The organism is Bradyrhizobium septentrionale, from assembly GCF_011516645.4.
In the GTDB taxonomy this organism is placed as follows: domain Bacteria; phylum Pseudomonadota; class Alphaproteobacteria; order Rhizobiales; family Xanthobacteraceae; genus Bradyrhizobium; species Bradyrhizobium septentrionale.
Genome location: NZ_CP088284.1, coordinates 57672 through 173014 on the forward strand (window position 1 = coordinate 57672; position 115343 = coordinate 173014).

The 115343-nt window shown below is 62.2% G+C and carries 61 protein-coding genes, 1 tRNA gene and 19 pseudogenes (2 of these 81 cut by a window edge); 55 read left to right on the forward strand and 26 right to left on the reverse strand.

Annotated elements, in window-relative coordinates; genetic code table 11:
- The 9 genes and pseudogenes from HAP48_RS00255 to HAP48_RS00295 all read left to right on the forward strand — a co-directional run.
- Window positions 1–2587, forward strand: partial view of a non-ribosomal peptide synthetase gene (locus HAP48_RS00255; protein ID WP_234622322.1) — the 3' portion only. Its footprint begins 212 nt before the window's first position; 2587 of the gene's 2799 nt are visible here — the last part of the coding sequence; its start codon lies off the left edge, out of view; the stop codon is at window positions 2585–2587.
- Window positions 2544–36014, forward strand: a complete 33471-nt coding sequence (locus tag HAP48_RS00260) for a non-ribosomal peptide synthase/polyketide synthase (RefSeq protein ID WP_234622323.1) — start codon at window positions 2544–2546, stop codon at window positions 36012–36014. Before HAP48_RS00255 ends, HAP48_RS00260 begins: the two co-directional genes overlap by 44 nt.
- 266 nt (window positions 36015–36280) lie before the next feature.
- On the forward strand, window positions 36281–37705 hold the full coding sequence (locus tag HAP48_RS00265; RefSeq protein WP_224497217.1) for an ISL3 family transposase: 1425 nt from the start codon (window positions 36281–36283) through the stop codon (window positions 37703–37705).
- Window positions 37706–37836: 131 nt separating this feature from the next.
- A pseudogene (gene istA / locus HAP48_RS00270) lies at window positions 37837–39285 on the forward strand (IS21 family transposase); the annotation flags it as partial.
- A pseudogene (gene istB / locus HAP48_RS00275) lies at window positions 39282–40124 on the forward strand (IS21-like element helper ATPase IstB). The pseudogenes istA (HAP48_RS00270) and istB (HAP48_RS00275), both read left to right, overlap by 4 nt.
- Before the next feature lie 192 nt (window positions 40125–40316).
- A pseudogene (locus tag HAP48_RS00280) lies at window positions 40317–40565 on the forward strand (IS110 family transposase); the annotation flags it as partial.
- A 476-nt stretch (window positions 40566–41041) separates the two neighbouring features.
- Window positions 41042–42373: a group II intron reverse transcriptase/maturase gene (gene ltrA / locus HAP48_RS00285; protein ID WP_224496640.1), complete on the forward strand. Its 1332-nt coding sequence runs from the start codon at window positions 41042–41044 to the stop codon at window positions 42371–42373.
- Window positions 42374–42483: 110 nt separating this feature from the next.
- Window positions 42484–43278: pseudogene (locus HAP48_RS00290) on the forward strand (IS110 family RNA-guided transposase); the annotation flags it as partial.
- A gap of 291 nt (window positions 43279–43569) precedes the next feature.
- Window positions 43570–43803, forward strand: a pseudogene (locus tag HAP48_RS00295) (transposase); the annotation flags it as partial.
- Window positions 43804–43831: 28 nt separating this feature from the next.
- Here HAP48_RS00295 and HAP48_RS00300 read toward each other — a convergent pair.
- From HAP48_RS00300 to HAP48_RS00310, 3 genes and pseudogenes are all read right to left on the reverse strand, one after another.
- Window positions 43832–44731 (reverse strand): annotated as a pseudogene (locus HAP48_RS00300) (IS3 family transposase); the annotation flags it as partial.
- Entirely contained in the window at window positions 44732–46099 is a 1368-nt protein-coding gene (locus tag HAP48_RS00305; protein WP_166204212.1) for an IS110 family RNA-guided transposase, read from the reverse strand.
- Between the two features lie 238 nt (window positions 46100–46337).
- Window positions 46338–46592: pseudogene (locus HAP48_RS00310) on the reverse strand (transposase); the annotation flags it as partial.
- A 56-nt stretch (window positions 46593–46648) separates the two neighbouring features.
- Between HAP48_RS00310 and HAP48_RS00315 the strand changes: the two are divergent.
- The 4 genes and pseudogenes from HAP48_RS00315 to tnpC (HAP48_RS00330) all read left to right on the forward strand — a co-directional run.
- A pseudogene (locus HAP48_RS00315) lies at window positions 46649–47233 on the forward strand (IS256 family transposase); the annotation flags it as partial.
- 79 nt (window positions 47234–47312) lie between these two features.
- Window positions 47313–47759: an IS66-like element accessory protein TnpA gene (tnpA, locus tag HAP48_RS00320; protein WP_166205731.1), complete on the forward strand. Its 447-nt coding sequence runs from the start codon at window positions 47313–47315 to the stop codon at window positions 47757–47759.
- Complete coding sequence (gene tnpB, locus HAP48_RS00325; protein ID WP_166205730.1) at window positions 47740–48093, forward strand: IS66 family insertion sequence element accessory protein TnpB; 354 nt, start codon at window positions 47740–47742, stop codon at window positions 48091–48093. The genes tnpA (HAP48_RS00320) and tnpB (HAP48_RS00325) overlap by 20 nt, the downstream gene beginning before the upstream one ends.
- A gap of 125 nt (window positions 48094–48218) precedes the next feature.
- Entirely contained in the window at window positions 48219–49820 is a 1602-nt protein-coding gene (gene tnpC / locus HAP48_RS00330; protein WP_166205729.1) for an IS66 family transposase, read from the forward strand.
- A gap of 328 nt (window positions 49821–50148) precedes the next feature.
- On the opposite strand, the gene HAP48_RS00335 is transcribed toward tnpC (HAP48_RS00330), so the two are convergent.
- Window positions 50149–51561, reverse strand: a complete 1413-nt coding sequence (locus HAP48_RS00335) for a Ulp1 family isopeptidase (RefSeq protein WP_420869799.1) — start codon at window positions 51559–51561, stop codon at window positions 50149–50151.
- 122 nt (window positions 51562–51683) lie between these two features.
- On the opposite strand from HAP48_RS00335, the pseudogene istA (HAP48_RS00340) reads away from it, so the two are divergent.
- The 3 genes and pseudogenes from istA (HAP48_RS00340) to HAP48_RS00350 form a co-directional block, all read left to right on the forward strand.
- Window positions 51684–53174, forward strand: a pseudogene (istA, locus tag HAP48_RS00340) (IS21 family transposase); the annotation flags it as partial.
- Window positions 53175–53182: 8 nt separating this feature from the next.
- Window positions 53183–54025 (forward strand): annotated as a pseudogene (gene istB, locus HAP48_RS00345) (IS21-like element helper ATPase IstB); the annotation flags it as partial.
- A gap of 329 nt (window positions 54026–54354) precedes the next feature.
- Entirely contained in the window at window positions 54355–55764 is a 1410-nt protein-coding gene (locus tag HAP48_RS00350; protein WP_166209478.1) for an integrase catalytic domain-containing protein, read from the forward strand.
- A gap of 42 nt (window positions 55765–55806) precedes the next feature.
- Here the strand turns inward: HAP48_RS00350 and HAP48_RS00355 are convergent.
- Window positions 55807–56117 (reverse strand): annotated as a pseudogene (locus HAP48_RS00355) (transposase); the annotation flags it as partial.
- Window positions 56118–56274: 157 nt separating this feature from the next.
- The gene (locus HAP48_RS00360) at window positions 56275–58518 is read right to left on the reverse strand and encodes a fused MFS/spermidine synthase (RefSeq protein ID WP_210293384.1); all 2244 of its coding nucleotides are present in this window, start codon (window positions 58516–58518) and stop codon (window positions 56275–56277) included.
- A 146-nt stretch (window positions 58519–58664) separates the two neighbouring features.
- Here HAP48_RS00360 and HAP48_RS00365 point away from each other — a divergent pair, with 146 nt between their 5' ends.
- The 7 genes from HAP48_RS00365 to tnpC (HAP48_RS00395) all read left to right on the forward strand — a co-directional run bounded on the left by HAP48_RS00365 (window position 58665) and on the right by tnpC (HAP48_RS00395) (window position 68043).
- Window positions 58665–59594, forward strand: coding sequence for a transposase (locus HAP48_RS00365; RefSeq protein ID WP_166217202.1), 930 nt, complete (start codon window positions 58665–58667; stop codon window positions 59592–59594).
- A gap of 107 nt (window positions 59595–59701) precedes the next feature.
- On the forward strand, window positions 59702–62023 hold the full coding sequence (locus tag HAP48_RS00370; RefSeq protein ID WP_166217205.1) for a hypothetical protein: 2322 nt from the start codon (window positions 59702–59704) through the stop codon (window positions 62021–62023).
- Window positions 62024–62144: 121 nt separating this feature from the next.
- Window positions 62145–63059 (forward strand): tyrosine-type recombinase/integrase, encoded by a 915-nt coding sequence (locus HAP48_RS00375; RefSeq protein WP_166217208.1) that lies wholly within the window; start codon window positions 62145–62147, stop codon window positions 63057–63059.
- 462 nt (window positions 63060–63521) lie between these two features.
- Window positions 63522–65450 carry a S41 family peptidase gene (locus HAP48_RS00380; protein ID WP_166217211.1) on the forward strand — a complete coding sequence of 643 codons (1929 nt, stop codon included), beginning with the start codon at window positions 63522–63524 and terminating at the stop codon, window positions 65448–65450.
- Between the two features lie 223 nt (window positions 65451–65673).
- The gene (tnpA, locus tag HAP48_RS00385; protein ID WP_166204418.1) at window positions 65674–66069 is read left to right on the forward strand and encodes an IS66-like element accessory protein TnpA; all 396 of its coding nucleotides are present in this window, start codon (window positions 65674–65676) and stop codon (window positions 66067–66069) included.
- Window positions 66066–66413: an IS66 family insertion sequence element accessory protein TnpB gene (tnpB, locus tag HAP48_RS00390; protein WP_166204419.1), complete on the forward strand. Its 348-nt coding sequence runs from the start codon at window positions 66066–66068 to the stop codon at window positions 66411–66413. Before tnpA (HAP48_RS00385) ends, tnpB (HAP48_RS00390) begins: the two co-directional genes overlap by 4 nt.
- 94 nt (window positions 66414–66507) lie before the next feature.
- Window positions 66508–68043, forward strand: coding sequence for an IS66 family transposase (gene tnpC, locus HAP48_RS00395; RefSeq protein WP_175612385.1), 1536 nt, complete (start codon window positions 66508–66510; stop codon window positions 68041–68043).
- Between the two features lie 147 nt (window positions 68044–68190).
- On the opposite strand, the gene HAP48_RS00400 is transcribed toward tnpC (HAP48_RS00395), so the two are convergent.
- Both HAP48_RS00400 and HAP48_RS00405 read right to left on the reverse strand, forming a co-directional pair.
- Window positions 68191–69165 carry a hypothetical protein gene (locus tag HAP48_RS00400; protein ID WP_166217214.1) on the reverse strand — a complete coding sequence of 325 codons (975 nt, stop codon included), beginning with the start codon at window positions 69163–69165 and terminating at the stop codon, window positions 68191–68193.
- Window positions 69166–69207: 42 nt separating this feature from the next.
- Entirely contained in the window at window positions 69208–69792 is a 585-nt protein-coding gene (locus HAP48_RS00405) for a pPIWI-associating nuclease domain-containing protein (protein ID WP_166217217.1), read from the reverse strand.
- Window positions 69793–70148: 356 nt separating this feature from the next.
- Between HAP48_RS00405 and HAP48_RS00410 the strand changes: the two genes are divergently transcribed.
- From HAP48_RS00410 to HAP48_RS00440, 7 genes are all read left to right on the forward strand, one after another.
- Window positions 70149–71543, forward strand: coding sequence for a hypothetical protein (locus HAP48_RS00410; RefSeq protein WP_166217220.1), 1395 nt, complete (start codon window positions 70149–70151; stop codon window positions 71541–71543).
- Complete coding sequence (locus HAP48_RS49860) at window positions 71506–71889, forward strand: patatin-like phospholipase family protein (RefSeq protein ID WP_166217223.1); 384 nt, start codon at window positions 71506–71508, stop codon at window positions 71887–71889. Before HAP48_RS00410 ends, HAP48_RS49860 begins: the two co-directional genes overlap by 38 nt.
- A 143-nt stretch (window positions 71890–72032) precedes the next feature.
- On the forward strand, window positions 72033–73205 hold the full coding sequence (locus tag HAP48_RS00420) for a hypothetical protein (protein ID WP_166217227.1): 1173 nt from the start codon (window positions 72033–72035) through the stop codon (window positions 73203–73205).
- 17 nt (window positions 73206–73222) lie between these two features.
- Window positions 73223–73456: a hypothetical protein gene (locus tag HAP48_RS00425; protein ID WP_166217230.1), complete on the forward strand. Its 234-nt coding sequence runs from the start codon at window positions 73223–73225 to the stop codon at window positions 73454–73456.
- A gap of 59 nt (window positions 73457–73515) precedes the next feature.
- Window positions 73516–74037, forward strand: a complete 522-nt coding sequence (locus tag HAP48_RS00430; protein WP_166217233.1) for a hypothetical protein — start codon at window positions 73516–73518, stop codon at window positions 74035–74037.
- 151 nt (window positions 74038–74188) lie between these two features.
- Complete coding sequence (locus HAP48_RS00435) at window positions 74189–75562, forward strand: tyrosinase family protein (protein ID WP_166217236.1); 1374 nt, start codon at window positions 74189–74191, stop codon at window positions 75560–75562.
- Between the two features lie 27 nt (window positions 75563–75589).
- On the forward strand, window positions 75590–77740 hold the full coding sequence (locus HAP48_RS00440; protein ID WP_166217239.1) for a S8 family serine peptidase: 2151 nt from the start codon (window positions 75590–75592) through the stop codon (window positions 77738–77740).
- A 206-nt stretch (window positions 77741–77946) separates the two neighbouring features.
- On the opposite strand, the gene HAP48_RS00445 is transcribed toward HAP48_RS00440, so the two are convergent.
- The 6 genes and pseudogenes from HAP48_RS00445 to HAP48_RS00470 all read right to left on the reverse strand — a co-directional run bounded on the left by HAP48_RS00445 (window position 77947) and on the right by HAP48_RS00470 (window position 82283).
- A complete protein-coding gene (locus HAP48_RS00445; RefSeq protein WP_224497200.1) occupies window positions 77947–78684 on the reverse strand; it encodes a nucleotidyl transferase AbiEii/AbiGii toxin family protein in 738 nt (245 codons plus the stop codon).
- Between the two features lie 76 nt (window positions 78685–78760).
- The gene (tnpC, locus tag HAP48_RS00450; protein ID WP_166205228.1) at window positions 78761–80434 is read right to left on the reverse strand and encodes an IS66 family transposase; all 1674 of its coding nucleotides are present in this window, start codon (window positions 80432–80434) and stop codon (window positions 78761–78763) included.
- Between the two features lie 46 nt (window positions 80435–80480).
- Entirely contained in the window at window positions 80481–80828 is a 348-nt protein-coding gene (gene tnpB / locus HAP48_RS00455; protein WP_063676425.1) for an IS66 family insertion sequence element accessory protein TnpB, read from the reverse strand.
- Window positions 80825–81220, reverse strand: a complete 396-nt coding sequence (gene tnpA, locus HAP48_RS00460) for an IS66-like element accessory protein TnpA (RefSeq protein ID WP_166202956.1) — start codon at window positions 81218–81220, stop codon at window positions 80825–80827. The genes tnpB (HAP48_RS00455) and tnpA (HAP48_RS00460) overlap by 4 nt, the downstream gene beginning before the upstream one ends.
- A 56-nt stretch (window positions 81221–81276) precedes the next feature.
- A pseudogene (locus tag HAP48_RS00465) lies at window positions 81277–81465 on the reverse strand (nucleotidyl transferase AbiEii/AbiGii toxin family protein); the annotation flags it as partial.
- Complete coding sequence (locus tag HAP48_RS00470; protein ID WP_166217245.1) at window positions 81462–82283, reverse strand: type IV toxin-antitoxin system AbiEi family antitoxin domain-containing protein; 822 nt, start codon at window positions 82281–82283, stop codon at window positions 81462–81464. The pseudogene HAP48_RS00465 and the gene HAP48_RS00470, both read right to left, overlap by 4 nt.
- Before the next feature lie 266 nt (window positions 82284–82549).
- Between HAP48_RS00470 and HAP48_RS00475 the strand changes: the two genes are divergently transcribed.
- Window positions 82550–82627: transfer RNA gene (locus HAP48_RS00475), tRNA-Met, on the forward strand.
- A 368-nt stretch (window positions 82628–82995) separates the two neighbouring features.
- On the opposite strand, the gene HAP48_RS00480 is transcribed toward HAP48_RS00475, so the two are convergent.
- Complete coding sequence (locus tag HAP48_RS00480; RefSeq protein WP_166217248.1) at window positions 82996–83322, reverse strand: hypothetical protein; 327 nt, start codon at window positions 83320–83322, stop codon at window positions 82996–82998.
- A 121-nt stretch (window positions 83323–83443) separates the two neighbouring features.
- Between HAP48_RS00480 and HAP48_RS00485 the strand changes: the two genes are divergently transcribed.
- From HAP48_RS00485 to HAP48_RS00495, 3 genes are all read left to right on the forward strand, one after another.
- Window positions 83444–84406, forward strand: coding sequence for a trypsin-like serine peptidase (locus tag HAP48_RS00485; RefSeq protein ID WP_166217251.1), 963 nt, complete (start codon window positions 83444–83446; stop codon window positions 84404–84406).
- 169 nt (window positions 84407–84575) lie between these two features.
- Complete coding sequence (locus HAP48_RS00490) at window positions 84576–86099, forward strand: C25 family cysteine peptidase (RefSeq protein WP_166217254.1); 1524 nt, start codon at window positions 84576–84578, stop codon at window positions 86097–86099.
- Window positions 86086–86349 carry a hypothetical protein gene (locus HAP48_RS00495; protein ID WP_166217257.1) on the forward strand — a complete coding sequence of 88 codons (264 nt, stop codon included), beginning with the start codon at window positions 86086–86088 and terminating at the stop codon, window positions 86347–86349. The genes HAP48_RS00490 and HAP48_RS00495 overlap by 14 nt, the downstream gene beginning before the upstream one ends.
- 505 nt (window positions 86350–86854) lie before the next feature.
- Here the strand turns inward: HAP48_RS00495 and HAP48_RS00500 are convergent.
- The gene (locus HAP48_RS00500; RefSeq protein WP_166217260.1) at window positions 86855–87190 is read right to left on the reverse strand and encodes a hypothetical protein; all 336 of its coding nucleotides are present in this window, start codon (window positions 87188–87190) and stop codon (window positions 86855–86857) included.
- A 505-nt stretch (window positions 87191–87695) separates the two neighbouring features.
- Here HAP48_RS00500 and HAP48_RS00505 point away from each other — a divergent pair.
- Genes HAP48_RS00505 through qhpG form a run of 5 tightly spaced genes read left to right on the forward strand, consistent with a single transcriptional unit; the run spans window position 87696 to window position 94133 of the window.
- Complete coding sequence (locus HAP48_RS00505) at window positions 87696–89147, forward strand: ferritin-like domain-containing protein (protein ID WP_166217263.1); 1452 nt, start codon at window positions 87696–87698, stop codon at window positions 89145–89147.
- A complete protein-coding gene (locus HAP48_RS00510; protein WP_166217266.1) occupies window positions 89144–90526 on the forward strand; it encodes a hypothetical protein in 1383 nt (460 codons plus the stop codon). The genes HAP48_RS00505 and HAP48_RS00510 overlap by 4 nt, the downstream gene beginning before the upstream one ends.
- Complete coding sequence (locus tag HAP48_RS00515) at window positions 90523–91398, forward strand: hypothetical protein (RefSeq protein ID WP_166217269.1); 876 nt, start codon at window positions 90523–90525, stop codon at window positions 91396–91398. The genes HAP48_RS00510 and HAP48_RS00515 overlap by 4 nt, the downstream gene beginning before the upstream one ends.
- 3 nt (window positions 91399–91401) lie before the next feature.
- A complete protein-coding gene (locus HAP48_RS00520) occupies window positions 91402–92748 on the forward strand; it encodes a radical SAM/SPASM domain-containing protein (protein ID WP_166217272.1) in 1347 nt (448 codons plus the stop codon).
- Window positions 92745–94133: a flavin-dependent monooxygenase QhpG gene (gene qhpG, locus HAP48_RS00525; protein ID WP_166217275.1), complete on the forward strand. Its 1389-nt coding sequence runs from the start codon at window positions 92745–92747 to the stop codon at window positions 94131–94133. Before HAP48_RS00520 ends, qhpG begins: the two co-directional genes overlap by 4 nt.
- A 258-nt stretch (window positions 94134–94391) precedes the next feature.
- Here the strand turns inward: qhpG and tnpC (HAP48_RS00530) are convergent.
- A pseudogene (tnpC, locus tag HAP48_RS00530) lies at window positions 94392–94997 on the reverse strand (IS66 family transposase); the annotation flags it as partial.
- A 682-nt stretch (window positions 94998–95679) separates the two neighbouring features.
- Between tnpC (HAP48_RS00530) and ltrA (HAP48_RS00535) the strand changes: the two are divergent.
- Entirely contained in the window at window positions 95680–96924 is a 1245-nt protein-coding gene (gene ltrA / locus HAP48_RS00535) for a group II intron reverse transcriptase/maturase (protein WP_224496549.1), read from the forward strand.
- A gap of 88 nt (window positions 96925–97012) precedes the next feature.
- Here ltrA (HAP48_RS00535) and tnpC (HAP48_RS00540) read toward each other — a convergent pair.
- The 4 genes and pseudogenes from tnpC (HAP48_RS00540) to HAP48_RS00555 all read right to left on the reverse strand — a co-directional run.
- Window positions 97013–98044 (reverse strand): annotated as a pseudogene (gene tnpC / locus HAP48_RS00540) (IS66 family transposase); the annotation flags it as partial.
- A 94-nt stretch (window positions 98045–98138) separates the two neighbouring features.
- Window positions 98139–98486 carry an IS66 family insertion sequence element accessory protein TnpB gene (gene tnpB, locus HAP48_RS00545; RefSeq protein ID WP_166217278.1) on the reverse strand — a complete coding sequence of 116 codons (348 nt, stop codon included), beginning with the start codon at window positions 98484–98486 and terminating at the stop codon, window positions 98139–98141.
- On the reverse strand, window positions 98483–98878 hold the full coding sequence (tnpA, locus tag HAP48_RS00550) for an IS66-like element accessory protein TnpA (protein WP_166217281.1): 396 nt from the start codon (window positions 98876–98878) through the stop codon (window positions 98483–98485). Before tnpA (HAP48_RS00550) ends, tnpB (HAP48_RS00545) begins: the two co-directional genes overlap by 4 nt.
- Window positions 98879–99133: 255 nt before the next feature.
- Window positions 99134–99421 carry a hypothetical protein gene (locus HAP48_RS00555; RefSeq protein ID WP_166217284.1) on the reverse strand — a complete coding sequence of 96 codons (288 nt, stop codon included), beginning with the start codon at window positions 99419–99421 and terminating at the stop codon, window positions 99134–99136.
- Window positions 99422–100097: 676 nt separating this feature from the next.
- Between HAP48_RS00555 and HAP48_RS00560 the strand changes: the two are divergent.
- The 4 genes and pseudogenes from HAP48_RS00560 to HAP48_RS00575 form a co-directional block, all read left to right on the forward strand.
- Window positions 100098–100822, forward strand: a pseudogene (locus HAP48_RS00560) (transposase family protein); the annotation flags it as partial.
- A gap of 230 nt (window positions 100823–101052) precedes the next feature.
- The gene (tnpA, locus tag HAP48_RS00565; protein ID WP_166217287.1) at window positions 101053–101490 is read left to right on the forward strand and encodes an IS66-like element accessory protein TnpA; all 438 of its coding nucleotides are present in this window, start codon (window positions 101053–101055) and stop codon (window positions 101488–101490) included.
- The gene (gene tnpB, locus HAP48_RS00570; RefSeq protein ID WP_092304020.1) at window positions 101487–101843 is read left to right on the forward strand and encodes an IS66 family insertion sequence element accessory protein TnpB; all 357 of its coding nucleotides are present in this window, start codon (window positions 101487–101489) and stop codon (window positions 101841–101843) included. The genes tnpA (HAP48_RS00565) and tnpB (HAP48_RS00570) overlap by 4 nt, the downstream gene beginning before the upstream one ends.
- A 122-nt stretch (window positions 101844–101965) precedes the next feature.
- A pseudogene (locus HAP48_RS00575) lies at window positions 101966–102472 on the forward strand (transposase domain-containing protein); the annotation flags it as partial.
- A gap of 199 nt (window positions 102473–102671) precedes the next feature.
- Here the strand turns inward: HAP48_RS00575 and HAP48_RS00580 are convergent.
- A protein-coding gene (locus tag HAP48_RS00580) for an IS3-like element ISRj2 family transposase (RefSeq protein WP_166206328.1) occupies window positions 102672–103801 on the reverse strand; the annotation gives its coding sequence in 2 pieces (ribosomal slippage) (window positions 102672–103549 and window positions 103549–103801; 1131 coding nt in all).
- 576 nt (window positions 103802–104377) lie between these two features.
- Between HAP48_RS00580 and ltrA (HAP48_RS00585) the strand changes: the two genes are divergently transcribed.
- Together ltrA (HAP48_RS00585) and tnpC (HAP48_RS00590) are read left to right on the forward strand one after the other, a co-directional pair.
- The gene (gene ltrA, locus HAP48_RS00585; protein ID WP_166208709.1) at window positions 104378–105637 is read left to right on the forward strand and encodes a group II intron reverse transcriptase/maturase; all 1260 of its coding nucleotides are present in this window, start codon (window positions 104378–104380) and stop codon (window positions 105635–105637) included.
- Window positions 105638–105690: 53 nt separating this feature from the next.
- Window positions 105691–106671, forward strand: a pseudogene (gene tnpC, locus HAP48_RS00590) (IS66 family transposase); the annotation flags it as partial.
- Between the two features lie 301 nt (window positions 106672–106972).
- Here tnpC (HAP48_RS00590) and HAP48_RS00595 read toward each other — a convergent pair.
- The gene (locus HAP48_RS00595) at window positions 106973–107317 is read right to left on the reverse strand and encodes a hypothetical protein (protein WP_166217290.1); all 345 of its coding nucleotides are present in this window, start codon (window positions 107315–107317) and stop codon (window positions 106973–106975) included.
- A 689-nt stretch (window positions 107318–108006) separates the two neighbouring features.
- On the opposite strand from HAP48_RS00595, the pseudogene HAP48_RS00600 reads away from it, so the two are divergent.
- Window positions 108007–108254: pseudogene (locus tag HAP48_RS00600) on the forward strand (IS21 family transposase); the annotation flags it as partial.
- A 164-nt stretch (window positions 108255–108418) separates the two neighbouring features.
- Window positions 108419–108574 (forward strand): hypothetical protein, encoded by a 156-nt coding sequence (locus HAP48_RS00605; RefSeq protein WP_166217293.1) that lies wholly within the window; start codon window positions 108419–108421, stop codon window positions 108572–108574.
- Here HAP48_RS00605 and HAP48_RS00610 read toward each other — a convergent pair.
- Genes HAP48_RS00610 through HAP48_RS00620 form a run of 3 tightly spaced genes read right to left on the reverse strand, consistent with a single transcriptional unit; the run spans window position 108560 to window position 110157 of the window.
- Window positions 108560–109225: a hypothetical protein gene (locus tag HAP48_RS00610; RefSeq protein ID WP_166217296.1), complete on the reverse strand. Its 666-nt coding sequence runs from the start codon at window positions 109223–109225 to the stop codon at window positions 108560–108562. The two genes, HAP48_RS00605 and HAP48_RS00610, sit on opposite strands and share 15 nt — an antisense overlap.
- Window positions 109222–109815: a histidine phosphatase family protein gene (locus HAP48_RS00615; RefSeq protein WP_166217299.1), complete on the reverse strand. Its 594-nt coding sequence runs from the start codon at window positions 109813–109815 to the stop codon at window positions 109222–109224. Before HAP48_RS00615 ends, HAP48_RS00610 begins: the two co-directional genes overlap by 4 nt.
- Window positions 109816–110157 carry a CbtA family protein gene (locus HAP48_RS00620; RefSeq protein WP_176399293.1) on the reverse strand — a complete coding sequence of 114 codons (342 nt, stop codon included), beginning with the start codon at window positions 110155–110157 and terminating at the stop codon, window positions 109816–109818.
- On the opposite strand from HAP48_RS00620, the pseudogene HAP48_RS00625 reads away from it, so the two are divergent.
- The 7 genes and pseudogenes from HAP48_RS00625 to HAP48_RS00655 all read left to right on the forward strand — a co-directional run.
- Window positions 110093–110278: pseudogene (locus HAP48_RS00625) on the forward strand (integrase core domain-containing protein); the annotation flags it as partial. The gene HAP48_RS00620 and the pseudogene HAP48_RS00625 sit on opposite strands and share 65 nt — an antisense overlap.
- 180 nt (window positions 110279–110458) lie before the next feature.
- Window positions 110459–110788: an IS66-like element accessory protein TnpA gene (gene tnpA / locus HAP48_RS00630; protein ID WP_234583730.1), complete on the forward strand. Its 330-nt coding sequence runs from the start codon at window positions 110459–110461 to the stop codon at window positions 110786–110788.
- Window positions 110785–111132: an IS66 family insertion sequence element accessory protein TnpB gene (gene tnpB, locus HAP48_RS00635; RefSeq protein ID WP_029085227.1), complete on the forward strand. Its 348-nt coding sequence runs from the start codon at window positions 110785–110787 to the stop codon at window positions 111130–111132. Before tnpA (HAP48_RS00630) ends, tnpB (HAP48_RS00635) begins: the two co-directional genes overlap by 4 nt.
- A gap of 93 nt (window positions 111133–111225) precedes the next feature.
- Window positions 111226–112818, forward strand: coding sequence for an IS66 family transposase (gene tnpC, locus HAP48_RS00640; RefSeq protein ID WP_166217861.1), 1593 nt, complete (start codon window positions 111226–111228; stop codon window positions 112816–112818).
- A gap of 823 nt (window positions 112819–113641) precedes the next feature.
- The gene (locus HAP48_RS00645; protein WP_166217305.1) at window positions 113642–114163 is read left to right on the forward strand and encodes a RidA family protein; all 522 of its coding nucleotides are present in this window, start codon (window positions 113642–113644) and stop codon (window positions 114161–114163) included.
- 296 nt (window positions 114164–114459) lie between these two features.
- Window positions 114460–114921 (forward strand): hypothetical protein, encoded by a 462-nt coding sequence (locus tag HAP48_RS00650; protein ID WP_166217309.1) that lies wholly within the window; start codon window positions 114460–114462, stop codon window positions 114919–114921.
- Window positions 114922–115127: 206 nt separating this feature from the next.
- Window positions 115128–115343 carry the 5' end (the start) of an IS5 family transposase gene (locus HAP48_RS00655; RefSeq protein WP_165127233.1) on the forward strand. 1131 nt of this gene lie beyond the right edge of the window, so 216 of the gene's 1347 nt are visible here — the first part of the coding sequence; its start codon is at window positions 115128–115130; its stop codon lies beyond the right edge, outside the window.

Consider the following 115343-nt stretch of genomic DNA (forward strand, 5'->3'; position numbering starts at 1 on the left):
TCGGCTGGCGTGGCGGCTGAAGGGTGGGCTCGACCGCAGCGCCTGGCAACGCAGCCTGGACCGTTTGTTTGCGCGGCATGAGGCGCTGCGCAGCGTCTTTGTCACCTCGGAGGGCAAGCTCCGGGTTGAGCTTCTGCCGGAGGAGGCGGGGCTGCCGGTCGTGGAGCACGATCTGCGGGGCAGGCTGGATGCGGACGCCGCGCTGTCGCAGCTGTGCCAGCAGGAGGCGCGCGCGCCGTTTGATCTGGCGCGGGGCCCGCTGATCCGCGGCCGGCTGATCCGGCTGTCGGACGAGGCACACGTGTTGCTGCTGACCCAGCACCACATCGTCTCGGACGGCTGGTCGCTGGGCGTGTTGGTGGGCGAGCTCACTCAGCTGTACCGGGCATTCGCGGCTGGGCAGGACGATCCGCTGCCGCCGCTTGCGATCCAGTATCCGGACTATGCTGCCTGGCAACGGCAGTGGCTGTCGGGGGAACGGCTGCAGCGCCAGGCGCAGTATTGGCGCAGCAATCTGTCCGGCGCGCCGGCCCGTCTGGCGCTGCCGACGGACCGGCCGCGGCCGGCGCAACAGTCGTTTGCCGGGGCGACGGTCCCGATCATCATTGATGCGGATCTGACGCGGGGGCTGAAGCGGCTGAGCCGGCAGCATGGCACGACATTGTTCATGACCGTGCTGGCGGGGTGGGCTGCGGTGCTGTCGCGTCTGTCGGGACAGGACGATCTTGTGATCGGGGTGCCGAGTGCCAATCGGGGGCACCGCGAGATCGAAGAGCTGATCGGCTTCTTCGTCAACACCCTGGCGCTCCGGCTGGACCTGTCGGGCGAGCCGAGCGTGTCGGAGCTGTTGGAGCGGACGCGGCGCACGGCGTTGGGAGCGCAGGAGCACCAGGAGCTGCCGTTCGAGCAGGTGGTGGAGATCGTGCAGCCGCCGCGGGCTCTTGATCATACGCCGTTGTTCCAGGTGATGCTGGCCTGGGAGAACAATGCGGTTGGGTCATTGGACCTGCCGGGGCTGAGTGTGGAAGCTGCCGGGGAAGAGATTGATCAGGTCAAGTTCGATCTGGAGCTGAGCCTTGGCGAGCAGGGTGAGGAGATCGCCGGAACGCTGGCTTATGCCACCGCGCTGTTTGATCAGACGACGATCGAGCGGCAGCGGGATTATCTGCTGGCGCTGCTGCGGGCGATGGCTGCCGATGCGCAGCAAGAGGTCGGGCGGATTGAGCTGCTGTCGGCCGCCGAGCGCACCTATCTGCTGGAGGAGCTGAACCGGACGGCGGCACCGTACCCTGCGGAGCGGTGCATCCACGAACTGTTCGAGGCGCAGGTGCACAAGGCGCCGGATGCAGTGGCGGTGGTCTGCGATGATGAGCGGCTGAGCTATGGCGAGCTCAACGCGAAGGCCAACTGCCTGGCGCATCACCTGATCGCTCTCGGCGTCAAACCTGGGGATCGCATTGCCACCGTGCTGGACCGCTCGGCCGCTCTTGTGGTGGCACAGCTGGCGATTCTGAAGGCCGGCGGCGTGTATGTACCGATTGATCGCGCCCTTCCGGTGGCGCGACAAGAATTGTTGATGGCCGATTGTGCTGCACGCTTGGTGCTTTGCGCTGATGATCTGGTTGAGGCGAGGATACCTGTTCGTGCTATTGAGCCGCTCATAGCTGGCACGGAATGTAGTTCCGATCCTGGGCTGGCGTTGAGCGCTGAAACCGCCGCTTACGTCATGTACACCTCCGGCTCAACTGGCCTTCCCAAAGGAGTTGTTGTTCCTCATCGTGCCGTCAACCGGCTCGTGATCAACAGTGGGTATGTGAAGATCGATGCAGGAGATCGGGTGGCATGGGCTGGCAATCCCTCCTTCGACGCAAGCACATTCGAGGTATGGGCACCGCTGCTTAACGGTGGTTGCATTGTTGCCATGCATGCGGCCACCGTCAGGGATACTGCTAATGTTGCCCGGGCGCTTGAACAGCATCGGGTGACGTCACTGTTTCTGACAACAGCATTATTCAACCAATATACATCCTCGATTGCTCCGACTTTGGCGCAACTGAAGCACCTCCTCTGTGGGGGTGAGCGCAGTGATCTTGCCTCGTTTCTGAGATTGCTGAAAGAAAAGGGGCCCGTACGTCTTATTCACTGCTACGGCCCGACTGAGACGACCACCTTCGCAACGTTCTGGACTTGCCCGGCTGATTTCAAGGGGTCGGTGGTCCCAATCGGGCGCCCAATTGCCAACACGCGGGTGTACCTGCTGGATGGCCATGGCGCGCCGGTGCCGTTCGGGGCGGTGGGCGAGCTTTACATCGGCGGGGCGGGGGTGGCGCGGGGCTACCTGAACCGCCCTGAGCTGACGGCGGAGCGGTTCATCGCCAGCCCCTTTGTGGACGGCGACCGGCTGTACCGGACCGGCGACCTGGCACGCTACCTGGCGGGCGGCAATCTGGAGTTTTTGGGGCGCAACGACGACCAGGTGAAGATCCGCGGCTATCCGCATCGAGCCGGGCGAGATCGTCGCGCGGCTTTGCGAGCACGCCTGGGTGCGCGAGGCGGTGGTGGTGGCGCGCCAGAGCGGCGGCGGTGACAAGCATCTTATCGCCTATGTGGTCTGCGCGCCCGAGGCCGGCTCGGGCGAGGGCGAGGGAGGCGGGCTTGCGGGCGCCTTGCGCGCGCACTTAAGTGCGCGGCTGCCGGACTACATGGTGCCGAGCGCGTTCGTGCAGCTGGCGGGGCTGCCGCTGACGGTGAACGGCAAGCTCGATCGGAACGCGCTGCCGGCGCCGGCCGATCAGGCCTATGCGCTGGCGGCCTATGAATCGCCGCAGGGCGAGATCGAGACGGCGCTGGCAACGATCTGGGCCGAGCTTCTCGGTGTGGAGCGCATCGGGCGCCACGATCACTTCTTCGAACTGGGCGGCCACTCGCTGTTGGCAGTACAGATGTCGAGCCGGCTGTCGCAGGCGCAGGGTGTCGAGCTGCCGCTGCGGACGCTGTTTGCAAGACCGGTGCTGGCCGATCTGGCGGCAAGCATCGTCGAGCTGTTGAGCCGCTGCGGTCCGCAAGAGCTGCCGGCGATTGTGGCCGTGTCACGTCACGAGCCGCTTGTGCTGTCATTTGCGCAGCAGCGGCTGTGGTTTTTGGCGCAGCTGGATCAGGGCAGCACGCACTATCACGTGCCGCTGGCGTGGCGGCTGAAGGGTGGGCTCGACCGCAGCGCCTGGCAACGCAGCCTGGACCGTTTGTTTGCGCGGCATGAGGCGCTGCGCAGCGTCTTTGTCACCTCGGAAGGCAAGCTCCGGGTTGAGCTTCTGCCGGAGGAGGCGGGGCTGCCGGTCGTGGAGCACGATCTGCGGGGCAGGCTGGATGCGGACGCCGCGCTGTCGCAGCTGTGCCAGCAGGAGGCGCGCACGCCGTTTGATCTGGCGCGGGGCCCGCTGATCCGCGGCCGGCTGATCCGGCTGTCGGACGAGGCACACGTGTTGCTGCTGACCCAGCACCACATCGTCTCGGACGGCTGGTCGCTGGGCGTGTTGGTGGGCGAGCTCACTCAGCTGTACCGGGCATTCGCGGCTGGGCAGGACGATCCGCTGCCGCCGCTTGCGATCCAGTATCCGGACTATGCTGCCTGGCAACGGCAGTGGCTGTCGGGGGAACGGCTGCAGCGCCAGGCGCAGTATTGGCGCAGCAATCTGTCCGGCGCGCCGGCCCGTCTGGCGCTGCCGACGGACCGGCCGCGGCCGGCGCAACAGTCGTTTGCCGGGGCGACGGTCCCGATCATCATTGATGCGGATCTGACGCGGGGGCTGAAGCGGCTGAGCCGGCAGCATGGCACGACATTGTTCATGACCGTGCTGGCGGGGTGGGCTGCGGTGCTGTCGCGTCTGTCGGGACAGGACGATCTTGTGATCGGGGTGCCGAGTGCCAATCGGGGGCACCGCGAGATCGAAGAGCTGATCGGCTTCTTCGTCAACACCCTGGCGCTCCGGCTGGACCTGTCGGGCGAGCCGAGCGTGTCGGAGCTGTTGGAGCGGACGCGGCGCACGGCGTTGGGAGCGCAGGAGCACCAGGAGCTGCCGTTCGAGCAGGTGGTGGAGATCGTGCAGCCGCCGCGGGCTCTTGATCATACGCCGTTGTTCCAGGTGATGCTGGCCTGGGAGAACAATGCGGTTGGGTCATTGGACCTGCCGGGGCTGAGTGTGGAAGCTGCCGGGGAAGAGATTGATCAGGTCAAGTTCGATCTGGAGCTGAGCCTTGGCGAGCAGGGTGAGGAGATCGCCGGAACGCTGGCTTATGCCACCGCGCTGTTTGATCAGACGACGATCGAGCGGCAGCGGGATTATCTGCTGGCGCTGCTGCGGGCGATGGCTGCCGATGCGCAGCAAGAGGTCGGGCGGATTGAGCTGCTGTCGGCCGCCGAGCGCACCTATCTGCTGGAGGAGCTGAACCGGACGGCGGCACCGTATCCTGCGGACAAGTGCATCCAGGAGCTGTTCGAGGCGCAGGTGCGCAAGGCGCCGGAGGCGGTGGCGCTGGTCTATCAGGACCAGCGCGTAAGCTATGGCGCGCTCAATGCGCACGCCAACCAGCTGGCGCATCATCTGATCGCCCTCGGGGTGAAGCCGGATCAGCCGGTGGCAATCTGCGTTGCGCGCAGTCCGCTGATGGTGGTGGGGCTTTTGGCGATCCTGAAGGCCGGCGGGGCGTATGTGCCGCTGGACCCGGCCTATCCGTCGGCGCGGTTGCGCCAGGTGCTGGAGGATGCGGCGCCGCGGCTGCTGCTGACCGATGCGGCGGGCCGCGCCGCCTTGGGCGATGTGGGCCTCGATGCGAGCGTGCTGGAGCTCGATGCGGCGGCACCGGCCTGGGCCAGCCTGCCGGAATCGGATCCGGACCCGCGCGCGCTCGGCCTCACCTCCCGCCATCTCGCCTACGTGATCTACACCTCGGGATCCACCGGTACGCCCAAGGGCGTCATGGTCGAGCATCGGAGCTTGGTCAATTATCTCTCCTGGGCCCGCGATGCGTACGCTCCCAGATCATCCTCCGTGATTTCCTCGCCTCTGGTCTTCGATGCGACAATCAACAGCCTGTTTGCGCCTCTGATCTGTGGTGGCCATGCATTCCTTATAAAGGAGAGAGATGAGGTCGAAGGACTCAAAGAGACGGTCCGCTCGGACTGCGGGATCGTCAATATTACCCCGAGCCATCTGAATGCTCTTGGGCAACAGATGCTAGCGGACTCGGCGCCGAGCCGCGTTGGATTGCTTATCATCGGCGGTGAAGCGCTGTCGCATTCGACAGTGGAGTTGTGGCGCAGGATCCAGCCCACGGTGAGAATGGTGAACGAGTACGGCCCAACTGAAGCAGTTGTCGGTTGTATCTTCTATGACATTCCGAGAGAGCCATCTCTACCCAGCAACATCCCGATTGGCCGTCCGATTGCGAACACGCGTGTGTATCTGCTGGATGGTCATGGGGAGCCGGTGCCGTTCGGGGCGGTGGGCGAGCTCTGCATTGGCGGTGCGGGGGTGGCGCGGGGCTACCTGAACCGCCCTGAGCTGACGGCGGAGCGGTTCATCGCCAGCCCCTTTGTGGACGGCGACCGGCTGTACCGGACCGGCGACCTGGCACGCTACCTGGCGGACGGCAATCTGGAGTTTTTGGGGCGCAACGACGAGCAGGTGAAGATCCGCGGCTTCCGGATCGAGCCGGGCGAGATCGCGGCGCGGCTCCTCGAGCATCCGGCGGTGGGTGATGCGGTGGTGGTGGCGCGCGAGGATGGCCGCGGCGAGCAGCGGCTCGTTGCGTATGTCGTCGCCCCCGAAGCTGAGGAATCTGATCTTGCCGGGGGTTTGCGCGCACACTTGAGTGCGCGGCTGCCGGACTACATGGTGCCGTCTGCGTTCGTGCGGCTGGCGGGGCTGCCGCTGACGGTGAACGGCAAGGTCGATCGGAACGCGCTGCCGGCCCCGGGCGAGGAGGCGTATGCGCATCGCGCCTACGCGCCGCCGCAGGGCGAGATCGAGACGGCACTGGCAACGATCTGGGCCGAGCTTCTCGGTGTGGAGCGCATCGGGCGCCACGATCACTTCTTCGAACTGGGCGGCCACTCGCTGTTGGCGGTACAGTTGATGGAGCTTCTGCGGCGGCGGTCGCTGGGCATCGAAGTGCGCACCCTGTTCGCCCAGCCGGTGCTGGCGGATCTGGCCGCAAGCCTCGGCCACCATCAGGAGGTGGCGGTCCCGGCCAACCTGATCACCGAACGGAGTGCGGCGATCACGCCACAGATGCTGCCGCTGATCGAGCTGGCACAGGACGAGATCGACCGGATCATCGCCACGGTGCCCGGCGGGGTTGGCAACATCCAGGACATTTACGGCCTGTCGCCGCTGCAGGACGGCATCCTGTTCCATCATCTGCTGGCGGCAAAGGGCGATCCATACCTGCTGGTATCGCAGATGGCGTTTGCCGAGCGTGGGCTGCTCGAGCGCTATCTTGCCGCGGTCCAGCGGGTGGTGGATCGGCATGACATCCTGCGCACCTCGTTTGTCTGGGAGGGGCTGTCGCAGCCGGCCCAGGTGGTGTGGCGGAAGGCGCAACTGGAGGTGACCGAGGTCGAGCTGGATGGCGCTCATGGTGCTGGCGCCGAGCAGCTGAGGGAGCGGTTTGATCCGCGCCGGCACCGCATCGAGCTTGGCCGGGCGCCACTGCTGCGGTTTGTGATTGCGCGCGAGCCCGGCAGCGCGCGCTGGCTGCTGCTGGAGCTGCAGCATCATCTGATCGGGGATCACACCACGCTGGACGTGATGCATGCTGAGGTCCGGGCCGAGCTGGAGGGGCGCCAGCATGAGCTGCCGGCGCCGCAGCCGTTCCGCAATCTGGTGGCGCAGGTGCATCTACGCGGTGATGCCGAGGCGGACGAAGCGTTCTTCCGGGAGCTGCTGGCCGACATCGACGAGCCGACCACGCCGTTCGGCTTGAGCGAGGTGCGCGGCGACGGCGGCGGGGTTCGTGAGGCGCATCGGTTGTTGCCGCCGGCGCTCCATGCGCGGCTGCGGGAACAGGCGCGGCGGCTGGGCGTCAGTCTGGCAAGCCTGTGCCATCTGGCGTGGGGGCAGGTGGTGGCGCGCAGCAGCGGCCGCGAGCAGGTGGTGTTCGGCACGGTGCTGTTCGGCCGCCTGCAGGGCAACGCCGGCGCCGACCGCGCCATGGGGCTGTTCATCAACACCCTGCCGCTGCGGCTTGATCTTGATGGGACTGCGGTCGAGGCGAGCGTGCGAACCACGCATGCCCGGCTGGCCGAGCTGCTGGCACATGAGCATGCCTCGCTGGCGCTGGCGCAGCGCTGCAGTGCCATTGCGGCGCCGGCGCCGCTGTTCAGCGCGTTGTTGAACTACCGCCACAACACCGCGGCGGTCGCCACCGCAACCGATGACAGTCTGGTGGGCGTGGAATGGCTGGGCGGGGAGGAGCGCACCAATTATCCGCTGACCTTGTCAGTGGAGGATTTTGGCGAGGCGCTCGGGCTGACGGCGCAGGTGGCGGAGCCTATCTCGGCGGATCGGATCTGCGGCTACATGCAGCGGGCGCTCGAGCAGCTGGCAGAGGCGCTGGAGCGGGCGCCGGACACGCCGGTGCGGGAGCTGGACATCCTGCCAGCGGACGAGCGTACCTATCTGCTGGAGGAGCTGAACCGGACGGCGGCACCGTATCCTGCGGACAAGTGCATCCAGGAGCTGTTCGAGGCGCAGGTGCGCAAGGCGCCGGAGGCGGTGGCGCTGGTCTATCAGGACCAGCGCGTAAGCTATGGCGCGCTCAATGCGCACGCCAACCAGCTGGCGCATCATCTGATCGCCCTCGGGGTGAAGCCGGATCAGCCGGTGGCAATCTGCGTTGCGCGCAGTCCGCTGATGGTGGTGGGGCTTTTGGCGATCCTGAAGGCCGGCGGGGCGTATGTGCCGCTGGACCCGGCCTATCCGTCGGCGCGGTTGCGCCAGGTGCTGGAGGATGCGGCGCCGCGGCTGCTGCTGACCGATGCGGCGGGCCGCGCCGCCTTGGGCGATGTGGGCCTCGATGCGAGCGTGCTGGAGCTCGATGCGGCGGCACCGGCCTGGGCCAGCCTGCCGGAATCGGATCCGGATACGCGCGCGCTCGGCCTCACCTCCCGCCATCTCGCCTACGTGATCTACACCTCGGGATCCACCGGTACGCCCAAGGGCGTCATGGTCGAGCATGCTCAGATCGTTCGTTTGTTCGAGGCGACGCAGGAATGGTATGGGTTCACTGAACAGGACGTATGGTGCCTGTTCCATTCCTTCTCGTTCGACTTCTCGGTGTGGGAGTTGTGGGGCGCACTGCGTTATGGCGGTCGTTTGATTCTTGTGCCGAGCGACACCGCTCGCTCTGCTCCTGACTTCGATGATCTCATCTGCAAGTCCGGCGTTACAGTTCTGAATCAGACCCCTTCGGCTTTTAAAGCTCTTGTGGATCTGGAGCGTCAGCGCGGTGCTCGAAACCGCCTTCGCTACGTTATTTTGGGTGGAGAGGCTCTGGAGCCATCGATTCTGAAGCCGTGGTATGCAAGGCATTCAGATCGTGCACCACAATTGATCAACATGTACGGTATTACGGAAACGACCGTGCATGTCACCTATCGGTCTCTTGATCAGTCTGACACCACCGATTCGGGCAGTCAGATCGGAAGGCGCATTCCCGATCTTCGGATCTATCTGCTGGACGATCATGGGGAGCCGGTGCCGTTCGGGGCGGTGGGCGAGCTCTGCATTGGCGGTGCGGGGGTGGCGCGGGGCTACCTGAACCGCCCTGAGCTGACGGCGGAGCGGTTCATCGCCAGCCCCTTTGTGGACGGCGACCGGCTGTACCGGACCGGCGACCTGGCACGCTACCTGGCGGACGGCAATCTGGAGTTTTTGGGGCGCAACGACGAGCAGGTGAAGATCCGCGGCTTCCGGATCGAGCCGGGCGAGATCGCGGCGCGGCTCCTCGAGCATCCGGCGGTGGGTGATGCGGTGGTGGTGGCGCGCGAGGATGGCCGCGGCGAGCAGCGGCTCGTTGCGTATGTCGTCGCCCCCGAAGCTGAGGAATCTGATCTTGCCGGGGGTTTGCGCGCACACTTGAGTGCGCGGCTGCCGGACTACATGGTGCCGTCTGCGTTCGTGCGGCTGGCGGGGCTGCCGCTGACGGTGAACGGCAAGGTCGATCGGAACGCGCTGCCGGCCCCGGGCGAGGAGGCGTATGCGCATCGCGCCTACGCGCCGCCGCAGGGCGAGATCGAGACGGCGCTGGCAACAATCTGGGCCGAGCTTCTCGGTGTGGAGCGCATCGGGCGCCACGATCACTTCTTCGAACTGGGCGGCCACTCGCTGTTGGCAGTACAGATGTCGAGCCGGCTGTCGCAGGCGCAGGGTGTCGAGCTGCCGCTGCGGACGCTGTTTGCAAGACCGGTGCTGGCCGATCTGGCGGCAAGCATCGTCGAGCTGTTGAGCCGCTGCGGTCCGCAAGAGCTGCCGGCGATTGTGGCCGTGTCACGTCACGAGCCGCTTGTGCTGTCATTTGCGCAGCAGCGGCTGTGGTTTTTGGCGCAGCTGGATCAGGGCAGCACGCACTATCACGTGCCGCTGGCGTGGCGGCTGAAGGGTGGGCTCGACCGCAGCGCCTGGCAACGCAGCCTGGACCGTTTGTTTGCGCGGCATGAGGCGCTGCGCAGCGTCTTTGTCACCTCGGAGGGCAAGCTCCGGGTTGAGCTTCTGCCGGAGGAGGCGGGGCTGCCGGTCGTGGAGCACGATCTGCGGGGCAGGCTGGATGCGGACGCCGCGCTGTCGCAGCTGTGCCAGCAGGAGGCGCGCACGCCGTTTGATCTGGCGCGGGGCCCGCTGATCCGCGGCCGGCTGATCCGGCTGTCGGACGAGGCACACGTGTTGCTGCTGACCCAGCACCACATCGTCTCGGACGGCTGGTCGCTGGGCGTGTTGGTGGGCGAGCTCACTCAGCTGTACCGGGCATTCGCGGCTGGGCAGGACGATCCGCTGCCGCCGCTTGCGATCCAGTATCCGGACTATGCTGCCTGGCAACGGCAGTGGCTGTCGGGGGAACGGCTGCAGCGCCAGGCGCAGTATTGGCGCAGCAATCTGTCCGGCGCGCCGGCCCGTCTGGCGCTGCCGACGGACCGGCCGCGGCCGGCGCAACAGTCGTTTGCCGGGGCGACGGTCCCGATCATCATTGATGCGGATCTGACGCGGGGGCTGAAGCGGCTGAGCCGGCAGCATGGCACGACATTGTTCATGACCGTGCTGGCGGGGTGGGCTGCGGTGCTGTCGCGTCTGTCGGGACAGGACGATCTTGTGATCGGGGTGCCGAGTGCCAATCGGGGGCACCGCGAGATCGAAGAGCTGATCGGCTTCTTCGTCAACACCCTGGCGCTCCGGCTGGACCTGTCGGGCGAGCCGAGCGTGTCGGAGCTGTTGGAGCGGACGCGGCGCACGGCGTTGGGAGCGCAGGAGCACCAGGAGCTGCCGTTCGAGCAGGTGGTGGAGATCGTGCAGCCGCCGCGGGCTCTTGATCATACGCCGTTGTTCCAGGTGATGCTGGCCTGGGAGAACAATGCGGTTGGGTCATTGGACCTGCCGGGGCTGAGTGTGGAAGCTGCCGGGGAAGAGATTGATCAGGTCAAGTTCGATCTGGAGCTGAGCCTTGGCGAGCAGGGTGAGGAGATCGCCGGAACGCTGGCTTATGCCACCGCGCTGTTTGATCAGACGACGATCGAGCGGCAGCGGGATTATCTGCTGGCGCTGCTGCGGGCGATGGCTGCCGATGCGCAGCAAGAGGTCGGGCGGATTGAGCTGCTGTCGGCCGCCGAGCGCACCTATCTGCTGGAGGAGCTGAACCGGACGGCGGCACCGTATCCTGCGGACAAGTGCATCCAGGAGCTGTTCGAGGCGCAGGTGCGCAAGGCGCCGGAGGCGGTGGCGCTGGTCTATCAGGACCAGCGCGTAAGCTATGGCGCGCTCAATGCGCACGCCAACCAGCTGGCGCATCATCTGATCGCCCTCGGGGTGAAGCCGGATCAGCCGGTGGCAATCTGCGTTGCGCGCAGTCCGCTGATGGTGGTGGGGCTTTTGGCGATCCTGAAGGCCGGCGGGGCGTATGTGCCGCTGGACCCGGCCTATCCGTCGGCGCGGTTGCGCCAGGTGCTGGAGGATGCGGCGCCGCGGCTGCTGCTGACCGATGCGGCGGGCCGCGCCGCCTTGGGCGATGTGGGCCTCGATGCGAGCGTGCTGGAGCTCGATGCGGCGGCACCGGCCTGGGCCAGCCTGCCGGAATCGGATCCGGACCCGCGCGCGCTCGGCCTCACCTCCCGCCATCTCGCCTACGTGATCTACACCTCGGGATCCACCGGTACGCCCAAGGGCGTCATGGTCGAGCATCGGAGCTTGGTCAATTATCTCTCCTGGGCCCGCGATGCGTACGCTCCCAGATCATCCTCCGTGATTTCCTCGCCTCTGGTCTTCGATGCGACAATCAACAGCCTGTTTGCGCCTCTGATCTGTGGTGGCCATGCATTCCTTATAAAGGAGAGAGATGAGGTCGAAGGACTCAAAGAGACGGTCCGCTCGGACTGCGGGATCGTCAATATTACCCCGAGCCATCTGAATGCTCTTGGGCAACAGATGCTAGCGGACTCGGCGCCGAGCCGCGTTGGATTGCTTATCATCGGCGGTGAAGCGCTGTCGCATTCGACAGTGGAGTTGTGGCGCAGGATCCAGCCCACGGTGAGAATGGTGAACGAGTACGGCCCAACTGAAGCAGTTGTCGGTTGTATCTTCTATGACATTCCGAGAGAGCCATCTCTACCCAGCAACATCCCGATTGGCCGTCCGATTGCGAACACGCGTGTGTATCTGCTGGATGGTCATGGGGAGCCGGTGCCGTTCGGGGCGGTGGGCGAGCTCTGCATTGGCGGTGCGGGGGTGGCGCGGGGCTACCTGAACCGCCCTGAGCTGACGGCGGAGCGGTTCATCGCCAGCCCCTTTGTGGACGGCGACCGGCTGTACCGGACCGGCGACCTGGCACGCTACCTGGCGGGCGGCAATCTGGAGTTTTTGGGGCGCAACGACGAGCAGGTGAAGATCCGCGGCTTCCGGATCGAGCCGGGCGAGATCGCGGCGCGGCTCCTCGAGCATCCGGCGGTGGGTGATGCGGTGGTGGTGGCGCGCGAGGATGGCCGCGGCGAGCAGCGGCTCGTTGCGTATGTCGTCGCCCCCGAAGCTGAGGAATCTGATCTTGCCGGGGGTTTGCGCGCACACTTGAGTGCGCGGCTGCCGGACTACATGGTGCCGTCTGCGTTCGTGCGGCTGGCGGGGCTGCCGCTGACGGTGAACGGCAAGGTCGATCGGAACGCGCTGCCGGCCCCGGGCGAGGAGGCGTATGCGCATCGCGCCTACGCGCCGCCGCAGGGCGAGATCGAGACGGCGCTGGCAACGATCTGGGCCGAGCTTCTCGGTGTGGAGCGCATCGGGCGCCACGATCACTTCTTCGAACTGGGCGGCCACTCGCTGTTGGCGGTACAGTTGATGGAGCTTCTGCGGCGGCGGTCGCTGGGCATCGAAGTGCGCACCCTGTTCGCCCAGCCGGTGCTGGCGGATCTGGCCGCAAGCCTCGGCCACCATCAGGAGGTGGCGGTCCCGGCCAACCTGATCACCGAACGGAGTGCGGCGATCACGCCACAGATGCTGCCGCTGATCGAGCTGGCACAGGACGAGATCGACCGGATCATCGCCACGGTGCCCGGCGGGGTTGGCAACATCCAGGACATTTACGGCCTGTCGCCGCTGCAGGACGGCATCCTGTTCCATCATCTGCTGGCGGCAAAGGGCGATCCATACCTGCTGGTATCGCAGATGGCGTTTGCCGAGCGTGGGCTGCTCGAGCGCTATCTTGCCGCGGTCCAGCGGGTGGTGGATCGGCATGACATCCTGCGCACCTCGTTTGTCTGGGAGGGGCTGTCGCAGCCGGCCCAGGTGGTGTGGCGGAAGGCGCAACTGGAGGTGACCGAGGTCGAGCTGGATGGCGCTCATGGTGCTGGCGCCGAGCAGCTGAGGGAGCGGTTTGATCCGCGCCGGCACCGCATCGAGCTTGGCCGGGCGCCACTGCTGCGGTTTGTGATTGCGCGCGAGCCCGGCAGCGCGCGCTGGCTGCTGCTGGAGCTGCAGCATCATCTGATCGGGGATCACACCACGCTGGACGTGATGCATGCTGAGGTCCGGGCCGAGCTGGAGGGGCGCCAGCATGAGCTGCCGGCGCCGCAGCCGTTCCGCAATCTGGTGGCGCAGGTGCATCTACGCGGTGATGCCGAGGCGGACGAAGCGTTCTTCCGGGAGCTGCTGGCCGACATCGACGAGCCGACCACGCCGTTCGGCTTGAGCGAGGTGCGCGGCGACGGCGGCGGGGTTCGTGAGGCGCATCGGTTGTTGCCGCCGGCGCTCCATGCGCGGCTGCGGGAACAGGCGCGGCGGCTGGGCGTCAGTCTGGCAAGCCTGTGCCATCTGGCGTGGGGGCAGGTGGTGGCGCGCAGCAGCGGCCGCGAGCAGGTGGTGTTCGGCACGGTGCTGTTCGGCCGCCTGCAGGGCAACGCCGGCGCCGACCGCGCCATGGGGCTGTTCATCAACACCCTGCCGCTGCGGCTTGATCTTGATGGGACTGCGGTCGAGGCGAGCGTGCGAACCACGCATGCCCGGCTGGCCGAGCTGCTGGCACATGAGCATGCCTCGCTGGCGCTGGCGCAGCGCTGCAGTGCCATTGCGGCGCCGGCGCCGCTGTTCAGCGCGTTGTTGAACTACCGCCACAACACCGCGGCGGTCGCCACCGCAACCGATGACAGTCTGGTGGGCGTGGAATGGCTGGGCGGGGAGGAGCGCACCAATTATCCGCTGACCTTGTCAGTGGAGGATTTTGGCGAGGCGCTCGGGCTGACGGCGCAGGTGGCGGAGCCTATCTCGGCGGATCGGATCTGCGGCTACATGCAGCGGGCGCTCGAGCAGCTGGCAGAGGCGCTGGAGCGGGCGCCGGACACGCCGGTGCGGGAGCTGGACATCCTGCCAGCGGACGAGCGTACCTATCTGCTGGAGGAGCTGAACCGGACGGCGGCACCGTATCCTGCGGACAAGTGCATCCAGGAGCTGTTCGAGGCGCAGGTGCGCAAGGCGCCGGAGGCGGTGGCGCTGGTCTATCAGGACCAGCGCGTAAGCTATGGCGCGCTCAATGCGCACGCCAACCAGCTGGCGCATCATCTGATCGCCCTCGGGGTGAAGCCGGATCAGCCGGTGGCAATCTGCGTTGCGCGCAGTCCGCTGATGGTGGTGGGGCTTTTGGCGATCCTGAAGGCCGGCGGGGCGTATGTGCCGCTGGACCCGGCCTATCCGTCGGCGCGGTTGCGCCAGGTGCTGGAGGATGCGGCGCCGCGGCTGCTGCTGACCGATGCGGCGGGCCGCGCCGCCTTGGGCGATGTGGGCCTCGATGCGAGCGTGCTGGAGCTCGATGCGGCGGCACCGGCCTGGGCCAGCCTGCCGGAATCGGATCCGGATACGCGCGCGCTCGGCCTCACCTCCCGCCATCTCGCCTACGTGATCTACACCTCGGGATCCACCGGTACGCCCAAGGGCGTCATGGTCGAGCATCGGAGCACTGTCAACCTGCTGCATTGGAGCAGCGGCGTGTTTGCGGAATCAGAAATCAGCCGGACGCTGTTTGCCACCTCGATCAGCTTTGATCTGTCGATCTACGAGTGCTTCGTTCCACTCTCGCAAGGAACCAGGCTGCACCTTGTCGAGAATGCGCAAACGCAGTCGGATGTCTCCTTAATCAACACCGTCCCTTCGGCGATCGCCGCTCTGCTCGATCAGAAAGCAGTACCGGCTTCGACAAGCGTCATCAATTTGGCCGGCGAGCGGCTGAAGGCGGATCTCATCGCGAAGGCATTTGAGAGCAGTGGTGTCGAGAAGATCTGTAATCTGTACGGTCCTTCCGAGACAACGACCTACTCGACCTGGATTTGCATACGAAGGGGGGACGTTGTCGTTGAAACGATTGGCCGTCCGATTGCGAACACGCGTGTGTATCTGCTGGATGGTCATGGGGAGCCGGTGCCGTTCGGGGCGGTGGGCGAGCTCTGCATTGGCGGTGCGGGGGTGGCGCGGGGCTACCTGAACCGCCCTGAGCTGACGGCGGAGCGGTTCATCGCCAGCCCCTTTGTGGACGGCGACCGGCTGTACCGGACCGGCGACCTGGCACGCTACCTGGCGGACGGCAATCTGGAGTTTTTGGGGCGCAACGACGAGCAGGTGAAGATCCGCGGCTTCCGGATCGAGCCGGGCGAGATCGCGGCGCGGCTCCTCGAGCATCCGGCGGTGGGTGATGCGGTGGTGGTGGCGCGCGAGGATGGCCGCGGCGAGCAGCGGCTCGTTGCGTATGTCGTCGCCCCCGAAGCTGAGGAATCTGATCTTGCCGGGGGTTTGCGCGCACACTTGAGTGCGCGGCTGCCGGACTACATGGTGCCGTCTGCGTTCGTGCGGCTGGCGGGGCTGCCGCTGACGGTGAACGGCAAGGTCGATCGGAACGCGCTGCCGGCCCCGGGCGAGGAGGCGTATGCGCATCGCGCCTACGCGCCGCCGCAGGGCGAGATCGAGACGGCGCTGGCAACGATCTGGGCCGAGCTTCTCGGTGTGGAGCGCATCGGGCGCCACGATCACTTCTTCGAACTGGGCGGCCACTCGCTGTTGGCGGTACAGTTGATGGAGCTTCTGCGGCGGCGGTCGCTGGGCATCGAAGTGCGCACCCTGTTCGCCCAGCCGGTGCTGGCGGATCTGGCCGCAAGCCTCGGCCACCATCAGGAGGTGGCGGTCCCGGCCAACCTGATCACCGAACGGAGTGCGGCGATCACGCCACAGATGCTGCCGCTGATCGAGCTGGCACAGGACGAGATCGACCGGATCATCGCCACGGTGCCCGGCGGGGTTGGCAACATCCAGGACATTTACGGCCTGTCGCCGCTGCAGGACGGCATCCTGTTCCATCATCTGCTGGCGGCAAAGGGCGATCCATACCTGCTGGTATCGCAGATGGCGTTTGCCGAGCGTGGGCTGCTCGAGCGCTATCTTGCCGCGGTCCAGCGGGTGGTGGATCGGCATGACATCCTGCGCACCTCGTTTGTCTGGGAGGGGCTGTCGCAGCCGGCCCAGGTGGTGTGGCGGAAGGCGCAACTGGAGGTGACCGAGGTCGAGCTGGATGGCGCTCATGGTGCTGGCGCCGAGCAGCTGAGGGAGCGGTTTGATCCGCGCCGGCACCGCATCGAGCTTGGCCGGGCGCCACTGCTGCGGTTTGTGATTGCGCGCGAGCCCGGCAGCGCGCGCTGGCTGCTGCTGGAGCTGCAGCATCATCTGATCGGGGATCACACCACGCTGGACGTGATGCATGCTGAGGTCCGGGCCGAGCTGGAGGGGCGCCAGCATGAGCTGCCGGCGCCGCAGCCGTTCCGCAATCTGGTGGCGCAGGTGCATCTACGCGGTGATGCCGAGGCGGACGAAGCGTTCTTCCGGGAGCTGCTGGCCGACATCGACGAGCCGACCACGCCGTTCGGCTTGAGCGAGGTGCGCGGCGACGGCGGCGGGGTTCGTGAGGCGCATCGGTTGTTGCCGCCGGCGCTCCATGCGCGGCTGCGGGAACAGGCGCGGCGGCTGGGCGTCAGTCTGGCAAGCCTGTGCCATCTGGCGTGGGGGCAGGTGGTGGCGCGCAGCAGCGGCCGCGAGCAGGTGGTGTTCGGCACGGTGCTGTTCGGCCGCCTGCAGGGCAACGCCGGCGCCGACCGCGCCATGGGGCTGTTCATCAACACCCTGCCGCTGCGGCTTGATCTTGATGGGACTGCGGTCGAGGCGAGCGTGCGAACCACGCATGCCCGGCTGGCCGAGCTGCTGGCACATGAGCATGCCTCGCTGGCGCTGGCGCAGCGCTGCAGTGCCATTGCGGCGCCGGCGCCGCTGTTCAGCGCGTTGTTGAACTACCGCCACAACACCGCGGCGGTCGCCACCGCAACCGATGACAGTCTGGTGGGCGTGGAATGGCTGGGCGGGGAGGAGCGCACCAATTATCCGCTGACCTTGTCAGTGGAGGATTTTGGCGAGGCGCTCGGGCTGACGGCGCAGGTGGCGGAGCCTATCTCGGCGGATCGGATCTGCGGCTACATGCAGCGGGCGCTCGAGCAGCTGGCAGAGGCGCTGGAGCGGGCGCCGGACACGCCGGTGCGGGAGCTGGACATCCTGCCAGCGGACGAGCGTACCTATCTGCTGGAGGAGCTGAACCGGACGGCGGCACCGTATCCTGCGGACAAGTGCATCCAGGAGCTGTTCGAGGCGCAGGTGCGCAAGGCGCCGGAGGCGGTGGCGCTGGTCTATCAGGACCAGCGCGTAAGCTATGGCGCGCTCAATGCGCACGCCAACCAGCTGGCGCATCATCTGATCGCCCTCGGGGTGAAGCCGGATCAGCCGGTGGCAATCTGCGTTGCGCGCAGTCCGCTGATGGTGGTGGGGCTTTTGGCGATCCTGAAGGCCGGCGGGGCGTATGTGCCGCTGGACCCGGCCTATCCGTCGGCGCGGTTGCGCCAGGTGCTGGAGGATGCGGCGCCGCGGCTGCTGCTGACCGATGCGGCGGGCCGCGCCGCCTTGGGCGATGTGGGCCTCGATGCGAGCGTGCTGGAGCTCGATGCGGCGGCACCGGCCTGGGCCAGCCTGCCGGAATCGGATCCGGATACGCGCGCGCTCGGCCTCACCTCCCGCCATCTCGCCTACGTGATCTACACCTCGGGATCCACCGGTACGCCCAAGGGCGTCATGGTCGAGCATCGGAGCTTGGTCAATCTTATAATATGGCATGTGCAAACCTTTTGTCGCCAGCCAGAAACCTGCTGCGCGCTCACGGCTGGAGTAGCGTTCGATGCCAGCACCTGGGAGCTATGGTCTGCGTTATGTAACCGCAGCACGTTGCTGCTCCCGCCCAGAGCGTCAGCAGCAGATTCTCTTCTGCTCCAATGGTGGCGTGATCAGTCACCTGACATTGGCTTCTTGATCACCCCGCTCGCGACAATCGCATTGGAGTATAAGCTGGTAAACTCCAAGGTGGAGTACTTGCTTGTTGGCGGTGATCGTCTCCAGCGTGTTCCTGGATCGCTAGCACCGAACCTAAAACTGATAAACAACTATGGACCTACGGAAGCTACCGTAGTGGCGACCTCGGGACGGCTCTTCGCCGAAGACGTAGTGCCGCATATTGGCCGTCCGATTGCGAACACGCGTGTGTATCTGCTGGACGATCATGGGGAGCCGGTGCCGTTCGGGGCGGTGGGCGAGCTCTGCATTGGCGGTGCGGGGGTGGCGCGGGGCTACCTGAACCGCCCTGAGCTGACGGCGGAGCGGTTCATCGCCAGCCCCTTTGTGGACGGCGACCGGCTGTACCGGACCGGCGACCTGGCACGCTACCTGGCGGGCGGCAATCTGGAGTTTTTGGGGCGCAACGACGAGCAGGTGAAGATCCGCGGCTTCCGGATCGAGCCGGGCGAGATCGCGGCGCGGCTCCTCGAGCATCCGGCGGTGGGTGATGCGGTGGTGGTGGCGCGCGAGGATGGCCGCGGCGAGCAGCGGCTCGTTGCGTATGTCGTCGCCCCCGAAGCTGAGGAATCTGATCTTGCCGGGGGTTTGCGCGCACACTTGAGTGCGCGGCTGCCGGACTACATGGTGCCGTCTGCGTTCGTGCGGCTGGCGGGGCTGCCGCTGACGGTGAACGGCAAGGTCGATCGGAACGCGCTGCCGGCCCCGGGCGAGGAGGCGTATGCGCATCGCGCCTACGCGCCGCCGCAGGGCGAGATCGAGACGGCGCTGGCAACAATCTGGGCCGAGCTTCTCGGTGTGGAGCGCATCGGGCGCCACGATCACTTCTTCGAACTGGGCGGCCACTCGCTGTTGGCGGTACAGTTGATGGAGCTTCTGCGGCGGCGGTCGCTGGGCATCGAAGTGCGCACCCTGTTCGCCCAGCCGGTGCTGGCGGATCTGGCCGCAAGCCTCGGCCACCATCAGGAGGTGGCGGTCCCGGCCAACCTGATCACCGAACGGAGTGCGGCGATCACGCCACAGATGCTGCCGCTGATCGAGCTGGCACAGGACGAGATCGACCGGATCATCGCCACGGTGCCCGGCGGGGTTGGCAACATCCAGGACATTTACGGCCTGTCGCCGCTGCAGGACGGCATCCTGTTCCATCATCTGCTGGCGGCAAAGGGCGATCCATACCTGCTGGTATCGCAGATGGCGTTTGCCGAGCGTGGGCTGCTCGAGCGCTATCTTGCCGCGGTCCAGCGGGTGGTGGATCGGCATGACATCCTGCGCACCTCGTTTGTCTGGGAGGGGCTGTCGCAGCCGGCCCAGGTGGTGTGGCGGAAGGCGCAACTGGAGGTGACCGAGGTCGAGCTGGATGGCGCTCATGGTGCTGGCGCCGAGCAGCTGAGGGAGCGGTTTGATCCGCGCCGGCACCGCATCGAGCTTGGCCGGGCGCCACTGCTGCGGTTTGTGATTGCGCGCGAGCCCGGCAGCGCGCGCTGGCTGCTGCTGGAGCTGCAGCATCATCTGATCGGGGATCACACCACGCTGGACGTGATGCATGCTGAGGTCCGGGCCGAGCTGGAGGGGCGCCAGCATGAGCTGCCGGCGCCGCAGCCGTTCCGCAATCTGGTGGCGCAGGTGCATCTACGCGGTGATGCCGAGGCGGACGAAGCGTTCTTCCGGGAGCTGCTGGCCGACATCGACGAGCCGACCACGCCGTTCGGCTTGAGCGAGGTGCGCGGCGACGGCGGCGGGGTTCGTGAGGCGCATCGGTTGTTGCCGCCGGCGCTCCATGCGCGGCTGCGGGAACAGGCGCGGCGGCTGGGCGTCAGTCTGGCAAGCCTGTGCCATCTGGCGTGGGGGCAGGTGGTGGCGCGCAGCAGCGGCCGCGAGCAGGTGGTGTTCGGCACGGTGCTGTTCGGCCGCCTGCAGGGCAACGCCGGCGCCGACCGCGCCATGGGGCTGTTCATCAACACCCTGCCGCTGCGGCTTGATCTTGATGGGACTGCGGTCGAGGCGAGCGTGCGAACCACGCATGCCCGGCTGGCCGAGCTGCTGGCACATGAGCATGCCTCGCTGGCGCTGGCGCAGCGCTGCAGTGCCATTGCGGCGCCGGCGCCGCTGTTCAGCGCGTTGTTGAACTACCGCCACAACACCGCGGCGGTCGCCACCGCAACCGATGACAGTCTGGTGGGCGTGGAATGGCTGGGCGGGGAGGAGCGCACCAATTATCCGCTGACCTTGTCAGTGGAGGATTTTGGCGAGGCGCTCGGGCTGACGGCGCAGGTGGCGGAGCCTATCTCGGCGGATCGGATCTGCGGCTACATGCAGCGGGCGCTCGAGCAGCTGGCAGAGGCGCTGGAGCGGGCGCCGGACACGCCGGTGCGGGAGCTGGACATCCTGCCAGCGGACGAGCGTACCTATCTGCTGGAGGAGCTGAACCGGACGGCGGCACCGTATCCTGCGGACAAGTGCATCCAGGAGCTGTTCGAGGCGCAGGTGCGCAAGGCGCCGGAGGCGGTGGCGCTGGTCTATCAGGACCAGCGCGTAAGCTATGGCGCGCTCAATGCGCACGCCAACCAGCTGGCGCATCATCTGATCGCCCTCGGGGTGAAGCCGGATCAGCCGGTGGCAATCTGCGTTGCGCGCAGTCCGCTGATGGTGGTGGGGCTTTTGGCGATCCTGAAGGCCGGCGGGGCGTATGTGCCGCTGGACCCGGCCTATCCGTCGGCGCGGTTGCGCCAGGTGCTGGAGGATGCGGCGCCGCGGCTGCTGCTGACCGATGCGGCGGGCCGCGCCGCCTTGGGCGATGTGGGCCTCGATGCGAGCGTGCTGGAGCTCGATGCGGCGGCACCGGCCTGGGCCAGCCTGCCGGAATCGGATCCGGATACGCGCGCGCTCGGCCTCACCTCCCGCCATCTCGCCTACGTGATCTACACCTCGGGATCCACCGGTACGCCTAAAGGGGCCCAGAACGAGCATCGGGCTATCGTCAATCGCCTGATGTGGATGCAAAATGCCTATGGTCTCAACGCAACTGATGTCGTGTTGCAGAAGACGCCATTTAGCTTCGATGTCTCGGCCTGGGAGTTCTTCTGGACCTTGCTTGAAGGGGCAACCCTGGTGCTGGCGCCGCCCGGCGCGCACAGAGATCCCGACGCATTGGTCGACTTGATCATCAGCCAGCGCATCACGACGATTCACTTCGTGCCATCCATGCTGGTCAGTTTTATGGATGCGAAGAGTGTTGACCGCTGCAGGTCGCTGCGGCGTGTTTTATGCAGCGGCGAGGCGCTCCCTGCCGCCAGTGTGCATAGGGTTCGGCGCGTATTGCCCCGGACGGGCCTGCACAATCTCTACGGTCCGACGGAAGCTGCGATCGACGTGACAGCGTGGAGTTGTCCGGCTGAGTTTGATGAGGCCGTTGTCCCGATCGGCCGTCCGATCGCGAACACGCGGATCTATCTGCTGGACGATCATGGGGAGCCGGTGCCGTTCGGGGCGGTGGGCGAGCTCTGCATTGGCGGTGCGGGGGTGGCGCGGGGCTACCTGAACCGCCCTGAGCTGACGGCGGAGCGGTTCATCGCCAGCCCCTTTGTGGACGGCGACCGGCTGTACCGGACCGGCGACCTGGCACGCTACCTGGCGGACGGCAATCTGGAGTTTTTGGGGCGCAACGACGAGCAGGTGAAGATCCGCGGCTTCCGGATCGAGCCGGGCGAGATCGCGGCGCGGCTCCTCGAGCATCCGGCGGTGGGTGATGCGGTGGTGGTGGCGCGCGAGGATGGCCGCGGCGAGCAGCGGCTCGTTGCGTATGTCGTCGCCCCCGAAGCTGAGGAATCTGATCTTGCCGGGGGTTTGCGCGCACACTTGAGTGCGCGGCTGCCGGACTACATGGTGCCGTCTGCGTTCGTGCGGCTGGCGGGGCTGCCGCTGACGGTGAACGGCAAGGTCGATCGGAACGCGCTGCCGGCCCCGGGCGAGGAGGCGTATGCGCATCGCGCCTACGCGCCGCCGCAGGGCGAGATCGAGACGGCGCTGGCAACAATCTGGGCCGAGCTTCTCGGTGTGGAGCGCATCGGGCGCCACGATCACTTCTTCGAACTGGGCGGCCACTCGCTGTTGGCAGTACAGATGTCGAGCCGGCTGTCGCAGGCGCAGGGTGTCGAGCTGCCGCTGCGGACGCTGTTTGCAAGACCGGTGCTGGCCGATCTGGCGGCAAGCATCGTCGAGCTGTTGAGCCGCTGCGGTCCGCAAGAGCTGCCGGCGATTGTGGCCGTGTCACGTCACGAGCCGCTTGTGCTGTCATTTGCGCAGCAGCGGCTGTGGTTTTTGGCGCAGCTGGATCAGGGCAGCACGCACTATCACGTGCCGCTGGCGTGGCGGCTGAAGGGTGGGCTCGACCGCAGCGCCTGGCAACGCAGCCTGGACCGTTTGTTTGCGCGGCATGAGGCGCTGCGCAGCGTCTTTGTCACCTCGGAGGGCAAGCTCCGGGTTGAGCTTCTGCCGGAGGAGGCGGGGCTGCCGGTCGTGGAGCACGATCTGCGGGGCAGGCTGGATGCGGACGCCGCGCTGTCGCAGCTGTGCCAGCAGGAGGCGCGCACGCCGTTTGATCTGGCGCGGGGCCCGCTGATCCGCGGCCGGCTGATCCGGCTGTCGGACGAGGCGCACGTGTTGCTGCTGACCCAGCACCACATCGTCTCGGACGGCTGGTCGCTGGGCGTGTTGGTGGGCGAGCTCACTCAGCTGTACCGGGCATTCGCGGCTGGGCAGGACGATCCGCTGCCGCCGCTTGCGATCCAGTATCCGGACTATGCTGCCTGGCAACGGCAGTGGCTGTCGGGGGAACGGCTGCAGCGCCAGGCGCAGTATTGGCGCAGCAATCTGTCCGGCGCGCCGGCCCGTCTGGCGCTGCCGACGGACCGGCCGCGGCCGGCGCAACAGTCGTTTGCCGGGGCGACGGTCCCGATCATCATTGATGCGGATCTGACGCGGGGGCTGAAGCGGCTGAGCCGGCAGCATGGCACGACATTGTTCATGACCGTGCTGGCGGGGTGGGCTGCGGTGCTGTCGCGTCTGTCGGGACAGGACGATCTTGTGATCGGGGTGCCGAGTGCCAATCGGGGGCACCGCGAGATCGAAGAGCTGATCGGCTTCTTCGTCAACACCCTGGCGCTCCGGCTGGACCTGTCGGGCGAGCCGAGCGTGTCGGAGCTGTTGGAGCGGACGCGGCGCACGGCGTTGGGAGCGCAGGAGCACCAGGAGCTGCCGTTCGAGCAGGTGGTGGAGATCGTGCAGCCGCCGCGGGCTCTTGATCATACGCCGTTGTTCCAGGTGATGCTGGCCTGGGAGAACAATGCGGTTGGGTCATTGGACCTGCCGGGGCTGAGTGTGGAAGCTGCCGGGGAAGAGATTGATCAGGTCAAGTTCGATCTGGAGCTGAGCCTTGGCGAGCAGGGTGAGGAGATCGCCGGAACGCTGGCTTATGCCACCGCGCTGTTTGATCAGACGACGATCGAGCGGCAGCGGGATTATCTGCTGGCGCTGCTGCGGGCGATGGCTGCCGATGCGCAGCAAGAGGTCGGGCGGATTGAGCTGCTGTCGGCCGCCGAGCGCACCTATCTGCTGGAGGAGCTGAACCGGACGGCGGCACCGTATCCTGCGGACAAGTGCATCCAGGAGCTGTTCGAGGCGCAGGTGCGCAAGGCGCCGGAGGCGGTGGCGCTGGTCTATCAGGACCAGCGCGTAAGCTATGGCGCGCTCAATGCGCACGCCAACCAGCTGGCGCATCATCTGATCGCCCTCGGGGTGAAGCCGGATCAGCCGGTGGCAATCTGCGTTGCGCGCAGTCCGCTGATGGTGGTGGGGCTTTTGGCGATCCTGAAGGCCGGCGGGGCGTATGTGCCGCTGGACCCGGCCTATCCGTCGGCGCGGTTGCGCCAGGTGCTGGAGGATGCGGCGCCGCGGCTGCTGCTGACCGATGCGGCGGGCCGCGCCGCCTTGGGCGATGTGGGCCTCGATGCGAGCGTGCTGGAGCTCGATGCGGCGGCACCGGCCTGGGCCAGCCTGCCGGAATCGGATCCGGATACGCGCGCGCTCGGCCTCACCTCCCGCCATCTCGCCTACGTGATCTACACCTCGGGATCCACCGGTACGCCCAAGGGCGTCATGGTCGAGCATCGGAGCTTGGTCAATCTGGGGCTGGCTCAGATAACGCTTTTGGGCGTTTGTTCAAACAGCCGAATAGTGCAGTTTGCCTCCTTTGGTTTTGATGCGAGTGTTTGGGAAATTATAATGGCGTTTGGCTCGGGAGCCGCATTGCATTTGCCTGCGGATGAGCTCTGTCAAGCGAGCACCAAGCTATCGGATTATCTGCGAAGCGAAGCCATCACGCACGCGACGTTGCCCCCAGCCTTACTTCAGCAAAGCAAGCATGTGGAATATTTGGCGTCGCAAGCTCTCATTCTTGCCGGAGAGCTGCCGAAGGCTGAACTTATCCGATGCCTGCCTGCCGCATCCATTGTCAACGGCTATGGACCGACCGAAACGACGGTTTGTGCGACGACCTGGAGTTGTCCGGCTGAGTTTGATGAGGCCATTGTCCCGATCGGCCGTCCGATCGCGAACACGCGGATGTATCTGCTGGACGGTCATGGGGAGCCGGTGCCGTTCGGGGCGGTGGGCGAGCTCTGCATTGGCGGTGCGGGGGTGGCGCGGGGCTACCTGAACCGCCCTGAGCTGACGGCGGAGCGGTTCATCGCCAGCCCCTTTGTGGACGGCGACCGGCTGTACCGGACCGGCGACCTGGCACGCTACCTGGCGGACGGCAATCTGGAGTTTTTGGGGCGCAACGACGAGCAGGTGAAGATCCGCGGCTTCCGGATCGAGCCGGGCGAGATCGCGGCGCGGCTCCTCGAGCATCCGGCGGTGGGTGATGCGGTGGTGGTGGCGCGCGAGGATGGCCGCGGCGAGCAGCGGCTCGTTGCGTATGTCGTCGCCCCCGAAGCTGAGGAATCTGATCTTGCCGGGGGTTTGCGCGCACACTTGAGTGCGCGGCTGCCGGACTACATGGTGCCGTCTGCGTTCGTGCGGCTGGCGGGGCTGCCGCTGACGGTGAACGGCAAGGTCGATCGGAACGCGCTGCCGGCCCCGGGCGAGGAGGCGTATGCGCATCGCGCCTATGCGCCGCCGCAGGGCGAGATCGAGACGGCGCTGGCAACAATCTGGGCCGAGCTTCTCGGTGTGGAGCGCATCGGGCGCCACGATCACTTCTTCGAACTGGGCGGCCACTCGCTGTTGGCAGTACAGATGTCGAGCCGGCTGTCGCAGGCGCAGGGTGTCGAGCTGCCGCTGCGGACGCTGTTTGCAAGACCGGTGCTGGCCGATCTGGCGGCAAGCATCGTCGAGCTGTTGAGCCGCTGCGGTCCGCAAGAGCTGCCGGCGATTGTGGCCGTGTCACGTCACGAGCCGCTTGTGCTGTCATTTGCGCAGCAGCGGCTGTGGTTTTTGGCGCAGCTGGATCAGGGCAGCACGCACTATCACGTGCCGCTGGCGTGGCGGCTGAAGGGTGGGCTCGACCGCAGCGCCTGGCAACGCAGCCTGGACCGTTTGTTTGCGCGGCATGAGGCGCTGCGCAGCGTCTTTGTCACCTCGGAGGGCAAGCTCCGGGTTGAGCTTCTGCCGGAGGAGGCGGGGCTGCCGGTCGTGGAGCACGATCTGCGGGGCAGGCTGGATGCGGACGCCGCGCTGTCGCAGCTGTGCCAGCAGGAGGCGCGCACGCCGTTTGATCTGGCGCGGGGCCCGCTGATCCGCGGCCGGCTGATCCGGCTGTCGGACGAGGCACACGTGTTGCTGCTGACCCAGCACCACATCGTCTCGGACGGCTGGTCGCTGGGCGTGTTGGTGGGCGAGCTCACTCAGCTGTACCGGGCATTCGCGGCTGGGCAGGACGATCCGCTGCCGCCGCTTGCGATCCAGTATCCGGACTATGCTGCCTGGCAACGGCAGTGGCTGTCGGGGGAACGGCTGCAGCGCCAGGCGCAGTATTGGCGCAGCAATCTGTCCGGCGCGCCGGCCCGTCTGGCGCTGCCGACGGACCGGCCGCGGCCGGCGCAACAGTCGTTTGCCGGGGCGACGGTCCCGATCATCATTGATGCGGATCTGACGCGGGGGCTGAAGCGGCTGAGCCGGCAGCATGGCACGACATTGTTCATGACCGTGCTGGCGGGGTGGGCTGCGGTGCTGTCGCGTCTGTCGGGACAGGACGATCTTGTGATCGGGGTGCCGAGTGCCAATCGGGGGCACCGCGAGATCGAAGAGCTGATCGGCTTCTTCGTCAACACCCTGGCGCTCCGGCTGGACCTGTCGGGCGAGCCGAGCGTGTCGGAGCTGTTGGAGCGGACGCGGCGCACGGCGTTGGGAGCGCAGGAGCACCAGGAGCTGCCGTTCGAGCAGGTGGTGGAGATCGTGCAGCCGCCGCGGGCTCTTGATCATACGCCGTTGTTCCAGGTGATGCTGGCCTGGGAGAACAATGCGGTTGGGTCATTGGACCTGCCGGGGCTGAGTGTGGAAGCTGCCGGGGAAGAGATTGATCAGGTCAAGTTCGATCTGGAGCTGAGCCTTGGCGAGCAGGGTGAGGAGATCGCCGGAACGCTGGCTTATGCCACCGCGCTGTTTGATCAGACGACGATCGAGCGGCAGCGGGATTATCTGCTGGCGCTGCTGCGGGCGATGGCTGCCGATGCGCAGCAAGAGGTCGGGCGGATTGAGCTGCTGTCGGCCGCCGAGCGCACCTATCTGCTGGAGGAGCTGAACCGGACGGCGGCACCGTATCCTGCGGACAAGTGCATCCAGGAGCTGTTCGAGGCGCAGGTGCGCAAGGCGCCGGAGGCGGTGGCGCTGGTCTATCAGGACCAGCGCGTAAGCTATGGCGCGCTCAATGCGCACGCCAACCAGCTGGCGCATCATCTGATCGCCCTCGGGGTGAAGCCGGATCAGCCGGTGGCAATCTGCGTTGCGCGCAGTCCGCTGATGGTGGTGGGGCTTTTGGCGATCCTGAAGGCCGGCGGGGCGTATGTGCCGCTGGACCCGGCCTATCCGTCGGCGCGGTTGCGCCAGGTGCTGGAGGATGCGGCGCCGCGGCTGCTGCTGACCGATGCGGCGGGCCGCGCCGCCTTGGGCGATGTGGGCCTCGATGCGAGCGTGCTGGAGCTCGATGCGGCGGCACCGGCCTGGGCCAGCCTGCCGGAATCGGATCCGGACCCGCGCGCGCTCGGCCTCACCTCCCGCCATCTCGCCTACGTGATCTACACCTCGGGATCCACCGGTACGCCCAAGGGCGTCATGGTCGAGCATCGGAGCACTGTCAACCTGCTGCATTGGAGCAGCGGCGTGTTTGCGGAATCAGAAATCAGCCGGACGCTGTTTGCCACCTCGATCAGCTTTGATCTGTCGATCTACGAGTGCTTCGTTCCACTCTCGCAAGGAACCAGGCTGCACCTTGTCGAGAATGCGCAAACGCAGTCGGATGTCTCCTTAATCAACACCGTCCCTTCGGCGATCGCCGCTCTGCTCGATCAGAAAGCAGTACCGGCTTCGACAAGCGTCATCAATTTGGCCGGCGAGCGGCTGAAGGCGGATCTCATCGCGAAGGCATTTGAGAGCAGTGGTGTCGAGAAGATCTGTAATCTGTACGGTCCTTCCGAGACAACGACCTACTCGACCTGGATTTGCATACGAAGGGGGGACGTTGTCGTTGAAACGATTGGCCGTCCGATTGCGAACACGCGTGTGTATCTGCTGGATGGTCATGGGGAGCCGGTGCCGTTCGGGGCGGTGGGCGAGCTCTGCATTGGCGGTGCGGGGGTGGCGCGGGGCTACCTGAACCGCCCTGAGCTGACGGCGGAGCGGTTCATCGCCAGCCCCTTTGTGGACGGCGACCGGCTGTACCGGACCGGCGACCTGGCACGCTACCTGGCGGACGGCAATCTGGAGTTTTTGGGGCGCAACGACGAGCAGGTGAAGATCCGCGGCTTCCGGATCGAGCCGGGCGAGATCGCGGCGCGGCTCCTCGAGCATCCGGCGGTGGGTGATGCGGTGGTGGTGGCGCGCGAGGATGGCCGCGGCGAGCAGCGGCTCGTTGCGTATGTCGTCGCCCCCGAAGCTGAGGAATCTGATCTTGCCGGGGGTTTGCGCGCACACTTGAGTGCGCGGCTGCCGGACTACATGGTGCCGTCTGCGTTCGTGCGGCTGGCGGGGCTGCCGCTGACGGTGAACGGCAAGGTCGATCGGAACGCGCTGCCGGCCCCGGGCGAGGAGGCGTATGCGCATCGCGCCTACGCGCCGCCGCAGGGCGAGATCGAGACGGCACTGGCAACGATCTGGGCCGAGCTTCTCGGTGTGGAGCGCATCGGGCGCCACGATCACTTCTTCGAACTGGGCGGCCACTCGCTGTTGGCAGTACAGATGTCGAGCCGGCTGTCGCAGGCGCAGGGTGTCGAGCTGCCGCTGCGGACGCTGTTTGCAAGACCGGTGCTGGCCGATCTGGCGGCAAGCATCGTCGAGCTGTTGAGCCGCTGCGGTCCGCAAGAGCTGCCGGCGATTGTGGCCGTGTCACGTCACGAGCCGCTTGTGCTGTCATTTGCGCAGCAGCGGCTGTGGTTTTTGGCGCAGCTGGATCAGGGCAGCACGCACTATCACGTGCCGCTGGCGTGGCGGCTGAAGGGTGGGCTCGACCGCAGCGCCTGGCAACGCAGCCTGGACCGTTTGTTTGCGCGGCATGAGGCGCTGCGCAGCGTCTTTGTCACCTCGGAGGGCAAGCTCCGGGTTGAGCTTCTGCCGGAGGAGGCGGGGCTGCCGGTCGTGGAGCACGATCTGCGGGGCAGGCTGGATGCGGACGCCGCGCTGTCGCAGCTGTGCCAGCAGGAGGCGCGCACGCCGTTTGATCTGGCGCGGGGCCCGCTGATCCGCGGCCGGCTGATCCGGCTGTCGGACGAGGCACACGTGTTGCTGCTGACCCAGCACCACATCGTCTCGGACGGCTGGTCGCTGGGCGTGTTGGTGGGCGAGCTCACTCAGCTGTACCGGGCATTCGCGGCTGGGCAGGACGATCCGCTGCCGCCGCTTGCGATCCAGTATCCGGACTATGCTGCCTGGCAACGGCAGTGGCTGTCGGGGGAACGGCTGCAGCGCCAGGCGCAGTATTGGCGCAGCAATCTGTCCGGCGCGCCGGCCCGTCTGGCGCTGCCGACGGACCGGCCGCGGCCGGCGCAACAGTCGTTTGCCGGGGCGACGGTCCCGATCATCATTGATGCGGATCTGACGCGGGGGCTGAAGCGGCTGAGCCGGCAGCATGGCACGACATTGTTCATGACCGTGCTGGCGGGGTGGGCTGCGGTGCTGTCGCGTCTGTCGGGACAGGACGATCTTGTGATCGGGGTGCCGAGTGCCAATCGGGGGCACCGCGAGATCGAAGAGCTGATCGGCTTCTTCGTCAACACCCTGGCGCTCCGGCTGGACCTGTCGGGCGAGCCGAGCGTGTCGGAGCTGTTGGAGCGGACGCGGCGCACGGCGTTGGGAGCGCAGGAGCACCAGGAGCTGCCGTTCGAGCAGGTGGTGGAGATCGTGCAGCCGCCGCGGGCTCTTGATCATACGCCGTTGTTCCAGGTGATGCTGGCCTGGGAGAACAATGCGGTTGGGTCATTGGACCTGCCGGGGCTGAGTGTGGAAGCTGCCGGGGAAGAGATTGATCAGGTCAAGTTCGATCTGGAGCTGAGCCTTGGCGAGCAGGGTGAGGAGATCGCCGGAACGCTGGCTTATGCCACCGCGCTGTTTGATCAGACGACGATCGAGCGGCAGCGGGATTATCTGCTGGCGCTGCTGCGGGCGATGGCTGCCGATGCGCAGCAAGAGGTCGGGCGGATTGAGCTGCTGTCGGCCGCCGAGCGCACCTATCTGCTGGAGGAGCTGAACCGGACGGCGGCACCGTATCCTGCGGACAAGTGCATCCAGGAGCTGTTCGAGGCGCAGGTGCGCAAGGCGCCGGAGGCGGTGGCGCTGGTCTATCAGGACCAGCGCGTAAGCTATGGCGCGCTCAATGCGCACGCCAACCAGCTGGCGCATCATCTGATCGCCCTCGGGGTGAAGCCGGATCAGCCGGTGGCAATCTGCGTTGCGCGCAGTCCGCTGATGGTGGTGGGGCTTTTGGCGATCCTGAAGGCCGGCGGGGCGTATGTGCCGCTGGACCCGGCCTATCCGTCGGCGCGGTTGCGCCAGGTGCTGGAGGATGCGGCGCCGCGGCTGCTGCTGACCGATGCGGCGGGCCGCGCCGCCTTGGGCGATGTGGGCCTCGATGCGAGCGTGCTGGAGCTCGATGCGGCGGCACCGGCCTGGGCCAGCCTGCCGGAATCGGATCCGGACCCGCGCGCGCTCGGCCTCACCTCCCGCCATCTCGCCTACGTGATCTACACCTCGGGATCCACCGGTACGCCCAAGGGCGTCATGGTCGAGCATCGGAGCACTGTCAACCTGCTGCATTGGAGCAGCGGCGTGTTTGCGGAATCAGAAATCAGCCGGACGCTGTTTGCCACCTCGATCAGCTTTGATCTGTCGATCTACGAGTGCTTCGTTCCACTCTCGCAAGGAACCAGGCTGCACCTTGTCGAGAATGCGCAAACGCAGTCGGATGTCTCCTTAATCAACACCGTCCCTTCGGCGATCGCCGCTCTGCTCGATCAGAAAGCAGTACCGGCTTCGACAAGCGTCATCAATTTGGCCGGCGAGCGGCTGAAGGCGGATCTCATCGCGAAGGCATTTGAGAGCAGTGGTGTCGAGAAGATCTGTAATCTGTACGGTCCTTCCGAGACAACGACCTACTCGACCTGGATTTGCATACGAAGGGGGGACGTTGTCGTTGAAACGATTGGCCGTCCGATTGCGAACACGCGTGTGTATCTGCTGGATGGTCATGGGGAGCCGGTGCCGTTCGGGGCGGTGGGCGAGCTCTGCATTGGCGGTGCGGGGGTGGCGCGGGGCTACCTGAACCGCCCTGAGCTGACGGCGGAGCGGTTCATCGCCAGCCCCTTTGTGGACGGCGACCGGCTGTACCGGACCGGCGACCTGGCACGCTACCTGGCGGACGGCAATCTGGAGTTTTTGGGGCGCAACGACGAGCAGGTGAAGATCCGCGGCTTCCGGATCGAGCCGGGCGAGATCGCGGCGCGGCTCCTCGAGCATCCGGCGGTGGGTGATGCGGTGGTGGTGGCGCGCGAGGATGGCCGCGGCGAGCAGCGGCTCGTTGCGTATGTCGTCGCCCCCGAAGCTGAGGAATCTGATCTTGCCGGGGGTTTGCGCGCACACTTGAGTGCGCGGCTGCCGGACTACATGGTGCCGTCTGCGTTCGTGCGGCTGGCGGGGCTGCCGCTGACGGTGAACGGCAAGGTCGATCGGAACGCGCTGCCGGCCCCGGGCGAGGAGGCGTATGCGCATCGCGCCTACGCGCCGCCGCAGGGCGAGATCGAGACGGCGCTGGCAACGATCTGGGCCGAGCTTCTCGGTGTGGAGCGCATCGGGCGCCACGATCACTTCTTCGAACTGGGCGGCCACTCGCTGTTGGCGGTACAGTTGATGGAGCTTCTGCGGCGGCGGTCGCTGGGCATCGAAGTGCGCACCCTGTTCGCCCAGCCGGTGCTGGCGGATCTGGCCGCAAGCCTCGGCCACCATCAGGAGGTGGCGGTCCCGGCCAACCTGATCACCGAACGGAGTGCGGCGATCACGCCACAGATGCTGCCGCTGATCGAGCTGGCACAGGACGAGATCGACCGGATCATCGCCACGGTGCCCGGCGGGGTTGGCAACATCCAGGACATTTACGGCCTGTCGCCGCTGCAGGACGGCATCCTGTTCCATCATCTGCTGGCGGCAAAGGGCGATCCATACCTGCTGGTATCGCAGATGGCGTTTGCCGAGCGTGGGCTGCTCGAGCGCTATCTTGCCGCGGTCCAGCGGGTGGTGGATCGGCATGACATCCTGCGCACCTCGTTTGTCTGGGAGGGGCTGTCGCAGCCGGCCCAGGTGGTGTGGCGGAAGGCGCAACTGGAGGTGACCGAGGTCGAGCTGGATGGCGCTCATGGTGCTGGCGCCGAGCAGCTGAGGGAGCGGTTTGATCCGCGCCGGCACCGCATCGAGCTTGGCCGGGCGCCACTGCTGCGGTTTGTGATTGCGCGCGAGCCCGGCAGCGCGCGCTGGCTGCTGCTGGAGCTGCAGCATCATCTGATCGGGGATCACACCACGCTGGACGTGATGCATGCTGAGGTCCGGGCCGAGCTGGAGGGGCGCCAGCATGAGCTGCCGGCGCCGCAGCCGTTCCGCAATCTGGTGGCGCAGGTGCATCTACGCGGTGATGCCGAGGCGGACGAAGCGTTCTTCCGGGAGCTGCTGGCCGACATCGACGAGCCGACCACGCCGTTCGGCTTGAGCGAGGTGCGCGGCGACGGCGGCGGGGTTCGTGAGGCGCATCGGTTGTTGCCGCCGGCGCTCCATGCGCGGCTGCGGGAACAGGCGCGGCGGCTGGGCGTCAGTCTGGCAAGCCTGTGCCATCTGGCGTGGGGGCAGGTGGTGGCGCGCAGCAGCGGCCGCGAGCAGGTGGTGTTCGGCACGGTGCTGTTCGGCCGCCTGCAGGGCAACGCCGGCGCCGACCGCGCCATGGGGCTGTTCATCAACACCCTGCCGCTGCGGCTTGATCTTGATGGGACTGCGGTCGAGGCGAGCGTGCGAACCACGCATGCCCGGCTGGCCGAGCTGCTGGCACATGAGCATGCCTCGCTGGCGCTGGCGCAGCGCTGCAGTGCCATTGCGGCGCCGGCGCCGCTGTTCAGCGCGTTGTTGAACTACCGCCACAACACCGCGGCGGTCGCCACCGCAACCGATGACAGTCTGGTGGGCGTGGAATGGCTGGGCGGGGAGGAGCGCACCAATTATCCGCTGACCTTGTCAGTGGAGGATTTTGGCGAGGCGCTCGGGCTGACGGCGCAGGTGGCGGAGCCTATCTCGGCGGATCGGATCTGCGGCTACATGCAGCGGGCGCTCGAGCAGCTGGCAGAGGCGCTGGAGCGGGCGCCGGACACGCCGGTGCGGGAGCTGGACATCCTGCCAGCGGACGAGCGTACCTATCTGCTGGAGGAGCTGAACCGGACGGCGGCACCGTATCCTGCGGACAAGTGCATCCAGGAGCTGTTCGAGGCGCAGGTGCGCAAGGCGCCGGAGGCGGTGGCGCTGGTCTATCAGGACCAGCGCGTAAGCTATGGCGCGCTCAATGCGCACGCCAACCAGCTGGCGCATCATCTGATCGCCCTCGGGGTGAAGCCGGATCAGCCGGTGGCAATCTGCGTTGCGCGCAGTCCGCTGATGGTGGTGGGGCTTTTGGCGATCCTGAAGGCCGGCGGGGCGTATGTGCCGCTGGACCCGGCCTATCCGTCGGCGCGGTTGCGCCAGGTGCTGGAGGATGCGGCGCCGCGGCTGCTGCTGACCGATGCGGCGGGCCGCGCCGCCTTGGGCGATGTGGGCCTCGATGCGAGCGTGCTGGAGCTCGATGCGGCGGCACCGGCCTGGGCCAGCCTGCCGGAATCGGATCCGGATACGCGCGCGCTCGGCCTCACCTCCCGCCATCTCGCCTACGTGATCTACACCTCGGGATCCACCGGTACGCCCAAGGGCGTCATGGTCGAGCATGCTCAGATCGTTCGTTTGTTCGAGGCGACGCAGGAATGGTATGGGTTCACTGAACAGGACGTATGGTGCCTGTTCCATTCCTTCTCGTTCGACTTCTCGGTGTGGGAGTTGTGGGGCGCACTGCGTTATGGCGGTCGTTTGATTCTTGTGCCGAGCGACACCGCTCGCTCTGCTCCTGACTTCGATGATCTCATCTGCAAGTCCGGCGTTACAGTTCTGAATCAGACCCCTTCGGCTTTTAAAGCTCTTGTGGATCTGGAGCGTCAGCGCGGTGCTCGAAACCGCCTTCGCTACGTTATTTTGGGTGGAGAGGCTCTGGAGCCATCGATTCTGAAGCCGTGGTATGCAAGGCATTCAGATCGTGCACCACAATTGATCAACATGTACGGTATTACGGAAACGACCGTGCATGTCACCTATCGGTCTCTTGATCAGTCTGACACCACCGATTCGGGCAGTCAGATCGGAAGGCGCATTCCCGATCTTCGGATCTATCTGCTGGACGATCATGGGGAGCCGGTGCCGTTCGGGGCGGTGGGCGAGCTCTGCATTGGCGGTGCGGGGGTGGCGCGGGGCTACCTGAACCGCCCTGAGCTGACGGCGGAGCGGTTCATCGCCAGCCCCTTTGTGGACGGCGACCGGCTGTACCGGACCGGCGACCTGGCACGCTACCTGGCGGACGGCAATCTGGAGTTTTTGGGGCGCAACGACGAGCAGGTGAAGATCCGCGGCTTCCGGATCGAGCCGGGCGAGATCGCGGCGCGGCTCCTCGAGCATCCGGCGGTGGGTGATGCGGTGGTGGTGGCGCGCGAGGATGGCCGCGGCGAGCAGCGGCTCGTTGCGTATGTCGTCGCCCCCGAAGCTGAGGAATCTGATCTTGCCGGGGGTTTGCGCGCACACTTGAGTGCGCGGCTGCCGGACTACATGGTGCCGTCTGCGTTCGTGCGGCTGGCGGGGCTGCCGCTGACGGTGAACGGCAAGGTCGATCGGAACGCGCTGCCGGCCCCGGGCGAGGAGGCGTATGCGCATCGCGCCTATGAGCCGCCGCAGGGCGAGATCGAGACCACGCTGGCAACAATCTGGGCCGAGCTTCTCGGTGTGGAGCGCATCGGGCGCCACGACAACTTCTTTGCGCTCGGCGGCCATTCCCTGCTAGCTGTGCAATTGCTCAGTCGCGCACTTGATCTTGGGCTCAAGTTCAGTGCCGCCGACCTCTTCCAAGCCCCCGTTCTAAAGGAACTTGCATCAAAGACTCAATTGGAACCACAGCCCAGCAGTTCGAGAGTGATTTGTGTTCGAGCAACCGGATTGCAGCCGCCACTGTTCTTTGTTCCCACAGGTTTGGGCGACTGCTCCTATGTCCCCAGTTTGGTCCAGGAAATGAACGTAGAATGTCCTGTCTACGCTTTGCCATGGCCCCAATTCAGTGAAGTTCGAGTTCCAGATCTTGAAGAGATAGCCTCGCAAGTAAATTTGGCGATTAGAGAGATTCAGGCACGAGGTCCATATCGATTCGCTGGATATTCATCAGGAGGAGTCTTGGCCTACGCCATTGCGCAGCAGTTACTGGATCTTGATGAAGCTGTTTCATTCATCGCTCTAATCGATGTTGTGCTACCTGCAAAACCGTCAAGCGTATCACCCACCCAAATGTTGCGAGAAGCGTTGTTGGAATCTCTCGAATTAGACGACGAGAAGTTCGAAATGCTTGAACGCTTCGCTGAACAAAGTTCAATTTCTAAGCTCCTTGAAAAGGCCCAGAAAGTTGGGGCGATCCATTTGGATCGTGATCTCGAGAACGACATTCTGACGTATGAAAGGAGCATGCAGTTTCATAGGGCGCTGGACTTGTATGAGGTACCATCCCTACCGATTGAGATACATCAGTTCTATAGCAACGAGCATCTTAGCCGTCGCGCACGATCTCGCAAAAATTCAATAGATCCAGAGGGTGCGCCCCTGCGGGGTTGGGACCGCGTTCTGAGTGCGGAGGCCATTCATGCCGTGCCAATTCCGGGCGACCACGTGACTATGATGAGTGTCCCGGAGAACCGCCGAGTTCTGGCTCGACACCTATCAACGGCCTTAACAGCCGATAGACCCCCTCCCAAGAGTAGTGGCTCATAAAATTTCAAGATCATCGCCCGGTTAACAACTGAGAGGTAAACCGGTTTCAAGTCGGAGAAAGTGGACGACAAGTAGAGCATTCCGCGCGGCAATTAGGGGTTCTTCCGCACATTTGGTGCAGGGTGCAGGATTCACGGACAGTGCAAATAAGGGCATAAGGTCGGAATCGCAGTCGACGCCCGTGATTCGCCTTGCTCCAAGCCTTCCGCTCACTGGTTTCCTCCGAGCTTTCGATTGTCGAGATCCTTCCCCAGACCAACAGGGTGGTGCTCGTAGCTCGGCCGAAGTCAGCGGTCTCGCTCTGTCCCTGTTGCGGCTGCCAGACGTGTCGCGTCCACAGCCATTACGTGCGACGCTTAGCCGATCTGCCCTGGCAGGGTCGGGTTGTCGAAATCCGGCTTCACGCGCGACGGTTTCGATGCGCGAATCTGCAATGCCCGCGTCGGATATTCACCGAGCGACTACCGGCAACGGTGCGGCCGAAAGCAAGACGCACAACCCGCCTCGGCGAGAGCCAACTGGCGATCGGCTTTGCGGTCGGCGGAGAGCCCGGCTCACGCCTGGCGCGCAAACTGGCCATGCCGGTCAGCGGCGACACCTTGCTCCGAATGATTCACTCGGCCCCGTTGCCGGATTTCGTTGCTCCGACCGTCGTCGGAATCGACGATTGGGCTTGGCGTCGTGGCCAGCGATATGGAACGATCATCTGCGATCTGGAGCGCAATTGCGTGCTTGATCTGCTTCCCGATCGTAACGCTGACAGTGTTGCGAGCTGGCTGAAGCGCTGGCCGGGGATCAAGGTCGTCGCCCGCGATCGTGCGGGACTCTATGCTGATGGCGCACGCTGCGGCGCACCCGACGCGGTGCAGGTGGCGGACCGATGGCACCTGTTCAACAGCTTGGGTGAGGCCCTGCGCCACGCGGTCGGCCGCCATCGTCACAACGTAGCCGCCGCCGTGCAAATCATGGCGTCCGCGCAACGAGCGAAGACCAGCGCTTCCGTGCCGCCGCCCGGCCTTGCACAGTTGCGGGCGGATCGAAAGGCTGCGCGACGCGAACGCTGGGATGAAATCTGCCGCCTGCGCGAGCAAGGTTGCCCGACATCCAGGATCGCCCAACTGCTCGGCGTCGACAGGCGCACTGTTCAGCGCTGGCTGGCCGCTGGCGGCGAACCGGAGCATTCGCGTCCTCACAGACCTTCACATCTTCTCGCGCCCTTCGAGGCATGGCTCGAAGCGCGGTGGGCCTCCGGCTGGCACGTGGGCCAGCAGCTCTGGCGGGAGCTTCGGCAACAGGGTTATACTGGAAGTCGTGTGACCGTCGCGCGATGGGCCGCTGACAGGCGTGCACATGCAGACGCGGGAGGAACAGCACAACCACATCTGACCTGGAAAGCTCCCACGCGTCGTCGCTGTGCTTGGTATTTGAGCCAGGATCCGGATCAGATCGACGCTGAAGCCAGGCTGTTCCTCGACCATCTGTTTGCGCAAGCTCCGGAACTCGCCACGGCGGCTGATCTGGCGAAGCGGTTTGTTTCCCTTCTCAGTGGTAGCGACATCGCCGGGCTCGATGAATGGATCGCACAAGCAGGCAACAGCGAGCTCAAGAGCTTCGCCAACGGCATCGCGCGCGACATCTATGCAGTCTGCGCGGCGGCGATCAGGGTGAGACGCCAGCGACAATCAAGGTGAGACTGCGCCGATGGGGACGGACCGAAGGGAGGGCGCAGCCCGACCGGAGGACCGTCCCCATCGGCGTCGCGCGTTTTTGGACCCGTCTGGCGGCCGGGTGCGGCTGGTGCAAGCTGTTGATTCGTCTCGACAAGGCGGGGTTCTCGAAGGCAAGCGCGTATCGAATCGAGGGCGATTGTCGCCCGCCCTCACAGAAGAAGACGCCGAGGGGCCGGCGCCGGGCCGATCCGCTCGGGCCCTATTGGGACGCCGAGATCGTTCCGATCCTGAAGGCTGCGCCCGGCATCCGCGTGATCGGCGTGCTGGACGAGCTGCGCCGACGGCATCACGAGTTGAACCCGAACATCCGCCGCACGCTGGAGCGGCGCATCAACGCCTGGCGGGCGCTCAACGGCCCAGAACAAGACGTGATCTTCCGCCAGCAGCACGAGCCCGGTCGCCTGGGTCTGTCCGACTTCACCGACGTGAGCGCGCTCGGTATTACCATCGCGGGTGAGCCGCTCGATCACCGGCTCTATCACTTCCGGTTGGCGTTCTCCGGCTTCGAGCATGCCCATGTCGTGCTCGGCGGCGAAAGCTTCGTCGCCCTGGCGGAGGGCTTGCAGAACGCGCTGTGGGCGCTTGGCGGCGTGCCGCGGGAGCATCGCAGCGACAGCCTGTCGGCAGCGTTCCGCAATCTGGCCGCCGACGCACGGGAGGATCTGACGCAGCGCTACGCCGGGCTGATGGGCCACTATGGCATGGCGCCAACGCGCAACAATGCGGGCATCGCACATGAGAACGGCTCGATCGAGAGCGCGCACGGCCATCTCAAGCGGGCACTGGAAGATGCGCTGTTGCTGCGAGGGACGCGCGACTTCGCCAGTCTCGATGCCTACCGTGCTTTTGTCGACGAGATTGTCGGCCGGCGCAACGCCAACGTCGCCAAGCCGATCGCGCTCGAGAAGGAGGCCTTGGCGCCGCTGCCAAAAGGCCGCACGACCGACTTTGAGGAGAAAGTGATCCCGGTGACGTCGTCAGGCGGCTTCATCCTGCGGCGCATGTTCTACACCGTGCCTTCAAGATTGATCGGCCATCGCCTGCGCGTGCGCATCTTCGACGACCGGCTCGAATGCTTCGTTGGTGTCACGCCGGTCGTGACGCTGCGGCGCGGTCGGCCTGTGTCCGAGCGCCAGGGCGGTCATGTTGTGGATTACCGGCACGTCATCCATGCCCTGCGGCGCAAGCCAATGGCGCTCCTCAATCTCGTTTATCGCGACCAACTCTTCCCGCGTGCAGCTTACAAACGTCTGTTCGAGACCTTGCGGGAGCATGGTGATGACCGGCGCGCTTGCAAGGTGACGGTCGAGCTTCTGGCGCTGGCTCACGAGCGCGCCTGCGAAGCAGAACTCGCCGAGGTGATCGCGATGGATCTGGACGCCGGACAGTTACCCGATCTTGCCGCGCTGCGCGACCGCTTCCGACCTGAGGCGGCCTCGATCCCGCGAGTCGCCGTCAAGCTGGCGCCGCTCGACGTCTACGATGAACTCGCCTGCGTCAGCGTCATGTCAGGCCGCTCGAACCTGGGAGAGGCTGCATGACTGGTATCGCTACCTCCGTCGATACTGCCCGTGTCGAGCTGCTTCTCAATGAGCTCCGCCTGCCGGGCGTCAAGGCGATCTGGCCGAAGCTCGCTGCACAGTCGGACAAGGAAGGGTGGCCTGCCGCCCGCTTCCTCGCCGCCCTTGCCGAGCACGAGGCGGCCGATCGCACCCGCCGTCGGATCGAGCGACACATGGTGTAAGCGCGTTTGCCCGCCGGCAAGACGCTCGCCACCTTCGACTTCGAAAGTGTGCCGATGCTATCAAAGGCACAGGCGATGGCGCTCGCCGCTGGCGACGCCTGGTTGAAGGCCGGCGCCAATTTGCTCTTGTTCGGTCCACCGGGCGGCGGCAAGACCCATCTCGGCACGGCGATCGGCCTGGCTCTCGTCGAGAACGGTTGGCGCGTTCTCTTCGCGCGCACCACTGATCTGGTGCAACGGCTGCAGGTCGCGCGGCGCGAGCTGGCGCTGGAGTCCGCGATCGCCAAACTCGATCGCTATGACCTCCTGATCCTCGACGACATCACATATGTGAGCAAGGATCAGGCGGAAACCAGTGTGCTGTTCGAGTTGATCGCCGCCCGCTACGAACGACGCTCGCTGCTGATCACGGCCAATCAGCCATTTGGCGAATGGGGGCGTATCTTCCCGGACCAGGCAATGACGTTGGCTGCCATCGATCGTTTGGTCCACCACGCCACGATCCTCGAGATGAACGTCGAAAGTTACCGTCGAAAAGTTGCCCTCGATCGCAAGCGCGGTCCAGGCCGGCCGCCCGTTCATACGACCCCCAACGAACTCGACAAGGCAACGATTGACGCTGGCAATCCTGCGTGATTGTCGCGCAGCGTCAATCAAGGCTTGCCAAACCCGCGGCCAGCGTCAATGATCCGCCCACTCGGCTGCCTTGTCTCATCTTGATTGACGCGCCACTCTCATCCTGATTGATGTGGTGGAACGGCCCGCTCCGACAGCATCATCGTGCTAAAACGTGGTCGTTGTTCGAACGCCACAAGGAGGGACCGTTCCATGAAGCAGGTTAGCACCATCGGGTTGGATTTGGCGAAGCACATTTTTCAAGTTCACGGCGCGGGTGCCGATGGCTCGCCGGTGTTCAACCGGAGACTACGGCGCAGCGAGGTCCTGCATTTCTTCTCGAAGCAGCCGGCCTGCCTTGTCGGAATAGAAGCCTGTGGCAGCGCTCACTATTGGGCACGCGAGATTGCAACTCTCGGCCATGAAGTGCGGCTGATCCCACCAGCTTACGTCAAGCCGTTTGGTGCGCCCCGACGGCGCGCATTACCAGTGGAGGAAGGATCCACCCAGAGAATTGTCGATTGATCTGGTAGCTGACGAGCGGTTTGGACGAGCAATCGGACGGATCGAAGCCTCGTGACAAAGGTCGCTTTTGGCGGCCGAGCAATCCAGCGGGCCGTAACGTGAGTGAAGCCTGAGCACGCCTCGAAAGTTACGATGTGAATGCCGACCCGATCGTATGGCGGGGAAGGCCGCGCTGACAGGGAAGCAATCGACGCATGCACCTGTCCGGTTCACCGGGGTAATGGGCACGGCACGCCGGAAAGGTAGTGCGGGTAATCGGGGGAGACCCGTCTTGGTCGAAGGTCGCGCCTTCAGCATCGAGTAGTCGATGGACCGGACGGGAGTCGGACAGGGTCGTAGTACTGATGAAACCGGGTAATTCCGGCGGAGGAAAGGACCCTGACTTCAGGTGCGCTTTTGAAGATGGCGAGGGAATGGGTCGATTGGCGATGAGCCTACAAACGCCCGATAAGATCAGGAGCCTTCAGAGAAAGCTTTATTGCAAGGCGAAGGCGGAGCCTGCCTTCCGTTTCTATGTGCTGTACGACAAGATCTGCCGCGAGGACATTCTGAGCCATGCCTACAAGCTGGCCCGCGCCAACGCGGGTGCGCCAGGAGTGGACGGAACAACTTTCGAGCAAATCGACGCGTCGGGACTCGAAGCATGGTTGGCCGGCCTGCGCGATGAACTCGTCACGAAGACTTACCGGCCCGATCCGGTGCGGCGGGTGATGATCCCGAAGCCCGGCGGCGGCGAACGTCCACTCGGTATCCCAACAATCCGGGACCGGGTCGTCCAAGCTGCCGCAAAGATCGTGCTGGAACCGATCTTCGAGGCGGATTTTGAGGACGGTGCTTATGGATATCGCCCGCGTCGTAACGCGGTCGATGCAGTCAAGGAAGTGCACCGGCTTGTGTGCCGGGGCTACACGGACGTTGTTGACGCCGATCTGTCGAAATACTTCGACACGATCCCGCATTCGGACCTCCTCAAATCGGTGGCCCGACGCATCGTTGACCGGAATGTGCTGCGGCTGATTAAGTTATGGCTGCGAGTACCGGTCGAGGAGCGGGATAGCGACGGGAAACGGTGCATGAGCGGCGGTAAGAGCAACAAGCGTGGCACGCCACAGGGCGGTGTCATCAGTCCGCTGCTCTCCGTCATCTACATGAACCGGTTCCTGAAGCATTGGCGTCTCAGCGGTCGGCGTGAAGCATTCCATGCCCAGGTTATCTCCTATGCCGACGACTTCGTCATTCTCAGCCGCGGCCACGCGGAGGAAGCATTGACGTGGACGAAAGCGGTGATGACCAAGCTTGGGTTGACGCTCAACGAGACTAAAACCTCGGTGAAGAATGCCCGATTGGAAAGCTTTGACTTCCTTGGGTACACGCTCGGACCCCGCCGCTTCCGCAATGGGGGACGGTGGTATCTTGGCGCGGCTCCGTCCAAGAAAAGCGTGCTGCGGATCAAGAGGAAGGTCAGCGTACTGCTGACGCCGGGCAACAAGGGCGCTTGGCCCGAAGTACAAGCACGACTGAACCGCCTTCTGCGCGGCTGGTCCGCTTACTTCAGCTATGGCTCTCTTGCTACGGCTCATCAGGCCGTTGATCGACACGTCTTCGACCGCGTGCTCGCCTTTCTGCGCAGACGACATAAGACGCCAGGACGTGGCGTCAGACGGTTCTCTGATCGGATCCATGGGAACCCTGGCGTACTTGTGCTGAACCGCGTGCGCAAAGTGTCGCCGACGTGCGCCTTGTGACAAAACCTGTCGGAAAGCCGGATGCGGGAAAACTGCACGTCCGGTTTGATGAGCGGGGAGAGGAAACGGAACGCGCAACAAGCGCATCACCGCGCCTCTCCTCGACTCTACTGAAGCGTGGAAAAACGGATGCGGCGGATGCCGAGGCCATCAGCGAAGCCGTGACTCGCAAGACCATGCGCTTCGTTCCGATCAAAACGGCCGAGCAACAAGCCGGAACGATGGTCCTGAAGAGTCGCGCACTTCTGGTGAAACAGCAAACGCAGACGATCAACGCCCTGCGCTCGCATCTGGCTGAGTTGGGCATCATTGCCGCCGCCGGCCGGACAAAGGTCGAGGCGTTGGTTGCAATCGTACGGGATGTAGCAGATATCCGCTTGCCTGCGGCAGCGCGCTTCGCGCTGACGGCAGTTGCCGATCAGATCGAGGCTCAGGCGGACCAGATTGACAAGCTCGAGCGAGCCATTGTTGCTGCGGCAAGGACCGACAAGGACATGCGCCGACTGACTACCATCCCCGGCATTGGAGCCATTACAGCGGCGACCATCAAGGCGCTGGTGCCAGATCCCGGCGGCTTCAAATCCGCTCGTCACTTTGCTGCCTGGCTGGGACTGACGCCGCGACAGCATTCGAGTGGGGGCAAGGAGCGGATGGGGCGAATCTCGAAGATGGGAAACCCCGAACTTCGGAGCCTCCTCGTTCTTGGGGCGACATCCGTCCTGCGAATTGCCCGGAAGGCTGATCGGGCGCCGCCATGGTTGAAGTCGCTGCTCGCCAGACGTCCGTACAAGGTGGCAGCGGTCGCACTGGCCAACAAGACAGCGCGAATTGCCTGGGCGCTCTTGAACAGGGGTGGGATTTATCGGCATCCGGAGACGCTAGCGACGACTACGCCTGCCGCTTGATGAATACAGCAGTTGTCAAAGAGATCTGACCGGCGCGGGCCGGCAGAGGGCAAGGAGCAATAACAGGCGATGAACCCACGGGACGAAATCCCGACACGAGTGAGGCTGGCGCGACAATGCGCTTCAAGCGCGTCTGATTGATTTAGCCCCTTGTGTCGCGGACTTCATCGAGGCCAGCGGTCATGCGCCGCGCTTTACAGGCCGTATACATGACCGCACCGCTCCCATGTGTGAAGTCGACTGAGAAAGCTCTTGCGCCCGCGGGCCGTTCCATACATGTCGCGCTATAGTCTGAAGGACGGTTGGCTTGACGAACACACCGCGTGGCAGAGGCGCGATCTGTCGGCGAAGCGCTACGTCTACATCTGGGCCGATGGCATCCATCTCCAAGCACGCCTCGAAGACGAAAAGCAGTGCATCCTGGTGCTGATCGGCGCGACGCCGGAAGGCCGCAAGGAACTGGTCGGCTTCACCGATGGCGCCCGCGAGAGCGCGCAGGACTGGCGCGATCTGCTGCTCGACCTGAGCTGCTGCCGGTTTGATGGACACCCGCTTAAGCTAATCCCACCTTGCGCTCGAACTCAACCGGGCTGAGATAGCCGATGGTCGAGTGCCTGCGGGTCGTGTTGTAAAATCGTTCGATGTAGTCGAACACATCGGCGCGTGCCTCATCTCTGGTTTGATAAATCTTGTTGGCCGTACGCTCGGTCTTGAGCGAGGAGAAGAAGCTCTCCATCGCCGCGTTGTCCCAGACGTTGCCGGAGCGGCTCATGCTGCAAACGATGCCGTGGTCGGCCATCAGGCGCTGGAACTGCTCGCTGGTGTACTGGCTGCCCTGGTCGGAGTGATGCAACAGCGCATCCGGCTTGCCGCGCCGCCAGACGGCCATCAACAATGCGTCCGTCACGAGCTGTGCCGTCATGGCGGCACTCATCGACCAGCCCACCACGCGGCGTGAGAACAGGTCGATCACCGCTGCGACATAGAGCCAGCCTTCGGCCGTCCAGAGATAGGTGAAGTCGGCGATCCACTTCTGGTTCGGCCGCTCGGCGGCGAACTGCCGGTCAAGGAGGTTCGCCGGTACGGTCTCGAGCTGTCGATCGCCGCTGTCCTTCGGTAAGCGCCGACGTCGCGGCCGCGCCCGCAAGCCTTGCAGGCGCATCAGCCGCTCAATCCGGTGCAGGCCGCAATCCGCCCCGTCGGCGAGCAGGTCACGCCACACCCGGCGTGCGCCATAGGTGCGGTCGCTGGCGGCGAAGCTGGCCTTGACCTTGCCGCCGAGCTCCTCGTCGCTGCGGGATCTGGCGCTGGGAGAGCGGTTCAGCCAGGCATGGAAGCCCGACCGCGACACTCCCAGCGCATCGCATAGCCATGCCACCGGCCAGATCGTCCGGTGCTTCGCGACGAAGGCGAACTTCATGTCGCTTCCTTCGCGAAGTAGGCTGCGGCCTTCCTAAGAAACAGCCTGATTGGCGTTGCACGGAATGGCCTGCAAGACAAAGCCGAGCGATTTGGCCCGGCGCTGAAGGTTAGCGAGGACGCGGCTGCGATATTGTCGCTCATATTGGTCGGCACCTGGATCCCTGTAGCTCATGCCATGCCGGAGTGTGTTGTAGAATAAAACTGCAATCTTGCGGGCGGTCGCCGTCACCGCCTTCGACTTGCCCGCGCGTGAGGACAGCCGGCGATAGAATGCTCCGAGCGCCGTATCGCTCCGCCCCACGGTTGTGGCTGCCAATCGCAGTAGTGCGGCTGCCCGGCTGGAGGATCTCCGCGTGCGTGAAGATAGTACCTTGCCACCGGAGATTTTGTTGCCGGGTGCGAGGCAGAGCCAAGAGGTGAAGTGCTTGGCGGTTGGCCACGCCCTCAGATCCTTGCCGCACTCGCCGACGAGCTTCAATGCGAGTGACGGACCCAGCCCATGGATCTCAGTCAGATCAACGCCGAGCACACCGTACAGCGCGGTCCTGACATCGAAGGTGGGTGTGTTGACCTGCTTGGTCTTTACGCGTGGCTGGGATAGCTTTCCGACCGGCTTTGCTTCTCTGTTGCTAAGCGCGGCGATCAAGACTTCGAGCTTGCGGTCGCAGTCCAGCATCTTCGCCTGGTAGATGTCGTAGAGTTCCAGCGATTGGGTCAGAGCGAAGACATGTTCCTCCCGGTCGTTGCCGATCAGCGCCGCGCGGATCGTCTCCGTTGAAGAATGGCAGCGCACGTCTCGATAGGTTGCCAGAACGTCGGGATTGCGCTCGCCTGCAACAATGGCTCGGATAATCCGCATACCAGTCGCTCCGGTGATATCCGAGACGACATGATGGAGCTGCAGGTTCATCTCCATCAGAGCCTTCTGCATGTGCTGGATATGGGCGGCAGCATATTCAACCAGCCGCTCCCGCTGGCGCAGATAAGCGCGCAGGGTCGCAATCTCGGCATCGGGACGGAAGCTGCCGCGTAACAGCCCATAGGAATGAAGCTGGCGTAACCACGCAGCATCGCTGACATCGGTCTTGCGCCCGGGCACATTCTTGGCATACCGCGCGTTGACCAGAATGACCTCGAACCCGCGCTGCTCCAGAATCTCGTAGACCGGGATCCAATAGACGCCAGTGGATTCCATCGCGACGCTGGTCACACCGCATGTCTTGAACCAGTCCGCCAGACTATGCAGGTCCTGTGTGAACGTGCTGAACGTGCGCACTGGGACATCGGTGCAGGCCGGGTTCACGGCGGCCATGTGCATCTTTGATCCGATGTCGATGGCAGCCGCCCCGACGTTGACTGGCTTCAATTCCGGGCGATCTGCAGTTGTCGTCTTGAGCATTGCGGGTCCTCCGTCCAATCATGGGCAGGAGGGTCTGGGTTATGCCAATTTGTCATCTTCCTAATCGGGATCGCCGCCGGAGCGCCGTCACCACTCTCAAGTCCGCATGCACCCATGGACCACGTTTTTTAACGGGGACAGTGCCTCCAATAAGCTGACGGCCGCTACCCTCCCGGCCTCAGACGATAGCACAAGGCTGTTTCTACCCCGCGCAGGCACGCCACGGCGCTGGACAGTTTTTTAGGATATCCCGCTCGGCCTTCAGCTTGGCGACCTCACGGCGCAGCCGCTCGATCTCCTGCTGCTCCGGCTTCATCTGCCCGTGGCCGGGAAAGGCTTGCGCCGGGTCGGAGCCCAACTCCTTCACCCATTTGCGGAGAACATTCTCATGAACATCCAGGTCACGGCCAGCTTGCGCCACCGACACCCCACGTTGCCGCACCAGCTTGACCGCCTCGACCTTGAACTCGCGGCTGAACTTCCGTCTTTTCATCGCCACCTCCGGCTTCATGAAACACCTAATCTCGGTGTCCATCAAACCGGCAGCAGCTCAACCTGAAGCGGCGCGGGCTCGGCGTGCCGCCGCGGCTCACCATCGCCGACGGCGCGCTCGGGTTCTGGAAGGCCGCCGGCGAGGTCTGGCCGAAAACGCGCGAGCAGCGCTGCTGGGTACACAAGACCGCCAACGTGATCGCCAAGTTGCCGAAGAGCCAGCAGCCTAAAGCCAAACGCGCGTTGCAGGAGATCTGGATGGCCGAAACCAAGGCCGCCGCCGAGCTGGCGTTCGACGCCTTCATCGAGAGCTACACGCCCAAATACGAGAAGGCGGCCGACTGCCTGAGCAAGGATCGGGACACGCTACTGGCGTTCTACGACTTCCCGGCCGAACACTGGAAACACCTGCGGACCACCAATCCCATTGAAAGCACCTTCGCTACCGTGCGCCACCGCACGATCCGATCGAAGGGCTGCCTGTCCAACAGAACGGCGCTCGCGATGGTCTTCAAACTGCTTGAGGCCGCGCAGAAAAGCTGGCGTCGTCTCGATGGCCACAACCAGTTGCCAAAACTCGTTCTCGGTGTGACATTCAACGACGGGATCGAGGTCATCGCCAAACCGACTGACCGTCCGTAAGCGCTCCTTTCTACGCACCTATGCAGTTGAGCGCGGGGATGGGATGAGGTGTCCACCATGAGCGAGGTGGACACGATCGATGATCACTCCAGAAGAACCTTTGAGACTTGAGACGGTCGGCGTGTTGCGCAATGGCCGGCGTCGCTATGATCCGGCCAGCAAACAGCGGCTGGTCGAGGCCTGTCTGCAGTCTGGCGTGTCGCTGGCGGGGCTTGCGCTGCAACACGGCGTGAACGCGAACCTGCTGCGCAAGTGGGTGGCCAAGCGACAACTTCAGAACGGGGATGGCCAGCCGGAGGCGCGGGCGCCGATTGCGCCAGCCTTTATTCCGGTTCGCGCGCCGTCGCCGTCGCCAACTCGATCTGCTGGCGCGATTGCGGTTTGCGCGACGGAGCGATCCTGTGCAGGGCGGCTGACGGCATCGATGCCCAACGGCGTGACGCTTTCGCTGGAAGGCGGCGACGCGCAGTTGCTGTCGGCGGTGATTGAAGCGCTGGGGCGTTGCGATGTTCCGACTGGCGTCTGATCTTCGGGTCTACCTTCACCGCGAACCGATTGACTTCCGGGCGGGCATCAACAGCCTGGCGATCGTGGTCGAGCAGTCGATGGGGCTGGATCCGTTCCAGCGCGCGGTGTTCGCGTTCTGCAATCGTCGCCGCGACCGGATCAAGCTGCTGATTTATGATCGGTCAGGATTTTGGATGCTGCTGAAGCGGCTGGAGGCCGACAGATTCCACTGGCCCCGAAGTCAGGAGGCGGTGCTGACGCTGACGACGGAGGAGCTGCACTGGCTGCTTGACGGCATCAACATCGCGGCGGTGCGTCGTCATCCGGTGCGGCAATATCAGAGCGTGGGCTGAGCGTGTTCGATGCGGGCGGCGTCATCGGGCTTCGGCATGGCCGTTCTCAGATGACGCGGCCGAAGACATGACGAAGACATGGGAGCCCGGTTGACGCGGCGGCATGACTTCGATTCAAGACTCCGATGAGTCGCAAGCCCACGACGCACGAACTGGAAGCCTTGATCGCGGCGCACGCGGCCGAGATCGCGGCGCTGAAGGCCGAAAACGAGAAACTCGCACAACGCGTGCTGCATCTAGAGGAGCAGTTGCGCCTGGAGCGCCTGCACCGGTATGCGCCGAAGAGCGAAAAGCTCAAGGAGCGCATCTTCAACGAAGCCGAGCAGGCCGCCGCTGAAAGCCGGGACGACGACGATGTCGAGGCGGTCGCCGTGCCGGACACGGGATTGCCGGAGGCTCCAAAGCCGGCGCCGAAGGCACGCGGCCGCAAGCCGCTGCCTGACGATCTGCCGCGCCAACGCGTCGAACACGATCTGGGTGAGGATCAAAAGGACTGTCCGTGCTGCCATAATCGGATGCATCGGATGGGCGAGACCGTCACCGAGCAGTTGCACGTCGAGGTCAAGGCGTCGGTGCTGCAACATGTGCGGTTCAAATATGCCTGCCGTCACTGCGAGCGCACCGCGCTGAACACCCCGATTGTGACCGCGCCGATGCCGGCGCAGCCGCTGCCGGGTAGCGTCGCCACGCCATCGACGCTGGCGCTGGTGCTCGCCAACAAATACGTCGACGGCACGCCGCTGTACCGTGTGGCGGACGCGCTGGGGCGCGCCGACGTCAGCATCAGCCGCGGGACGCTGGGCAACTGGGTGATCCGGGCGAGCGAGTTGCATCTGCATCGGGTCTATGACGCGCTACAGCAAAAGCTCATGTCGCAGCCCCTGGTCCACGGCGACGAAACCTGGGTCCAGGTTCTTAAAGAGGACGGCCGTGATGCGCAGGCCAAATCCTTCATGTGGGCCTATCGCAGCGGCCAGGACTGCGCGCAGCCGGTCGTGCTGTTCGATTACCAGCCCGGTCGCGGCCAGCAACATCCTCAGGCCTTCCTGGCCGGCTATCGCGGCTTGTTGATGAGCGACGGCTATGACGCCTGGCGCACGCTGACAGGCGCGACCCATCTCGGCTGTATGGCGCATGCGCGCAGGAAATTTACCGATGCGCTCAAGGCCAGGACAAAGCCTGGCGGTCCGCCATTGCAGGCGCTCAAGTTCTTCGAGGCGTTGTACGAGGTCGAGAGGGTGGCGCGCCAGACGCCGCCCGACGGCGAAACGCGCGCCGCATACACCTTGCGGCTGCGCCAGCAGCATAGCCTGCCGGTATTGGCCGCCTTCCGGACCTGGCTCGACGACCAGGCGCCGAAGGTGCTACCCGAAAGCTTGACCGGCAAGGCGATCGCCTATGCACGCAACCAATGGGATTATCTGACCCGTTACACCAGTGACGGTCTCGCCCCGATCGATAACAATGTTCTGGAGCGCGACATCAGGCCGTTTTGCACCGGACGAAAAAGTTGGCTGTTCAGCGACACCGTTGCCGGCGCCAAGGCAAGCGCCGTGATCTACAGTTTGGTGCTGACATGCCGGGCATGCGGCGTCGATCCCTATGCATGGCTACGTCACGCGCTCACCGAATTGCCCCAACGCGCGCCAGACGCCGATATCGAAGATCTGTTGCCGTTCAATTGCACCGCTCAAAAAAACCTGCCAGCTGACAACGACAGCGGCTGACCGTCAAACGCTCAGGATCAATCAAGCCGTTCCGATGATCCCGCTGGGCCCCGGCGCCACGCGACGCCGCGGCCAGCCGCGCGCGCAGCCTGTGCAGTAAAATGCGCGCTTACTGACCGTCAGCCCATAACCGCCGCCGCCTGACCGGCCGCGCCGTCACCAAAATTTGGCGATAGCTCGATGCTGACCGTGCGCGACGCGATTCCCAAAGCCCGGGAATTGGCCACAGCCGAGTTCGCGACGCTGCGCTGGTTCCGGTCCTTCGTGCCCGGGGGCCCAGGCCGTCGGCGTGAGCCGCTCCAGCCTGAGCTATCCGCCCATGGCGACATCAGCCCCTGAGTCGGTTCTGCAGTGCCTGCCGATTGGCAACGAGGTTGCTGAGGTTCAGCAGGTCTGGCTCCCGTCCTTGCTCCAATTGCCTAACCAGCGCCCGCGTGCCGTCCACCACGAAGACGCCGCAATCATAGCCGTTCCGCTGCTGGGCCATGCCGGCTCGCTCGAGGCGGAGGTCCAGCCGACCTGCGAGATGTTCTGCATCCTTGTTGTTGAGTCCCCCGTAGGAATCGTAGTGATAGGCGACCGGCCGCCCCCGGTCGCGGCGATCAACGAACAGCAGCGACCAATGGTTGCCGAGGCTATTAGGATCTTCAGGATTGGCATTAATCACGGGCAGGAACAGGAAGTCGGCTGTATCGTTACCATTATCGTAGACGATGCGCTGGAATTCGGTTCGCACGACGCCATCGTCGTTAGAGCGCAGATAATTTAGGACGATGAGGGGATTCACGAACCGCGTCCGGGCGGCGAGATCCGGATGGTACCTCTGCAAATCCTGCTCCTGGAGCCGGTAATCCCTGTCGATATGCTCGTCGCCCAGCCATTCCGTGTCCTCGAGCACCAGCCCGCGGCCGTGGGACGAGGCTGTCGGATCTAAAGCCCCGATCTGAGCATCAGCGGAGGTGCTCGGAAACGGCCGTACAGAATTAGCATCGTCGCGTGATTCGGACGGCGTGGCCGCAGTCAGATCAACCAATGGAAAACCACGGTAGGTGTCTGAGCGAGACCTGGCAGCGGGCGCCGGCTCAAAGTGAGCATCGTCGCGCAATTCGGACGGCGGGGGCGCATCCAGATCAACAAAAGACTCAAGACCGCCGTAGGTGTCTGACGGAGCCCTGCTGGTTGATGGTGAGGCCGGCTCTTGCATCTGCCGCCGCGCCAGCTCCTCGCGCAACCACGCCAAAGCTTCATCATCCGAGAAGGCTGGCGCCGGAGAAAGCCCCTGCGGCGAGCCGGGCTGTCGAACGCCCTGGTGATGACCCGGTACTGGCCCGGCAAACGGCGGCGGAAAGTCAGGCGCCGGGCTCCAAGCATTGTCACGCAACTCGAACGGTGCGGGCGGATTCGGATGAACCGCTGCCTCAAGACCGCCTTCGATGTCTGAAGGAGCCCTGGCAGAGTGCGCTGACGCTGCTTCCAGGGTCGGCCACATACTCCAATCAAAGTTGAGCGGCATCTGCGGCGACCAGGTTGAGGTGGACCTGGCAGGTTCCTGCTCTCGAGCTTGGACTATCTCCTGCGCCTGCTCAGGGGGAACCCCGGACCACGGTGGGCCGTCTTCCACCATCAAAGGCAGATCCTGATCGTAACCTCCCCGCGGCGCGCTGTGCGCAGGGGCGCCTCCGACGTACGTCGCGACCGCATGCGGCGCCGTGGCATCTTCGTGCCCGCTCGCCTGCATCATCGGCTGCGTGTCATTCGGCCTGCAATATTGACCCCCTAAGCCGGGGGATCGGCGTCCAAAATTGACCCCCTGTAGGTTGGTCTGTTGCGCTGCCTGCTTTGGAATGAAGCAGGTGGTCGGGGATGCTGGTCGTGGAGACGATTGCGCGGATTCGGCGCGAGCACTTCATCAAGGGCAAGACGATCAAGGAGATCGCCCGCGACCTGAAGGTGTCGCGGAACACGGTCCGGAAGGTGCTGAGGTCCGGAGGGACCTCCTTCGAGTACGAGCGGCAGGTGCAGCCACGACCAAAGCTGGGGCGGTGGGCATCGGAGCTCGATAGGCTGCTGGCGGCGAACGCGACCAAACCGGCTCGTGAACAGCTGACGCTGATCCGGATCTTCGAAGAGCTGCGCGGGAGCGGCTACGACGGCGGTTACGATGCCGTGCGGCGTTACGCCAGGCGGTGGAGCAAAGAACGCGGGCAATCGACCGCGGCCGCTTATGTCCCGCTGAGCTTTGCCCCCGGCGAAGCCTACCAGTTCGACTGGAGCCACGAGGTGGTCTTGCTGAGCGGCACCACGGTGATGGTGAAGGCCGCCCATGTCCGGCTCTGTCACAGCCGCATGCTGTTCGTGCGGGCCTATCCGCGGGAGACGCAGGAGATGGTGTTCGACGCCCACGACCGGGCGTTCGCCCTGTTCAAAGGCACCTGCACCCGCGGCATCTACGACAACATGAAGACCGCCGTAGAGACGATCTTCGTCGGTAAAGGGCGTCTCTACAATCGCCGCTTCCTGCAGATGTGCAGCCACTATCTGGTCGATCCGGTCGCCTGCACGCCAGCGTCGGGCTGGGAGAAGGGGCAGGTCGAGAACCAGGTCGGGCTGGTCAGGGAACGCTTCTTCACGCCGCGGCTGCGGTTCAAAAACCTCGACGAGTTAAACGTCTGGCTGCTCGACAAATGCATCGCCTACGCCAAGGCTCATCGCCATCCGGAGCTGGTCGATCAGACGATCTGGGAAGTGTTCGAAGCCGAACGCCCCAAACTCGTTCCCTATGCCGGCCGCTTCGACGGCTTCCATGCGGTGACGGCATCGGTCTCGAAGACCTGCCTGGTGCGCTTCGACAATAACAAATACTCGGTCGCAGCCAGCGCAGTCGGACGACCGGTCGAGGTTCAAGCCTATGCCGATCGCATTGTGATCCGTCAGGATGGACGCATCGTTGCCGAGCACCCGCGATCCTTTGGCCGCGGCGATACCGTCTACGACCCCTGGCATTATGTGCCGGTGCTCGCCCGCAAACCCGGCGCCTTGCGCAACGGTGCTCCCTTCAAAGACTGGGTGCTGCCGGCCGCGATCGAGCGGATCCGGCGCAAGCTTGCCAGCACCGACGATGGCAATCGGCAGATGGTCGACATCCTCAACGCGGTGCTGACTGACGGTCTGCCCGCGGTGGAAGCAGCCTGTGCTGAAGCGCTCAGTCACAGCGTCCATTCCGCCGATGTCGTGCTCAATATCCTGGCCCGTCAACGTGAACCCGCCCCACCGGCCAACATCATGACGCCGGCCGCACTGACGCTCCGTCATGCGCCGATCGCCGATTGTGCCCGCTACGACAACCTCCGGAGGACCATCTGATGGAACGAACCCAAATCTTCGACCTCATGGGCGAACTCAAGCTCTACGGCATGAAGGCTGCCTTCGACGAGATCATGGCAACTGCCGTCAAACGCCAGCACGAACCTCAGCGCATTGTCGGCGACCTGCTCAACGCCGAGATCAACGAGAAGCAAGCCAGGTCGATCAAATACCAGCTCACCATTGCCAAGCTGCCGCTTGCCAAGGACATTGCCGACTTCCAGTTCGACGGCACGCCGATCAATCAGACTCTCGTCAATGATCTCGCTGGCGGCGGCTTCATCGCCCAACAACGCAACGTCGTGCTGGTTGGCGGCACCGGCACAGGCAAGACCCACCTGGCCATTGCCATCGCCAGAAGCTGCATCCGATCCGGGGCTCGCGGCCGCTTCTTCAACGTAGTCGACCTCGTCAATCGCCTCGAGACCGAGACCCGCAACGGACGGCAAGGACGGCTCGCCGAGCATCTGACCCGGATGGACTTCATCGTGCTGGATGAACTCGGCTATTTGCCCTTCGCCCAGTCCGGTGGCCAGCTTCTCTTCCACCTCGTCAGCCGGCTCTATGAGCGCGCCTCTGTCATCGTGACCACCAATCTCGCCTTCGGCGAATGGCCGAGCGTGTTCGGCGACGCCAAAATGACCACCGCGCTGCTCGACCGGTTGACCCATCACTGCGACATTGTCGAGACCGGCAACGATAGCTGGCGGTTCAAGAGCCGAGACGACGATCACGCCACCCGCGCTCGTCTCGCCTCCGCTATCCCGGCCAGCTCCGACGAGACGAGCGCTACCAGCAAAGCCCGCCGCGCAAAGGGGTCAAAATTGGACGCCGATGAGGGGCGCATTGCCTCATCGAAAATGTTACCGAACAATTCCGCTGATGACTGGGGCGGCGTTACCGAATCAGGTCGGTGGCGCCAATGGCGAGCGGGATCAGCATGGGCGCAAGGCGCGAGGTGTTGGCCGTGGTGGCGAGGCGCTACCGTGCGGCTGGACGAGTTGAGAAGGGACGGATCCTTGACGAGTTGACAGCGACGACGGGTTGGCACCGCAAGCACGCGGTGCGAGCACTGTCGGTTGCCGGAAGGGACAGGCCCAGGCCACCACTGGACGAAGGGGCAACGAGCCCAACCGAACCAGCGACAAGTCGGCGACGCAAATACGCCAGCGTGCGCGACGCGCTGATCGCGCTGTGGGAAGCCTCCGATCGCGTCTGCGGTAAGCGCCTCGTATCGATGATCCCAGTGCTGTTGCCCGCACTCGAGCGGCATGGCCGGCTGAAGCCAACGAGCGCAGAGCGTGCGCTGCTGACAACTCTGAGCGCGGCGACGATCGATCGGATGTTGATCGACGTTAAAATTGCGGCTGCTGGGGGGCGCCGGCGGCGAGTCGGATTCTACTCGGCGATTCGACGCGAGGTGCCGATCCGCACTTTCAATGACTGGGCAAACCCGCCGCCAGGCTTTTGCGAGATCGACATGGTCGCGCACGGTGGGACCAGCGTCGCCGGCTCGTTTATCCAGACTTTGACCATGGTGGACATCGCAACAGGATGGACGGAATGCCTGCCCCTGGTGACACGCGATGGCAGCCTCGTCGTGGAAGCGATGAAGCGAGCGCAGGGCCTGTTCCCGTGGGTGATCTGTGGCGCCGACTTCGATAACGACAGCGCGTTCATGAACGACGTCGTCGTTCCATGGTGCCGAGCACAGAAGATCGAGGTAACGCGGTCACGTGCCTACAAAAAGAACGATCAGGCTTTCGTGGAGCAGAAGAACGGTGCGGTGGTCCGGCGGCTCGTCGGATACGGGCGCTTCGACGGGGTCGAGACGGCCCGCGTGATGGCACGTCTCTACGCGGCGGCGCGCCTGCTGGTGAACTTCTTCCAGCCGTCATTCAAGCTCAAAGAGAAGCGCCGCGAGGGTGCCAAGATCATCAAACGCTATCATCCGCCTGCCACACCATACGAACGTGCACTGGGGCACCCGAAACTCCCATCAGCGGTCAAGCGCCGTCTGCGCCACACGTATCGGACTCTCGATCCCATACAATTGCTTGCCACGATCCGCACGGCGCAGGAAGAGCTCGGCGAACGGATCGGCAAGCGCGGTCTTGCGAAGGTTCCCACCGTATCGCCGGCTGATCCGCTCTCGTTTGCCCGATCGCTCGGCACGGCGGCAAAAACCGCCGAAGTGCGGGCCACGCACCGCCGGCCGAAACAGCGATACAAAACGCGTATTCGCATGCCCTCGAAGCTCGATCCCCATCTCGCGATCATCGAGAACTGGCTCGCCGTCGAGCCACAGCTCACTGCACTGGCCATCGTGGGCAGGCTCGCCACGATCGATCCCTCGATGTTCAGCGACAAGCAGCATTCGATCGTTCAGCGCCTGCTTCGGTCCCTCCGGCGGAAGGTGGCGGAGACAGCCATCGTATCCATGCCCGTGGATGAAATACGGCCCGAGGCTGTGGACGGCGCTGCGTGTGATGAGCACTCCGCCCCGCCCACAGCCTCTCCACCGAGCTGGCCGCGGCTCGAGACCGGTCTGGGGCAGTTCGTAGACCTTCATCCCGGGTAACATTACTTCCTGAGGCAATACGAGGGGTCAAATTTGAACGCCGATTGACACTTTGCGCTCAGCAATCCCGCCTTGGTGAGCGCTCCTTCTAAAAAATCGTTCTCCAGCGTCAGCTCCCCGATCTTGGCGTGCAGCGACTTCACGTCGATCGCAGGCGCGGACGGCGCCGTGTTCCCCGATCCGAAAACTCCGGAAGCTCCACCCTCCAACTGGGCCTTCCAGGCCGTAATCTGATTGGGATGGACATCGAAGTGTTCGGCCAGTTGAGCTATCGTCCGGTCACCCTTGACGGCAGCAAGCGCCACCTTCGCCTTGAAGGCCGGGGTGTGGTTCCGGCGCGGTCGTCGGTTCATGGTCACTCCTGATTCGCAGGCTCAGCGTGCCCGCCGTCAGGCAGAAACTCCACTTATCGATCTGTTCAAATTTGCGAGTCCGGCTCTGTACGCCAGCGGTTCGTTAAACGTCGGCGGCCATGCTGCTTGTGCTATATGTGGCCCCAATTCAAACGAGCTACTTAGAGGATTCAAGGTTGAGATAATAGCGCCACTCGGTGCCCATATTGTCGTCCGTGATAACTGCCTTATCCTTCGTGGCCGCCAGAATATCGGGGCAGTCTTCAATCATCGGGCCGCCGAGCCGAAACTGGGTCATCAACGAATCGACCCGCGCTCGGTCCGTGGCGTTGCCAAGGTCTAATTCGGGCTTGCCGTCGATCCTGTAGCTTTCCAGAACCGAGCGCCATCGTGTGTAGTTCCAGTCGATTGGTGTGTCTGAGACCACCATGTGATTGATGAATCTGGCTCCGTGCGGAAAGGCGGTGCAAGCCGTGCGATGCACGCGACGTGAGTCGGTCGTGTTGTAGAAGAACACGCCGCCGGGATTGAGGTGCCGCCTTACAAGATCGTGGAACTCCAGTGAGAGCAGATTTGTGGCGTTGGCGCGGAAATGCCAGGTCGTGTTCGAAAGGACCACATCGAACCGAATTGTGGGGTGATGGTTGAGCCATCGCCGGCCATCATCCTCGATGATGCGGACCTTCGGGTTGCGCAGGATCGATTGCACCTCGGGCTGCTGTCTGATCAGCTCCAGGTAGCCGGGATTAATCTCGACGATAGTAAGAGACTTAACCGCCGGATTGCTGGCGACCACCTGGGCCCACGATCCGGACGCCAATCCGACCATGAGAACATCACGAGGCGCCGGATGGAATAGGCTCAATGCGTAGGGACGAATGATCCCGTTCACGTCCGTCTTTTTCAAGTCGATATTGAAGCGTCCGTCGTACATGCCATTGCCATATACGACACCATCGGTATCGACAGTAATGATGCCGCTGCGGTTCTCGACCACTTGCGCAAAGTCGTGATCCACGGTCCCTTTGCTTTGAAGGTTCTCCAGCACGCGGGAGGCGATCACCGGATTGGCGATTGCACCGGCGATCAGGATGCCGACGGCAATGGCGCCATGGCGCATGCGTTCCCGCGCTGGCACTTCGAGCGCCGCGACCAGCATCACGGCACAGAAGGTGCCGCCGGCCAGCAGGAACACCGCCATCGATTTCAGGCCGAGCCAGTTGGCGAGCACGAAGCCGGTGAGGACCGCGCCGGTCGCGCAGCCGATGATGTTGGCGAAATACAGGATCGCGGTTTGCATGCCGGTCCGGCTGTCGGCGGCAATGCCGAACTGCGACAGATAGGGCAGCAAGGCACCCCACTGCCGCGCGATCAGGTAGATGACGACAATGCCGATATCGATCACGCCGGGGCCGACCCACGCCAGTTGCGCCATGACAGGCAGGAAGGCCGCGCCGAAGATATTGGCCCACAGCAGACCGGTCGTCGCATGTCGCATGGCCTCTGTCGGCGAACATTCGTCGCAGACGTTCGCTGCATTGCGTGCGCCAACAGCGATGCCGACCAGAAAGGCGCCGAGCGTCAAGGCAAAGGCCAGCGAGCTCGATCCCGTCGCAAAGGAAATCGTCCGGAACAGGAAGATTTCATAGGACAGCGAGATGAAGCCGCCGAGCATGGCGAGAACTGTCACGAAGGGCATTCCGAGGAGCCGTGGCGTGGTGGCCTTGGTAGCGCCGGCAGCCCCAGTCTCCGCCGCGTCGGGCTTCATGCGGTGGACGACAATGGCGCCGATGCCGACAACGATGTTGATGCCGGCGGCAATCGAGACAGCGGCATGCATGCCGAAGAAGGGAAAGAGGATCGTGGCACAGGCGAGGCAGGCGGCGCCGGCGCCGAGCGTGTTGATGAAATAGAGCGTGCCGACGGCGCTGCCGATCTGGCCTGACGTTCTCGCAAGATAGGCGACCAGGATCGGCAGGGTGGCGCCCATCAGCAAGGTCGGGATCAGCACGAGCCCCAGATTGATCGCGGCCATCGCGACCAGCGGCAGATCGGCGACGAGATAGCCGACCTGCTCGAAGATCATCAGCGAGACCAGCCCGAACGCGGCGGTCATGAGTTCGATCATGCCGAGCAGCAGCAGCGGCTTGACGTTTTGTCGCTTCGAAATCCACCCGCCCGCGAGGCTGCCAAGACCAAGGCCCAGCATGAACGCCGTGACCACGATCGTCACCGACTCGGTGTTGACGCCAAAGATCCGGAACAGGCTGCGCTGCCAGGTCAGCTGGTAGATGAGCGCTGGAAAGCCCGAGAAGAAGAACAGGACGCACAGCAGGCGAACGCGAGAGGTGAGGGGCGTCACATTTGACGACGCCACAGTCGGCACTTCAAGGGATGTCATCAGCTACTTCCGGTTACCTGGTCAAACCCTTACGACCAAATTGTCAACCAAAGATTGCTGTGGCTTGCACAAACCGAATGAACCACTAGGAGCTTGTCTGGATAGTCGCTGTTCAAATCTGGTCGGGTCTGATTCAACATTGGGCGATGAGCAAGTATTTTCGGCCTTGGAACATCGATCAGACGCTGCTTCTGCCGCCGAATGTGCAGGACTTCGTGCCGAAAGGCCATGTCTCGCGGTTTATGGTTGATCTGGTGCGGGAGAGCCTCGATCTCAGGGAGATCATGGGCAGCTATGTGAGCGGGCTTGGGCAGCCGCCGTTTGATCCGCGGATGATGGTGGCGCTGCTGCTGCATAGCTATGCGAGTGGGCTGTATTCGTCGCGTCGGATTGCCAAGGCCTGCCGGGAGCGGAACGATTTTGTGATGATCGTGGCGCTGGATGCGCCGGATTTTCGGACGATCAGCGACTTTCGCAAGCGACATTTGAAGGCGCTCGGCGCGCTATTCGTGCAGGTTCTGAAGTTGTGCGAGACGGCCGGGCTGGTCAAGCTCGGTCATGTCGCGCTGGATGGTACGAAGATCAAGGCGAACGCGTCGAAACACAAGGCGATGAGTTATGAGCGCATGAAGAAGCGCGAGGCGGAATTGAAGGCCGAGGTCGCTCGCATGCTGGCGGCCGCCGAGGCGGCGGATGCCTCGGAGGATGAGACTTTCGGCAACAGCGACGAACTGCCGGACTGGACCGTCGACAAGCAGAAACGGCTGGCGAAGATCCAGCAAGCGATGGCGGCGCTGGAAGCGGACGCCAAACTGGCGGCGGAGGAAGAGCGCCGCATCGAGGCCGAAAAGGAACAGCAGCGCCAGGCCGAAGGCCGCAAGAAGCCGGGCAAACCGGCGGCGCTGCCATCGGAGGAACCCAATCCCAAGGCGCAACGCAACTTCACCGATCCGGAAAGCCGCATCATGAAGTCGAAGGATGGCTTCGTTCAGGCCTATAATGCCCAGGCGGCCGTCGATGCACATGCCCAGATCATTGTCGCGCAAGAACTGACCCAGCATCAAGCGCGTGTTTGACCAGAACCAGGTCGCTCAGTGGCGGAACGAGACGATCGGTCACGGCGCGTTGGGATTTGATACAGACGCCAAACTGCGCTCTGATCTTGAAGCGAAGATCGTAGCGATTGCCGAGCATCTCCGCGACGTCTCCAGCAGCTCAACTGGAGCGCGGTTGTGGCAAGACGACGTTTTGTCACCATATCGACGGCCTGAGGCGGTCACGCCCCGCCGTCGCGGACACCGCAATTCGTGTTCACTACGGTAATGATCTATACGGCTATATTCCCGGAAACTTCACGTGGAGCGTCACCGATAGCTTTCGGGCCGATCGGCATACCGGTAAAACGATCACCGGAAATATTCCGTTCCTGTCAACGGTTACACCCGACAAGAAGAGGGCGCTTGCTCAGCACCTGGAGTTTTTCCTTGTCCATCGTCGCAGGCTGTTCGGGGATCGTCGGCTCGTTCTCGTGATCGATGCCGTCGATGAATCGCCCCTTCAAAACGAGGCGCCGATCCTCGATTTCATCCCGGCTCCCGAGAGCCTCGAACCGGGCATCTTCATTCTGATCACGGCGCGGACCGATGGTGAACTGCAGCCGGCGATGCGCCGCCGGCTTTCCGACATGCCTGCCACGCGCAAGCTTGTCATCAAGCGGGACGAGCCGGCCAGCCTTCAACTTCTCGAAGCGTACCTTCACAAGACAAATACTCCGCGCATCTTGTGGAACCACTTTCTTACGATTTCTGACCAACGCTTCCTCTATCTCCGCGCCTTGGTCGGAGCCCTGGCGTTGTTCGGGGCGCGGCGCCCCGATGACTTGCCGCGCGGCAGCGCATTGATCGAAGCGCTTCTTGACAAACTCGGCAGAATCTATGGACGCCACTCCGAGCACCTCTACGATATCGTGACGGCCATAACGTTCGCTTACGAGGCGCTATCAGTCGAGGAGATCTGCTTTCTCATTTCCGAGAGGTATCCTTCGCTGCGGACGGCTGCTTTTTTGAGAGATCTCAGCGGCGTATTGCGCATTGACCGCAGTGAACGGGGCGCGGTCTACGCAATCGCGCACCATGAGATCGCACGCGCATTGCGCGTTCGCTTTGCTGCGCGACAGGAGTTCCTGTTGCGCCCATGGATGGACAGTTTGCGTGATGGTGCAGATGAAGTGCTCAAGGAGCCGTCGTCTGGCTTGGATTACCTGCTTGCGCATGTGGACGACTATGCTGCGTCGATCGCGATCGTCCTGCCTGTCTCGGAGTTCGCGGATCGCCTTGTATCCTACGCATGTCGCGACGGCGCCTTTCCAGCGGGCGATCGCCGTCGTCAGATTCTTCTTTCAGCGTTCCGAGCGCTTGATCGGGCGGATGATGCGGAGGCATATCTTGCGGCGGCGGTCCGGGTGCGGGCGCCAATCCTTGTTGAAGTCCTGGAGCAGCGGCTCACAGAGCGCGATTCCGTGCTCTCCCGCCTGCAGAAGTTTTCCGATCTATCGAGAGCTGCAACCCAGACGTTCTTCAGGGCGCTGGCAGTCGCTTGCTATCAAACGCAAGACTATACGGCTGCGCTTTCGCTGTCGGACCGTCTTTATTCGGTGACGCAATCTACGCCTGACCTCATTAATCTTGCCTTGATGCTGAAAGGAACGGACGCGAGCGTCGACGGCGCCTATACGATGGCGAGAGCGCGCGTGATCGCCGGGCAATTGTTGGCCGACAGGCATGCCGACGCCCTGTCGGCGAGCCAGCGCGGGTACGCCCTCTACACGATCGGCCGGATCTTTGGCGACACCATGGAGCATCTTTCCGAAGCTGTCCCTCTGTTTGAGGAGAGCCTGCGCGCATTCGAGGGCGCGGAGGATGAGTTAGGGGCCCTCGCAGTCAGAAACTCAATCGCCCTCTCGGCTCTCGATTCCGGCGAGTTTGGAAAGGCGGCGGGTGCAATTCGTGAGGTGGTCGCCGTCTTACAGTCGCGACCGCGCGAATTCCCAAGCCACATGACCCAGGCAGCTCTCGTCAATTGGTATGTGCTGTCGTATTTAGCCGGCGATGAAATCGCAGATCCGATCGAGGCCTCGACGATCCATAGATGGGAGGTGCGGGCCTATCACCTAAACAATCGGTTCCTGGTCGAATACGCCAAAGGCAATCTCGCCGAAGCAGAAGCGTTCGCCGATGAATGCCTCGATCTGACAGAGGACCGCAAAGGCGTCTATAGCCGAGCCGCTATTTTGAATAATACGGGCGTGGCTTTCGGCCGGCATGCGCACGTTGATCTTGCGCATGACATCTGCAAGGCAAGTGGCTACTCAATCGGCCAAGCCATTGCGAGCCGCAATCTTGGTCTGACGTCGGGCGCCCCGAGCGGGGTGTTGCGGGTCGCTGCCGGCCTCTTGTGGCCCTGTTCGAAGAACTTCGACATGCTGGTGCCCGTGTTGCACGTGTAGATGTGTCGACCCTTCCCGCCCGAAGAGATAAAGTAACCGTCTTTCCAGATACAGCTTGCGCTTCCTAGTCGGTATGCGGCGAACGGTGTATGAGGCGCCATTCTTGGAATGGAGGCCTCCCATGGAGATCGGACTGGCGCGCGACGATTTCCTGCTACACTGCTCGGTCGAGAGGCGGCTCTCAGAGAATACGTTGCGAGCCTATTCAGGCGATTTATCGGATTTCTTTGCGTGGCTGTCAGTGAAGGAAAACACAGAGGTCAGTACCGATACGCTGAAGGCCTATCTGCAAGTGATGGTTTCGGACAGAGAGTTGACGACCTCCACCGTTCGACGGCGGATGGCGTGCTTGCGTGCCTTCTTCCGAAGAGCCGTTGACCAAGGTCGTGGTAAAAATCCGTTCGACGGTTGGAAGCTTGCCTTACCCAAGCGAAGAATCCTTCCGAAAGCCCTCTCTCGCGGCGAGGTGGCGTCGTTGTTGTCACGGTCGGCGGCGCCCTCGACGGATGCAGGCATAGTGGAGGAGGGGCTCGGCACAGCCCTTCGGCTTATTGTTGCAACCGGCCTTCGTGTTGGCGAGCTTTGCCGCTTACGCGTTCTTGACGTGGTCACCGATGGCACATCCTTGCGGGTGCACGGCAAAGGTTCTCGGGATCGTGTTGTCTACATCACGGATCTTGAATTGCGCGCAACCCTTCAGCGGTTGGCACAAAGGAGGTTCTGCCTTGGAGGATCGCATGCGCCGTTATTCTTGAACCGCCGTGGGTCGCAAATGAAGCCGCAATCGATACGGTTGCGCTTGCACCGCGCTGCGGCGTTAGCCGGTTTAGCGCGCCGCATTACCCCTCACATGCTGCGGCACACAGCAGCTACGCTCCTTATGGAGATGGGAGTCGATATCCGGATCGTTCAGCGGCTGCTTGGTCACTCAACGATAGCGACCACCGAAATCTACACGCATGTCTCCGACGAAACGCTACGCTTGTCTCTGGCAAAAGCCGATGTGCTTGGCTCGTTGGGATCAGCGTATCCGTAGCTTGAGAGAGGCTGTTAGCCAAGGATATTCTGGTCATGTGGGCGGTCGATCACGCCGCCATGCCGGGCATGACGGAAGTAAGCGTGATGCCCGAAGACAAGCGCAATCCCGCTTGCCCGATCAAATGCCAAAGGCAGCTGCGGCCTGTGATTCTTGCCCTGCTGGGGGCGTCTCCCAGATAGGGCACGAACTTCGCTGCGGCATATAAGCCCTTCACAGCGACCAAAAGTTGTGAAAGGCTTCCGGCCATACTGGGTCGGGTTTTTTTGAGCGATGTCTTTGGATCGAAGATTTGGCTTCGCGCGGCATCTCGCTGGCAGCTTTCGCAATACAGCGGCACTTTGGTGTTCGTCCTGCCAATCCGGGCTCGCCAACCGGAGCACGACCTTGCGTATTCGCCGCGCGGGTTTCCCTTAGACATCAGATGAACGTTATTTGTGCCCGGTGAACCGGAGGACTTCGATGGCAGACACCCACGGAATATCTGTCGAGGCGAATGATCGCAAAGCTGCGGGGCAACAAGCAGAAGAAATCATCCGATCGCCAGCTGGCCTCGAGATTGCGAAGACGTTTGCTCTTGGGGGCGCGACAGTCGACGCGGCCATGGTCTATTCAGTCGAAGACCGACGGCGTGTACTCGCGCAAGTGTCTTTCGCTCTCGACAACTTCTATGTTCATCTGCCTCGAAAAAAATCGATCTACGGCTTTGACCCGGTGCGGGCTTTGGCACTTCTGCGCCTTCGGGGCGAGGCGCTCACTGATGGCGAATTTCATGAATCTCTCGTCGAGATCCTCGCCCGCGTGAGAGATCGACATGTCATGTTCTTTGGCCGGTCGCCTTACGGATACTCAGCCGTCCTACCGTTTACAATCGAGACCTGTTGGGAAAATGGAAACGAACTCTATGTTGTGACCAAGATTGATGCTGGCACAAGCCAGAAAACCCTTTCGGTAGGTACACGCGTAAGCCATTGGAACGGTATCCCCATAGACCGCTATGTACGTTTGAACGCAAACCTGTTCGATGGAGGGAATGAGGCTGCATCGGTCGCGCGCAGCCTTGCCTTTCTGACGCATCGGCCGCTCACGCAATTCGGTCCACCGCTCGAGGAATGGGTGGACCTACGCTTCCTGGATAGGAACGGTGCGATGGCGGAAGAGCGATTTGCCTGGATAGGATTCGACGTGGCCACGCTTCCGAGCGCGCCGGCGCTCGGTCGTAACCTGACCGGGTTTGGCGGCGACGTTCTTCTTATGGATCTTCAAACGGCGCGCCGCGTGCGCTCGGCTCCTCAGACGTTTGATGCTTTACAACCGTTGCAGCCTGTAGCCCCGCCGCTCGGTGTTCCGGTCATCCAAGGCCGCGGTGCGAATGGGGTCTTCGATTATGGCACGCTGGCCACTCACGACGGTACGTTCGCCTATCTGCGATTTTGGTCGTTCAGCGCCAACAACGTCGACGATCTTGTCGACGCCTTGGCTCCGGTGCTCGGCACGCTGCCGCAGGATGGACTTGTATTTGATATGCGTGGCAATACGGGCGGATACATCGCTGCGGGCGAGCGGTTACTTCAGCTCTTTGGCGCAAGGCCGATCGTACCAGCGCGGTTTCAGTTTCGTATCACTGACGCGACCCGGGCCATGGCCGAAGCGAGCGACGAATTCGCACCATGGCGCCCTTCCTTCGTTGAAGCGTTTGGCACCGGCGAGGAATATACCCGGGGTATTCCAATTGAGGGAGACGAGGCGGACTACAACAAAGTGGGACGCAAATACGCAGGTCCAGTGGTTCTCATCAGTGATGCGCTTGCGTTCAGCACCGCGGACATATTCGCGGCCGGCTTTATCGATAACGGCATCGGTACGGTGATCTGTACCGACGCCAACATGGCCGCTGCCGGTGGAAATAACTGGGGTTGGGATGTCGTGCGGCTGTTCAATCCGGATTTTCGGGTCGACGGCAAGTTCAAAGTCGATTTCAACAGCGGCAAGCTATCGAAACAGGTCAGGGACGCCTTCAACGCACTCGGCATCTCTTTATCGAATGGATCGACACTGTCCCCTGGCCGCCCGCAGTTCGATGGCACGGTATGGACCATCCAGGACGGCGCGTTGACCCATTTGGTCCGCGACGTGCCCTGGATGAGCCCCGATCTGGAAGTGTATCTCGCAAAGAGCCCGGCCGGCCTAGCCGATCTACCTTCGGGCATCTACCTCAGTCTCACAATGCGCCGCGCGCTACGCGTAAAGGCCAACGAAGGCCGTGTCTTGGAGGATGTCGGCATCGTTCCCGATATCGTCTATCACATGACACTACGGGACGTGCTGGAAAAGAACCAAGATTTGCTTGAGCGCGCAGGTAAGGAACTGATTGGGGTTGCGATCGCCTAGTTCGTTGCCAACTCACGACGCTTCGCCGAGGTAAGCATCCGATCGGCCCGGACTCGTTCCTTCAACCGGTTCGCCATACCGACGCCTGACTATGATGCCTCAGGCGCCCGGCGGCATTGGTCATGTAGGTTTCTGCGTACGCATCCGGCGGGCGCCGTCTTGTCTGACACGCTGTAATTCGCCAAGCGTGTGACCTTAAGTCTAGCTTTAAGGTCATCGGGCGATGCGGGTCGAGGTTTTGGGCGGGCTGGAGCGTCGGCGGCGTTGGTCGCAGGATGACAAGGCACGGATTGTCGAGGAGACGTTGGCGCCGGGCGCAAAGGTGACAGCGGTTGCACGTCGCAACGGAGTAGCGGCCAGCCTGGTGTTCACCTGGCGTCGTCAAGCGCGGACATCCGAGCAGGTCGCACCGTCTTTTGCGCCGGTGCAGATCGCCGCCACGGAGGCGGAGGAAACTCCGAAGCTCTTACCTGCGGGTGATAGCCGAGGGCGGTCTGTAGTGGCCGCGCGTACTGGATTGATCGAGATCGACCTCGGTAACCGGCGACGGATCCGAGTGGATTCGCACGTCGATCCAGAAGCGCTGGCGCGGGTCCTCGAGGTACTTGAGCGCCGATGATTGCGATACCGGGTAATGTGCGGGTGTGGCTTGCGACCGGCCACACCGATATGCGCCGCGGCTTCCCGAGCCTCGCGCGTCTGGTCCAGGAGAGTTTGAAGCGTGATCCGCATGCCGGTGATCTCTATGTTTTTAGAGGCCGCCGCGGCGACCTGATCAAGATCATCTGGCATGATGGCCAAGGCGCGTGTCTGTTCACGAAGCGGCTGGAGCGAGGCCGCTTTTTGTGGCCATCAATGGCGGATGGCGTTGTGACGATCAGCGTTGCGCAGCTATCCTATCTCCTCTCCGGAATTGATTGGCGGATGCCGCAGGCAACCTGGCGTCCACGGGCTTCCGGTTAAATCGAGCGGGATTTTTTGCGACGAATATGGTTGATTCGTCCTCGTGACGACGCCCGCCGATCCGCTTCCCACCGACCTTGCCGCAGCACACGCGATGATCATTGCGCAGCGCGAGCAGCTGACGCTGGCGAAGAGCGAGGTGACCGTCGGCCGGCTGGAGATCGAGCGGCTGAAGCTGATGCTGGCCAAGGCACGGCGAGAACAGTTCGGGCAATCTTCTGAGCGCGGCAAGCTGCTGGTCGAGCAGCTCGAACTCGCCATCGAGGATCTTGAAGAGACCCAGGCTGAGCAGGAAACCAAGGCCGAGCTCGCAGCGCCGGAAGCCGCCAAACAGCAGCGCGTGCAAAATCCACGGCCGCCGCGACGTCCGTTGCCGGACAATCTACCGATCGAACGCATCGTCGAACCCGCTCCTTGCGTATGTGGCAAGTGCGGCAGCGAGCGACTGCACAAGCTCGGCGAGGTGGTATCGAAGACCCTGGAATGTGAGCCACGGCGCTGGAAGATTATCGAGCATGTCCGCGAAAAGTTCTCCTGCCGGGATTGTGAGGCAATCACCGAGGCGCCGGCGCCCTCCCATCCGATCCCGCGAGGCTTTGCCGGGCCGAGCCTGCTGGCGATGGTGCTGGTCAACAAGTTCCTGCTGCACCAGCCGTTGAACCGACAGAGCAAGACCTATGCCCGCGAAGGGATCGAGATCGACGTCTCGACCCTGGCGGATCGGATCGGCGCCTGCGTGGTGGCACTCGATCCCATCATTGAGGCGATCCGGATCCACGTCATGAGCGCGGAACGCATCCACGGCGACGATACGACGGTGCCGGTGCTGGCCAAGCTCAAGACGGTTACCGGCCGGATCTGGACCTATGTTCGCGATGACCGGCCGTTTGGCGGCACGGATCCGCCGGCGGCCCTGTTCTACTACTCACGCAACCGGGCTGGAGAACACCCGCAAAGCCATCTTGCCGGCTATGTCGGCCTCATGCAGGCCGATGCCTTCGATGGGTATAACCAGCTCTACAAGGCCCAAAGGAAGCCAGCTCCGATCCTTGAAGCGGCCTGTTGGAGCCACGGCCGCAGAAAGTTCTTCGACTTGGCGAAATCTGGAGAGGCGCCGATTGCCAGCGAGGCCGTGCGACGCATCGATATCCTTTTCGAGATCGAGCGCACCATCAACGGCAAAACGCCGGAACAGCGGCTTGCGGTACGTCGTGATAAGTCGAGGCCGATCGTCGCCGATCTCGAAATCTGGATGCGTCAGCAGCGAACCTTGCTCTCATCAGGCAACGATACTGCAAAGGCGATCAACTACCTGCTCAACCGTTGGGCGGCGTTCACCCGCTTCCTGGACGATGGTCGCGTCTGCCTCTCGAACAACGCTGCCGAACGAGCGTTACGCGGTGTGGCTGTCGGAAGACGAAATTGGACCTTCGCCGGTTCAGATGCCGGCGGCCATCGCGCCGCCGCCGTCTATACCCTGATCGAAACCTGCAAGATGAACGACGTTGATCCGCAAGCCTGGCTCGCGGATGTGTTGGCCAGGCTTCCAGATCACCCCGTCAACAAAGTCGCCGACCTGCTCCCGTGGAATTGGAAGGCGACCCAACAGTCCACAGCGGCTGCCGCCTGAGCGCCACGGCTGACCGGCGCGCCTGCCCGGGGTGCTGACCGGATGCGTACGTTTCTGCCGACGATCAGAACCTTCCTTCCGCGAGCTGTTCGCGAGGACGCCCTCGTTTCTTTGGCAGGCCCTTGATCCGAACGCCTGGGCTGAGCCCTACTTGTAAACGCCGCCGTCGCGTCTGGGCTCCTGCTGTGCCCTCTCGATCATGGCGCGGGACACGACTTTTTCGGGGTCGCGCTCCCGATGGCGCGTTGCAAATTCCTCGTCGGTGAGCTGTCCGTCGCCATAGTCGGCATAATCAAGGTGCTGCCAGCCTCCCTGGCTGAAATCCATACCATAGAGGGGGCCGACGAAGCCGCTCCGCGGGATGACATAGGTGCGGACGAACGGAGCGGTCTCGTAGGCGCGTTTCACGAACTGGGCGCCGGCCGTATTCTCGATGTACCAGGGCTGGGAGCCAAAATAGCCGAACTGCTTTGCGATGATGGCATTCAGCCCCTGCAGCGCCGCGAGCGCATCCTCGCGCAAGGAATGGTAAGTGTCCGGATCGAAATGAATGGACCGGTTTCGCAGCTCGCCGAGCACGAGAAATTCTGCACCGACACCGTCCACCAGGACGTCCCAGTCGGTCAGAACCGTGATGACGAACGTCCAGTTGTCGAAGGAGTCTTTGCGATAGACCTTCCGGTAGTGCACGGACGATTTGAAGCTGTCGCGCAGGTCCAGCACGAGGTGATTGAGAATGCGCTCGCCGAGCGCGCAGGCTGCGACCAAGGCCGGGTAGTACAGTCCGGCGACAAAGGACCGGCGTGCTTGCTCGTGGAATTGATTATGATACGCCAGCAACGACATCGATTTCGGGCCGAGGTCCGTCACATTCTTGATGACGCTGTCGATATGCACCGAGCCGTATTGCTGCTCAAGCCGTTTGATCGCCTGCGCCCGGTTCTCCTGATGGTTTTGCTTGACCTGCTCGTCCCAATGGTCCTCGGCTTCAGCAAGGCTCAAAGGCGTCGAGTCAAAATCAAACGAAAAGGGATGGTAGCGGCGAAACCCGCGGTCGGCGAGGTCCGCGTGGGCGTCATGGTCGTAGACCCCGCGGGTCAAATCGGCGATCGTTTTCCGCATTGCTCAAACTACGCTGGCCGGTCTCGATAGGACGGTGCAGGTCTATTCGAAGAAACTGCTGTTATCGACCGACACGTCGACGGTATCCTTGATGATCTCTCGTGACGAACGACACGTTGATTGCAGGCGGGCAGTATAGGGGTAAGAGTCGGAAATGACGGCACCCATGTCGTTGCGCATGTCAGAGCCGGAGCCATACTGCAGGTCGGCGTAGACGGTCCCGGAGACTTTGAGATGGATAAACTCATCGTCAATGGTCATCACCTGAATGTCCTCGGTCTGATGGTAGTCGAACAGGGTGTGGGTCGACTGCTCGTCCAGCTCTTGGAGAGTTTCACCCAGGAACGTGTCGAGCACCGCGTCATGGATTTCGCCCGCGAGTTGGCGGTGAACTTCCTGCTGGCACTCCCGAGTAGCCTTGAACAGATCAATAAGACTGTTCAAGGCAGCATCAACGAGCGCTCGGATTGCCGCGTCATCCGTGAGAAGGGTCTTTTCACGGACATGGGTAGCCTTGTTCAACTTGTCCATAGCCTTGATCAAGGGGCAGCATACGGCGTCGTGATCGAGCTGCAGGCTGTCAGTGACGAATTCGATGGGCAGTCCGCCTTGGACGATGTAAGTCACTCGATGCGTTTTCGCCGCATCTGTTGGCCGCAATCATGGCGCTGAAATGGAGCAAGCTGCAATTCTAGCTCCTACGTATGTCGGCGCGGAAATTATGGCGGGCATTGTGGAGAACGTGCACGTATTGCGCGAGCGGCATATTCGTGCATGATGGTGACGGGAACAGCGCATTTCTGCGCCAGATCCTGCCACAAAAGTTGTGATTGGACGCTTCGGAGGAACGCGCCCGGCCGGGCAAGGCCATCGGGTTCGTTGCTCGCGACCTTGGATCATTGCCCGTCGAGGGTGACGCTTCGGCTTTAGCGCGTTAGGCATGCCTCGTTCACATTGAGCATCGCGTTCACAGGGAGGAAGCAATGACCTGGGTGCCAGCCAAGAAGAACATTCCCAATGTCAAGGTCATCTCGCTAGCGCATCCTATCGCCAAAGAAATCAGCGGCCTCTCGCTGCCGCAATTGGTTGAATTCGGCTGGGAGCAGTTTGTCCTTTCCGTAACCCGGACGCGGGGCATGCAAGTCCAAGTCGAAGGGATTTCCTCCGAGAAACGAGAGAGCTTCCTGACCCGATATGCCACGTCCCGGGCGCAGGGAATCGACGTCTTCATCGACGAAACCACGCAGGTCTTGTCGTTTGTCATCGCACTAAATCTGCTGCCAGACGATGAACGGCCCTCGTTCGCCGGCAATGTTGGCGCCGCGGTGGCGGATCTGGTCATGGAGAACCTCGGCTTTCACCGGCGTGCCAACGCGGCTGAGCTCAAGCTGGCCGAAGCCGGAGGCTCCGCCGCGACGAAATCCAGGAAAACACCGGATTATGTCTACGACCCCGGAAGCCGGCACGGCTTTGAGGCGGGGCAAATAGTAATCGTCGAGGCCAAGGGCAGCTTATCGCCGACCGAAGCGCGGGACGCATCGGTCGACCGACGCGCACGTTCAGCTTTCAGAGAGCAGGTGGAAGAGTTCATTGGAGCGCAACCGATGGGCTTAACCGTTGCGAACGGCTTCGCGATTTCATTTGGGTCAGTTCCAGGTTCGCAAGAATCGCGCGTTGCGATCGCCTGCCCCCAAACAGTTCGGGTCAATCCGCAGCCTGCGTCACTTTCAGCCGCAGCTGTTGGTAGCGTCAGGAGGATATACCTCTCGCAGCCACAACCACAGCAGCGAGACAGGCAAATTCAGCAAGAGTACGTGAAGCAAGAATTTCAGCAGCCCATCCAGCACAGACGCGGTGGTGGCGGAGGTGGCGGCGGCGAAGGCGAAGGACGCCGCGAGGGCGAGCGAGCACAGCCGAGCGGGCGGATCGCGTTCGCAAACTATGAAAATCTCTTCCTCACTTGCGGTGCGGGCAACGCGGCTGCCTTCCTACGAAGCATTCTTTCTGGTGGATCGGAAGGAGACCTCGGAAAGGCTGCGCGGTTCCAGGAATTCTTGGTTCACCATGGCGATCCTTCGATTCTAAGCGGCATCAATGGTTCATGGCGGTTACGGCATCTATGCTCCATCAGTCGAAGCCATACTCAGAGCGGCTGCCGCCAATCGTTCGGCCCCACCTTTGACTGTCGATCTCCCCATCGCTCCCACAGGGGATCCGACTGTCATGCAGGGCGACGGGTTTGCATACGTGTACCCTCCTGGGTCGGCACGTGGCAGAACGTGGGATTTAATCAAGGGCGATTGGGTCTAAGCGTCGGTGCCCGGACCCGAGGACGGATTGATGATATCAGAAAGCAAACGCGCGTCCCCTCGTCTTGAGTGCGACATTGTTATGGCCGGCGGTGTGACGAGCGGCATTATTTATCCTGGCGCTTTGGCGATGATTGCGCGCAAGTTCCGTTTCCGATCAATCGGTGGAACATCCGTCGGTGCGATTGCCGCAGCAGCGACGGCCGCCGCTGAGTACGGGCGCCAAACCGGAAAAAATCCAAACGCCTTCGAAATCGTAAAGGGGTTGCCGAAAACACTAGGGGAGACGGCAGTCGACGGGCACACGCGATTATTTCACTTATTTACGCCAGAGCCCGCCACCAAAACGTTAGCTGGCTCAGCCGATTGGTCTCGAACGGCACGAGACAATTTGACAGCAAAAATATTGTTTTGACACAATTGTTGGTTGGCTATTTATTGTGATACCATCCAGTGCTGGTTTGGCCAAAGACGTCCGAACTGAACATTTGCCAGCTTTTCCAGATTATTCTGCTTACTGCGTATTTTGAATAAGACAACTGATATTGGAGCGCAGTCATGCGGCGCCTGACCATTACGGTGATCACACTACTTGCAAGCTCTCAGATTGCGGCGGGCCAAGTTACCCTGAATAGGGAGGATGCGTTTAACGCACCGAGCCGGCATGCTTGGAAGCTATTCCTGACCTTGAACCATCCGGCGAAAGATCCCACTCAAGGAAGAGGCTTGCCAGATCTGCAGAAGAAGTTTGGCGCTCCAAACACGACCGTCGTTTGGGAGACATGGCGCCTGGCACGAAACGAAGTGTTTGTCCCACCAGGCCAGGAGCCCCTGCCGTGGGACGATCTGTCGCTTTCGGGGAATACGGTTGGCAAAGTTCCTGAGCCTCCCAAGAATGTGCTCATTGCAAGAGCTTTAGCCCTCTCCGTGGCTCCGGAATTGGGCGCCCTCACGCCAAGCCCACTTATGGATGATGACGGGATATTCAAGAAGACCGGCCAATTCGGCGAGACGAGAGTTAATCGAGCGACCTACGAATTCATTACCGGACAAGATCCGCGCTTTGCCATCAACAAGAGCTACAAGCTTTGGACCGTTGATGGTCAGCGTCGCTATGCGAAAGACTGGATCGACCAAAAAGTCGTCGATGGCAAAAAGCTGTCCGCCATAAGTTTCCCGGTCGAGGCGATGGAGGTGAAGGCCGCTTGGATTGATCTGGAACGTGTGGACATGGTCGCCAAAGAGACCAGGTTCTATATCGCTGACTACAAGGGAAAAAAGTATGGGCTCGTTGCCCTGCATATCATCACAAAGGATATCCCAAATTGGTTTTGGGCGACGTTCCACTTCAAGGACCAACTGAAGATTAAGGACGGGGTGGTTGTGGACCTGACGAAAGCGGAAGAGTTAACCGACGATTATGGTCCACCAGCGGAAATCAAGGGAACGGTGTGGGAGAACTATAAGCTGGGCGGTGCGCAAACCGATTTTATCACGCCCATGGGACAGCCAACCTTCCTTTCGGACGCCTACATTGAGAAGGGCATTGAGCACTCCTCATGCATTTCATGCCACTCAAGGGCATCTATAACCGCAGATCCTGCAATCCCAGGACCGGGGAGCGACGCGACGGCAAATGGTGCTCCCAAGCCGGAATGGTTCATAAGAGACGGAAAGCCGTTTGCAATGCAGTTGGATTTCTTATTTTCAATGGCTTTTCGCGCCCAGTAATAAAAGGAATCCGGACCATGGCGGGCAAGGTTGGCTATGAAAAGGACGTCAAGCCGCTGTTCTCCAGTAGCCAGCGCGAATGCATGCTCGATCGGTTCGATCGTTGGAATTACGAACAGACAAAGTCGAAGGTCGATAAGATCGTCCAGCGCCTCAAAAACGGTAGCATGCCTGATGATGACACAGCGCCATGGCCCCCGGAGCGGATTGCCATTGTCCAAAAGTGGAAAACCGACGGTCTTCTTCCGTGAAGGTGGTGGTTCGTTTCTTTGAAGCTCCAAGGAGCTTGTCGCATTGACGGAGGAACCTATTGCTTCGAATCGCCGCCGTTCTCCTTGCAGCATGGCTCGGTTCGGCCGGCATTACTGCGGCTGGTGAAATGCTGGTGTCTAGAGATATGGCCGTTGAGGGAGTTAAGCTAGCGCCCGAGGCCACCATCATCCGGCTATCGAGAACTGACCAATCGCTGGTTCAGGCAGCCGCTGCGAGGCCGGCCCCCGAAGGTCAGATCAGTCTCTTGCTGAGCGGCATATCTGCCAAGCGAGCAACATCCATAGGCTTCGACGTTGCATTTCTGGCGCTGGATCCGTCGACCGGGAGAACGCTTCATGAGGCGATTGTGGCAACGATCTACATTTTTGACCTTCGGCCAACACGCCGAAGCATCGATATCCTGCCATCCTTGCACAACGCGTTGTACGCCTCGCCCAGCGTTCTTGCCATAAGCGTTCGGCCGGAAGGACAGAGCGCGGAATTGTCTCAGGTGGCGCGTGAGGAAATCGTTCAGGCAGGCATTTCAATCGATAGGATCGAAATAATCGTGCGTTCGTGAGGTGTCGATCCGATGTGAAGATGGACCGACCAAACGTAAATTGGGGTAGACCATGAGGACAACTCGTCGGAAGTTTGTGGGGGCAATGATTGCCACTGGGGGCACATTTTCGCTAATGCGATTGACCGCTGCCCAAACAAGCCCACCTGTCGTGCGCTACGATGTCGCCACGCCAGAGGGCGAGAAAATGCTCGAAAAGTACGCTCGGGCATTGGCCAAAATGATGGACAAGGCGCAAATAGCCGAGAGCGACCCAAAGTCGTGGACGTTTCAGTGGTACACCCACGCGGTCGCCGGGAGCATTCAGAACGAAATCAACCGCGTCTATCAGAATGTGCCGGCGTCCGATCCCAAGCGGCTGCTCGCACTCGCGACATGGAGCACCTGCCAGGCTCATGGGATGAACGGCTTGCCCCAGGAAGAACGCATGTTTCTTCCCTGGCACCGGATGTACGTCTACTACTTCGAGCGCATTATTCGCAGCGTACTCGGGGATCAGACATTTACGCTGCCATACTGGGACTACACCACGCCCGGAAAGCGAGCGATCCCGAAGCAGTTCCGCATGCCAAATGACCCGCTTTACAAGGTGCTCTATCGCGCCAATCGCAATAATGGCGAGAACCAGCGCGCCGAAGTGAATGAGGGACAGACGATTGATCTTGATCGCCCAACGACTCCCCTGACGTTGGCGGTGCTCGGAAACCCGAAATACGAAAGCGATGAGGCCGGTACAGGCTTCAATGAGGAGCTCGATGGAAATCTCCACGGAGCAGTCCATGTTCTGACGGGCAATCCGCAGAACATGGGATCGCCATCCTGGGCGGCGCGAGATCCGATTTTTTGGCTGCATCACTGCAACATCGACCGTCTATGGGCAGCCTGGAATGCCGGCGGTCGCAAGAATCCGGAAGGCACGTTTCTTACACAAAGCGTCGCCTTTGCCGACGAAAACGGGCAAAGAGTTGAGGCGACCGTGCGTGATTTCGTCGACCTTGAAAAGATCAAAGTCGGCACATACCGCTATGACAAGCTTCCACCCGTGCCGCCCATTCCGGCGGTCGCAGCAGACGAGGCAGTCGCGACAAATGCGCCGGTTACGATTTTTGCCCGGCAAACCCAACCGCAACCGGTTCGTCTGGAAGTATCTGGCGCTACATCAGTCCCACTCACGTCGATTGCCGTACCAATTGCAACTCATGTTGAGAATGCGAGCGGCCGATCGATCTTTCTGCTGCTGCAGAACCTTAATGCCGCAGTTCAGCCGAATGTCCTATACAACGTCTTCTTAGACTTCCCAAATAGCCCCGGAACGACGCCGGTTGGACAAATCAACTTTTTTGACTCAACAGGCGCGCAACCGCAGGGAGGCAGGACTTCATCGCGGCGGTTCACCTTTGATGTCACCCAACTGATGCGATCATCGGCAGCCATTGGAACACCCAGCGTTCGCCTGGTTGCGGATGGGCAAGCGGTAGCATCGGCCAACGCCACGGTGGGCAGCGTCGCCTTGGCTCGCAGATAATATCAGGTACCGTGAGGGAGCACCGATATGAGCAAGACGATTTGTGGAATTCTCTCCATCCTGGTTGTGCTTCCCTGTAGTCCCGCTTGGGCTGGCAATGCTGACGTTCGCTACAAGATACCCTTGCGAACTGGCGCAATCACGCCGGTACCAATCGAACGCTCAGTAGTCCGACTGCCATCCTCCATTCTGCCCACGACGACGTTTCAAAACAGCGTTACGGCGCAAGCCAGCGATGCGATTGCTCCAATTCCAGCGACGCCGGCGCCCACGCCGCCGACAGCCAGCGATCCTGCAGCAGCGATAAATCGATATATCATTCAGTTTCACAGCATTCCGAGCAACGATCAGATCGCCAAACTGAGGTCGCAAGGCACTGTCCTCAATGAGTATGTAGGCGGCAATAGCTATTATGCGACGACCACTGGAAAGGCTGCAGCGATTTCTGCTCAGGATGAGCAAGTCCGCGCGATCGTTGAGGTGACGCCAAAAGACAAAATTCAGCCCGAAGTACTTTCAGAGATTCAAAGTGCCTCGGCGGTCCAGAAGCCGTTCAGCGTGAGACTGTTCCGAGATGCGACGGTTGAAACCTTGGCTGCTCAGGTCAAGGCGCTCAACGGCAGCGTTATCGAGACGAGCAAGGCATCATCTTCCGCGGTCATCTTGATCGAGCCGCGCAGGATAGAAGATCTCGCCCGATCCAATAGCGTGAAGACAATCGAGGCAGCTCCGCCGGCGAAACAGCGCTACAATGATCTCGTGCGCCGGGCGATTGGGGCGGAACTCTTGCAGAAGGCGCCCTATGGTCTGACGGGAGCTGGCGTCAAGGTCGGGATTTGGGACGGCGGACTGGTCGCACAAACCCACGAGGACTTCAAGGATCGCCTGACAATTGGAAGCACAGGGGCCAACGTTGACCGTCATGCCACCCACGTCGCGGGGACGCTGGGAGGCGATGGCGCTCACAGCAAGAGTTCGGTGGAAGAGCAGCAAGTCTCGGACACGTTGACGCTCAGCGGGCAGCCAGCCTCGATAAGCAGCACGGCGGAGACTGCAACAGGCTCAAGTCAACCTACCGCGGCGGGCGCCGACAAGCAGTGGCAAGGCGTCGCGCCCGGCGTCAGCATCGTCTCATATTACTGGGACAATCCTACAAACGCGCATGAGGCGGCGATTAAGTCAGCAGGTATCATGCTTTCGCAGAACTCCTGGGGTTATACGGTCGACCAGCAGCTGGGAAACTGCTCACTTTACGGAACGTACACTCTCGAGGCAGAAGGCTTTGACCAGATAGTGACGGGCTTCTATGGACGAAGGATCCCAATCATCTTTGCTGTCGGGAATGAACGAAACGACGGAGACTGTGGCATGTCGGCTGCCCCGCCCTATCGCAACTATGCGAATGTCGCACCTCCCGTGACTGCCAAGAATGTCATCTCTGTCGGCGCAACCAATTCCGACGACAACGATATGACCGAGTTCAGCAGTTGGGGACCGACGACGGATGGTCGCCTAAAGCCCGATATCGTTGCGCCCGGTTGTCGGAAGACGGGTCAGGTCACCTCGACCGTCCCTTCAAACACTTATGCTGGAATGTGTGGAACATCGATGGCCGCCCCTGCGGTCTCGGGAGGCGTGGCGCTTCTCATCGAACAGCGGCAGAAAATGGCAAAGCCTGTACTCCTACCTTCGAGTATCAAAGCCCTGCTGATCCACGGCGCCAGCGATGTTGCGCCTGTAGGGCCGGACTATCGTACGGGTTACGGTGCTGTGAACCTCCGAAACTCTGTCGATTTGATCCGGGGCGACAAGGTCACTGAAGGCGAAATCGGCACGAATGGACAGACCAAGACGGCATCTCTGCAAATCGCGTCCGGTGCAAAGGAATTGAAGGTCACGCTTGCCTGGGATGATGATCCGGCTTCGACCAATGCGACCACCAGTTTGGTGAACGACCTTGACTTGAGGCTAGTATCACCCACCGGCGTACTTCATCTGCCATGGCAGCTGGATCCTAAAGCGCCCGACACTGCTGCAACACGAGGTGCTGATCACACCAATGTCGTAGAGCAAGCGATAGTCCAGAATCCGGAAGCCGGTGTCTGGAAGATTCAGGTGGTTGGCTTTGCAATCCCCAAGCCTGCGCAGCAGTTCTCGCTTATCGTGACTGCTCAGTAGAAAACGAGGTCGAGACTAACGGTAACGCGCGCTAGAAATCTTGGGTCGATAGTTTGGTCGGACGGATCGGCAGAATCGACGCTAGCGCAGCGCCGGCGTTAGTGGGTCGAAGAAAACAAGATAATTGCAATTCTAATAGACGATGGTCTGCTTGAAATGCGGCAGATGCGAGAGGTCGGCCGCGATCCGTTCGACGTGATGGATGCTCATCTGGAGGAATTCTTGCGTAAGTTGTCCCTCTGATCTCCCTGTTCAACTAGATTGAATTTCTTGGCCATCGCGGGCGTTTCTGCCCAGGCGTGACCCGGTATACGTTTTATGAACTCAGTGAAGACAGTAACGAATGCGGCGGTTTCGGCTTCAGCGTCAAAGTCTTCTGCGTCATCGGCGGCGAGTAATGGGCGCACGTCAGCCAAGAAAGATGGGTCTTCCAACTTCGCCCACATGCGCTCTTCGGCTTCGGCTCGAGAAATGGCCTGGCCAGACGCACTGAGATATTTCCCGAACAGTTCGACGATGTGCGCGGCGTCCAACCCTTCAAACAGTGCGACAGCTTTTGCGAGGTCGACGAGATCCCGGCCCTTGTCACGCTGAAGAAGTGCACGAAGCTTCGTCGCAAGGATTTCTTCCCGGCTAAACGACGCAATGTCCGCTTTCCCATTAAACCAGGGGTTCTTAACCTCGAAGGGAAAAGACTTCTCTCCGTCATGAGCGGTACGTTCGCGCGTGGCGATTTCGACTTTGACGCGAATGGGCTGCGAGCTGTTTTCATCCTCGGCTTTAATCGTGAAGGTGAGCTTCGGACCTATCTCTCCAAGATCGTAGTGACCACGGCCCATCCACGGCTCCAAAACGGCCCGCAGCCGGTCCAGGATGGGACCGACCGGGCCTTCCGTTGTCCGCGTAAGGTCAATGTCTTCCGAATACCGATAGGCAGTACGCATACGACGGAGGCCGCCTGATTGACGCATGCGCGCGGGCACGGCGAGGTCTATGATGGCATTGGGTGAAGGGTGAAGGTCAGGCGGCCTGCTGATTGGCTGGCTTGTCGGCCTGGCGCAGGAGCTTCCATTCCCAGGGCAAGAGCTCGTGCAGACGCGATGCGGGATGATCGGCGATACGGGCCAGGACGTCGGCGAGCCAGGCCTTGGGATCGACGTCGTTGAGGCGACAGGTCGTGATCATCGTCAGCATGATGGCGGCACGGTCGGCGCCGCGTTGGCTGCCGGCGAAGGTCCAGTTGCGCCTTCCCAAGGCGATGCCTCTCAATGCGCGCTCAGCGCAATTGTTGGTCAAGCAGATCCTGCCGTCGTCGAGGAAGCGGGCGAAGCCGTCCCAGCGCCTGAGCATGTAGTTAATCGGCTTCAGGACCTCGGAGGAACGCGAGAGGGTTTCGCGCTCGCGGAGCAGCCAGGCATGCATGTCCTCGAGAAGTGACTTACTCTGTTCCTGGCGAGCGGCACGCCGCTCGCCGGCACCGCGGCCGTTGATGGCGCGCTCGATCTCGAACAACGTATCGAGGCGTCTGACAGCCTCCAGCGCGATCGGGGAGACCGGTTTGCCTTTCTTGCCTTCCCGAGCATTTTTCTCGATATCAGCCAGCTCGAAGAAGCCCCGCCGCGCATGGGCCACGCAAAACGCCGGCGTAATCGGCAGCGCCTTCTTCTGCGGGTCGAACAGCGGCTCGAAGCCGCTGTAGCAATCCGCCTGCAAGATGCCGGCGAAGGCGGCCAGATGTCTCTGTGGATGCTCGCCTCGTCGGTCGCTCGAGGCGTAATAGACCGCTGCCGGCGGCGCAGGCCCGGCGAACGGCCGGTCATCCCGCACATAAGTCCAGATCCGCCCGGTCGTGCACTTGCCCTTCGCCAGAATACGGATGGTGGTGTCGTCGCCATGAAGGCGCTCGGCAGCGAGCACGTGGCGTTCGATCAAGTGGAAGAGCGGCATGACGGCGAAGGTCCCGTGGCCGACCTGGTCGGCCAGCGTCGACAACGGCAGGTCGATCCCCTCGGCCTTAAAGCGCGCACTCTGGCGGTTGAGCGGGATATGCATGCCGAACTTGTCGAACAGGATCGTCGCCAGCAATTGTGGGCCGATGAAGCCGCGCGGCGTGGCATGGAACGGCGCGGGCGGCTGGCTGATCTTCTCGCAATCGCGGCAGGTGAACTTCTCGCGTACCGTCTCGATCAGCTTGAAGCGGCGCGGGATCTCCTCCAGCGTCTTGGTCACATCCTCACCGATCTTCGCCAGCCGCGATCCACCGCAGCAGGCGCAGGTCGTTGGAGTCTCAATGACGACGCGCTCGCGTTCGATATCGTCAGGCCATGGCTTGCGCACCGGCCGCTTGCGCATGAAGGGGCGGACGTTCTGCGTCTTCGCCGCTGCGGCCTGTGCGGCAAGCTCATCCTCGCTCGCCGTGGTGACGAGTTCTTCGAGCTCCAACTCCAACTGCTCGAGCAGCCGTGCCGAGCGCTCGGATCGCTGCCCGTGCAGTTCGCGTTTCAGCTTCTCGATGCGCAACTCGAGATGAGCGATCAGCGCCTCGGTATCCGACAGTTTCGCCTGCGCATTCGCGGCTTGCGCCTGCCAGTTGGCGGCCTTCGCCTCGGCTTTCTGTCGCGCCTCACGCTCGGCCTGCAGCGCCGCCAGGGCACTGACAAGGTCCGATGGAAGATCATCCGGCTTCGATATCATGGAGCCATTGAATCAGATCGAGCAGCAGATTCAAACCGTAAAACGACTATCCGACCCGCGTCGGACGCTGGGTTTCTTGAGGGTTGCGCCAATCGATCCCGGACAACAGATAGCTCAACTGCGCCGGAGAGATCGTTACCGATTCACCAGCAACCGATGGCCAGATGAACCTGCCTCTCTCGAGTCTTTTGGTGAACAAGCAGGCGCCCTGGCCATCGTGCCAAATGACCTTCAATAGATCACCGCGTTTGCCCCGGAAGCAGAAAAGACCGCCGCCCATGGCGTCGCGCTTGAGCACTTCCTGCACGCGCAGAGCCAGGCTCGGAAAGCCGCACCGCATGTCGGTATGGCCCGTCGCCAGCCACACCCGCACGCCCGTCGGGATCGGGATCATCGGCGCGCCAGGCCCCGAGCAATTCGAACGACCGCCTCGATATCCGCACCGGGGCCGAAGACCACGCGCAGCCCCTGAGGGCTCACGATTTCGATCTGACCTGTCTCGACAGCTTCCGTCGTTGGCGGCGTACTTGCCGCAACTATCGCAGGGACGAATGTCGGGCCGATCGAATCCTCTTCGGCCGGATCATGACAGGTCCAAGCCTTGCGCCAGCTCAGCAGAAGCTGACGTGATATCCCATACCGGCGAGCCGTCGCCGACACCAGTCGTGGCCCCGAGAAGCTCTCCTCTACGATTCTGAGCTTCTCCGCACGCGTCCAGCGTCGCCGCCGACCGGTCTCCACCAAATCCATGCGGCTCAGCACCGCACTGTCCTTATGTCCGTCCATAAGGACAGTCAGCTACAGATCGGAAAAACTCGCAAGACGGCCGCCCTCGGACGGATACGATAGGCATTGGGGAAATGCAGCTTGTTGAGTGCCGTGCCGCCCCGGAACCGAAGTTCTTTCTTCAAATAGTCATCGTTGAAGATTTCGACGAGCGCGCGGGATATAATGAGATCCTGCTCGACCTGTCGATCTTCCGGCCATGGAGCCTTTTGACTCCATGCGACAATATTCATCGCTGGAATCATTGATCGAGCTCCGGACGGCGGTGTACGAGAACGTTCCAGCGCGTGTCACGTTCAGCCGGGTTGCGGCTTTTGCTTGCTTTCTTCGATGGATCAAGGTCGACCCAAGGCAGCAGCTTTTCGTTGTGCAGGTAAGCGTGAAGTCCTTCAGCCGCTTGGTTATGTTTGACGAAATCGAGTAAATAGCCAAGGCGCTGGATCACCGAGCGCTCAAAGGCAGGCGCGAGTTTCTGCAGTTCTGCAGCGTTCATCTTGGCACCAAGATCAGAAAGCACGGTTGCTATGCTGTCGATCGTCCCGGTCACATGCATGTAGCGCAGCAGGTCGAGCCCCGTAAGTTCCGGGGAGGACAGTTTGAAGAAGCCGGTATCCGTTTTATGGTCGGTAATCGCTGCCCTGAGGGCGTCCAAATCCTTGCGGTAAAAGAAAGTCAGTATTGAACGGCCAGCACGAATTTTGGGCATCCGCTTGTCAGTCACGGTTTGGAATTGCATGACGGCTTGGTGCGAAGCCCCATGAATCTCGGCGGCCTTGAGCAGTCCGACATAGTAGGGGCTACCCTCATGCTTCATGAGGTCATTGATGTACCATTGGGGCGGCGGCGCGCCGCGAGCCAGGTATTGCGGTGGGACGACTACGTAGAAGCCCTGTCGCGGGTTGATTAGTGCATTCTTGTCCTGCAGCCGCCTGGCCGCAGCGAGAAACCCTCGAGAGGTGGTGTTCAACTCAGCGATCGCCTCGTCGCGCGTAAAGGACACCCTTCCGCTGGCCAGCAGATTGGTGAGATAGGAAGCGAGAGTGCTGCGTCGATTAAGCATCATGTATAGATATACACGAAAAACGGGAATTATTCAACATAAGGCTGTGTTGGTAAATACCTATAAAATGGGGATTTTCGAACACAAGAATGTTTGGTCTAAGCACGTTGGAGGGACTATGGACCCCTTCTTTTCAGATCAATTCGCACCCCTTACAGGGCGCTCCAAAATACTCCATCTGACATGAATCTGACATGGCGGCTCAATTGACAGAGAAAATATTCCTTGATGAATACTAAGTATCTCTATAGAAAGCAGTTTCTCTTTTCCGCGGGATAGAGCAGCCCGGTAGCTCGTCAGGCTCATAACCTGAAGTTTCACAGGTTCAAATCCTGTCCGCGCAACCAAGATTTGATGCGATAGCAGTGAATTGGCCAGCCGGTTGGCGGGCTTTTTCATTCCTGGCAAACCGTTTTCAAGCCATTCGAAAAGAACCTTTTTGCCAAGCGCATCGCCGGATACGCGCGGATTTGGCGCGCCATTGAGTTTCTAGCCTGCGCGCATCCGCCACAACCAAGGTAGCGCCGTGGCGATGGAGCAATACTTGCGCTGATTCCAGAATTCGTTATCATTCAATCCTAGCGCGAGATTTGGAGGAGGTGCATGCTGAGATTTCGCTGCGTGCCCGCTCCCGTGACGGCTAGTTGGCGGCCGTTCAGGCCAGTCATCGAGTTGATCGCTTCCGCTTCAACCGCACCCGGGCGCCGGTTTGCTGTCAGCCTTCGAAGCTGTGGACCTCCATATGAGGTCCAAGACGTAATTTGAGGTGAAATATTCGAGCCGGCCCTGGGGGCTTCGTGCTCAGGGTGAGCATTTTTAGCGGAGGCAGCGATTTCATTATGCCGCTTGAGAACTCTACGTTCTCGATGCACCTGCACTGCATCAGCCAGTCCACAAGGTGCTTTGTCGCGTTACCGAAATTCGGGTCCGTGTCGGTGTACATCGATTCATCGGCTGACACCACTCCGGCAAGGGTCGCCTTCGCGACCATGACGTTGCCCGCGTCGATGGCTCGGCAAAATTCGTCGCGCGCCTCGGACATCGCTCACCCATTTTCCGGCCGCATCGACGGGCCGCAACAAGAGGTACCGGCTGAAGGTACACGAAAACTGTTCGATCGATACCCAATCATAACGTGGTCTTTGTAACAAGGAGCAACGACGATGGCCGACAACTTGGAGAAAATTCCGACGTCAGACATCAGGGCCGAACTGCATGCGAGGGCCAAGGCGACAGACAAAAAAACGGTAGCATCCGTCAAGGCTGCCCCGGCATCACCGCTTGCCTCCCACCCCACCGGCGAACTCGTCAAGGCGCTGATCAACCAGGAGAAGGTCATCTATGGCGAAGATAATCGAAAGGATTTCTTCGAGTTCAAGTCCGACGCCAAGGTTCGCGAACTCTCCAATTCCGTGGCGGCTCTCTTTTCCGACACCGCCGTCGTCGACAACGGCGATGGCACATCCACACTGCGGACCCGGTCACTCGGTGAGGCCCAGGGACTGTGTCCTGAAGAACGATTTTTCAAACAGCCGATTGGCGCCTTCTGCTCGGGCTTTCTCGTCGGCGCCGATCTCGTCGCGACCGCCGGCCACTGCGCCAACGCCGGAAACGTCACGACGATCCTTTTTGTATTCGGTTTTCGGATGGAAGATGCCGATACGCCGGTCACGCGCATCCCCAACAAGGATATCTATCGCGGCAAGGTGGTTTTGGGCCGCGAGGAGCAGGGCTCCGGGCCGGATTGGGGGCTGATCCAACTGGATCGGCCCGTGACGGACCGTGACATTCTCAAGGTTCGCCGGACGGGTCGCATTGGGGACATCGCGGCGGTTTCCGTCATGGGGCATCCCTCCGGCCTCCCGATCAAATATGCTGACGACGCCAACGTCAGAGACAATACGCCGACCGCCTTTTTCGTGGCGAATCTCGATACCTATGGCGGAAATTCGGGTTCGCCGGTGTTCGGCGCCGATCACGTGGTGGAAGGCATTCTGGTGCGTGGCGAGACAGACTATGTCTCGAACGGAGCATGCAACGTCTCGAAGGTATGCCCCACGACGGGCTGTCGGGGCGAGGATTGCACGCGCATTGCCGAGCTGATCGATCTCCTTCCGCCGGTGTGATGCAGACGCGCCGCCGTTTGGGTGCTGCGAGGCTGTCTGGACGCAAGGTAGCGGCGGATCGGGGTTGGTTTCCACCCCGGTCCACGGCTGCGGATTTCCAGCTTTCCGAAATATCCATTTCATTTCTTCGCGCAGCGAAATTGCGCGCTCCAGTTCGAGGTGACCGGCGATGGATAAGGTCGTTGTTTCCAACAAGAGGGCATTGACCGGTAAATATACCGCAGATGGTCTGGCGAAGATCGAGGCCGCGATCTCGCGCCTCGCGGCTGCCGACAACGCCCGGGGAATCAAGACCGGCCGGATCTACATTGATGCGGCCGATGACATGGCTGATGTCGGAGATTCCGTGATCAACACCCAGGACGAGACCGGAGCGAAGGAGGCGATCGATGCGATCGCGCACAAGTTCAATCCCGATTATCTGGTGCTGCTCGGCGGCCCGGACATTGTGCCGCACATCGGCCTGGATAATCCAACGCCCCGGGACGGCGACTCCCATGTACCGAGCGATCTTCCCTATGCCTCTTCCGCGCCCCATAGCCGCAATATCGAGGATTTCCTTGACGCTGGCCGGGTGGTGTCTCGAATTCCCGCGCCTGCCGGAGACAATCCGGGTTTTCTGACGAGGTTGCTGGACCAGTCCAGCGCTCATGCGTCCCGACCGGTGGCCGATTACGCATCCTATTTCGCCATATCGGCCGATGCGTGGACGGATTCCACCCAGATGAGTCTCAATCAGATATTCGGCAATTTCAACGACCTGAAGCTCGCGCCGCCGGCGACCCATACCGACATTGACGCCGATCTCGCGAAGCGGGCGCATTTTATCAATTGCCACGGTCGGGCCCTCCGGCCGAAGTTCTTCGGTGAAAAGAACGGACAAAAACCGGTTTCCATCGAGGGCTCAAAGCTGGCCGGCAACATAGAGCCCGATACCGTCGTGGCCGCCGAATGTTGCTACGGGGCCGACATGTACGATCACCTTCTTGCCGGAAGCGGTCTGCCGATCTGCCTCAGCTATCTGGAGAACGGTGCCATTGGATTCGTCGGCAGCACCAATATCTCTTACGGCCCGGCGGAAGCGATCGGCGCCGCCGACCTGCTGGCCCAGTTTTTCTGGATCAATCTGCTCAAGGGTCAGTCGCTGGGCCGCGCCTTCCTGCAGGCGAGGCAGGATTTCGTTCGACGGGAGCGGATGTCGGATCCGGCAAATCTGAAAACCATCGGCCAGTTTATCCTGCTTGGGGATGCGTCGGTTCATCCCTGCTCTTTACCTGCACATGTCGCAGCCAGCGCGGGCGTCGGGGTGGTCGATGCGACGATGCAACGTAAGGCGGTCAGACTGGCTCTCGTCAGCAACGGCCAGTCGGTCATGGAGTCGGCATCGAAGATGGGCAAGCTCGTTACCTCGAGGAGCAGGCTTGCAGGACATGCCGACCTGCTGGAAAAGGTTCGGGGACTCGCGGGCCAGCGCGGATTGGAAAAACCGGACGTCGCCAGCTATCGGGTTTCCGGCGGCAGGGTATTTATGAGCTCCGTCAAGTCGTTGGCTGCGAAACCACTGGTGACGGTCGCAATCGAGACCACAAGGAATGAGGACGGAGTGCCGGAGGTGCGGCTCCTGGTTGCCCACTCACTGCGGGAGGATGGCGACATTGCAATCTCGTCCTTGAGAACCTATGTCAGCCGGTAAGATGGGAATCAAACCGGTCGATCTCGAAGGCGATGTGCGAATGGAGACGGTAGCCCCGGGCTCCAAGAGCGAGCGTTCGGCCGTTACCCTGCGAACCCTCGGGGGAGATACCTACGTCCTGCAGACCCAAGACGGCCCGGCTTTCGGCGTTGACGATGCCCTGCAAGCACTGGTCGGCCGCCGGATCCAGGCGTCGGGCGTCGCGTCCGACCAGAACCTGATCCTGAGAAAGTGGATGCTACTGGATTGATCGGCCGGTCGAGGTGCGGCGATCGCTTGGAATGCGTTCTTACCTTGCAGCAGCTACGGATTTGGTTCAGCTTTCGCGACCCGTCCCTGGGCACCAATCAAGCCCGCCGTCGCCAAACATCGTTCTGGCAAATGTAGCTGGACTAGCCAACCGTCGCTTGGCAAAGATGCGGCCATAGATGGCGTCGACGGGGATCGTGGCCAGATCGAGCGGGATGGCCGCGAAAGTGGGCATGGGCACTCAGGCAAAACTCCGCTGCGCGATGCCGTCGGCGACGCCCAGCACGTCATTGGCCCGTCCGCGCTGAAGCGCCGGTCGGATCGACCTCGACGCGGAAACTCATCAGTCGTCCGGCGCGACGGCTTTTTGAAACGGCCGTCGACCTGCCAGGCCGGGAAGCGAAAGCCGCGCGTGGCGCCGTCGAGGCCGAGAACCTGATTCTGCTTGTGTTTGGTATTGACAGTCATGCGGGTGGTGCCGAGCAGATCGGCGAAGGCGTCGGCGTTCAGCATCTCCTCGCCGGCGAGGATTTCCGCGACCTGAAGGTGGCCGCGCGCGCTTTATCAAGCGCGCTGGACAGATCTTCGCCCTGTTGGTCGGGGTCATCCACGGCTGTGATTCTGGCGTCGTCGCTGTAGCCTTTGAGCAGCGGCTTCACCTTTGTGGGCTCGTCGGCCAGCATCGCCACGGTTTTTGCGGGCGCGCGCAGCGTGAAGCCGACGGCGCCCTTGGGAAGGGTTCCGCCTGTGTCGGTCATGAACGCGGTCGTGAGCACTGATTCGATTGCCTTCGCGGCCTTGACCGAGCCGCGGGCGCCGGACTTGGCTTTGACATTCGCCACTGGGCACCTCCTGTCAGCCAATATGGGCGCACTCCGGAACTCGTCAAGTTCGTAAAGATCGCTTTAGGCGAGAGGCAGGAGGTCGAACCGGCCAAAGCGAGGAGCCGGCGACGATTTCGCGCAAGAGGCAATGCAAAGCCGAAAGAACTGCGCTAAGGTTGTGGGATGGAAAGATTCACCCGCTCCGTCACCTCGGAACATTTAGGGCGCTGCTCGAAGAGCGAGCATCGCGGGACCTTTCTCAAGACTGATCGACGCTGCTTCGCATTGCGCCGGCCAAGTGTGCCTTGGCCGGTATCGAACTCCAAATGTTGGTCGGTAGCCGCACTGCAGCATTCGGCGAAGGAGGTATTATTTGCCGCTAGTCGTTGATTGGCCACCGCACGACGAAGATTGGTCCCGCAGAGCAGAGAGCAGCAAGCTATCACCCCGAGCCTTTCATATGGGCGCGGGCATGAAAGTATTCTCAGTCACTTTATAGAGTTTGATGTGGGAGAACTTTGGAATGCGAAGCCGTGTCACGTTCCAGTTGCAGCGGATCCTCGAGCAGACGCACGAGGCCAAATCACTTCAGGCAATGAGCTTCGCGAAGACGCTCGCTCCCGGCGCGCAAGCCACCATCCGACCTAACGTTCCCGACGGGTTCTCGGCGCACGATTATGCAATTTTTCTGCTGCATGTCGCCGCCGAGATCGAGCACGGCCTTCTCATCCAGTATCTTTTCGCGGCTTACTCGCTTGGCGGATCTCAGGTGCCAGAAGCGCATCGCGACGAGGTGGCGCGCTGGCAGGGCATCATCCTGGGCGTTGCGCGCGAGGAAATGGGGCACCTCATCACGGTCCAGAACTTGCTAAAGCTGCTCGGCGGCCCGCTCAATCTCGAGCGCGATGACTTCCCCTGGGACTTGCCGTTCTATCCTTTCCCGTTCGCGCTCGAGCCACTGAGCCTTAAACTGCTCGCACGCTATGTCTGCATCGAGAGCCCGGAGAAGTGGCCGGATCGTTGGGTTGGACGCAAGGCTGACATCGAGAAGCTGGCATTCCCGGGCGGCGCGAGCGACTTCAAGCGTGTTGGTGTCATCTACGCGACTTTGAAGGCGCTGCTTGGGGACAAAAAGCGAATACCCGACGCGCTGTTTCATGCAGACACGCTGAGCTTCCAGGCGAGTTTCGCCGAATGGGGCCGCGGCTATGCGAAAGGCGCGCGGGGCGCGGTCGACAAGGCAGCCAAGATCCCTGATGTCCTAATCCAAACTGCTTATTCCCGATCCACTGCGTTGCAAGCCCTCGATGCCATCGCAGAACAGGGTGAAGCTGCCACCGATGACATTAGAGACCCCTCGCCATCGCATTTCGAGCGGTTCATGGAGTTGTTCCTCGCGATAGAGGCGGTATCGACGTGGAGTCCTTGTCGGCCAGTGATCAGCAATCCTCGCGCGGTCGGCGATCCCGGCGCGGTGCCCGGCACGCATTATATCGACAACGAAACCTCGCGAATCTGGGCGCGCCTTCTCAATCTGCGCTACCGCATGCTGCTTGCCTACGTTGCCCACAGTTTTCGGATTTCGGGAGACTATGGTCCGGCCGACGGACTGGCCCGGGGTTCGGTGCTCAATCGCGCGTTCGGCGAGATGTATAATCTCAGGGCGCTAGCAAACATATTGGTCACGCTACCGGCAGGCGATCCGGCTAAGCCGGAGCGCGCAGCGCCCAGCTTCGAGCTTCCTTATTCGATGGCGCTGCCGGTGCTCGAGCGGGATGCGTGGCGCCAGCATGTCGACCTATTGCAGGCCTCGGAGACTCTGATCGCGCGGCTACGCGGAAGCGCCGGGAAGGGCGCCGATTCCTTCCTCGAATCACTTGATGCGCTCGACGCTCAGGCGATTATTGCCTTTGAAGCCGCGATGCAGCGGAGTTCCGCACCGGGTCTGGCTTACGGCGGGGGAGGGCGCGCATGACGATCCAGGAACTTCGTATTCTGCCGCCGCTGGCGGTCGCGCGGCTTGGCGCCTCGTCGACGCCGCTGGCGGCTTATCGGCTGGACGTCGATGCGGAAGCGGCACTTGGGTATCGCAGGATCGTGCCCGACGAGACGTTCGAGCTGCGTGTCGAAACAGGCGAGATTGCGCGCGTTTATGTGCCTGAGCGCATCAAGTTTCGCGACGGCGATGACGTGCGACCAGTTGCGCCCTTCCTCGAGGTATTCGCGAGAACCGCCGATGATCTGCTCGAGCCGTTGACCGTTGAGTTGCTTGACGCGCATGGCCTCAAGCCAGCAGATCTGCGCTGGATCGTTCACCTGGGATGCCGCAAGATCGAGCGCCGCACCTTCGATCCCAATGATCGGATCGAGGCCATTGTCGAAATCAATGACTACGCCCGCCATCCCATTCACGCGACCTGCACCAATTTCCGTGACGGCAAGACGCTGCCACTCGGTTGGGTGCAATATATCCGTCCGAACGAAGAGTTCCCTGAGATACGCTTCCGCTTCACGCCGGCCGCGGGTCATGTCTACGGTGCGAGTCCGTCCGGCATGCCCTATGATCCGAAGGGGCCGGAGCCGGTGCATACCGACCCGAATGTGCCACCCGAGCGCATCCTTTACGATCCGGCGAAGGGACGCTGGCTCGGCTACAAGGAAAGTGGGACGGGCAGTTACCTGCTGACCAATCCCGGCGCGATTTTCACGTCGGACGCCGATGGTCAGAGCGTGGGCTATTTCGACGACGAATGCGACGGACTGGTTTCGGTTTCTCTTCAGGTAGCCGGAAAGAAGCTGTCCGCCTTCGCGCGTATCGGTGCGGGGCCGCCGACCTTCGCACCTGACACGATTCCGATTCGCACCGTTGCTGACGAATTGGAACAGGCCGCCTTCGGCGTTGCTCATGAGGACCCGGCAACGCTCGCTGAAGCCGAGGAGATATTGCGGCGCGCAGTTGAGACCGTCCGGCTGTTCAACACCGCAGCGTTAAACGGCAACACCATCCAGGGCCGCACAAATCAGACCAGCACGATGGTGCGACAGGATGCGAATGATTTCGGCCGCTTTTTTGAACCGATCATGGCGCCGGCGATCGTCGACAATCATGCGATTCTGGCGCTGCATCAAAATGTTCTCACAGCGCTACGCAGCGGCACCGGCGCCTGGTTCGCCGACGCCCTCCGCCGGCCCGAGGAGGTCGGTGACCTGAGCGATCTAGGCCGACGTAAGATGCCCGCCATGATGCGCGGCGCTGACGGCCGGCATTTGGTACTGACGCGTCGCCAGATCGACGCCGTAGTGATGGCCGCCATGGGCAGCCTGTTTTCCGATCCAGTCGAGGCATCCGCATGAAGATCTCGCCAAGCAATCTTGCCGCCCAGCTTAGCTATCGCGGCCGCGGCAACCCCTGGAACACGAAGCCGGTCACGGCGATCTCCAACTGCTTCCCTGGTCTCGAATTCGATTTTCGGGTCATTTGGCGTCGGATGTTCGAGGGCCTGACGTTAATCGAGTGCCACAACCTCGTCGTTGAGGCGGGGCACCCGCACGCGGGGCTCAAACATCACCGCCTTCTCGCGATCGAAGACCCTGCTACCAGCGCGGGTCGATTGCCGCTGGTGGTGCCGACCACGGGCGTTCAGATGCCCGGCTATGAAGGCAATCTTGGCAGCCCGAACAACAAGAATGGCGTTTCCTTCATGGAATGGGCGAACAGCCTGGCGCGAATACATGAGGCACGCAGCCGCACGATCTTTGGTTATTTCACGGCCGAGAAGTCTCCCGAGGAAGTGCTGATGCCGGAGGACGAGGCGGACGTCGCCAAGCTCATCAAGGTGGAGCTCACCGTCCGTCCGATCTTCGAGACGAGCCCTGTCGACGGCAAGCCGATGGCCCTTATATCGCAGCAGCTCGTTGAGCCGGGCGAACTTACCCAAGGGCTCTGTTCGCCCTGGCAGAACGACTATCGCGAATGTGCCTGCTACTACTGGGCCGCCAGCCGCCCCGACTACGTCAATGTTGTGGAAGGGGCCGACGGCACCAGCGTAGGCGACAACTGGATGGCGATCGAACGACCCAGAGGCGGGGGCTACGTTCTCGATGACCGCAAGGATGGCGCGGTCTGGAGCTATGATCAGCTGTTTCAGAACTGGCAGGGTTTCCTTAAATTCGTGGTCGGAGGATCGGAAGAGCAGGACCGACTCGATCGCGAAGACAGGAGTTAGCCTATGGGGATCGCGTCCGCCACTATCGATGCGTCACGTCCACGATCACGTGATGCGCACCTCTTGAAATGGGGAGATGCCGCGCAGCTCTTCCTGCCCGATGGCAGTCAGCTCTTTGACATCGATGAAGCGCTGGCCGAAGCGCTGAGTGGCGCCCTGGAATCCGGCGGCGGCGGGGCTGCGGTAGAGAAACTGCTCGCCGAGCTTGACGTCCTGCCTGTGTCGGATCGCTGTTCGGGCGTACCCGAGGATCGGCGCGTGCGCGCCCTTTCCCTCGCTGTCGCCCAAAGTTGCAATCTCGGCTGCAGCTACTGCTATGCCAAGGGAGGTTCGTTCGGTAGCGCACCGAAAAGCATGAATCTAGAAACGGCACGGGCTGCGATCGACTTGATGCTACGCGAGACGGAGCCCGGCGAGCGCGCCAACTTAGCCTTTCTCGGCGGCGAGCCCCTGATGGGTCGCGATGTTGTTCACGGCGCAACCAACTATGCCGCGCGCCGTGCATCTGAGCGCGGGATCAAGCTTTCCTTCTCGATTACCACCAATGGGACGCTTATAGCCGAGCGCGACATCGAACTGTTCGAAACGCATGGCTTCGCAGTTACAGTCAGCCTTGACGGGATTGGTGCAGAGCATGACCGCCAGCGGCCGTTCAAAGGCGGGCGAGGCAGCTATGCGCGGATTCTCGAACGCATTACGCCGCTGGTTCAGCACGCGCATTGCTGCCAGGTGTCGGCGCGTGTGACAGTGACGCCGCGTAATCTCGATCTTCCGGCAATGCTCGACGAATTCATCGGCCTCGGTTTCCACAGCGTCGGTTTTTCGCCGATGCTTTCGGCTCCTGACGCTGAGAACGAAATGCAGCACGATCATCTGATCGAGATGCTCGAACAGATGCTCGCGTGTGGACGCGCATTCGAGGCAAGGACGATCGATGGGGAACGCTACCCCTTCCTTAACATGCTAAATGGCCTGCGCGAAATCCATCGCGGAACGCATCGTCCTTATCCTTGCGGCGCGGGCGTGGGCTATCTCGGGGTTTCGGCCGACGGCGAACTCGCCGCCTGCCACCGGTTCGTCGACGCGCCCGAAGGCGCAATGGGCAACCTTGCCGACGGCGTAGACCGAGTAAAGCAGACGGCGTGGCTTGATGCGCGGCATGTCCATGCACAGCCGGGATGCCGGTCATGCTGGGCACGCTATCTGTGCTCAGGCGGCTGCCATCACGAGACGCTCAGCCGCGGTCGCCCGGCATGCGACTTCATTCGCGGCTGGCTGCATTATGTGATCGGCGCTTATGGCCGCCTCGCGCGGGCCCGCCCCGATTTCGTCGACCAGATTGCTCGATGAACGGTGCGGTCGAAATCCTTGTCGTCGGTGGAGGACCTGCGGGCAGCGTCTCCGCTTTAATGCTGCGCCGGTTGGGATTTCGGGTAAGATTGATCGAAACGAGTGATCGCCCGCGACCGCACGTTGGCGAAGCCATCAGTCTGGGCGTTCACCGGCAGCTCACGGATCTCGGACTCGGTGAAGCGTTGGATCGTGCCGGCTGCCGGTCGTTTGATGAGTACGACGAGCATTGGGAGCGAGCTGAGGCCATCGTCCGGCAGGCGCCGCCTGGGTCAGCGACGATCGATCGGGCACGTTTTGACGCAGCGTTCTGGAGCTTATGCAGCGATGCTGGAGTCGAGGTGCGCTTGGGCCAACAAGTCGAGCGAGTCGATCGGCTAGTGGACGGCGGCTGGAATGTTCGGACCGTCGGTGGCGAGCGCTACGACGCCGCGTTCTTAATCGATGCGACGGGTCGGAGAAGCCTTCTGCCCAGAGCGCGTCGCGCGTTCGGACCGCGGACCCTTGCGCTCCACGGCTACTGGCGAGGCGAAGGCCTGCCGACCCGTCCGCATATCGCGGCCGGTGCCAGCTGTTGGACATGGGGGGCACCGGTCGACGGACTAGGCTTCAGCGCGATCCTTTTTGTCGATCGTCATGCCCTTGCCGAGCATGGTCCCAACCTTCGCGAAGCCTATGCTCGGGGCCTTGCGAAGACAGGATTATTGTCTTTGCTTGCAAATCGGGCAAATTGTTCGGTGGTCTCGGCCTGCGACGCCAGCGCGTGGCTTGATGACGAGGCGTGCGGGCGCGGTTTCATCAAAGTCGGCGAGGCCGCGCAAAGCCTCGACCCGCTGGCGTCAATGGGAGTGCAGAAGGCCATTCAGTCGGCACGGAGCGCTGCGGTCATCGTCAATACTTTGCTGCGTCGCCCTGACGCGCAGTCGATCGCCCTAACTTACCACCAAGATCTGCTCAAGCGATCGGCGCACGCCCATCGCCGCGCGACAGCAGAAATATATGCGCGCAGTAGATTTGCGGACATGAGTTTCTGGCAGGCGCGTTGCGAAGGAGCCAATGCGAGGGTTAAGATGCGAACGCCCACCTCGCTATCGTTCTCAGGCACGGCCTCCATCAAACTTGATATGTCGCGGCTTATTGAACACCCCTGCTTATGCGGAGACTATGTCGAGCTGCGGCCTGCTGTGCTTACTGGGTCGGAGCGGGAGCCCGTAGCCTTTCTCGGCGATGCAACCGTGGCGGGGATTGTCGCGGCGGTTAGAAGCAGCGCTACCTGGGACGCGTTGCGAACTTCGCTCGCGCATAACCGCGATGCCACAACGGCGGACCACATCTGTGCGTGGTTGGTCCACAATAAAATCCTGCACGTGGGCGCTCCAGCATAGCATTATGTTAGTAGTAGCAGCGCGATGCTTGTACCTTCGCCTCGACCTTGGGAGGACGTCATCGGCACGCGCTCGGGGGGGCCCGCGGCTCGAGGATCTGCATAGCGTTGACCTTGGGATGCGACAACTAGCCTTGATACAGAAAGAGCGGGCGGCGTTGGAGCGACGCCCGGCAGCGGAAGATGCCCGCCGGGAAAAATAAAGAAGCCGGTTAGAAGCCGCGCGCAAGGTAAGCATCCGGTGAAGACCGCGATCGGATCACTTTCGACTCAGGCGGCTTGATTGACGGATGGCGGCGCACCAATTCCATGGCAGCAGTTCGTCGAGCCTTTGGATGGGATGTTCGGCAATGCGCGCAAGGACGTCGGCGAGCCAGGCCTGTGGATCGATGTCGTTGAGCTTGGCGGTCATGATCAAGGTCGCCATGACCGCGGCACGGTCGGCACCGCGATCTGATCCGGCGAACAGCCAGGACTTGCGGCCCAGGGCAAAGCCGCGCAGGGCTCGTTCGGCTGCGTTGTTGGTCAGGCAGATCCGGCCATCGTCGATGAAGCGGGCGAACCGATCCCAACGCTTGAGCATATAGTCGATCGGCTCGGCGACCGAGGCCGAGCGCGACAGGCGACCACGCTGCTCGCGCAGCCAGGCTTCCAGAGTCTTCAGTAGCGGCGCGCTTTGCTCCTTACGGATACGCATCCGCTCGGCAACAGCAACGCCATTGATGCCGCGCTCGATGTCGAACAAAGCGTCAATGCGTTTGACCGCCCCCAGCGCGATCGGCGAGATCGCTCCTGAATTCTTGCCTCGTCTTGCATTGGCGGCGATGTCCGCCAGTTCGAAAAACTGCCGCCTGGCATGGGCCCAGCTTGCGTCAGGATAAGTCCTGGAAAGGAGGAAGAATGTGACCTGAAACCTTTCAACGTGACCCAGAGGGTTCGACGCCCTCGCGGCAAAGGCGGAGCCCGCCAGCCGGAAGCGAGTCTTGCATGGGTGACGGCAACGTCATTCGTGAAGCGTAGACAGCGGGTACTGAAGCCCTGTGGCAGCCTCGAAATCATGGTCGTGCTGAAGCCTTCGCCGTGTTGGATCCGGGGGCAGCACTGGGAAAGCCGCTATGGTCAGGCTTACCGGTTCGGCCGGGGTCTCAGAGCAGGGCAAAGGTACGGGATGGGCCACCAGGAAACCTGAGAGGTCCCGTTTGTGTCCACATGAATCGGCCGGACAGGAGCACCGGCCTGAACAATGCTCCGGGCCCGATGACCGACTTGGCGAACATCGGGAGCGCAGACGCGAACACGAAACACCAAGGCATGTGGAATCCCGAGGCGAAGACATAAGCTGACGGACATGCGCGGCGGGAAGTCGTAGCGGCTTCGTAGTACCGAGGAAGGCGGGGAACTGGGCTCACCGGGACCCGCTGGAGGGAAGGGAGCCGTCACGCGTTAAGACCCATTGACGAGAAACACGGGAGGGAACCCTGAGTCCCGCAAACCTGTCCACGAAACGACAATGGATAGCCGATCTGGCGAGGCAACATCCCGAGCGGGTGCTGACCGCGCTGCATCACCTGATCGACCGTGAATGGATGCTCGAGGCTTATCGTCTGACGCGCAAGGATGGCGCGCCCGGCGTCGACGGCATGATGGCGACGGACTATGAGGCGAACTTGGAGGTCAATCTTGATGATCTCCTGGCGCGCATCAAATCCGGCCGTTACATCGCGCCGCCGGTGCGACGGCACTACATCCCCAAGGCGGATGGCACGGAACGGCCGCTGGGCATCCCGACACTGGAAGACAAGGTGGCGCAGCGGGCGATTCTCCTGCTGCTAGAGCCGATCTACGAGACGGACTTCTTGCCGTGCTCGTACGGGTTCCGATCGGGACGATCGGCCCATGACGCCCTGCACGCTCTACGTACCGGGTTCATGGAACAAGGGCTGCGCTGGGTGGTGGACGTCGATATCTCGAAATACTTCGACACCATCGACCACGCACACTTGCGCCGATTCCTCGACCAGCGAGTCACGGACGGTGTCGTCCGGAGGATGATTGATAAATGGCTGAAGGCGGGGGTGCTCGAAAAGGGCATCCTGCGCCGCACGACTGTTGGAACGCCCCAAGGCGGCGTGATCTCGCCACTGCTTGCAAACATCTACCTGCATTATGTGCTGGACGAATGGTTCGAGCAGGTGGCGCGACCGCGGCTCAAGGGGCGGTGCCAACTGGTTCGATACGCTGATGATGCGGTGATTGCCTTTGAGGACCACCTGTCCGGCAAGCGATTGCTGAACGTGTTGGCCAAGCGGCTTGATCGGTATGGGCTTCAACTCCATCCGACCAAGACTCGCTTCGTAGACTTCCGGTTCAAACGCCCAGGCGGGCGTCATCCTGCGACGGCGGGGACCACGTTCAACTTCCTTGGCTTCACCCACGTGTGGGGTCTGTCGAGGCAAGGCAAGAATGTCGTCCGTCAGATAACGGCAAAAGACCGTTACGCACGCGCGCTGGCTTCTGTGATGGAATGGTGTCGGCAAAACCTGCACTGTTCGTTCAGGGAGCAGCACGCCCATCTGTCACGGGTAATCCGGGGGCACTGCGCCTACTACGGCATCTCCGGAAACGGCCGACGCATCAGATGGTACCACCACCAAGTCACGCGGATATGGAGGAAATGGCTCGCACGGCGTGGCCGCCACAGCAATCTGCCGTGGACGCGCTTCCGGGCCATGCTCGCGCGATACCCACTGCCAACAGCCAAGATCGTCCACCAATATGCTGCCGTCTCGTGAGCGAAGCTTGCGCGTGAAGAACCGGATGCGGGTAATCCGCTCGTCCGGGTCTGTGAGGGGCGGGGATGGCAACACCCCCGCCTACTCGGCACAACGCCGACGTGATCGGTCCCTCCGCGCGCGCGGGATCGTACAACTCGTTATAGCCGTTGTAGGCATCGGCCTGCAGGATGCCGCTGAAGGCCTTCAGATGTCGCACGGGATGTTCGTGCCGCCGGTCGCGTGAGGCATAATACAGCGCCGCCGGCGGCGCCCGGCTGCCAAAGGGACGGTCGTCGCGAACATACGTCCAGATGTGTCCCTTGATTGTCTTGCCCTTGGCCAGGATCGGCACATTTGTGTCGTCGCCATGCAGGCGTTCGGCACCGAGCACATGCAGCTCGATTAGGCCGTGCAACGGCTGCAGCACGGTCGTGCAGGCGCCGACCAGGTCGGCCAGCGTCGACAGGCTCAGATCGACACCTTCCCGCGCATAGCGCTCGCTCTGTCGGTTCAGGGGCTGGTGCTGGCCGAACTTCTCGAACAGGATCATCGCCAACAGGTTGGGCCCGGCGAAGCCGCGCGGCGTCACGTGGAACGGCGCCGGAGGCTGGGCGATCGTCTCGCAGGCCCGGCACGAGAACTTCTCGCGCACGGTCTGGATCACCTTCCACTGCCGCGGAACCACCTCCAGCGTCTCGGTGATGTCCTCGCCAAGCTTCGACAGCCTTTCCGAGCCGCAGCATGGACAGCTGGCCGGCGCCGCGATCACGACGCGCTCGCGCGGCAGGTGGTCGGGGAACGGCTTGCGCGAAGGCCGCTTGCGCTGGAACGACTGGACGGCCTCAGATCTCACCGCCGCCTGCTTGGCCCCCAGTTCATCCTCGGTGGCGGTGGCTTCCAGTTCTTCGAGCTGAAGCTCCATCTGCTCCAGCAATCGCGCCGTGCGTTCCGAACGGGTGCCAAAGAGCTGGCGCCGCAGCTTCTCAATCTCGAGCTTGAGCCTGCCGATGAGCGCTTCTGTGCTTGATAGATCAGCCCGAGCATTGGCGACCTCGGCCTTGGCGCGAGCGGCTGCCGCCTGAGCGTTGGCCGCAAGCGCCTCTGCCTCAACCCGCGCGGCGCGCTCGGCGAGGATCAGCGCATGCGCTGTGGCAAGATCGGTGGGGAGCGATTCAGAACTGTCGATCACAATCCGATGGAATCACATCCATCAATAGCCGCAAGCAGAATCATCACCCCATCGAGGTCGGACGCCAGCTCTCCTGCGGATGGCGCCAGTCGATCCCCGACAATAGATAACCAAGCTGCGCCGGTGAGATGGTCACCACACCGTCGGCCGCGCTTGGCCACAGGAACCGGCCGCGCTCCAGCCGCTTGCTGAACAGACAGGCGCCCTGGCCGTCATGCCAGATCACCTTCAACAGATCGCCGCGTCGGCCCCGGAAGCAGAACAGATGGCCGCTCAGCGGATCATGCTTAAGCACTTGCTGCACCAAGAGCGCCAGGCTGGCGAAGCCCTTCCTCATGTCGGTATGGCCCGTGGCAAGCCACACCCGCACCCCGGTCGGCAACGGGATCATCGGGCTCGTCCATCCGACAACGCAGCCACAGCCGCCGTCAACGTCGCGGGATCGACCGCGCCCGTGATCCGAAGCTGCACTCCGCTTGCAAAGGCGATCTCGATCGTCCCGCCAGTGCCTGCACGAGCGGTCCATGCCGGCTGCTCCGGCGCAACCGAAACCGCCGCAAATTGTACCTCGTCCTCCGGCCGCAATGCTGCTGCGCGCCCGATGGCGCCTGTTCGCGCCTGCCGCCGCCAAACCGTCAGGAGATTGGGATGCACGTCATGCCGACGTGCCACTTCGATGACGCTCGCCGATGGCGCCTGGCTCTCTCCAACGATCCGAAGCTTCTCGACCGTCGTCCATCGCCGCCGCCGCTCCGGGCCCGAAAGAACCGAAACCTTGCTCACGTTTGCTCATTTGTTTGCAAATTAATCCGCAAACTATCGCAGGCAAAGTTGCTGCCCAGAAGGCGGCCCTCACCGGAGGGTTACCGCGCAAGCGGGCGAGGGCGTAGATGGCGCGGACGGACTCGGCCAAGCGAGGGCGTGTGCGAAGTCCGGCCGGTCGCCTTGCGGCAGCCGAGAGCAGGTGAAGCGCGCTTCATCCTGTCGTGGCGGGCTCGCGTGGCCACGCGTCCCACCGGCCGGTCCCTTCGCGCGTTCCTAATTCGTTGCGTCGCGATAGCGTGGCGGCAGGCCATTCACAAGGTTGCAGGACACCCGATACAGGTCATGGGTGCCAATCTTGGCGAAGCGCTCGCCAATGGGCTCGGCCCAGAAACGCGCCGCCAGATAACCTTTTCCGTGCCAGAACTGCTCAAGCCACTTGGCAAGTGCAATGGCGCCTTTTTCGTTCAGGCTGTCCGGATGTGCCTGCGGTGCATCGTCCGGACTAATGCTGCAGATATGCACGGAAGGTAAACCTCCGCTTAGGTCTGGTATGATACGCATGTTCTTCTCCAAAAGGGTTGATCGACGGGCGGCATATAGCCGGATCGCGCCCCGGCGATTCAATCGCAGAGTCGCTTGCAAGAGCGAAAAGCAGCACATTGAATTCGGGCGTATGATCATTCACCCGATCGCGCGTATGCCCGAAATAATCTTTGTTACGCCGGGCCCACTGTCGCCGCTGTCTTGCTCTTTTGTCGCAGTTGCCGCATCATAATGTCGCAGGCGGAGGTAGAACAGAAAAATGGGGCTGCAGGAATGATCGACTCTCCCTGATCAACGGCCATGTGTGGAAAAGTTCGACTCGTATTGAGTCCGATCCTTGCGCACAATTTGTCCCTTAGGGTGCCATCAGCGACGTTGTGAGGTCACACCAGCCATGAACCGTTGGCGGGAACGAAGACTTATTGGTCTGCTACCGAACGGCGTTCCCATGTCGCGTCACAAGCAGATGCGGCTGAGGCGAAACACTGATCTGTCTTGTATCCTCGATCGATCAGCAAAGATAGTGACCGTGGGCTGCTCAAGACTTTCGCCAAGTTGGCCGGAGCATGACGTTTCAAAATGCGTCTCATGGTCCCTCACGTAACGCGTCAGCTATCTATCTCAAAGTTCGTTCTAGGAATATATTCCATAATCTATGTTATGCGAGCAATAGACCACCGTTAGAAGAGCTGCGACGCGCGCCTATTTGCAGCGCTACGGCAAGCCGATCGCATTCTACTCGGATAAGCACGCGACGTTCCGGGTAAACAAGGGTCGGGGCGCCCGGAGGTGACGGCATGACCCAGTTTGGCCGGGCGTTGCACGAGCTCAACATCGATATCATCTGTGCCAACGCTCCGCAGTCGAAGGGTCGCGTCGAACGAGCCAATGGAACGCTGCAAGATCGTCTGTTGAAGGAGATGCGGCTGGCCGGAATCTCAACCATCGAGGCCGGCAACGCATTTTTGCCCGCGTTCATGGAAGGCTGCAATCGGTGGTTTGCGAAGCCTCCCTTCAGTGACAAGGACGTGCATCGACCGCTGACTGAGCACGACGTCGTCGATGATGCCTTTGCCTGGAAGGAAGAGCGCACGGTATCGCAGAGTCTGACGCTGCAATACGACAAGATGCTGTTCATCCTCGAGCCGAACGAGATTACGAGCACCCTCGCCCGCCAGCGCGTCACCGTGTTCGACCATCCGGACGGGCGGCTTGTGATCAAGCACAGGGGCCGTGCGCCGCCCTACCGGACGTTCGACAAGGTGCGACAAGTCGACCAGGCGGAGATCGTCGAGAACAAGCGGTTAGGGTCGGTTCTGGCGTACACTTGCTGAGCAGCAGAAGCTGCTCGACTTCAGCCGCAGCCAGAAGGCTCCGCGGCGACGTGGCCAAGGTCCGAGCTTGTTCAAGGCGGGCTAAAACCCGCAAGTCGACCAGTCGCCGTCGCTGGCATTGGGGCTCTCATCCGGGCGCCCGGCCGCTGCGCAACCCCGGCCAGCTTCGCGTCCGTGCGCCCTCCTCGCCGGGCCTTGCGGTGACATTTCTAACGAGCGCAATCAGCGACTTGTCGTAAGCGCTGTTCAGCGGCCACCTACCGGTTGACGGGGTGATCTGCGAGTCTGCGGTTTGTTTGAACCGTTAGGCTTAGAATGGACACAGAGCATAGTGCTATCACGGAGCCGGTGAGGCGGCTTGAGGTCTTCACTGGAGCCGGCCGTCGGCGGAAGTGGAGCGACGAGGACAAGGCGCGGATTGTTGCGGAGATCGTTGCGAGCGGCGACTCAGTCTGTTCGGTAGCGCGACGGCATGGATTGTCGCCGCAGCAGTTGTTTGGCTGGCGCCGTCAGTTGCGAGAAGCTGCGGGCGGTCATTCCGAAGTGGAAGAAGTACAGTTTGTGCCGGCGGTGGTGGATGCCGTAGTGCCGGCGCCCGCTCTTGGCCGTGAGCGCAAAGCGGTGCGCTGCAAGGCCAAGACGGATTCCGGGATCATCGAGATCGAAGTTGACGGCATCACGATCCGGGCCGGTCGTGGTGCCGACCCAACAATGATTGCGTCGATCGTCCAGGCGCTGAAGGCGAGCCAGTGATCGGTCCGTCGGGTGCGGTCCGGGTGATGGTGGCGACCAAACCGGTAGACTTCCGCAAGGGAATGGAGGGGCTTGCTACCCTGGTGCGCGAGAGCATGGGGGCTGACCCATTCTCGGGAGCTGTCTATGTGTTCAGGGCCAAGCGGGCGGATCGGATCAAGCTGGTGTTCTGGGACGGAACGGGTTTGTGTCTGTTCGCCAAGAGGCTGGAGGATGGAATCTTCCGCTGGCCGAAGATCGAGGACGGTGTGATGCGTCTGTCGGCGGCGCAATTGTCGGCGCTGCTGGAGGGGCTCGACTGGCGGCTTGTGCATGAAGCACGGGCGACGCCGGCGCCAACACAAGCGGGATAGTTGTTGGCGGTGCTGCGGCGAAGTGAATCAGGAGCGTCGGACGCGTCGCCAGTTGGCGGCGAATATGCTCTGAATTGGGTGTGAGCGACGCCCTGCCTGACGATCCCGAGACGCTGAAAGCGATGCTGCTTGCGGAGCGGTGCGAGAGCGAACGGCTGCGTCAGATCATCAAGGAACTGCAGCGGCATCGGTTTGGCCGGCGGGCAGAGACGCTGCCTGAAGATCAGATGCTGCTGGGCCTAGAAGACGTCGAGCAGGTGGCAGCGTACGGCGAGACGGCGCAGGACGTCAGCGCACCTGAAGGCCGTGAGGTGCAAGCCGGTAGGCGCCGCGTCAACCGTGGCGCCTTGCCGGCGCACCTGCCGCGGATCGAAGTCGTCGTCGACATCGAGGACAAGACCTGTCCCTGCTGCCAGGGCGAGTTACATCGGATCGGCGAGGATAGAAGCGAGCGGCTGGACCTGGTCCCGGCGCAGTTCCGGATCCTCGTTACCCGGCGTCCCAAATACGCCTGCCGCGCTTGCGAGGACGGTGTCATGCAGGCGCCGGCCCCGGCCCGGTTGATCGAGGGCGGACTGCCGACCGAAGCAACCGTCGCCCAGGTTCTGGTGTCCAAATATGCCGATCACCGTGTGTCCTGGAACACACCAACGAAAGGAGGTTTGGAAGCTGCGTGAGAGATAGAGCTGGCGCCGGTTGTTTGGACAGCGCCCCGCGGGATTTAAGTGGATTCCTGCCGGGTTATGCTGAACGCGGGGCCTTACGATTTTGTCGTTGCGTCGGGAGGGCGTAGCCCGACCAGAGCGACGACAAAATCGTCGGCGACGGTCATGCGGCGATCACCATAGCTTGCGTGCCGAAGTAAGCCTCGTCGGGCGTGCGCCCGTCAAGGCTCGAGTGAGGGCGTCCCTGATTGTAGAAGGCCAGATACTTGGCAATTGACGCTCGCGCCTCGGACACGCTGTCGTAGGCGCGGAGATAAACTTCTTCGTATTTGACCGTGCGCCAGAGCCGCTCGACAAACACGTTGTCGCGCCAGGCGCCCTTGCCGTCCATGCTGATGGCGATCTTCGCGTCCAGCAGCACATCGGTGAACTCGAGGCTGGTGAACTGGCTGCCCTGGTCCGTGTTGAAAATCTCGGGCCTGCCGTGCTTCGCCAACGCCTCCTGGACCGCTTCGACGCAGAAGGCCGCCTCCATTGTGATCGAGACGCGATGGGCCAGGACCCGTCGGCTGAACACATCGACGACCGCCGCGAGATAGACGAAGCCACGCCGCATCGGAATGTAGGTGATGTCCATTGCCCACGCCTGGTCGGGCCGCTCGATCTTCAATCCGCGCAACAGGTACGGGTAGATCTTGTGACCCGGTGCCGGCTTACTCGTGTTCGGGCGACGATAGACCGCCTCGATCCCCATGCGCTTCATCAGCGTCGCGATGTGGCGGCGACCGGCGTATACGCCCTCCCGCCGCAGCAACGATCGCTGCATACGCGCTCCCGCGAAGGGATAATCGAGATGCAGCTCATCGAGCCGACGCATCAAGGCAAGGTCCTCGGCCGAAACTGGCCGAGGTTCATAGTAGACCGTGCTGCGAGCCAGCTTCAGGACCTTCGCCTGGCGCACGATAGAAAGATCATGACCGCGGTCGATCATCGCTTTGCGCTCAGCAGGCCCGCCTTGGTGAGCGCGCCGGACAAAAAATCGTTTTCCAACGCCAGCTCGCCGATCTTGGCATGTAACGCCTTCAAATCGACCGGCGTCTCGGCCGACGCCTTGTCATGCCCAAACACGCCGGCGGCGCCTTCCAGGAGCTGGTTTTTCCAGATCGTGATCTGGTTCGGATGAACATCAAACAGTTGCGCCAGCTCCGCCAGCGTCTTGTCGCCTTTGACCGCAGCCAAAGCAACCTTCGCCTTGAATGCCGGAGAATGCATCCGGCGGCTCTTCTTCGTCATCTTCGCTCCTGATTCGCAGCAAGAATCCTCGCCGCTGTCAGGCAGAAAATCCACTCAAGCTACTGTCCGAATTTGCGGAGCCAGCTCTGATGAGGGCGGGCCCCTCGGAGCCGACGATCAGGCGTTGGCTTCAAACCGCCGCGAGCTGCTGTCGTAAAGAGCGATGGTAGTGAGCGTCGCGGAAAAGGCGGGCTTCGACCCGTCAGGTGAGATCCAAGGAGACGAGCGAAAGCAAACCGCCGATGAACTGCCGAAAGCATATTGTCGACGTCAAAACCCGAGCTGGTGGTCGCCCGGGGATTAGTGCAGGCGGAGTCCTGAAGACCGGCCTGTGCGGCGTCCGGCTCGAAGGCGGCGTGAACTTGGATCAGGCTCTTACGTGGAACAGGAGAACCTGTCGTTCCGATGCTAAGGAAGACGGTCGAGCGGGCGAACCCTGCGAGATCCAGCGTACCGATGCGGGACACAGGGGCAGAACGGTTCGTAGTAGGGATGAAGGCGCCGTAATGGCGCCGGACCGAAGGGGCCGTGGCGTTCAGCTCTCGGCTGCGGCCAACCGGTGACGGGAGGAGCCGTATGACGCGGGCAAAGCCGTTCGCCATCCCGAAGCGGGAGGTATGGGAAGCCTTCAAGAGAGTGAAGGCCAACCAAGGAGCGGCTGGAGTTGACGGGCAGTCGATCGAAGAATTTGAGAGCCGGCTTTCGGCCAATCTCTACAAGCTCTGGAATCGACTGTCCTCAGGCAGCTATATGCCGCAGCCGGTGCGCCGGGTGGACATCCCGAAGGCGAATGGTGGAACGCGGCCGTTGGGAATCCCCACCGTCGCCGACCGTATTGCGCAAGAGGTTGTTCGACGCCGACTGGAGCCGTCGCTGGAACCTATTTTCCACGCCGACTCCTACGGCTATCGCCCCAAGCGCTCGGCAGTCGATGCTATCCGGGTGGCGCGTCAGCGGTGCTGGCGCTCCGATTGGGTGCTCGACATCGATATCAAGGGCTTTTTCGACAGCATCGATCACGAGCTGCTCCTCAGGGCTGTGTGCAAGCACACGGATTGCGCCTGGGTTCGGCTCTATATCGAACGCTGGCTGAAGGCGCCCGCGATGCTCGACAATGGCAAGCTTGTCGCGAGGGAACGGGGAACGCCACAGGGCGGTGTCATCTCGCCGCTACTCGCAAACCTGTTCCTGCACTACGCGTTCGACATCTGGATAGAGCGGGAGATGCCTGGCATATTGTTCGAACGATATGCTGATGACATCATCTGTCACTGCCAGACTGAACGTGAAGCGCTGAGGTTGTGGCGTGCTGTTGATGAACGGTTCGCCGCCTGCGGTCTGGTCCTCCATCCGCAGAAGACCAAACTGGTCTACTGCAAGGATACCAACCGAAAAGGCGAATACGGATGTATCAGCTTCGACTTCCTCGGATACACGTTCCGTCCGAGGCTGGCGAAATGGCGGGGCGGCCTCTATGGGGTCTCGTTCTTGCCGGCAGCAAGTCCGACGGCGCTGAAGGATATCCGGCGTACGTTGCGTAATTGGGGCCTTCAGCGGCGCAGCGACAAAGTGCTGCACGATCTCGCTCGGATGTTCAATCCCTGCATCCGGGGTTGGATCGGCTACTACAGCCACTTCTACAAATCTGCTCTCTATTCGACGATGCGTCGGATAGATGCGCATGTCCTCAGATGGGCGGCTCGCAAGTTCAAGCGCTTTCGTCAGCGTCCCCGTGACGCTCGGGCGTGGCTGGCGCGGTTGGTCCGGGCTCAGCCCGAACTCTTCGCTCATTGGCCGCTTCTCTATGGCCGAGGCCGAACGCTGGGAGCCGTATGAGCCGAGAGGTTCACGTACGGTTCTGGGAGCGCGCGGGGGTGAGATTCCCCCGCGCGACTCGCTTGCCGCTCTATCGGCAGGCTCAGATTTACGCCCGCCAGGGCATTGAGCTCGATCGTTCGACGCTGGCGGACTGGGTGGGACAAGCAGCCTTCCACCTGCGTCCGTTGCATGAGCGCCTCCTCGGCAAGCTCAGGCGACGGCCAAAGCTGTTCGCCGACGAGACGACGATGCCGGTGCTCGATCCCGGCCGAGGGCGCACCAAGACCGGTCAGCTCTGGGCCTATGCAGCGGACGACCAGCCATGGGGCGGCGCCGATCCGCCGGGCGTCGCCTATGTCTATGCTCCCGATCGCAAAGCCGACCGACCAATCGCCCATCTGGCAGGCTTCAAGGGGATCCTGCAGGTCGATGGCTATGCTGGCTATGGCAAGCTGGCCGAGCGTGGCGACGTTCAGCTTGCATTCTGCTGGTCCCACATGCGGCGTAACTTCTACGAACTCGCCGCCCCCGGTCCCGCGCCCATTGCGGGCGAGGCGCTCAAGCATATCGCCGAGTTCTATGCCATCGAGAAGGACATCCGTGGCCGTAGCGCCGAGGAGCGCTGTCTCGTTCGGCAACAGAAAAGCCGACCGCTGGCGGAAGCCTTCGAGCAGTGGCTCCGCGCAAAGCTCGCGTTGATCAGCCAAAAGGGCAAGCTGGCCGACGCCATCCGCTATGCGCTCTCACGCTGGGAGGGCCTGACGCGCTTTATCGATGATGGCCGTATCGAGCTCGACAACAACGCCGTAGAGCGCTCGATCCGTCCGATCACGCTCAACCGGAAAAATGCGCTGTTCGCAGGCTCCGACGGTGGTGCCGAGCACTGGGCTATCATCGCCTCCCTGGTCGAAACCTGTAAGCTGAACGATGTCGATCCGCTTGCCTACTTGACCGACGCGCTCACCAGGATCGTCAACGGTCATCCGAATAACGAGATCGATCACCTGCTGCCGTGGGCCTATTGCCGTCACGACCTCAAAGCTGTGGCCTGAAAACAGCGCTTACGACTTGTCTATCGAGTTCCAACATGATTTTGCTGCACTATCAATTTCTTAAGAGCGTTGCGCGTTCTCCGCGAGACACTTCGGCGGCGCGCCGGGCCGAGCATCGTGGTTGCCTCAGGAATGCGAGCAGATCGGAGGCGCCGCATTGTCCAACGGTCGAGCAGCGAAATTGACGTACTGACGTGATAGACCCCGCTACATTGCGGGCTCAACTTTCAGATGCCCGCTCGCGACGCGAGCCATCCAGATCTTCTCCGTCAGTTCACGACAGTGCTCACGCAGCCGTCATCTAAATTCGATTTGCTGTCGCCGGAACATTTGGAATGTATCCGAGCTGCCCCTCGAGAGCCGCCAGGGCCTGGCGAGCTCCCTCTAACCGTGCGGTCGCCTCATCCGAGACCTGTCGCGCCTCATTCAATCGAACGACCGCTTTCGCACCGGCATCAAACAGCTTGCTCCGTATTGATGGAGATCGATCCTCGAGAACTGCGCGCTCGAGCTCGGGCAGCATGTTCATGAGCGCTCGATGTGCGAGCGCTTGCACGGTTTCAGACTTCTCGGCAGCGGTAAGAGCCTCTCGGTAAAAAAGTACCGCCTCGATGGCTTTCTCTTCAAGATGGAGATCGTCGCTCAATCACTCATTCTCGCTACTTGCATCGTGAAATAACCAGCCGTTTCTTCTGTTCTACGGACGCTGGCGGCCTGTGAGCTCGCGATAACAGGCATCCAGCTCACCGAGCTCAATCGCTCGCGCCGCCGCGCTAGTAAGGCTAAGTGGATCTCCATTTGAGAATCGAAGCATTTTTAATCCTCGATGAACGGCTCTAGGGCCGTTCGCAAACACCTATGATCGTACAACCTGACGCTACGTGCGCTTCAAGCCGTTTGTGCTCATGCTCAGCCGACGGGCGTGGCCACAACCAGTTCGCGGGGCCTTCTCGTAGCGTGCCGAGACCGAACGTTGGTCGTGTTCTCAGTGATGGTGTAGGTCGGTAGAGCAAAGCCGCCCGCACGCGCGCCTCAAATAGCGCCGTAGCGGGCGGGCGGCTTTGCGGTGGTCACCGGCAGTTCTCCGGTAGGATCGGGTTGCGACACGCCAACGCAACCGAGGAACCACCGATGACCGACGATATGATGAACCTGCGGACGCTCGTGGAGAAGACCCCTGATGCCGATCTGTTGCGCGAGATGATCGGCTTTGCCGCCCAGCGGTGTGTTTCGGCATGGAATAAGGACCCCGTTTTCGGGGTGATCGGCATCCAATCGGGACCCCGGGATAAGGGCCACAGTGGCTTCCATCGAGTCATGGAAGCCGAGGTTGGGATGCTGGTGGTGGAGACGATTGGTAAGATCCGTCGCGCCTACTTTGTTGATGGTCGTCCGATCAAGGCGATCACTGCCGAGAACTTGGCGTATCGCGGAAGGTGGTTCGCAAGGTCATTCGTTCTCAAGCGACGGAGTTCCGGTACGAGCGCGAGACGCAGCCGCTCCCGAAGATGGGTGCCTGGAGTGCCGAGCTTGATCGGTTGCTGGCAGGGAATGAGAGCAAGGCGCATTTGGTGCGGGCGACTGGGTGACCATTGCATTAGCTGGGTTGTACGGGTGGATTGGAAATTCGAGCGACGTTTGAGATCACGCTCGCAGGTCTTCGCGGAACGCACTTGAAGTCATTCCCGCAAACAGAGGACGATTTGCCACAACGCCGCCGAAGGTTAGAGGGAATCATTGGCGTGGCGTGAACGTCACGCTGATCGATCTCCACGTCAATGCTCTTGGTCATCGTTTCTATCGCGCGGCCGTCATTGTGCTTGTCCGGAAAACATTGGTTTCATTCGTCGATGATGGCAAGCTGAGCGATCTCCAGTCTGCCCACAACTCAAAAGGGGATTAGGTTCGAGGCACGCGTCGCCCTTCTTTTCAGATTGAAGATAAAATGAAGACTCCAGAGTCCAATCACGGCGAGCGCCGACAAACCGGAAAGCATCAGGACGGTGGGCGAATGCGTGAATGCAATGCCCCAGTCCGGCCAAACGATGACGCCGCTATCGAAGGTTTCGGCACTGTTCGAGCAGATGGCGCCAAAGGCGGGGTCACTGCTGAGCTCAGTGTTGATCCGTTCTTGAAGAGCCTTCGCAGCCGATTGACCGTCACTCATTTCTGCCATGTGCGCCAAGAGCGCACGTGCGCCTGCGAGATAGGCGTGCGAGCATTCATTGAAGGGACTACCCTCATCGGTCAGACTGCCCGGAACAAGGCCCCAAACACACGCAAAGTATTGCAGGCTGACGAAACCCGCGAGCCGGAGGAAGATCGGATCCGTTTGCAGATGGTGAGTGGCCTGATCGAGGATCGTGGCACGATATTTGGCAATGACGAGCATTTCTCCATGAGCAATAGCAGGAATAGCAATCCCGACCACAGGGCCTTTTCGCACAATTTGATGATGTGCCCAGGCTGGTGCGCAGACCGCGAGCCAAGAGGCGACGGTGAAGAGCCATACGCACCCCGCATTGGCCAACATTCTCTCGAGCCGACTGGTCATCGCACATCCTTCAAGGGCACCAGCGCCGAGAATGTCCAGCGCTCGCCAAATGCTGAGAGTTCGGCTCGCGTCAACGGCGCGATGTCGATGTGCCGAAAAGAGTCAGGGCCGACTCCAAGAGCATGCACGATTGCTGCGCGGATGACCGACGTGTGCGAAATTGCAAGGATTGAGCGAGGATTGGAGGACAACCCGTCCATCCATTGGCCGACGCGCCTCACCACATCCACGAACGACTCTCCTCCGTGCGGTGCGGCACGTGGATCTCGTAGCCAGACGGCAAGACCCTCAGGGGCCTTTAGTCGAACTTCTTCAAGGGATAGCCCTATCCAGGAGCCGAAATCGCAGTCCCGCAACTGCGGCAGGACTGCTGCCTCGAGGCCAAGCATCTCCGCAGTCTGGCCCGCGCAAAGTGACGGGCTGCGCAAAACAGCATTGAAGAAGGAGAGATGGCCGGGAAGCTTAGACAGTCCCTCTCGAACGCTAGAATCGAGAGAACCGTCGGATGCGAATGCAACAGCATTGCGTGAGCATGTGGAGGCTGAACACAGCAGATGAAGGCGGATCGTGCCGGTCCGGCGCGCAACCATTCATACCATCGCGTCGCGTAAAGGTAGTCGCCGCTCGACAAGCGCTCGCTCGGCCGCTACGCCAAACAACAGACCCAGCGTTGCCCACATGACGATTTGGCCACCAAACGACGCGATGCGAAACTGCCAAAGTAACGTGGCCGGGAAACCGTCGGGTACTTCATCGAGTGCGGGCATCGCTAGCGAAATAAAGATCATCACGACGACATAGCCCCCCCCCGCGATTAGCGCCGAATTCCACTCGCCAAAGCGGCTATTGACGCGCCTCCGCAGCACCCGCCTGCGCGACGAGTGCCTGAACGAGCACCTGTTTGCCAATCTCAACGAGGCTCGCCGGATCATCGAAGAGTGGAGGATCGACTACAACACCAACCGACCGCACACGAGCCTCAACGGGCTCACACCGACCGAGTTTGCAACCCGCCCCAACAGGGGCCAAACCCAGAACAGACTCTCCTTATAAACGAGGGCAAATCGGGGAGCAGGGTACGCCTCCGGTGGAGGCCGCCTTCCCGGATCGGGTTCGAGCGTGAGATGGTTTGCGCATTAATTCGCAAACAAATGAGCAAACGTGACGACGGTTACGGTTCTGTGCGGTCCTGAGCGGCGACGGCGGAGGACGAGTGCGGAGAAGCTTCGGATCGTGGAGGAGAGTCTGGCGCCTGGGGCCAGTGTTGTCGAGGTTGCTCGGCGACACGACGTTCACCGCAATCTGGTTACGGCCTGGCGGCGGCAGGCGCGGACCGGTGTCCTCGCTTGCGGGGCCGAGCCGATGCAGCGGCAGGATGACGAGGTCGGTTTTGCGCCAGTCTCCATTGCGCCAGACCGGCAACCGTTGACCGCGCCCTCGGGAAGCTGCGGTGCGATCGAGATTGAGTTCGCGGCCGGGGCTCGGATGCGGATCACCGGTGCGGTTGACGCGGCGACGCTGACCGCAGTCGTGGCGGCGCTGACTGATGGACGGCCGCGATGATCCCGTTGCCAGCCGGCGTGCGGGTATGGCTCGCGACCGGCCATACCGACATGCGGAAGGGCTTTCCGTCGCTGGCATTACAGGTTCAGGAGATCTTGCATCGCGACCCGCTGGGCGGCCACCTGTTTTGCTTCCGCGGTCGCCGCGGCAACCTGCTGAAGGTGATCTGGCATGACGGCCAGGGCGCCTGCCTGTTCACAAAACGCCTTGAGCGCGGCCGCTTCATCTGGCCGAGCCCGGCCGAGGGTGTGGTGACGATCTCATCGGCGCAGCTCGGTTATCTCTTGTCCGGGATCGACTGGCGGCACCCACAAGAGACGTGGCGACCGGCATCGGTCGGATGAGGCTTTGAGCTTGCGGATCGTGATGGATGTGATTCCATCATCATCGTGACCACATCTGAATCGCTTCCGACCGATCTTGCCGCTGCGCATGCGATGATCCTCGCGGAGCGCGCCGCGCGCCTGGAAGCGGAGGCGGTTGCGGCGAACGCTAAAGCGGAAGCTGCCAATGCGAAGGCGGCCGAGGCACTGATCCGTTACCTCAAGCTCGAGATCGAGAAGCTGCGTCGCCAGATTTACGGCAGCCGCTCGGAGCGCAAGGCACGGCTCTTGGAGCAGATGGAGCTTGAGCTCGAAGAGCTGGAAGCAACCGCAACCGAAGACGAGTTGGCGGCTGAGAGGGCGGCAGCCAGGGCGCAGACGGTGCAATCCTTCCAGCGCAAGCGTCCGTCGCGCAAACCGTTCCCCGACCATTTGCCGCGCGAGCGTGTCGTAGTCGCCGCACCGCAGAGCTGCCCTTGCTGCGGCTCATCGAAGCTATCAAAGCTGGGCGAAGATATCACCGAGACGCTGGAGGTCATTCCCCGGCAGTGGAAGGTGATCCAGACGGTGCGCGAGAAGTTCTCGTGCCGGGACTGCGAGACGATCACCCAGCCGCCAGCCCCCTTCCACGTGACGCCGCGCGGCTTTGCCGGGCCGAACCTGCTGGCCATGATCCTGTTCGAGAAGTTCGGCCAGCATCAGCCCTTGAATCGGCAGAGCGAGCGCTACGCCCGGGAGGGCATCGATCTGAGCCTGTCGACACTGGCTGACCAGGTCGGCGCCTGTGCGGCGGCCCTGCAGCCGCTCTATCGGCTGATCGAGCGTCACGTCCTCTCCGCCGAGCGACTGCATGGCGATGACACCACGGTGCCGATCCTGGCCAAGGGCCAGACGGTCAAGGGACATATCTGGACCTACGTTCGCGACGATCGGCCGTTTGGCGGGCGGGCGCCGCCGGCCGCGCTCTATTACGCCTCGCGCGACCGGCGGCAGGAGCATCCCACACGGCATCTTCAAAGCTTCTCCGGCATCCTGCAGGCCGATGCCTATAGCGGCTACAACGAGCTGTATGACGCCTCGCGCGTGCAGGGGCCGATCATGTCCGCACTCTGTTGGGCCCACGCCAGGCGGCAGTTCTTCGAGCTGGCGGACATCGCGGCCAATGCGAGGCGAGACAAGAATGCCGCAGCGATCTCGCCGATTGCCCTGGAGGCGGTCAAGCGCATCGATGCACTGTTCGATATTGAGCGCGGCATCAACGGCCAAAGTGCCGGAGAGCGTCTGCGGGTGCGCAAGGAGCAAAGCGCACCCCTGCTGGCGGTGCTGGAAGCGTGGCTGCGCGAGCAGCGTGCTCGGCTATCGAACTCCTCATCGGTCGCCAAGCCAATCGATTACATGCTGCGCCGCTGGGATCGGTTCACTCGCTTCATCGATGACGGGCGGATCTGCCTGACAAACAATGCGGCGGAGCGCGCGCTGCGCGGTTTTGCTCTCGGCCGCAAGTCCTGGCTATTCGCCGGCTCGGAACGCGGCGCTGACCGCGCCGCCATCATGGCGACGCTGATCATGACGGCAAAGCTCAACGACATCGACCCGCAAGCCTGGCTGGCGGACGTCTTGGCCCGCATCGCCAGCACCCCGCAAGGTCGGCTCAATGAGCTGCTGCCTTGGGAATGGAAGAACAGCCCCGTCCAGTCTGCGGCCTGATCGGGCGACCGCACCGCGCGATCATGCCGCGGCCCTCACCGGACGGTTACGGAGCAGGTCAACTTGATTGCATTTCGTCAGGAGCGCTCGAAGGCATGCAGTACTGGTCGACAGCGTGGCTAATCGCAATTTGGCAGCATCTCACCATTTGGACGCCAACTTAATGACCGACAACACCACCGCTGTGGACGCTGCCACCACGAACTTTGCGTCGCCTCCGACTAATCTAACGGGGGTCCAGATGACCGCGGTGCAGTTAGCCGCGCACTTCAGGAAGTCGCCAGCGACGATCGTCCGTTGGGCACAAGAGCCCGATTTTCCGCGTGCAACGGCTCTAAATGGAGAAGTGCATTGGCCGACAAGCGCGGTGCACGATTGGCGCCGCCGACGCCAAAGGGCATACCGGACCGCGCTACGTGCCAAAGAGGCAGCTGTAGAGGCGGACGTCGAGAAGGCACGGCTCCGCCAGAATTTAATCGCCGCGTTTGCTCGCCCCTATCTGTCACAGATCCGGCGATCGACGGTTCCACCGCGTGGCGCGCCTCTCTCTCGACCCATGATCGTCCAGGCGGATGGCTCGCTTGCGCCCGCGTCGCTCGATGACAACCGGAATTGCTCTCGCGGATGAGCAGTGTCCCATGTATGCATCTGCTGCTGGTCGGCCACGGCGCTTCAGCAATGATGCACGTGATCTTGGTTGCGAGGGGCGAACGAACAGCCGATGGATCGGTTGGGCACAATTGAGGCAGATGCGAACTGCGGTATCACTGCTGGTAGGGCCACTTTAGAGATGTACGTTCACGGGTAAGTGCCGGAGCACTCAATGAAGGAATTTGCGGGGTTTGTCGCCTTTTGTTTGGTGATCTTAGCTTCGGCATTTGAGGGTGCGCAAGCAGAGAATTCGTCGAGCGCGGAGGCGCGCTTGAGAGAGAAGAACATCACACTGCCGGCTGAGGCCGCGCCGGTCGGCAGCTACGTCAACGCGGTTCAAGTGGGCAATCTCCTGTTCATGGCGGGCAGTGTCGCAAGCGAGCCGAAGGGTAAGCTCGGCCGGGATCTGACCGTCGAACAAGGCTATGAGGCTCCCCGGCAAGCAGGCTTGATCACGCTGGCAAAGGTGCGAGCGGCGCTGGGTAGCCTCGATCGGAAACGCGTTGTCAAAGTGGTCGGCATGGTGAACTCGGTCGATGACTTCGATGACCAAGCCAAGGTGTTCAATGGATACTGCGACCTAATGATCGAGGTGTTCGGCGAATCGATTGGTAGACATGCTCGCTCCTCACTGGGCGTGGCGGCTCTTCCGCGCCATGCCGCGGTCGAAGTCGAAATGATCCTTGAGGTATAGTAGCTTTGCTGTTGATCGCAATCTTTCCGCTTGGAAAGGCTTTGACGCGAAGGTTGAAGATAGCCGCCGTGCCGACGTGCTCTGCTGGTTCTTTGGTCGGAACGAAACGTTGACGCACGCGTCACGGCACGGACGACACTGCGTTTAGCGTTGCCGCGAAATAGCGCGGCAAATCACGAGGCCGGAATGTCAAAAAGGCGTTCAGTTGCTAGTCTAGGAGGTTACCATGGAACGACGCGCGACTAATCTAAGGATATCAGCTCTGATATGTCTCACTGTTGCTGCCCCGATCAGCGATGCCTTCGCCCAACAGGACACAGCGCGTATCCTACAAAGCGGGCGCGGAAAATGCCAAATACACACAACAGCAGTTTCTCGACGTCGGCGACGTTGCGGGCCATCAGGTGCGATCATATGAAATTCATCGCACCTTTCCGACAAACCCTCCTGTCGTCAATGGTTTGAAGATCAAGGAAACGTGGACGCGCGGCGTTTCCGATTACGTCGACAATAATGGTTCCGGCAGCATATACACGGTCTATGCCGTCGAGAATGGCGACAAGTTCTTCACCCGAGGAACTGTGCTCGCTCATAGCGCGGGGCCGGGAAAGCTTAGCAGCACGACTGTCTCGTATATCACGAGCGGCACGGGCGCTCTGGCTAATATTCGGGGAATTGCGCGAACCACTGGCCACGCCGATCCCAAAGCAGGGGTAAATGAGTCGCAAGTCGAAATCGAATATTCGATCGGCAAGTAGTTGCGGACACACTGAGCGGTCTCACTCCGCGCAAGTAGTCGCCCGTTAAGAAGCTTCCAGGCGACTGATCTGGAATCGTAATTTGGCTGGAATGACGTTCTGAGATTGCAAGGTTTTGGTGTTTTGTGCATCGGAAGCTTGCAATTTCGTTTTCGAGATTCCCTCGACGGGCGAAGCATGATTCCCTGTCCGCATCGGAGGGCACGATGCGGCCGAAGAAGCACAAAACGACGGGAGCGAACGATTTTTTCCGGGCGCGGCTCGACCAGATCATCAATCTGAAGCACGAGCTGGTCCGGCTCACCGGCAAGATCGATTGGGACTGGATCGACGGCGAGATCGCGCCGCTCTACAGCGAGAACGGCCGGCCGGGGATTGAGACCCGCTTCGTGATCGGGCTGTTGTTGCTCAAGCACATTTAC

What these genes read in the sequence shown, in the direction of transcription:
- tnpA (WP_166205731.1), top strand. Translation starts at nt 47,313, where the DNA reads ATGATCACTCCAGAAGAACCTTTGAGACTTGAGACGGTCGGCGTGTTG.
- tnpC (WP_166205729.1), top strand. Translation starts at nt 48,219, where the DNA reads ATGAGTCGCAAGCCCACGACGCACGAACTGGAAGCCTTGATCGCGGCG.
- HAP48_RS00515 (WP_166217269.1), top strand. Translation starts at nt 90,523, where the DNA reads ATGAAGATCTCGCCAAGCAATCTTGCCGCCCAGCTTAGCTATCGCGGC.
- HAP48_RS00365 (WP_166217202.1), top strand. Translation starts at nt 58,665, where the DNA reads ATGAGCAAGTATTTTCGGCCTTGGAACATCGATCAGACGCTGCTTCTG.
- HAP48_RS00420 (WP_166217227.1), top strand. Translation starts at nt 72,033, where the DNA reads ATGCGGCGCCTGACCATTACGGTGATCACACTACTTGCAAGCTCTCAG.
- HAP48_RS00645 (WP_166217305.1), top strand. Translation starts at nt 113,642, where the DNA reads ATGAAGGAATTTGCGGGGTTTGTCGCCTTTTGTTTGGTGATCTTAGCT.
- tnpA (WP_166204418.1), top strand. Translation starts at nt 65,674, where the DNA reads ATGCGGGTCGAGGTTTTGGGCGGGCTGGAGCGTCGGCGGCGTTGGTCG.
- ltrA (WP_224496640.1), top strand. Translation starts at nt 41,042, where the DNA reads ATGGGTCGATTGGCGATGAGCCTACAAACGCCCGATAAGATCAGGAGC.
- HAP48_RS00650 (WP_166217309.1), top strand. Translation starts at nt 114,460, where the DNA reads ATGCCTTCGCCCAACAGGACACAGCGCGTATCCTACAAAGCGGGCGCG.
- HAP48_RS00510 (WP_166217266.1), top strand. Translation starts at nt 89,144, where the DNA reads ATGACGATCCAGGAACTTCGTATTCTGCCGCCGCTGGCGGTCGCGCGG.
- HAP48_RS00400 (WP_166217214.1), bottom strand. Translation starts at nt 69,165, where the DNA reads ATGCGGAAAACGATCGCCGATTTGACCCGCGGGGTCTACGACCATGAC.
- HAP48_RS00410 (WP_166217220.1), top strand. Translation starts at nt 70,149, where the DNA reads ATGACCTGGGTGCCAGCCAAGAAGAACATTCCCAATGTCAAGGTCATC.
- HAP48_RS00615 (WP_166217299.1), bottom strand. Translation starts at nt 109,815, where the DNA reads ATGGTTGCGCGCCGGACCGGCACGATCCGCCTTCATCTGCTGTGTTCA.
- tnpB (WP_166205730.1), top strand. Translation starts at nt 47,740, where the DNA reads ATGTTCCGACTGGCGTCTGATCTTCGGGTCTACCTTCACCGCGAACCG.
- HAP48_RS00620 (WP_176399293.1), bottom strand. Translation starts at nt 110,157, where the DNA reads ATGATCCGGCGAGCCTCGTTGAGATTGGCAAACAGGTGCTCGTTCAGG.
- HAP48_RS00445 (WP_224497200.1), bottom strand. Translation starts at nt 78,684, where the DNA reads ATGCGTACTGCCTATCGGTATTCGGAAGACATTGACCTTACGCGGACA.
- tnpC (WP_166205228.1), bottom strand. Translation starts at nt 80,434, where the DNA reads ATGATATCGAAGCCGGATGATCTTCCATCGGACCTTGTCAGTGCCCTG.
- HAP48_RS00555 (WP_166217284.1), bottom strand. Translation starts at nt 99,421, where the DNA reads ATGCGTATCATACCAGACCTAAGCGGAGGTTTACCTTCCGTGCATATC.
- HAP48_RS00335 (WP_420869799.1), bottom strand. Translation starts at nt 51,561, where the DNA reads ATGATGCAGGCGAGCGGGCACGAAGATGCCACGGCGCCGCATGCGGTC.
- qhpG (WP_166217275.1), top strand. Translation starts at nt 92,745, where the DNA reads ATGAACGGTGCGGTCGAAATCCTTGTCGTCGGTGGAGGACCTGCGGGC.
- HAP48_RS00490 (WP_166217254.1), top strand. Translation starts at nt 84,576, where the DNA reads ATGGATAAGGTCGTTGTTTCCAACAAGAGGGCATTGACCGGTAAATAT.
- HAP48_RS00425 (WP_166217230.1), top strand. Translation starts at nt 73,223, where the DNA reads ATGGCGGGCAAGGTTGGCTATGAAAAGGACGTCAAGCCGCTGTTCTCC.
- HAP48_RS00505 (WP_166217263.1), top strand. Translation starts at nt 87,696, where the DNA reads ATGCGAAGCCGTGTCACGTTCCAGTTGCAGCGGATCCTCGAGCAGACG.
- HAP48_RS00305 (WP_166204212.1), bottom strand. Translation starts at nt 46,099, where the DNA reads ATGCTCAAGACGACAACTGCAGATCGCCCGGAATTGAAGCCAGTCAAC.
- tnpC (WP_175612385.1), top strand. Translation starts at nt 66,508, where the DNA reads ATGATCATTGCGCAGCGCGAGCAGCTGACGCTGGCGAAGAGCGAGGTG.
- HAP48_RS00520 (WP_166217272.1), top strand. Translation starts at nt 91,402, where the DNA reads ATGGGGATCGCGTCCGCCACTATCGATGCGTCACGTCCACGATCACGT.
- tnpB (WP_063676425.1), bottom strand. Translation starts at nt 80,828, where the DNA reads ATGATCCCGATCCCGACGGGCGTGCGGGTGTGGCTGGCGACGGGCCAT.
- HAP48_RS49860 (WP_166217223.1), top strand. Translation starts at nt 71,506, where the DNA reads ATGATATCAGAAAGCAAACGCGCGTCCCCTCGTCTTGAGTGCGACATT.
- tnpB (WP_166204419.1), top strand. Translation starts at nt 66,066, where the DNA reads ATGATTGCGATACCGGGTAATGTGCGGGTGTGGCTTGCGACCGGCCAC.
- HAP48_RS00485 (WP_166217251.1), top strand. Translation starts at nt 83,444, where the DNA reads ATGGCCGACAACTTGGAGAAAATTCCGACGTCAGACATCAGGGCCGAA.
- ltrA (WP_166208709.1), top strand. Translation starts at nt 104,378, where the DNA reads ATGACGCGGGCAAAGCCGTTCGCCATCCCGAAGCGGGAGGTATGGGAA.
- tnpB (WP_166217278.1), bottom strand. Translation starts at nt 98,486, where the DNA reads ATGATCCCGTTGCCGACCGGGGTGCGGGTGTGGCTTGCCACGGGCCAT.
- tnpB (WP_029085227.1), top strand. Translation starts at nt 110,785, where the DNA reads ATGATCCCGTTGCCAGCCGGCGTGCGGGTATGGCTCGCGACCGGCCAT.
- HAP48_RS00610 (WP_166217296.1), bottom strand. Translation starts at nt 109,225, where the DNA reads ATGACCAGTCGGCTCGAGAGAATGTTGGCCAATGCGGGGTGCGTATGG.
- HAP48_RS00360 (WP_210293384.1), bottom strand. Translation starts at nt 58,518, where the DNA reads ATGACATCCCTTGAAGTGCCGACTGTGGCGTCGTCAAATGTGACGCCC.
- HAP48_RS00375 (WP_166217208.1), top strand. Translation starts at nt 62,145, where the DNA reads ATGGAGATCGGACTGGCGCGCGACGATTTCCTGCTACACTGCTCGGTC.
- HAP48_RS00440 (WP_166217239.1), top strand. Translation starts at nt 75,590, where the DNA reads ATGAGCAAGACGATTTGTGGAATTCTCTCCATCCTGGTTGTGCTTCCC.
- tnpA (WP_166202956.1), bottom strand. Translation starts at nt 81,220, where the DNA reads ATGGACGGACATAAGGACAGTGCGGTGCTGAGCCGCATGGATTTGGTG.
- HAP48_RS00495 (WP_166217257.1), top strand. Translation starts at nt 86,086, where the DNA reads ATGTCAGCCGGTAAGATGGGAATCAAACCGGTCGATCTCGAAGGCGAT.
- HAP48_RS00380 (WP_166217211.1), top strand. Translation starts at nt 63,522, where the DNA reads ATGGCAGACACCCACGGAATATCTGTCGAGGCGAATGATCGCAAAGCT.
- tnpC (WP_166217861.1), top strand. Translation starts at nt 111,226, where the DNA reads ATGATCCTCGCGGAGCGCGCCGCGCGCCTGGAAGCGGAGGCGGTTGCG.
- HAP48_RS00470 (WP_166217245.1), bottom strand. Translation starts at nt 82,283, where the DNA reads ATGATGCTTAATCGACGCAGCACTCTCGCTTCCTATCTCACCAATCTG.
- HAP48_RS00480 (WP_166217248.1), bottom strand. Translation starts at nt 83,322, where the DNA reads ATGTCCGAGGCGCGCGACGAATTTTGCCGAGCCATCGACGCGGGCAAC.
- tnpA (WP_166217287.1), top strand. Translation starts at nt 101,053, where the DNA reads ATGGACACAGAGCATAGTGCTATCACGGAGCCGGTGAGGCGGCTTGAG.